101 protein-coding genes, 1 tRNA gene and 2 pseudogenes (1 of these 104 only partly in view) are annotated in these 114098 nt (G+C 72.2%); 46 read left to right on the top strand and 58 right to left on the bottom strand.

Features of this window, described 5'->3' with window-relative positions; all coding sequences use genetic code 11:
* From hemL to hemE, 8 genes are all read right to left on the bottom strand, one after another.
* Nucleotides 1–608: the 5' end (the start) of a glutamate-1-semialdehyde 2,1-aminomutase gene (hemL, locus tag ACFQRD_RS08555; RefSeq protein WP_377793167.1), read on the bottom strand. Its footprint begins 706 nt before the window's first position; only the first 608 of its 1314 coding nucleotides appear in the window; its start codon is at nt 606–608; its stop codon lies beyond the left edge, outside the window.
* A gap of 97 nt (nt 609–705) precedes the next feature.
* On the bottom strand, nt 706–1734 hold the full coding sequence (gene hemB / locus ACFQRD_RS08550; protein ID WP_377018366.1) for a porphobilinogen synthase: 1029 nt from the start codon (nt 1732–1734) through the stop codon (nt 706–708).
* A gap of 40 nt (nt 1735–1774) precedes the next feature.
* Nucleotides 1775–2554, bottom strand: a complete 780-nt coding sequence (locus tag ACFQRD_RS08545) for a uroporphyrinogen-III synthase (RefSeq protein WP_377018365.1) — start codon at nt 2552–2554, stop codon at nt 1775–1777.
* Nucleotides 2554–3504, bottom strand: coding sequence for a hydroxymethylbilane synthase (gene hemC / locus ACFQRD_RS08540; RefSeq protein WP_377018364.1), 951 nt, complete (start codon nt 3502–3504; stop codon nt 2554–2556). The genes ACFQRD_RS08545 and hemC overlap by 1 nt, the downstream gene beginning before the upstream one ends.
* The gene (locus ACFQRD_RS08535) at nt 3501–4736 is read right to left on the bottom strand and encodes a ferrochelatase (RefSeq protein ID WP_377793165.1); all 1236 of its coding nucleotides are present in this window, start codon (nt 4734–4736) and stop codon (nt 3501–3503) included. Before ACFQRD_RS08535 ends, hemC begins: the two co-directional genes overlap by 4 nt.
* A 42-nt stretch (nt 4737–4778) precedes the next feature.
* Nucleotides 4779–5525, bottom strand: a complete 747-nt coding sequence (gene hemQ / locus ACFQRD_RS08530) for a hydrogen peroxide-dependent heme synthase (RefSeq protein WP_377018362.1) — start codon at nt 5523–5525, stop codon at nt 4779–4781.
* On the bottom strand, nt 5525–6943 hold the full coding sequence (hemG, locus tag ACFQRD_RS08525) for a protoporphyrinogen oxidase (RefSeq protein WP_377803748.1): 1419 nt from the start codon (nt 6941–6943) through the stop codon (nt 5525–5527). Before hemG ends, hemQ begins: the two co-directional genes overlap by 1 nt.
* On the bottom strand, nt 6940–8169 hold the full coding sequence (hemE, locus tag ACFQRD_RS08520) for a uroporphyrinogen decarboxylase (protein WP_377803747.1): 1230 nt from the start codon (nt 8167–8169) through the stop codon (nt 6940–6942). The genes hemG and hemE overlap by 4 nt, the downstream gene beginning before the upstream one ends.
* 69 nt (nt 8170–8238) lie before the next feature.
* On the opposite strand from hemE, the gene ACFQRD_RS08515 reads away from it, so the two are divergent.
* Together ACFQRD_RS08515 and ACFQRD_RS08510 are read left to right on the top strand one after the other, a co-directional pair.
* Nucleotides 8239–9747, top strand: a complete 1509-nt coding sequence (locus ACFQRD_RS08515; RefSeq protein WP_377803746.1) for a glutamyl-tRNA reductase — start codon at nt 8239–8241, stop codon at nt 9745–9747.
* Between the two features lie 105 nt (nt 9748–9852).
* Nucleotides 9853–10392, top strand: a complete 540-nt coding sequence (locus tag ACFQRD_RS08510) for an MOSC domain-containing protein (protein WP_377018359.1) — start codon at nt 9853–9855, stop codon at nt 10390–10392.
* 15 nt (nt 10393–10407) lie between these two features.
* Here ACFQRD_RS08510 and ACFQRD_RS08505 read toward each other — a convergent pair.
* The 3 genes and pseudogenes from ACFQRD_RS08505 to ACFQRD_RS08495 form a co-directional block, all read right to left on the bottom strand.
* Nucleotides 10408–10812: pseudogene (locus tag ACFQRD_RS08505) on the bottom strand (LysE family translocator); the annotation flags it as partial.
* Between the two features lie 77 nt (nt 10813–10889).
* Nucleotides 10890–11378, bottom strand: a complete 489-nt coding sequence (locus ACFQRD_RS08500; RefSeq protein WP_377018358.1) for a hypothetical protein — start codon at nt 11376–11378, stop codon at nt 10890–10892.
* 7 nt (nt 11379–11385) lie between these two features.
* Complete coding sequence (locus ACFQRD_RS08495; RefSeq protein ID WP_377018357.1) at nt 11386–12147, bottom strand: uroporphyrinogen-III synthase; 762 nt, start codon at nt 12145–12147, stop codon at nt 11386–11388.
* A gap of 176 nt (nt 12148–12323) precedes the next feature.
* On the opposite strand from ACFQRD_RS08495, the gene ACFQRD_RS08490 reads away from it, so the two are divergent.
* On the top strand, nt 12324–12590 hold the full coding sequence (locus tag ACFQRD_RS08490; protein ID WP_377018356.1) for a hypothetical protein: 267 nt from the start codon (nt 12324–12326) through the stop codon (nt 12588–12590).
* A gap of 30 nt (nt 12591–12620) precedes the next feature.
* Here the strand turns inward: ACFQRD_RS08490 and ACFQRD_RS08485 are convergent, their stop codons facing one another.
* The 5 genes from ACFQRD_RS08485 to ACFQRD_RS08465 form a co-directional block, all read right to left on the bottom strand.
* Complete coding sequence (locus ACFQRD_RS08485) at nt 12621–14801, bottom strand: acyltransferase family protein (protein WP_377018355.1); 2181 nt, start codon at nt 14799–14801, stop codon at nt 12621–12623.
* A complete protein-coding gene (locus ACFQRD_RS08480) occupies nt 14795–16912 on the bottom strand; it encodes an acyltransferase family protein (RefSeq protein WP_377018354.1) in 2118 nt (705 codons plus the stop codon). Before ACFQRD_RS08480 ends, ACFQRD_RS08485 begins: the two co-directional genes overlap by 7 nt.
* A gap of 15 nt (nt 16913–16927) precedes the next feature.
* On the bottom strand, nt 16928–18268 hold the full coding sequence (locus ACFQRD_RS08475) for a M18 family aminopeptidase (RefSeq protein ID WP_377018353.1): 1341 nt from the start codon (nt 18266–18268) through the stop codon (nt 16928–16930).
* Nucleotides 18265–20268, bottom strand: coding sequence for a DUF6541 family protein (locus ACFQRD_RS08470; protein ID WP_377018352.1), 2004 nt, complete (start codon nt 20266–20268; stop codon nt 18265–18267). Before ACFQRD_RS08470 ends, ACFQRD_RS08475 begins: the two co-directional genes overlap by 4 nt.
* An 86-nt stretch (nt 20269–20354) precedes the next feature.
* Complete coding sequence (locus tag ACFQRD_RS08465) at nt 20355–22367, bottom strand: acyltransferase family protein (RefSeq protein WP_377018431.1); 2013 nt, start codon at nt 22365–22367, stop codon at nt 20355–20357.
* Between the two features lie 743 nt (nt 22368–23110).
* On the opposite strand from ACFQRD_RS08465, the gene tgt reads away from it, so the two are divergent.
* Together tgt and ACFQRD_RS08455 are read left to right on the top strand one after the other, a co-directional pair.
* A complete protein-coding gene (tgt, locus tag ACFQRD_RS08460) occupies nt 23111–24406 on the top strand; it encodes a tRNA guanosine(34) transglycosylase Tgt (RefSeq protein ID WP_377018351.1) in 1296 nt (431 codons plus the stop codon).
* A 7-nt stretch (nt 24407–24413) separates the two neighbouring features.
* Nucleotides 24414–26030 (top strand): PQQ-binding-like beta-propeller repeat protein, encoded by a 1617-nt coding sequence (locus ACFQRD_RS08455; protein ID WP_377018350.1) that lies wholly within the window; start codon nt 24414–24416, stop codon nt 26028–26030.
* Nucleotides 26031–26055: 25 nt separating this feature from the next.
* Here ACFQRD_RS08455 and ACFQRD_RS08450 read toward each other — a convergent pair whose 3' ends face one another.
* Entirely contained in the window at nt 26056–26838 is a 783-nt protein-coding gene (locus ACFQRD_RS08450; RefSeq protein WP_377018349.1) for a hypothetical protein, read from the bottom strand.
* Nucleotides 26839–26953: 115 nt separating this feature from the next.
* On the opposite strand from ACFQRD_RS08450, the gene ACFQRD_RS08445 reads away from it, so the two are divergent.
* Both ACFQRD_RS08445 and ACFQRD_RS08440 read left to right on the top strand, forming a co-directional pair.
* Complete coding sequence (locus ACFQRD_RS08445; RefSeq protein WP_377793146.1) at nt 26954–27478, top strand: hypothetical protein; 525 nt, start codon at nt 26954–26956, stop codon at nt 27476–27478.
* A gap of 97 nt (nt 27479–27575) precedes the next feature.
* Entirely contained in the window at nt 27576–29123 is a 1548-nt protein-coding gene (locus ACFQRD_RS08440; protein ID WP_377793145.1) for a DUF3375 domain-containing protein, read from the top strand.
* Nucleotides 29124–29155: 32 nt separating this feature from the next.
* Here the strand turns inward: ACFQRD_RS08440 and ACFQRD_RS08435 are convergent, their stop codons facing one another.
* Nucleotides 29156–29497 (bottom strand): MGMT family protein, encoded by a 342-nt coding sequence (locus ACFQRD_RS08435; RefSeq protein ID WP_377803841.1) that lies wholly within the window; start codon nt 29495–29497, stop codon nt 29156–29158.
* 120 nt (nt 29498–29617) lie between these two features.
* Between ACFQRD_RS08435 and ACFQRD_RS08430 the strand changes: the two genes are divergently transcribed.
* Together ACFQRD_RS08430 and ACFQRD_RS08425 are read left to right on the top strand one after the other, a co-directional pair.
* Nucleotides 29618–30688 carry a YeeE/YedE family protein gene (locus ACFQRD_RS08430; protein ID WP_377793141.1) on the top strand — a complete coding sequence of 357 codons (1071 nt, stop codon included), beginning with the start codon at nt 29618–29620 and terminating at the stop codon, nt 30686–30688.
* A gap of 90 nt (nt 30689–30778) precedes the next feature.
* Entirely contained in the window at nt 30779–31009 is a 231-nt protein-coding gene (locus tag ACFQRD_RS08425; RefSeq protein ID WP_377018344.1) for a sulfurtransferase TusA family protein, read from the top strand.
* Between the two features lie 153 nt (nt 31010–31162).
* Here the strand turns inward: ACFQRD_RS08425 and ACFQRD_RS08420 are convergent, their stop codons facing one another.
* The gene (locus ACFQRD_RS08420) at nt 31163–32605 is read right to left on the bottom strand and encodes an MFS transporter (RefSeq protein ID WP_377803745.1); all 1443 of its coding nucleotides are present in this window, start codon (nt 32603–32605) and stop codon (nt 31163–31165) included.
* A gap of 103 nt (nt 32606–32708) precedes the next feature.
* Between ACFQRD_RS08420 and ACFQRD_RS08415 the strand changes: the two genes are divergently transcribed.
* On the top strand, nt 32709–33590 hold the full coding sequence (locus tag ACFQRD_RS08415; protein ID WP_377793139.1) for a helix-turn-helix transcriptional regulator: 882 nt from the start codon (nt 32709–32711) through the stop codon (nt 33588–33590).
* Between the two features lie 58 nt (nt 33591–33648).
* Here the strand turns inward: ACFQRD_RS08415 and ACFQRD_RS08410 are convergent, their stop codons facing one another.
* Nucleotides 33649–34806, bottom strand: coding sequence for a hypothetical protein (locus ACFQRD_RS08410; RefSeq protein ID WP_377793138.1), 1158 nt, complete (start codon nt 34804–34806; stop codon nt 33649–33651).
* Nucleotides 34807–34975: 169 nt separating this feature from the next.
* Between ACFQRD_RS08410 and ACFQRD_RS08405 the strand changes: the two genes are divergently transcribed.
* From ACFQRD_RS08405 to ACFQRD_RS08390, 4 genes are all read left to right on the top strand, one after another.
* Nucleotides 34976–35692, top strand: coding sequence for a DUF4194 domain-containing protein (locus tag ACFQRD_RS08405; RefSeq protein WP_377018340.1), 717 nt, complete (start codon nt 34976–34978; stop codon nt 35690–35692).
* Between the two features lie 213 nt (nt 35693–35905).
* Nucleotides 35906–37747 carry an SIP domain-containing protein gene (locus ACFQRD_RS08400; RefSeq protein WP_377018339.1) on the top strand — a complete coding sequence of 614 codons (1842 nt, stop codon included), beginning with the start codon at nt 35906–35908 and terminating at the stop codon, nt 37745–37747.
* Between the two features lie 73 nt (nt 37748–37820).
* On the top strand, nt 37821–41219 hold the full coding sequence (locus ACFQRD_RS08395) for an ATP-binding protein (protein ID WP_377018338.1): 3399 nt from the start codon (nt 37821–37823) through the stop codon (nt 41217–41219).
* 181 nt (nt 41220–41400) lie between these two features.
* Nucleotides 41401–41910: a hypothetical protein gene (locus ACFQRD_RS08390; protein WP_377018337.1), complete on the top strand. Its 510-nt coding sequence runs from the start codon at nt 41401–41403 to the stop codon at nt 41908–41910.
* Here ACFQRD_RS08390 and ACFQRD_RS08385 read toward each other — a convergent pair.
* A complete protein-coding gene (locus ACFQRD_RS08385) occupies nt 41873–43393 on the bottom strand; it encodes a trehalose biosynthesis protein (protein ID WP_377018336.1) in 1521 nt (506 codons plus the stop codon). The two genes, ACFQRD_RS08390 and ACFQRD_RS08385, sit on opposite strands and share 38 nt — an antisense overlap.
* 48 nt (nt 43394–43441) lie before the next feature.
* Between ACFQRD_RS08385 and ACFQRD_RS08380 the strand changes: the two genes are divergently transcribed.
* Nucleotides 43442–45406 (top strand): Ig-like domain-containing protein, encoded by a 1965-nt coding sequence (locus ACFQRD_RS08380; protein WP_377018335.1) that lies wholly within the window; start codon nt 43442–43444, stop codon nt 45404–45406.
* A gap of 37 nt (nt 45407–45443) precedes the next feature.
* Here ACFQRD_RS08380 and ACFQRD_RS08375 read toward each other — a convergent pair whose 3' ends face one another.
* From ACFQRD_RS08375 to ACFQRD_RS08350, 6 genes are all read right to left on the bottom strand, one after another.
* Nucleotides 45444–46058 carry a LytR C-terminal domain-containing protein gene (locus ACFQRD_RS08375; protein ID WP_377018334.1) on the bottom strand — a complete coding sequence of 205 codons (615 nt, stop codon included), beginning with the start codon at nt 46056–46058 and terminating at the stop codon, nt 45444–45446.
* A gap of 3 nt (nt 46059–46061) precedes the next feature.
* The gene (locus tag ACFQRD_RS08370) at nt 46062–47471 is read right to left on the bottom strand and encodes a beta-N-acetylhexosaminidase (protein ID WP_377018333.1); all 1410 of its coding nucleotides are present in this window, start codon (nt 47469–47471) and stop codon (nt 46062–46064) included.
* A gap of 282 nt (nt 47472–47753) precedes the next feature.
* On the bottom strand, nt 47754–48866 hold the full coding sequence (locus ACFQRD_RS08365) for a peptidoglycan-binding protein (RefSeq protein WP_377018332.1): 1113 nt from the start codon (nt 48864–48866) through the stop codon (nt 47754–47756).
* Between the two features lie 457 nt (nt 48867–49323).
* A tRNA-Pro gene (locus tag ACFQRD_RS08360) sits at nt 49324–49400 on the bottom strand.
* Nucleotides 49401–49457: 57 nt separating this feature from the next.
* Nucleotides 49458–50390: a metallophosphoesterase gene (locus ACFQRD_RS08355; protein ID WP_377803744.1), complete on the bottom strand. Its 933-nt coding sequence runs from the start codon at nt 50388–50390 to the stop codon at nt 49458–49460.
* A gap of 1 nt (nt 50391) precedes the next feature.
* The gene (locus ACFQRD_RS08350; RefSeq protein WP_377803743.1) at nt 50392–52791 is read right to left on the bottom strand and encodes a transglycosylase domain-containing protein; all 2400 of its coding nucleotides are present in this window, start codon (nt 52789–52791) and stop codon (nt 50392–50394) included.
* Between the two features lie 206 nt (nt 52792–52997).
* On the opposite strand from ACFQRD_RS08350, the gene ACFQRD_RS08345 reads away from it, so the two are divergent.
* The 4 genes from ACFQRD_RS08345 to ACFQRD_RS08330 all read left to right on the top strand — a co-directional run bounded on the left by ACFQRD_RS08345 (nt 52998) and on the right by ACFQRD_RS08330 (nt 54946).
* A complete protein-coding gene (locus ACFQRD_RS08345; protein WP_377018329.1) occupies nt 52998–53300 on the top strand; it encodes a WhiB family transcriptional regulator in 303 nt (100 codons plus the stop codon).
* Nucleotides 53301–53403: 103 nt separating this feature from the next.
* On the top strand, nt 53404–53574 hold the full coding sequence (locus tag ACFQRD_RS08340) for a DUF4177 domain-containing protein (RefSeq protein ID WP_377018328.1): 171 nt from the start codon (nt 53404–53406) through the stop codon (nt 53572–53574).
* A 4-nt stretch (nt 53575–53578) separates the two neighbouring features.
* A complete protein-coding gene (locus ACFQRD_RS08335) occupies nt 53579–54115 on the top strand; it encodes a RidA family protein (RefSeq protein WP_377018327.1) in 537 nt (178 codons plus the stop codon).
* A gap of 9 nt (nt 54116–54124) precedes the next feature.
* Nucleotides 54125–54946: an MBL fold metallo-hydrolase gene (locus tag ACFQRD_RS08330; protein ID WP_377792939.1), complete on the top strand. Its 822-nt coding sequence runs from the start codon at nt 54125–54127 to the stop codon at nt 54944–54946.
* 292 nt (nt 54947–55238) lie between these two features.
* On the opposite strand, the gene ACFQRD_RS08325 is transcribed toward ACFQRD_RS08330, so the two are convergent.
* Nucleotides 55239–55916 carry a Crp/Fnr family transcriptional regulator gene (locus ACFQRD_RS08325; protein WP_377018325.1) on the bottom strand — a complete coding sequence of 226 codons (678 nt, stop codon included), beginning with the start codon at nt 55914–55916 and terminating at the stop codon, nt 55239–55241.
* A gap of 158 nt (nt 55917–56074) precedes the next feature.
* Between ACFQRD_RS08325 and nth the strand changes: the two genes are divergently transcribed.
* From nth to ACFQRD_RS08305, 4 genes are all read left to right on the top strand, one after another.
* A complete protein-coding gene (gene nth / locus ACFQRD_RS08320) occupies nt 56075–56854 on the top strand; it encodes an endonuclease III domain-containing protein (protein ID WP_377803742.1) in 780 nt (259 codons plus the stop codon).
* On the top strand, nt 56851–57558 hold the full coding sequence (locus ACFQRD_RS08315; protein ID WP_377803741.1) for an NUDIX hydrolase: 708 nt from the start codon (nt 56851–56853) through the stop codon (nt 57556–57558). The genes nth and ACFQRD_RS08315 overlap by 4 nt, the downstream gene beginning before the upstream one ends.
* 246 nt (nt 57559–57804) lie before the next feature.
* The gene (locus ACFQRD_RS08310) at nt 57805–58191 is read left to right on the top strand and encodes a cold-shock protein (protein WP_377018322.1); all 387 of its coding nucleotides are present in this window, start codon (nt 57805–57807) and stop codon (nt 58189–58191) included.
* Nucleotides 58192–58195: 4 nt separating this feature from the next.
* Nucleotides 58196–59260, top strand: coding sequence for a DUF3027 domain-containing protein (locus ACFQRD_RS08305; protein ID WP_377018321.1), 1065 nt, complete (start codon nt 58196–58198; stop codon nt 59258–59260).
* A 71-nt stretch (nt 59261–59331) separates the two neighbouring features.
* Here the strand turns inward: ACFQRD_RS08305 and ACFQRD_RS08300 are convergent, their stop codons facing one another.
* The 9 genes from ACFQRD_RS08300 to ACFQRD_RS08260 form a co-directional block, all read right to left on the bottom strand.
* The gene (locus ACFQRD_RS08300; protein WP_377803740.1) at nt 59332–60534 is read right to left on the bottom strand and encodes a DNA polymerase III subunit delta'; all 1203 of its coding nucleotides are present in this window, start codon (nt 60532–60534) and stop codon (nt 59332–59334) included.
* A complete protein-coding gene (tmk, locus tag ACFQRD_RS08295; RefSeq protein ID WP_377018319.1) occupies nt 60531–61262 on the bottom strand; it encodes a dTMP kinase in 732 nt (243 codons plus the stop codon). Before tmk ends, ACFQRD_RS08300 begins: the two co-directional genes overlap by 4 nt.
* On the bottom strand, nt 61259–62335 hold the full coding sequence (locus ACFQRD_RS08290) for a Gfo/Idh/MocA family protein (RefSeq protein ID WP_377803739.1): 1077 nt from the start codon (nt 62333–62335) through the stop codon (nt 61259–61261). The genes tmk and ACFQRD_RS08290 overlap by 4 nt, the downstream gene beginning before the upstream one ends.
* 158 nt (nt 62336–62493) lie before the next feature.
* Nucleotides 62494–63357: a carbohydrate ABC transporter permease gene (locus ACFQRD_RS08285; RefSeq protein ID WP_377018317.1), complete on the bottom strand. Its 864-nt coding sequence runs from the start codon at nt 63355–63357 to the stop codon at nt 62494–62496.
* Nucleotides 63354–64577: a carbohydrate ABC transporter permease gene (locus ACFQRD_RS08280; protein ID WP_377018316.1), complete on the bottom strand. Its 1224-nt coding sequence runs from the start codon at nt 64575–64577 to the stop codon at nt 63354–63356. Before ACFQRD_RS08280 ends, ACFQRD_RS08285 begins: the two co-directional genes overlap by 4 nt.
* On the bottom strand, nt 64574–65932 hold the full coding sequence (locus ACFQRD_RS08275; RefSeq protein WP_377803738.1) for an ABC transporter substrate-binding protein: 1359 nt from the start codon (nt 65930–65932) through the stop codon (nt 64574–64576). The genes ACFQRD_RS08280 and ACFQRD_RS08275 overlap by 4 nt, the downstream gene beginning before the upstream one ends.
* Before the next feature lie 230 nt (nt 65933–66162).
* Nucleotides 66163–68919 carry a type I DNA topoisomerase gene (topA, locus tag ACFQRD_RS08270; protein WP_377018314.1) on the bottom strand — a complete coding sequence of 919 codons (2757 nt, stop codon included), beginning with the start codon at nt 68917–68919 and terminating at the stop codon, nt 66163–66165.
* Between the two features lie 102 nt (nt 68920–69021).
* Nucleotides 69022–70050: a phosphatase PAP2 family protein gene (locus ACFQRD_RS08265; protein WP_377018313.1), complete on the bottom strand. Its 1029-nt coding sequence runs from the start codon at nt 70048–70050 to the stop codon at nt 69022–69024.
* On the bottom strand, nt 70047–71672 hold the full coding sequence (locus tag ACFQRD_RS08260; protein WP_377803737.1) for a methyltransferase: 1626 nt from the start codon (nt 71670–71672) through the stop codon (nt 70047–70049). The genes ACFQRD_RS08265 and ACFQRD_RS08260 overlap by 4 nt, the downstream gene beginning before the upstream one ends.
* A 76-nt stretch (nt 71673–71748) precedes the next feature.
* On the opposite strand from ACFQRD_RS08260, the gene ACFQRD_RS08255 reads away from it, so the two are divergent.
* Complete coding sequence (locus tag ACFQRD_RS08255; RefSeq protein WP_377803736.1) at nt 71749–74271, top strand: DEAD/DEAH box helicase; 2523 nt, start codon at nt 71749–71751, stop codon at nt 74269–74271.
* Between the two features lie 98 nt (nt 74272–74369).
* On the opposite strand, the gene ACFQRD_RS08250 is transcribed toward ACFQRD_RS08255, so the two are convergent.
* From ACFQRD_RS08250 to ACFQRD_RS08215, 8 genes and pseudogenes are all read right to left on the bottom strand, one after another.
* Complete coding sequence (locus tag ACFQRD_RS08250) at nt 74370–74702, bottom strand: Rv3654c family TadE-like protein (protein ID WP_377018310.1); 333 nt, start codon at nt 74700–74702, stop codon at nt 74370–74372.
* A complete protein-coding gene (locus ACFQRD_RS08245; protein WP_377018309.1) occupies nt 74699–75094 on the bottom strand; it encodes a TadE family type IV pilus minor pilin in 396 nt (131 codons plus the stop codon). Before ACFQRD_RS08245 ends, ACFQRD_RS08250 begins: the two co-directional genes overlap by 4 nt.
* On the bottom strand, nt 75094–75294 hold the full coding sequence (locus ACFQRD_RS08240; RefSeq protein WP_377018308.1) for a DUF4244 domain-containing protein: 201 nt from the start codon (nt 75292–75294) through the stop codon (nt 75094–75096). Before ACFQRD_RS08240 ends, ACFQRD_RS08245 begins: the two co-directional genes overlap by 1 nt.
* Nucleotides 75295–75498: 204 nt before the next feature.
* Nucleotides 75499–75933 (bottom strand): type II secretion system F family protein, encoded by a 435-nt coding sequence (locus ACFQRD_RS08235; protein WP_377803735.1) that lies wholly within the window; start codon nt 75931–75933, stop codon nt 75499–75501.
* A 223-nt stretch (nt 75934–76156) separates the two neighbouring features.
* Nucleotides 76157–76456 (bottom strand): annotated as a pseudogene (locus ACFQRD_RS08230) (type II secretion system F family protein); the annotation flags it as partial.
* A gap of 137 nt (nt 76457–76593) precedes the next feature.
* Nucleotides 76594–77877 carry a TadA family conjugal transfer-associated ATPase gene (locus ACFQRD_RS08225; RefSeq protein ID WP_377018306.1) on the bottom strand — a complete coding sequence of 428 codons (1284 nt, stop codon included), beginning with the start codon at nt 77875–77877 and terminating at the stop codon, nt 76594–76596.
* On the bottom strand, nt 77874–79052 hold the full coding sequence (locus ACFQRD_RS08220; RefSeq protein ID WP_377018305.1) for a hypothetical protein: 1179 nt from the start codon (nt 79050–79052) through the stop codon (nt 77874–77876). The genes ACFQRD_RS08225 and ACFQRD_RS08220 overlap by 4 nt, the downstream gene beginning before the upstream one ends.
* Nucleotides 79053–79497: 445 nt before the next feature.
* Nucleotides 79498–80298 carry an exodeoxyribonuclease III gene (locus tag ACFQRD_RS08215; RefSeq protein WP_377018304.1) on the bottom strand — a complete coding sequence of 267 codons (801 nt, stop codon included), beginning with the start codon at nt 80296–80298 and terminating at the stop codon, nt 79498–79500.
* An 89-nt stretch (nt 80299–80387) separates the two neighbouring features.
* Here ACFQRD_RS08215 and ACFQRD_RS08210 point away from each other — a divergent pair, with 89 nt between their 5' ends.
* The 4 genes from ACFQRD_RS08210 (at nt 80388) to fbaA (ending at nt 83805) form a co-directional block, all read left to right on the top strand.
* A complete protein-coding gene (locus ACFQRD_RS08210) occupies nt 80388–81233 on the top strand; it encodes an SDR family NAD(P)-dependent oxidoreductase (protein ID WP_377018303.1) in 846 nt (281 codons plus the stop codon).
* A gap of 110 nt (nt 81234–81343) precedes the next feature.
* On the top strand, nt 81344–81958 hold the full coding sequence (locus tag ACFQRD_RS08205; RefSeq protein WP_377018302.1) for an orotate phosphoribosyltransferase: 615 nt from the start codon (nt 81344–81346) through the stop codon (nt 81956–81958).
* 9 nt (nt 81959–81967) lie between these two features.
* Nucleotides 81968–82606 carry a TrmH family RNA methyltransferase gene (locus ACFQRD_RS08200; RefSeq protein WP_377018301.1) on the top strand — a complete coding sequence of 213 codons (639 nt, stop codon included), beginning with the start codon at nt 81968–81970 and terminating at the stop codon, nt 82604–82606.
* A 170-nt stretch (nt 82607–82776) separates the two neighbouring features.
* Nucleotides 82777–83805 (top strand): class II fructose-bisphosphate aldolase, encoded by a 1029-nt coding sequence (gene fbaA, locus ACFQRD_RS08195; protein WP_377018300.1) that lies wholly within the window; start codon nt 82777–82779, stop codon nt 83803–83805.
* Between the two features lie 421 nt (nt 83806–84226).
* Here the strand turns inward: fbaA and ACFQRD_RS08190 are convergent, their stop codons facing one another.
* The 6 genes from ACFQRD_RS08190 to ACFQRD_RS08165 all read right to left on the bottom strand — a co-directional run bounded on the left by ACFQRD_RS08190 (nt 84227) and on the right by ACFQRD_RS08165 (nt 89273).
* On the bottom strand, nt 84227–84547 hold the full coding sequence (locus ACFQRD_RS08190; RefSeq protein WP_377792943.1) for a DUF2516 family protein: 321 nt from the start codon (nt 84545–84547) through the stop codon (nt 84227–84229).
* A 51-nt stretch (nt 84548–84598) separates the two neighbouring features.
* A complete protein-coding gene (locus ACFQRD_RS08185; RefSeq protein WP_377018298.1) occupies nt 84599–85906 on the bottom strand; it encodes an aromatic acid exporter family protein in 1308 nt (435 codons plus the stop codon).
* Nucleotides 85903–86337, bottom strand: coding sequence for a hypothetical protein (locus ACFQRD_RS08180; protein WP_377792944.1), 435 nt, complete (start codon nt 86335–86337; stop codon nt 85903–85905). The genes ACFQRD_RS08185 and ACFQRD_RS08180 overlap by 4 nt, the downstream gene beginning before the upstream one ends.
* A gap of 192 nt (nt 86338–86529) precedes the next feature.
* Entirely contained in the window at nt 86530–87651 is a 1122-nt protein-coding gene (locus ACFQRD_RS08175; protein WP_377803734.1) for a YgfZ/GcvT domain-containing protein, read from the bottom strand.
* Complete coding sequence (locus ACFQRD_RS08170) at nt 87644–88330, bottom strand: heme-binding beta-barrel domain-containing protein (protein ID WP_377018295.1); 687 nt, start codon at nt 88328–88330, stop codon at nt 87644–87646. Before ACFQRD_RS08170 ends, ACFQRD_RS08175 begins: the two co-directional genes overlap by 8 nt.
* A 193-nt stretch (nt 88331–88523) precedes the next feature.
* The gene (locus ACFQRD_RS08165) at nt 88524–89273 is read right to left on the bottom strand and encodes a hypothetical protein (RefSeq protein ID WP_377803733.1); all 750 of its coding nucleotides are present in this window, start codon (nt 89271–89273) and stop codon (nt 88524–88526) included.
* Nucleotides 89274–89410: 137 nt separating this feature from the next.
* On the opposite strand from ACFQRD_RS08165, the gene mshD reads away from it, so the two are divergent.
* From mshD to ACFQRD_RS08115, 10 genes are all read left to right on the top strand, one after another.
* Nucleotides 89411–90334, top strand: a complete 924-nt coding sequence (gene mshD / locus ACFQRD_RS08160) for a mycothiol synthase (RefSeq protein ID WP_377803732.1) — start codon at nt 89411–89413, stop codon at nt 90332–90334.
* A 3-nt stretch (nt 90335–90337) separates the two neighbouring features.
* The gene (locus ACFQRD_RS08155) at nt 90338–91282 is read left to right on the top strand and encodes an NUDIX domain-containing protein (protein ID WP_377792949.1); all 945 of its coding nucleotides are present in this window, start codon (nt 90338–90340) and stop codon (nt 91280–91282) included.
* 72 nt (nt 91283–91354) lie between these two features.
* A complete protein-coding gene (locus ACFQRD_RS08150) occupies nt 91355–91894 on the top strand; it encodes a DUF4190 domain-containing protein (RefSeq protein ID WP_377803731.1) in 540 nt (179 codons plus the stop codon).
* A gap of 237 nt (nt 91895–92131) precedes the next feature.
* Nucleotides 92132–93292 carry a phosphate ABC transporter substrate-binding protein PstS gene (pstS, locus tag ACFQRD_RS08145; RefSeq protein ID WP_377803730.1) on the top strand — a complete coding sequence of 387 codons (1161 nt, stop codon included), beginning with the start codon at nt 92132–92134 and terminating at the stop codon, nt 93290–93292.
* A 108-nt stretch (nt 93293–93400) separates the two neighbouring features.
* Nucleotides 93401–94417, top strand: coding sequence for a phosphate ABC transporter permease subunit PstC (gene pstC, locus ACFQRD_RS08140; RefSeq protein WP_377792952.1), 1017 nt, complete (start codon nt 93401–93403; stop codon nt 94415–94417).
* A 7-nt stretch (nt 94418–94424) separates the two neighbouring features.
* On the top strand, nt 94425–95588 hold the full coding sequence (pstA, locus tag ACFQRD_RS08135) for a phosphate ABC transporter permease PstA (protein ID WP_377803729.1): 1164 nt from the start codon (nt 94425–94427) through the stop codon (nt 95586–95588).
* Nucleotides 95589–95614: 26 nt separating this feature from the next.
* Nucleotides 95615–96400: a phosphate ABC transporter ATP-binding protein PstB gene (gene pstB / locus ACFQRD_RS08130; protein ID WP_377018287.1), complete on the top strand. Its 786-nt coding sequence runs from the start codon at nt 95615–95617 to the stop codon at nt 96398–96400.
* Between the two features lie 92 nt (nt 96401–96492).
* Entirely contained in the window at nt 96493–97386 is an 894-nt protein-coding gene (locus ACFQRD_RS08125; RefSeq protein WP_377018286.1) for an ABC transporter ATP-binding protein, read from the top strand.
* Nucleotides 97383–98735, top strand: a complete 1353-nt coding sequence (locus ACFQRD_RS08120; RefSeq protein ID WP_377018285.1) for an FtsX-like permease family protein — start codon at nt 97383–97385, stop codon at nt 98733–98735. Before ACFQRD_RS08125 ends, ACFQRD_RS08120 begins: the two co-directional genes overlap by 4 nt.
* Before the next feature lie 54 nt (nt 98736–98789).
* On the top strand, nt 98790–99116 hold the full coding sequence (locus ACFQRD_RS08115; protein ID WP_377018284.1) for a rhodanese-like domain-containing protein: 327 nt from the start codon (nt 98790–98792) through the stop codon (nt 99114–99116).
* A 27-nt stretch (nt 99117–99143) separates the two neighbouring features.
* On the opposite strand, the gene ACFQRD_RS08110 is transcribed toward ACFQRD_RS08115, so the two are convergent.
* Entirely contained in the window at nt 99144–99896 is a 753-nt protein-coding gene (locus ACFQRD_RS08110; protein WP_377018430.1) for a CPBP family intramembrane glutamic endopeptidase, read from the bottom strand.
* A 120-nt stretch (nt 99897–100016) separates the two neighbouring features.
* Between ACFQRD_RS08110 and ACFQRD_RS08105 the strand changes: the two genes are divergently transcribed.
* On the top strand, nt 100017–100742 hold the full coding sequence (locus ACFQRD_RS08105; protein ID WP_377018283.1) for an SDR family oxidoreductase: 726 nt from the start codon (nt 100017–100019) through the stop codon (nt 100740–100742).
* 66 nt (nt 100743–100808) lie between these two features.
* Here ACFQRD_RS08105 and ACFQRD_RS08100 read toward each other — a convergent pair whose 3' ends face one another.
* The 6 genes from ACFQRD_RS08100 to ACFQRD_RS08075 all read right to left on the bottom strand — a co-directional run bounded on the left by ACFQRD_RS08100 (nt 100809) and on the right by ACFQRD_RS08075 (nt 104336).
* Entirely contained in the window at nt 100809–101483 is a 675-nt protein-coding gene (locus ACFQRD_RS08100; protein WP_377018282.1) for a DNA-3-methyladenine glycosylase, read from the bottom strand.
* Nucleotides 101480–101875 carry a metal-sensitive transcriptional regulator gene (locus ACFQRD_RS08095; RefSeq protein WP_377792959.1) on the bottom strand — a complete coding sequence of 132 codons (396 nt, stop codon included), beginning with the start codon at nt 101873–101875 and terminating at the stop codon, nt 101480–101482. Before ACFQRD_RS08095 ends, ACFQRD_RS08100 begins: the two co-directional genes overlap by 4 nt.
* A complete protein-coding gene (purB, locus tag ACFQRD_RS08090) occupies nt 101872–103317 on the bottom strand; it encodes an adenylosuccinate lyase (RefSeq protein ID WP_377803728.1) in 1446 nt (481 codons plus the stop codon). The genes ACFQRD_RS08095 and purB overlap by 4 nt, the downstream gene beginning before the upstream one ends.
* 95 nt (nt 103318–103412) lie before the next feature.
* Entirely contained in the window at nt 103413–103823 is a 411-nt protein-coding gene (locus ACFQRD_RS08085; RefSeq protein ID WP_377018279.1) for a phage holin family protein, read from the bottom strand.
* A gap of 52 nt (nt 103824–103875) precedes the next feature.
* Nucleotides 103876–104091: a hypothetical protein gene (locus ACFQRD_RS08080; protein WP_377803727.1), complete on the bottom strand. Its 216-nt coding sequence runs from the start codon at nt 104089–104091 to the stop codon at nt 103876–103878.
* Nucleotides 104073–104336: a hypothetical protein gene (locus ACFQRD_RS08075; protein ID WP_377803726.1), complete on the bottom strand. Its 264-nt coding sequence runs from the start codon at nt 104334–104336 to the stop codon at nt 104073–104075. Before ACFQRD_RS08075 ends, ACFQRD_RS08080 begins: the two co-directional genes overlap by 19 nt.
* Before the next feature lie 242 nt (nt 104337–104578).
* Here ACFQRD_RS08075 and ACFQRD_RS08070 point away from each other — a divergent pair, with 242 nt between their 5' ends.
* From ACFQRD_RS08070 to ACFQRD_RS08040, 7 genes are all read left to right on the top strand, one after another.
* A complete protein-coding gene (locus ACFQRD_RS08070; protein WP_377018277.1) occupies nt 104579–105694 on the top strand; it encodes a histidinol-phosphate transaminase in 1116 nt (371 codons plus the stop codon).
* Between the two features lie 222 nt (nt 105695–105916).
* The gene (locus ACFQRD_RS08065) at nt 105917–107245 is read left to right on the top strand and encodes a nitrate/nitrite transporter (protein ID WP_377018276.1); all 1329 of its coding nucleotides are present in this window, start codon (nt 105917–105919) and stop codon (nt 107243–107245) included.
* A gap of 65 nt (nt 107246–107310) precedes the next feature.
* Complete coding sequence (locus ACFQRD_RS08060) at nt 107311–108579, top strand: Gfo/Idh/MocA family protein (RefSeq protein WP_377792965.1); 1269 nt, start codon at nt 107311–107313, stop codon at nt 108577–108579.
* A gap of 17 nt (nt 108580–108596) precedes the next feature.
* The gene (locus tag ACFQRD_RS08055) at nt 108597–110084 is read left to right on the top strand and encodes a glycoside hydrolase family 3 N-terminal domain-containing protein (protein ID WP_377803725.1); all 1488 of its coding nucleotides are present in this window, start codon (nt 108597–108599) and stop codon (nt 110082–110084) included.
* 92 nt (nt 110085–110176) lie between these two features.
* On the top strand, nt 110177–111418 hold the full coding sequence (locus ACFQRD_RS08050) for a thiamine pyrophosphate-dependent enzyme (RefSeq protein ID WP_377803724.1): 1242 nt from the start codon (nt 110177–110179) through the stop codon (nt 111416–111418).
* Nucleotides 111415–112398, top strand: a complete 984-nt coding sequence (locus ACFQRD_RS08045; protein WP_377803723.1) for an alpha-ketoacid dehydrogenase subunit beta — start codon at nt 111415–111417, stop codon at nt 112396–112398. Before ACFQRD_RS08050 ends, ACFQRD_RS08045 begins: the two co-directional genes overlap by 4 nt.
* 37 nt (nt 112399–112435) lie before the next feature.
* Nucleotides 112436–113968: a dihydrolipoamide acetyltransferase family protein gene (locus ACFQRD_RS08040; RefSeq protein WP_377803722.1), complete on the top strand. Its 1533-nt coding sequence runs from the start codon at nt 112436–112438 to the stop codon at nt 113966–113968.
* Nucleotides 113969–114098: the final 130 nt, after the last annotated feature.

Here is a 114098-nt window from a genome sequence, read left to right as displayed (position 1 = left end):
GCGATCTCGCTGCCCCGCTCGGCGAACAGGGCCGCCACCGCCTCGCGGTCCCCGTACGGCAGAACCACGGTGTCGCGCGCGGTCGCCGCGGTCACTCCGGCCGAGCCCGGCATCGCGAACGTGGCCACGCCGCTGCCGGCCTCGGCCAGCAGGGCGTCGACGTGCCCGTGGTAGCAACCGGCGAACTTCACGACCACGTCGCGTCCGGTCGCGGCCCGTGCCACCCGCAGCGCGCTCATCGTCGCCTCGGTGCCGGAGTTGACCAGGCGCAACTGCTCGATCGGTCCCACCCGCGAGGCGACCTCCTCGGCGAGCGTGACCTCGCCCGGCTGCGGGGCGCCGAAGGAGAGCCCGCGACCGGCCGCCTCGCGCACCGCCTCGACGACGCCCTCATGAGCATGGCCGAGGATCATCGGGCCCCAGGATCCGACCAGGTCGACGTACTCGCGGCCGTCGGCGTCGTGCAGCAGGGCACCGGAGGCGCTGGTGATGAACGGCGGGGTGCCGCCGACGGAGCCGTAGGCACGCACGGGCGAGTTCACGCCGGAGGCGATCACCTTCTGGGCGCGGGCGAAGAGGTCGGCGGAGACGGGGGAGGAGGTGGTCATCGAGGACTCCTGACGGGTGCGGGGAATGATCCGAACGGGTGCGGGTGCGGGTGCGGGTGCGAGAACGGCAACGGGTGCCGGTGCCGGCGTGAGCGGCTCAGAAGAACTCGCGCAGGTGGGCCGGGAGGCCGTCGCGGTACCACCCGGCGACCTCGCTCGCGTAGTAGGTCAGCACGGTCGAGGCGCCGGCGCGGCGGAAGGCCAGCAGCGACTCCAGCACGGTGCGGTCGCGGTCCACCCAGCCGTTGGCGGCAGCCGCCTCGATCATCGCGTACTCGCCGGAGACCTGGTAGGTCCCCACCGGTACCGGGGACTGCTCGGCCACGTCGCGCAGCACGTCGAGGTAGGGCAAGCCGGGCTTGACCATCACCAGGTCAGCGCCCTCGGCGAGGTCGAGGGAGAGCTCGCGCAGCGCCTCACGGCCATTGGCCGGATCCTGCTGGTAGGTGCGCCGATCGCCCTGCAACGTGGAGTCGACGGCCTCGCGGAACGGCCCGTAGAACGCCGAGGCGTACTTGGCGGTGTAGGCGTACAGCGCCACCTCGAGGTGGCCGGCGTCGTCCAGCGCCTCGCGGATCGCGGCGATCTGGCCGTCCATCATGCCCGAGGGCCCCAGCAGGTGCGCGCCGGCCTCCGCCTGGGCGAGGGCCATCTCGCGGTAGCGCAGCAGGCTGGCGTCGTTGTCGACCCGGCCGTCGGCGTCGAGCACGCCGCAGTGGCCGTGGTCGGTGAACTCGTCCAGGCACAGGTCCGCCATGATCACGGTGGAATCGCCTAGCTCGGAGCGCAGCCGCGCCAGGGCCTGGTTGAGGATGCCGTTGGGGTCGGTGGCGCCGGAGCCGATCGCGTCCTTGTGCTCGGGCACGCCGAACAGCATGAGCCCGCCCACGCCGCGCTCGACCGCCTCGGTGGCGGCCGCGACCAGGGAGTCCAGAGAGTGCTGCTGGACTCCGGGCATCGAGGTGATGGGCGTGGGCTCGGTGGCGCCCTCGCGCACGAACATCGGCAGCACGAGGTCGGCGGGGCGCAGGGTGCTCTCCCGGACCAGCGACCGCATGGCCGCGTTCGAGCGCAGGCGGCGAGGCCGGTCGATCGGGGTGGGGCCGACGGAGGACGGGGTGGTCATGAGAACTCCTGGAATCGTGAGCGGTGGATTCGGTGGCGGGTCAGGGGCGAGCCAGCACGGCTCTCACCGCGTCGGCGAGGTCCGCATCGGTGGGCGCGGCGGCCTGCTGGGTGACGTCGAGGCCTGCCGCGCGGGCGGCCTCGCTGGTGGGATCTCCGATGGTGACGACGGGGATCGAGGCGTGGACGCCGAGCTCCGCGGCCAGACGGGCGGCCATCGGGGACGTCAGCACGATCGCGCCGACGTCGCCGGCGGCCAGCGCGCGGGCGAACTCGGCGGGCGGCTCGACCGGCTCGGGACGGTAGGCGATGACGTGCTCGACCCGATAGCCCTTGGCGCGCAGGCCGTCGGGCACGACGGGGGAGGCGGCGGCCGAGGCCGGGAACAGGACCGTGGCGGGCCCGGCAGTCCCGGCCGCACCGGCGGCGCCGGGAGAGACGTCGGCCGGAGGGATCTCTCTCACCAGCGCGGCGCCGGAGCCGGAGGCGACCAGGTCCGGTGGGGCACCGGCTGTGGTGAGAGCCGACGCGGTGCCCTCGCCGACCGCGACCACCTGGGTGTTCGGGTGGACGGTGACGCTCGGGCTGCGGACGAGCATCGCCTCGACGGCGGTGCGGGAGGTGACCACCAGCTGCGTGAAGGCTCCGGCGGCCAGGCGGTCGAGCGCCGCGGTCAGCTCCGGGCCGCCCTCGAGCACGAGGCGGACCAGCGGCTGGTGCCGGACGGTCAGACCGAGTTCCTCCAAGAGCGCGACCAGGCCGTCCGCGCGTCCGGCCGGTCGGGTGACCAGGACGGGACGGCCGCGGGACGGGTGGGTCATCAGGCCTTCGCCTCCGCGAGGATCTCCCCGGCTCCGCGCTCGAGCAGGTCCGCGGCGAGATCCTCGCCGAGCCGGGCCGGGTCCCCGAGCGCCCCGACGGCCTCGCCCTCGACGACGTGGGATCCGTCGGGCCGGATCGCCAGGGCCCGCAGCCGCAGTGAGGACCCGGTGACCTCGGCGAACGCGGCGACCGGGGCGGAGCAGCCCGCCTCCAGGGACCCCAGCAGAGCGCGCTCGGCGGTGATGGCGGCGCGGGTGCCGCCGTCCTCGACGGCGGTCAGGGCGGCGGGGAGCCAGGAGTCCGTGCCGGGCTCCGCTGCCACCTCCGCTGCGTCCGCCCGCACCTCGACCGCCAGGGCGCCCTGGGCGGGCGCGGGCAGCATCACCTCGACGGGCAGCAGCTCGCTGATCACCTCGCCGCGGCCCACGCGCTGCAGGCCGGAGGCAGCCAGCACCACCGCGTCCAGATCCGCGTCGGGCCCGAGTGCCCGGGCGAGCCGGGTCTCCACATTGCCGCGGATGTCGACCACGTCGAGATCCGGGCGGGCGCGCAGCAGCTGCGCCCCGCGGCGGGGGGAGCCGGTGCCGACCTTGGCCCCCTGGGGCAGCTGCGCGAGGGTGAGCCCGTCGCGGGCGCACAGCGCGTCGCGCGGGTCCTCCCGGGCCGGGATGCAGGCCAGGGCGATCTGCGGCGGCTGCGCGGTGGGCAGGTCCTTGCAGGAATGGACCACCACGTCGACCTCGCCGTCCAGCAGCGCCTGGCGCACGGCGGTGACGAACACGCCCGTGCCGCCGATCTGCGCCAGCGGACTGGTGCGATCCACGTCCCCGTGGGTGCTGACGTGGACCAGCTCCAGCTCGTGACCGCTGCCGGCCACGAGTGCTCGGCCCACCTGCTCGGACTGGGTCAGGGCCAGCTGGGAGGCGCGGGTGCCGATCCGCAGGCTCACGAGGCCGCTCCCGCCGGAGTCGCTCCCGCCGGTGCTGGCGCGGCGCTGTCCCGCTCGCGCAGCTCTGCCGCGATCTCCTCGAGGGAGTCGATGCTGTGCTCGGCGGGGACCGCCCGCTCGGCGTGGAGCTGACAGCAGTTATGGCCGCACAGATCGTCCACGGGCCCGAGCTCGGTGACCGCGGCGCGCTCGCGGGAGGGATCGAGGTGCTCGGCGACGACATCGGCCAGGGCCGCGATGAACCGTTCGTCGGTCCCGGAGGTGGCGACGCGGCGGAAGGCGAGCCCGTGCTCCTCGGCGGTCTCCTTCGCCTCGGTGTCCAGATCCCAGATCACCTCGACGTGGTCGCTGACGAAACCGATCGGAACCACGACCACGGCGTCGGCGCTGTCCTCGCTCGCGACCTGCTCGATGACGTCGTTGACGTCGGGCTCGAGCCACGGCACGTGCGGGGAGCCGGAGCGGGACTGGTAGACCAGCTCCCAGTCGGGAAGGCCGGGCAGGTCCTCCTCGATCTGGTCCATGACGTAGCGGCAGGCCGCCAGGTGCTGGGCGACGTACCAGCCCCCCTGCTCGTCGGCGCCCTGCTCGTCGGTGCCGGGCACGGCAGGGGCCTCGGCACCGGCCGGCCCGGAGGCGGCGGCCATCGCCAGCGGGATGGAGTGGGTCGAGAACAGCACCCGCACCCGGTCGGCGTCGTGGCCCTCGCGCTGGAGCTCGGCCAGCGCGGAGCGGACCCCGTCGACCACGGGCTCCAGGAAGCCGGGGTGGTTGAAGTAGGCACGGGACTTCTCGATGCTCATCTCGCCCAGCAGGCCCGCCTCGTCCAGCCGTCGGGCGAAGTCCTCGCGGTACTGGCGGCAGCCGGAGTAGGAAGAGTAGGCGCTGGTGATCAGGGCGAGCACCCGGCGGTGGCCGTCGGCGTGCAGCGAGGAGATCGCGTCAGCCGTGTACGGCTCCCAGTTGCGGTTTCCGAAGTAGATCGGCAGGTCGATGCCGCGGCCGGCGAGCTCCGTCTCCAGGGCGGAGATCATGGCGCGGTTCTGCTCATTGATGGGGGAGCGGCCGCCGAGAGCGCGGTAGTGCCCGGCGACCTCCTCCAGGCGCTCGTCGGGCACGCCGCGGCCGCGGGTGACGTTGCGCAGGAACGGGATCACGTCGTCCTGTCCCTCGGGGCCGCCGAAGGAGGCGAACATGATCGCGTCGTACGGCGCGGGCTGGGTGGTGGTCATCTGGGTGTTCCTCCGGGAACGGGTGGAGCGGATCTGGGGGATTCAGGCCAGCAGGGCGGCGACGTCCTCGAGCGCTGCGAGGCGGCGACCGGTGTGGAAGGGCAGCTCATTGCGCACGTGCAGGCGGGCCTCGGAATAGCGCAGGTGGCGCATCATGTCGACCAGGTCGTGGAGGTCGTCGGCCTCGAAGGAGAGCAGCCACTCGTAGTCGCCGAGCGCGAAGGCGGCGACGGTGTTGGCACCCACCTGCGGAAAGTCGCGGCCGAGCTTGCCGTGCTCGATGAGCATCTCGCGGCGCTTGTCATCCTCCAGCAGGTACCACTCGTAGCTGCGGACGAAGGGGTAGACGCTGATCCACTGCTTGCGCTCGGCGCTGGGGACCATGAAGGAGGGGACGTGGGCGCGGGCGAACTCGGCCTGGCGGTGGACGCCGACGGACGCCCACTCGCGGTTCAGCCAGGTCCCCGGCAGGGAGGTCTCGAACTCGCGCAGCGCGGCCTGCAGCGCCTCGGGCCGGTCGGCCGCCATCCACAGCAGGAGGTCGTCCTCGGCGCGGAAGCCGGAGGCGTCGTAGAAGCCCAGGATCTCCACGCCGCTCTCGTGGGCGGATTCCATGAGCTGGACGGTCTCGCCCAGGGCCGCGGTGATCTGCTCGGCGGTGACCTCGCCGTCCTCGGTGAGCCCGGCGAGCCGACGGAAGACCGTGTAGCTCGTGTACCGGGTGACCTGGGCGGGGTCGGACGGATCGGCGGGCGCCGTGGCGGGCGCGGGGTGGTGGGTCTCGGTCATCAGGAGTGTCCTTCCGGTGCAGAGGAGGCGGAGGAGTCGGCACGCACGATCGCGTCGATGCCGGTGCCGGCCCGCCAGGAGCCGACGAGTTCGAGGGTGGGCCCGTCCGCGAGGGCCGCGAGCAGATCGGGGAGTGCATCGAGGGCGGCACGGTGGCCGGGCAGGGACTGCCGCATGGCACGGTCCCAGTCGATCACACGTGAGCCCAGCAGCTGCTCCCGGGTCAGGGGAGCGCCGAGGATCCGGGAGGCGTCGGCCAGGGCGAGATCCACGATGGTCTCCGGATCCGGGAGCTGCTCGCCGGGCCGCCCGTAGGAGAGCCGCACCACGTGCGGGGAGGCGGCCGACGGCCGGGCCTCTCGGGCGAGGGCGCGCACATGCTCCCACTTGGCGGTCGCGTGGGTCAGGGCCTTCGCGCGGATCCCGGCCGTGCCGGGCGCGACCAGTGCGCCGGTCCCGGAGGGGAAGCCGTCCAGGGCCGGCGCATCCAGCACCAGGGCGACCAGTCGGACCGCGGCCGACGGGGCCTGCGGGATGGCGTCGGCGATCTCGGGGGCGGCACGGGCCAGCAGCTGACGGGCGGTGTCCGGGGGGCAGGCGAGGACGAGGTGGTCCGCCTCGAGGCTCTCCCCGCGGGTGGTGCGCACGGTCCAGGTGGTGGCGGTGCGCTCGAGCGCCGAGACCTCGACACCGGTGCGCAGGAAGCCTCCGGCGGCGAGGATCCGCTCGCTCAGAGCCTCGGGCAGGACGGCCATGGTCGGCGTCAGGGAGTGCACACGGGTGCCGGCGCTCTGCGTGGACCCGCCGCGCAGGCGGGCGACGGCGCGGGTCAGGGAGCCGTGCCGCACGAGGCCCGCCGCGAGCTGAGGGGACGCGGCGGCGAACTCGAGGGTGGCCGGATCGGCCGAATGCACCCCGCCGACGACGGGGGCGACCAGCCGCTCGAGCACTCTGGGTCCCAGCCGCTTGCGCACCAGCGTGGCCACGGTGGCCCCGGGCCGGTTGCCGTAGGAGGCGGGCAGGAGACGCTCGAGGCTCGCGCGCAGGGACCCGGCGAGGCCGAGCACGGCACGGACGTCGGCCGCCAGGGGCCGGGCCGGGATGCCGAGCAGGGCGGTGGCCGGGGCCCGGTGGACCCCGGCGTCGGAGACCACCCGGCTGCCGAGCCCCTCCCTCGGGGCCACGACCTGCTCGGCCAGCCCGAGCTCGCCGACCAGGTCGTCGACCGCGCCGGAGCCGGTCGAGTACGCCTCCGCGCCGGCGCTGAGGGGGACGCCGGCGACCTCGGTGGCGGCGATCGCCCCGCCGACGGTGTCCGCGGCCTCGACCAGCACCACCCGGCGTCCGGCGCGCTGGTGGCGCACGGCGGCGAGCAGCCCTGCGAGGCCGCCGCCGACGACGAGGGTGGATCCGCTCATGGCCGCTGCTCGTGCAGGAAGCTGACCAGGTCGGTGAGCACCTGCGGGTCCGCGTCCGGGGGGACGCCGTGGCCGAGGTTGACGACGTGTCCGCTGGCGCCGGAGCCGGCCGCGAGCACGGCGCGGGCCTCGGCGAAGCGGGCCTGCTCGGAGGTGAACAGCACGGCGGGATCGATGTTGCCCTGGACGGGCGTGCCGGCCGGGAGGATCTCGAGCGCCTCGTCCAGGCGCAGACGGTGATCGACACCCATCACGCTCGCCCCCGCCTCGAGCATGGGCGTGAGCAGATGCGAGGCGCCGACGCCGAAGTGGATGCGCGGCACCGGCAGGTCGGCGATGCGGGCGAGGGCCGCGGCCGAGTGCTCCTGGACGTGGGTGCGGTACATGTCGGCTCCGAGCGCCCCCACCCACGAGTCGAACAGCTGGACGGCGGAGGCGCCGGCGAGGACCTGGGCGCGCAGGAAGCGGCCCGAGAGCTCGGCGACCCACGCGGCGAGCTTCGCCCACACCTCGGGCCGGCCGCGCATCAGGGCGCGGGTGCGCAGGTGGTCGCGGCTGGGGCCGCCCTCGACCATGTAGCTGGCCACGGTGAACGGGGCGCCGGCGAAGCCGATCAGCGGCGTGGTGCCCAGCTCGGCGACGGTCAGGCGCACCGCCTCGCGGATCGGCTCCAGCGCCGCCTCGTAGGCGTCCCCGAGATCCGGCAGCGCGTCGACGTCGGCCTCGGTGCGGATCGGGTGGTCGAAGACGGGGCCGACGCCGGGCCGGATCTCCACGCCCAGCCCCGCGAGCCGCGCGGGCACGACGATGTCGGAGAAGAACACGCCGGCATCGACCCCGTGGCGCCGCACGGGCTGGACGGTGATCTCGGCGGCCATGTCGGGGCGCACGCAGGCATCGAGCATCGTGGTGCCCTCGCGCAGAGCCCGGTACTCGGGCAGGGAGCGGCCGGCCTGTCGCATGAACCACACGCTGGGGCGGGTGTCGCCTCGCTCACCTCTGAGCTCGCGCAGCAGGGCGGCGTCGGCCACACCGCCGTCGGCCACCGGGCGGCGGGCGGGGTGCCGCGACGGCAGCTGTTCGAGCGTCGCAGCGGGCGTGAGAGGGGAGGTATCGGGGGGAACAACAGCGTCGCTGCCTGCGGTGTTCCCGGTTTCTGACGCGCCGGGCGAGGTATCTGACGCGCTGTCGGCAAAAGTGGGCTCTGACGTGCTGTTCTGTGTCATGACGCAACTATTGTGCACATCATTCCCGGGAGCGTCGTGCACGCCCTGGAGCAGGCCTAGACTGGCTGCATGCTCGCTGCTCTCCGCGCCACCCACGAGCACCTCGACCTCGATGTGCTGGACGCCCTCACCCGTGGTGCAGAGACCCTTCCCGCGGTGATCGACCAGCTGCAGGCCGAGCGGGCCGAGGCCGTCGGCGCCGCCCCCGTCATCTCCGGCCACGTGGCCGTGAGCACCTGCAACCGCCTCGAGGTCTACCTCGACACCGACCGCTTCCACGAGGGCGTGGACCTCGTCATCGACGCCGTCGCCCGCACCAGCGGGCTGGACCGCGAGGTGGTCACCCTCTGCTTCGACGCCGCGATGGACACCCCGGTGCCGCGGCACCTCTACGAGGTCGCCTCCGGGCTGCGCTCCCTCGTGGTCGGCGAGGCGGAGATCACCGGGCAGGTGCGCCAGTCCTTCGAGGCCGCGCGCCGCGCCGGGCGCACCACCTCGATGCTCCACGACCTGTTCCAGCACGCCTTCCGCTGCGCCAAGCAGGTCGCCACCCAGGCTCCGGTCGGCGCCGCCGGCCGCTCCGGGGCGGCGGTCGCGCTGGACCGCGCCGGCATCGAGCTGGGCGGCTTCGAGGGGCGGACGGTGCTGATCGTCGGCACCGGCGCCTACGCGCGTCTGGGCCTGGCCGAGCTCGCGCGCCGGGGCGTGGGGGATCTGCAGGTGTACTCGCCCTCCGGCCGCGAGACCGGGTTCGCCGAGCGCCACGGGGCCGCCATGGTCCCGGCCGACGGGATCGACCGCGCGCTGCGCGAGGCGGACCTCGTGCTGGCCGCCTCCGGCCGCGGCACCTCGCTGTTCCCCGAGCAGTTCCTGGCCGCCGGCCGCACCGTCGTGCTGGACCTGGCCCTGCACTCCGACCTGCACCCGCTGGTCCCGCACCTCAAGGGCGTCACCGTGCTCGGCCTGTCCGATCTCGCGGTGGGCGTGGAGGCGAGCGACGACCCTGCGCTGGTCACCGCCCGCCAGATCGTCGAGGAGAACGTCGAGGCCTTCCGCACCCAGCAGCAGGTGCGCCGCATCGACCCGGCGATGGCGGCCCTGCGCCGTGAGGTCTCCGAGGCCGCCGATGACGAGGTCGATCGCCTGCGCCGCGAGGTCTCCGGCGAGACCGCGGACCAGCTCGAGCGCAGCGTCCGCAAGATCCTCGCCAAGGTCATGCATCAGCCCGCCGAGCGCGCCCGTCACCTCGCCGAGACCGGCTTCGCCGACGCCTACGTCGAGGCGTTCCACACCATCTTCGGCATCGACATCTCCTCCGCGCGGGAACCGGCCGACGCCGACGAGAGCGCGGAGGACGACGTGATGCCGGCTGGCTGGATGCGCGTGGACCGCACCGTCCCGCCGACGCTGACGGACGCCGACACCCTCGCGAGCGCGGGCGTGCCGAGGGTCGGGGCACCGACTGCAACCACCGGTTCGGCGCCGGCCGGCAGCACCGCTCCCCACACCGTGTCCGACGCCACGATCGCTCGCCTGGCCATGCGCGAGCAGCACAAGGGGACTGCCGCCTCGAGCTGAGGTCCATAGGGCCGGGGGCGAATGCAGCTCCTGCCGGCGCCCCGGACCAGTCTCTGTCCCTGACCGTCTCTGTCCCGGGAGGCTCCGTGCTGCGATCGTGGTCGCATGAGTCCGACGGTCGAGTCAGTCCACCTCAGCGCGGCACACACGTTCAGCAAGACCCCGGTTCCCGAGATCCAGCTCCTCGAAGGAGTCGGCGTCGCGGGGGATGCGCATTCGGGACGGACCGTCAAGCACCGCAGCAGGGTCGCCCGTGACCCGGACCAGCCGAATCTGCGGCAGGTGCACCTGATCCACGCAGAGCTCCTCGAGCAGCTCGCCGCCGAGGGGCACCACGTCGCCCCGGGGCAGCTGGGCGAGAACATCACCACCGCAGGCATCGATCTGCTCAGTCTGCCCGTCGGGACCCGTCTGCACGTCGCGGAGGCGATCATCGAGGTCACCGGCTTGCGGAATCCATGCTGGCAGATCGACGCCTTCCAGCCGGGGCTGCTCAAGCAGGTGGTCCGCAAGGACGAGTCGGGCCAGGTGCACAAGCTCGCGGGAGTCATGGGCGTCGTGGCCTGCGGCGGCACGGTCCGCCCCGGCGAGGGGATCAGAGTCGAGCTGCCTGCCGAGCCTCACCGCCGGCTCGCCGGCGTGTAGTCGAGGAGTTCCCGCTCAGGGACGGTGCGAGGTGGCGAGGTACGCGCCGAATCCGAGGAACGAGGCCCCGGCGACCTGATCGAGGCGGCGACGGGGACGTCGCAGCTCGCCGGACGGTCGGCGCATGGCGAACCCGGCCGCGATGTATGCGGCAGCCGCCAGCGCCTCCACCCCGATGTAGACCGCGGCGAGGACGAGAAGCAGCGACGCGGGAGCAGACGTCGGCATGAACTGGGGGAGGAAGGACGCGAACAGCAGGAGCGCCTTGGGGTTGGTCAGTGCTGTGATGAACTCCCGCCGCGCGGCCACGGCGCCGCGCTCCTCACATCGGAGGTCGGGGTGTCGCTCTCCCGCCCCGGCGTTCCTGATGGTGCTCACGCCGAGCCAGACCAGATAGACGACGCCCGCCCAGCGCAGGACCTCGAAGGCGACCGCCGCACCCTACAGCGTTCCCGCGAGGTTCCACCCCGCGATGGTGCGTGTGACCTTTCGACGGGTCAGCGGCGTCGGCGGAAGGGATTCCAGCGGAAACGGCGGAGTGCGGGCTCGTGGCGGGCAGTGTCGGCCGCGTCCGCACCGGCGTCGTCGTCTGCGCCGTCCTCGCCCAGGGCGACGTCAGCGAGCTCGGCGGGGTCGTCCTCGAGGTCGGTCGTCTCGACGTGGTCCTCGGCGAGCTCGATGCTGGCCAGCGCCTCGTCCTCGATCCGGTGGCCGTTCTCGTCGACCCACGTGTCGGTCCAGCCGACGTCGGACTCGTCGCGCGGCCGGTACTCCGTGCGCGGGCCCAGCGAGTCCCGCACGTCCTCGAGCTCGATCTGGGCCGGAGCCTTCACCTCTTCGCCGCGGTGGGGTACCGGGCAGGTCCAGAAGTACGGACATCCCGGGCAGCCGGCGGTCTCCTCGTCGGGAGTCGCCTCGCGCTGCATCTGCACGCCGTCGAACTGCTGCAGCATGCGCAGACGCGACTCGTAAGGATTGATCTCCATGTCGTGATCAGACTACTGCCAGAGCCCGCCGCACGGCCTCGGCGAGGCTCGCCTCGGTGGGCTCCGTCGCCTCGCCGTGGACCACCAGTCCCCGAGCCTCGGCCGCCGCGGTGACCGCGGCATCGCGCGTGAGCACGCGAATGTCCCGATGGATGCCCAGGTGACCGGCGAGCGAGGCCAGCATCGGCGTGGTCAGGGCGAGTGCGCCGTAGCCGCGCAGCCGCAGGTCCCGGACCAGCTGTGCGTCCAGGCTCACGCTGCGGGGCCGGTACGCGGTGGCCTGGGTCACCGTATAGCCCTTCGCCTCGAGAGCGGGGCGCACCGACGCGTCGGTCGCGGCGCCGCACACCAGCAGCAGGGACTCGCCGGCCGTGGACGCCTCCGGCAGGTCGCGGGCGATCGCCGCGTCGGAGTCGGCGGCGACCCGGGCCGCGAACACGCCCAGCTCGCGCAGGGCCGTGGCGGTCTCCTGGCCGACGGCGGTCACTGCCACGGGGACGGCGAAGGTGACCTCGTGACGGGAGTCAGTGGAGCCGTCGTAGGAGGCGAGGACCTCCGCGGCGCGGCGGCTGTCGACCACCAGGTGCGCGAATTGGCCCGCCGCCAGGGCTTCGACGGCGCGGCGGGTGTCGGTGTCGCGCTGGGCGCGCAGCTCGAGGAACGGGGAGTGGTCGACGCTCAGACCCATCTCCCGCAGACGCGCGATCAGCTCGGTGGCGCTGCCGGCGGGAGCCGGAACCAGCACGGGCAGAGTGGTCGCGTCGTTCATGCATTCCTCCAGCGTCACGGGACCGGTGCGGACTCACGACCGGCACGGACTCATTCTGCCCGACGGGCCGTGCGGTGGCTGACGGGCAGTGCGGTGGCCGACGGGCGTGGTGGGTGATGGGGTCGCAGCGCCGTAGGATCGTGCCCGCGCCCGACCACGCCCCACGAGGAGTCCCGATGAGCACACCGCAGCAGCGCGTCCACGACGCCACTCTCCGCCTGCTCGAGCTGCTCGAATCCGGCGACCCCCTCAGCCCGGAGGCGATCGAGCTGCGCGCCGAGCTGACCGAGGCCACCGCGGAGGCCGGGCAGCTCGAGGACGCGCTCTACCAGATCGACCAGCTCTTCAAGGACACCAGGCGGGTCCACGGCCCGGACCATGAGACCGTGGCGAGGGCGCGTCGGGCGGCGAGCGTGATCGAGGAGATCGCGCAGCGCGGCTGACCCCGACCCGCCGTGCGCCGGTCGATCCGGTCACCAGGTGAAACCGGCCTCCTGCAGCTGCGCGTCGACCGAACCGCCGAGCGATGCCATGTAGGTCGCCGTGGCGTGGTCCTCATCGAACATCACGTGCATGTTCCCGATCAGCGGAGGGCAGCTGCCCTCGGGACACATCAGCGGCTGGACGTCCACCGGGTAGAGATCGCCGCGAGCGGAGAGCTCCTCGAGCACCGCAGCATCGGGTCGCTCCGGCGGCATCTCGGCGGGATCGAGCTGCTGGGTGCACTCCTCCTCGCTGCCACCGGCCTCCAGGCACGCCACGGGATCCTCCTCCAGTCGCGCCCCATCGCGCAGGGCGATCACGTCGAAGCCCTCGTCCAGCAGCTGCGGCACGGTGTCCTCGACCACCGGGGTGACGACCTCGGGGCCCTCGTGCGGGACGGTCGTGGTGGCGACGGCGACCGCCTCCGGCTGGAGCTCGCGGATGTAGTCCATCGCGGCGAGGTTGTGCGCATCGCAGTCGGGACCCTTGTAGGACTCGATGCCCGGGGTGAAGATGCAGCTGGGCCGGCGCAGGATGATCAGGCGCCACCCGTTCTCGCGCGCAGGCTCCGAGAGCGAGACCGCATGCTGGGCGAGCCGCGAGTTGCCGACCGCCACGATCACCGGGCCGTCCTCGGGGCCGGCGGTCATCCGGCAGCTCTCCGCGACCGCGTCGTCCGCCGGGGCGAACCGCCCCGAGCATCCTTCTTCCAGGTGCTCCCAGTCCTGCTTCAGCGTCGCGGCCGACGGCAGGGGAGCCGCGTCGGGGTCTGCGTCGGGATGCTGCTCGTAGCCGGGCTCGAGCACCCTCCCGCCGGGGTTGTCGGCCACGGCGCGTCGCTCGGCCTCATCCGCGGCGCGCTCGAGCGCGACGTGGGCGCCGACGCTGGGCGCGAGGCCCAGCACCAGCACCGTCACGGCGATCCCGCCGGAGCGCAGCGGGCTGAGGTTCGCCCACCGCCAGCCCCGGATCGGCCAGTCCACCAGCCGGGTCAGGCCGTAGGCGAGGATCAGGCTGGCCGCGATGATGGTGGGACCGAGCACGAATCCGGCGTGCTCCCGCCCGGTGGCCGCGAGGGCGATCGCGAGGATGGGCCAGTGGATGAGGTAGAGCCCGTAGCTGACGTCGCCGAGGAATCGGAAAGGAGGGGAGGTCAGCACGCGGTCCGCTCCGAACCGGGAGCCGCTGACGCCCGCCAGGAACACGCCGGACGCCCCGAGCAGGGGGACGGCCGCGATCCAGCCCGGGAACATCGAGCGGCCGTCGATCAGGGCTCCGGTGGAGATCAGCACCGCCAGGCCGGCCCAGCCCAGCGCCACCCGGGCGGGGACGGACAGCCGGGCAGGCCGGCGCCGGCTGGCGGGGGTGGGCCGGTCGGAGGCGAGGCTCCCTGTGCCCCGGGCCGCGGGCAGCAGGGCGAGCAGCGCTCCGGCCGCGAACTCCCACAGGCGGGCGGTGGTGTCGAAGTAGGCCGTGGGCTGCTGGACGGCCGTGGAGTACAGCGACCATCCGAACGACCCCAGCGCGATGGTCCCGAACAGGACGGCCACCACCGTGCGCGGGGAGCGGTGCAGAACGCGGGCGAGCCCGGCGCACAGGGCGAACAGCAGCGGCCACAGCAGGAACACCTGGCCCTGGATGGACAGCGACCAGAAATGCTGCAGCGGGGAGGTGGCCACCGTGGCGGCGGCTTCGTAGTCCGTGCCGCGGTGGATCAGCAGCCAGTTCTCCGCCTGCAGCATCGAGGCGATCGCGTCGTTGATCGCCGGCATCCAAGTGCTGGCCGGCAGGAAGATCCGCACGGCGGCGAGGGTCGCCAGGATCACCACCGCGGCCGGTGGCAGCAGCCGCTTGAAGGTGCGCGCCCAGTAGGCCAGCGGCGCCGTCGGCCGCCCTGACTCCAGGCGCCGCATGAACGTGCCGGTCAGGAAGAAGGCCGAGATGAACAGGAAGACGTCCACGCCCCCGGAGACCCGGTCGAAGAAGACGTGGTAGAGCACCACCAGGGCGATGGCGAGGCCGCGCAGCCCGTGCAGCTCCGGGCGGTGACCGCCGGTGGGCGGCGGCGGTGCTGCGGCCGGCGCCGCAGCCGGCGCCGCGGCCGCGGTGGCACGACGGCGACCCCGCGTCAGGTGGCGGGGCGGCAGGGACGGCTCTCGTGCGCTCACCATGAGAAGCCCGCGTCCCGCAGCTGGGCGTCGATGCCGGTCTGCATGGACTCCGCGTAGGTGCCCGTGAGGTGGTCGCGGTCCAGGGAGACCAGCACGTTGCCGACCACCGGGGTGCATACCTGCTCGGGACAGACCAGCGGGTTCGGATCCACGGCGTGGACCTCCTCGCCGGCCGCCTCCAGAAGGGCGGCGTCCGGACGGTCCTCGGCCAGCGGTGCGGGCAGCGGGCGAGCGCACTCTGAGGCATCGGCGCCGTGCTCGGCGACGCACGCCGCCGGGTCGATCTCCAGCCGCGGCAGGGCGCGCACCGCGATCACGGCGCTGCCCGCACCGGTGAGCTCCGAGACGGCTCGATCGGTGCCCTCGAGCACGCTCTCGCTGCCCTCGCGGCCGTAGGCGGTGGTGGCCGCGGCGACTGCCTCGGGCTGCGTGCGCAGGAGGTACTCGTGGGCGGCGTCCCCGAAGGCGTCGCACTCGGCGGAGAGGGAGGTGTAGGGGGCGTAGGTGCATCCGCCCTTCCAGAGCGTCACCACCGTCCACCCGTGCTTCTGGGCGAGCGCGATGAGGGAGGCGGAGAACTGCTCCATCCGGGAGTCCCCGACGGAGACGAGCACGGGCTCGCCGGGATCACCGGGGACCACGCGGCAGGCGGCATCGAGCTGCTCCGCCTCCCCGGCGGCAGGGGCCAGATCGCCGGTGCACTTCTCCTCACCGCTGACCCAGTCCTTGCTCGCCAGGGCGGCCGTGGGCAGAACCTCGGCATCGGGGTCCGCATCGGGATGCGGGGTGTAGTCGGGCTCGAGCACCCGTGCACCGGGATTGTCCGCCACGGCCCGGGCCTCCGCCTCGCGCTGCTGGCCCAGCAGGTACTGCTGGGCGCCGGCCACCGGGGCGAGGCCGAGGACCAGGCAGGTCGCGGCGACCAGCCCGGCGCGCCACGGCCGGGCGCCGGCCCAGGGCCAGCGCCGGATCGGGGCGTCGACCAGACGGGTCAGCAGCCAGGCCAGCAGCAGCGAGGCGAGGATCAGCGCGAGCCCGTCGGCGATCCCGGCGCGGGGCTTTCCGGTCGTCGCCAGGTACAGCGCCAGCAGCGGCCAGTGCACCAGGTAGAGCCCGTAGGAGACGTCTCCCAGCCACGCGGCGGGCCGGGTCGAGAGCACGCGGTCCACGCCGAACCGGTGCCCGGTGGTTCCGGAGACCAGGACCAGCCCGGCGGCGGCCAGCGGCCAGGCGGCGATCCAGCCCGGGAACGCCCCCTGCACGTCGACCAGCAGGCCGCAGGCGACCAGCGCGATGATCCCGACCCAGCCGGCGAGCACCCACACCGTGGTGCGCTCCGGCGCCGGGCCCCCGGCCCGGTGGGAGCCGCGGGCCGTGCGTCGTGCCCGCCACTGCTCCCATTGCGGCAGGGCGAGACCCAGCAGGGACCCCGCGGCGAACTCCCACAGGCGCGCCGCGGTATCGAAGTATGCGACCTCCTGCTGGGTCGCCGTGGAATGCACCGACCAGGCGAAGGAGGCCATCAGCACGAGGGAGATCACGACGGCGAGCACAGTCCGCGGCGAGCGGCCCAGCCGGCGCGCGACCAGCACGGCCGCGGCGATCAGCAGCGGCCACAGCAGGAACACCTGGCCCTGGATCGACAGGGACCAGAAGTGCTGGAAGGGCGAGCTGCCGGAGTCGTCGGCCGCGTAGTAGTCCACCCCGCGCTGGACCAGCACCCAGTTCTCCACGTGCAGCAGCGAGCCGATCGCGTCGGTGAGCGCCGGCATCCAGCGCTCCGGCGGCAGGAGGAGGTACACGCCGCCGAGCGTGGCCAGGGAGACCACCGCCGTCGGCGGCAGCAGACGCTTGAACGTGCGCGCCCAGTACGCCGCCGGGCGCGCGGGCTCACCGCGGTCCACCTTGCGCAGGAAGGTGCCCACCAGCAGGAACGCGGAGAGGAAGAGGAACACGTCCACCCCGCCGGAGACCCGGTCGAAGAAGACGTGGTAGAGGACGACGAGGCCGATCGCGAGGCCGCGCAGTCCGTGCAGCTCCGGGCGGAAGCGGCCGGCGTGGGTGGCGGCGGGAGCCTCCCGGGAGGCGCTGGTGATCGCAGGTGCAGTCATCGGGCAGGGGCGGTCTCAGCCGCGCAGGAACGCGGCGCACGCCTGCTGCAGCAGCAGCGGGTCGGTGCTCGCGCACATCTCCCTCGCGGAGTGCATGGACAGCAGGGTGATGCCCACGTCGACGGTGGTCATGCCCAGCCGGGTGGCCGTGATCGGGCCGATCGTCGAGCCGCACGGCATGGCGTTGTTCGAGACGAACTGCTGGTACGGGATCCCCGCGTGCGAGCAGGCGGCGGCGAAGGCGGCGATGCCGACGCCGTCGGTCGCGTACCGCTGCTGGGCGTTGATCTTCAGGATCGGACCCTCACCCAGGCGCGGGCGGGAGACGGGGTCGTGGCGCTCGGGGTAGTTGGGGTGGGCGGCGTGGCCGGCATCGGCCGAGAGCACCATGGAGGAGGCGAAGGCGCGACGACGGGAGGCCTCGTCCCCGCCGATGGCGGCGTGCATGCGCACCAGCACGTCCTCGAGGAAGGGGCCGGCGGCGCCGGAGCGGCTGGCGGAGCCGACCTCCTCGTGGTCGTTGGCGACCATCAGCGCGATCGGCGCCTCGTGGTCCGCAGCGAACCCCCGATGCTCCCGGGCGGTGGTGAGCAGGGCCTCCGTCTCGGCGTGCACGGAGGTGAGATTGTCCAGCCTCGCCGAGGCGAGGAACTCCTCGCGGGCGCCGAACAGGGCGGGCGGCTGGGCGTCCACGGTGACCACGTCGAAGCCGACGATGTCCTCGAGGTGGAGCCGATGGCCGTCGGCCCGTGCGTGCTGGAGCAGCACGTCGAGCACGTTCAGCGGGCCCAGGCCGAGGATCGGCTGCATGTGCCGCTGGGGGTCGAGCCGGAGCCCGTCGGTGTTCACGGCACGGTCCAGGTGCACCGCCAGCTGTGGAATCCGCAGGATGGGCGAGGTCTGCACGAGCACGGTGGAGCCGTCGGCCAGGGCGAGTCGCCCGGCCAGTCGCAGCTCCCGGTCCAGCCACGAGTTCAGCAGCGGGCCGCCGTAGACCTCCACGCCGGCCTGGGCCAGACGCTCGGCACCCAGCTGCGGGTCCGGCTTCAGCTTCAGCGCGGGGGAATCGGTGTGGGAGCCGACGATCCGCCACGGGGTGTCGGCGTCGGTGCCGTCGGCCGCGGACCACGCGATGATCGAGCCGTCACGGATGACGTAGCGGTCGCCGATCACGTCCTCGGCGCCCCACGCGGCCGTCTCCTCCAGGCGGGTGAAGCCCCCCGCTTCGAGCCGGCGGGCCGCCTCCGCCGCGGCGTGGTAGCTGGACGGGGAGGCGGTGACGAACTCCCCGAGGTCGAGGGCGGCGGCGCGGGCGGGCCGGGACGTGGCGACGGAGGAGAGGGAGGAGGGGGTCATTCGTTCATTGAACCATCGGTGCCGCGGCACGGGAGCATGCGCAGCAGGGCGGCGTCACCCACGCGCAGCACTTCCTCGGCCGCCCCGGTCTCGGAGATCTCGTTGAGGCCGGTGTAGGTGGCGGTGCGCCCGTGGAGCTCCTGGGGCCCGAAATCCAGGGCGTACTCGACGTCGAGCTCGTCGGCGGCATCGCACACCTCGGGATCGGTCCGTGCCTCGTCCAGCTTGGCGTTGAGCAGGTGGACCTCCGGCTCCGCCTCGAACCCCATGAAGGTGTTCAGCACCGGCCGGTCCGAGATCGCGTACGCCAGCGCGCTGCCGTTCCACGCATTGGTCGCGATCACCGCGTCCTCGGGGACGACCTCCGGCACCTGCTCGAGGAGCTCGCGCTCGTCGTCGCTCAGCAGAACGGGGTACTTCCAGTTGTCGGCGAGATAGATCGAGTTGACCCGGGTGCTCGGCGAGACCAGGCTCAGTACCAGCAGCGCGGCCGCGAGAGCGCCGGCGGTGACGGGGCCGGCGGCGGTGCGCAGCCGGGGGCTGCGAGCAACAAGCGACCGGCCCAGCGCGTCCAGGCCGACGGCCAGCAGTGGGATCGCCACCACGGTGGAGACGGCCACGATGCGATAGTTGTCGCTGTACCAGTTGCCCGTGAGCAGGTAGCGCAGGTCCCCGGTCGGGGTGGCGCGGGTGGCGACCGACAGGCCACCCGCTGCCAGCCACGAGGCCACCATCCACCGCGAGTCGGTCCTCACCAGCACGGCGACCAGGCAGATCAGCATCACGACGCCGAGCGGGATCCAGGTAGGGCTGGCGTTCGGGGCCAGCGAGCCCACCTGACCGATGGCCTGCCGGAGCGTGGCGTTGGGTTCCCACACGGACGAGCTCTGGGGAGGACGCGCGGCGGTCCACAGCCAGAGCGAGGCGGTCGTCGCGATCACGGTGAGCGCGGCGACGGGCCACAGTCGCGCCAGGGCGCCGGGGACTCGCCGCGCCAGCTCGGAGATCCGGACTCCGCTCGCCCAGAGCAGGATCGGCACGCACAACACGATTCCGGCGAACACGCCCTGGGGGTGGGCGAGCGCCACGGCGCCGCAGGCAGCGGGAAGCAGCAGTGCGAGCTGGAGGGGTCGCAGCCGGTGGGGACCGTCGGGGGCGAAGCCGACCAGGTGCGCGACGGCGGTGACCACCACCGGGATCAGGGCGATCGAGAGCAGATAGGGCGCCAGCAGGCCCCATGACATGAGCGACAGGGGGAACGCGCCGGTGATGCCCGCGAGGCCGCCGGCCAGCCACCAGCCGAGCGGCCCGGTGCGCGTGGTGGTTCGCACCAGGGAGACCAGACCCAGCGGCCACACGACGGCGCCGAGCAGCAGCATCAGCACGTTCGAGGTGAGGATGATGTCGTTCTGCCCGGCCAGCTGCACCGCCAGGCTCGTGGCCTGATGCCACAGCGCCGGGTAGTACACCCCCTCCCCGGGCAGCGCCGTCATCCCGCCGACCACCCAGGCGGAGGCGTCGTGGGAGCGCAGGACATGGCGGACGGCGTTGTAGTGGAAGACGGCGTCGTACGTCTGGCTGACGGCCTGGATCGACCCCATCATGTGCAGAGCTCGCGCCACGATCACGCCGCCGCCGACCACGAGGCCGGCCAGGATCGCGGTCGCACGGCCCCGGGGGCGCGCGAAGAACTTCTGCACCTCGGTGCGATCGCCGGGGTCTAGGGGTGTCTCCGCGGCCGCTGCGGGGCGGCGTCTCGCGGTGAGATGCAGAACCGCGCCCAGGAGCAGTCCGAGCACGAGCGCAGAGAGGATGGTCCAGGGGATGCCGAGCACATGGCCCAGTTCGGCCGCGATCGCGATCAGCAGCAACGAGAATGGGGCGACCGCGGCGGCAGCGGTCAGCAGGCGCAGACGCAGCGCCAGCACAGCGGGCAGGCCCGGCAGGACCAGCACCCCGAGGGCGGCGAGAACCGTCCAGAGCACCCCCAGAGACTCCACGCGGGTGCACCTGCTTCCTGGAACGGCCGGGCACGGAGATGCCCTCGGATCGGGCACATCGTAGTCCGGGTCGCGCCCGGATCCGTTCAGGTCGTGCGGCTCGACAGCTCGCGTGTCACCACGGGGGCCAGGGTCTCCTCGACGAAGAGCCGGCTGAGATGGTCATCGTCCATGTACACGTAGACGTCGCCCAGGACGGGGGAGCAGCGCCCGTCCGGACAGATCCGGTCGGAGACGTCCAGAAGGGTCACGGACGCGTCGACACCCGTGAGGTCCCCGAGCGGAGCGGCAGGATTGGTGGCTGCGAGTTTCTCGTCGGCATCCGCACCGCACGCCTCGTCGGCCTCCACCGGTGTGCCACCGTCCTCGATCACCGACTCGGCGCACTGGTACTGGTCGTGGGGCCATCGCGGCGTGTCGCGAGCGGCGATCACGTCGATCCCGCGGTCCAGGAGTGCCTGCACCGCGGTGTCGGAGCCCTCAGGCAAGGTCTCTGCGCTCGACTCCGCGTCGGTGAGTGTCATCGTCGTCAGCACCGTGTCCGGCTCGACCGCATCGAGATAAGAGAGCACGTACTCGTCGTAGCCGTCGCAGTAGGCGGCGCGTTCCACCCCGGCCAGGAACTGACAGCCGTCCATGGAGAGGTTGACCACCTGAGCACCGCGCTCGTCGGCGGTGGGCAGCAGGGCCGGGATGTACTGGCGGGAGTGGGAGCTGCCCACCACCACGATGGTTTCCTCCGCGGCGGCGTCGCCGGGCAGCAACTGCTGGCAATGGACGTGTGGGAAGTTCGTCGACGGGGCCCAGGGGCCCGCGCAGCGCTCCGGCAGATCGGGCCACTGCCCACCCAGCTGCCAGCCCTGGGGTCGTACCTCGAGGGGGGCTTCGCTGGCCACCTCATCGGTGGCGACGCCAGGATCGGAGGCGGCCGGCGTTTGAGCCTGGTCGCGGGTGAGGACCAGCCACCAGCCGCCCGCGCCCGCGAGCACCAGCGCGAAGCTGGCGGCGACCGCGGTCAGCGCCCGCCACGGCCGCGCCTCGAGCCACCGTGAACGGCGCACCGGGGCATCGACCATCCGGGTCACGAGCCAGGCGAGCAGGATCGCGCCGGCGAGGACCGCGAGCCCGTCCAGCAGCCCGGCGCGGTCCTGACCGCTGTAGTGCAGCCACATCACCAGCACCGGCCAGTGCAGGAGATACAGCGCGTAGGAGATGTCGCCGACGAAGGCGGCGGGGCGTGTGGAGAGCAGCGCATCCACACCCCAGCGCCGGCCGGAGTACCCGGCGACCACCACGACGGCCGCCGCGGCCAGCGGCACGATCGCGATCCAGCCGGGGAACATGGTCGAGACATCCAACACCAGGCCGACGGCCAGCAGCCCCGCGATGCCCGCCCATCCGGCCAGCGCGCGCAGGGCGCCCAGGCGCGGGGACTGCCCGTCCTCGGGGCGCGTCGCCCCGGTGGCACGATCCAGGGCCGGCAGCGCGACGGCGAGCAGCGACCCGGCGGCGAACTCCCACAGCCTCGCCGCGGTGTCGAAGTAGGCGATCTGCTGCTGGGACTGGGTGGACAGGACCGACCAGGTCAGCGAGGCCGCGCCGATCAGCAGCAGCACGGCCGCGAGCGGGCGGCGCACGGGCCTGCCGCGCCGTGCCCGGCGCAGCACGAGCAGGAACAGCAGCGGCCACACCACGAACGCCTGCCCCTGGACGCTGAGGGACCAGAAGTGCTGCAGCGGCGAGGCCCCGCCCGCGTCCCGGGCGTGGTAATCGACCTGCAGGAACACCAGCAGCGCGTTCTGCACGTACGCCGCGGAGGCCACGGCCTCCTGCATCACCGTCGGCCACAGCGAGGAGGGCAGGAAGGCGGCGGTGCCGCCGAGGGTCAGCAGGATCGTCACCGCTGCGGGCGGCATCAGCCGTTTGAAGGTGTGCAGCCAGTAGCGCGGGATCGCCAGCGGCCGGCCGCTCTCGAGACGGCGCACGAAGGTGCCGGTGAGGAAGAAGGCCGAGAGGAACAGGAAGACGTCGACGCCGCCGGAGACCCGGCCGAGCCAGATGTGGTAGATCGCGACCAGACCCAGGGCGACCGCGCGCAGCCCGTGCAGCTCACGGCGGAAAGCGGGCCTCGAGCGCGGGGTCTCGGTGGGTTCCCCGGCTTCGGTCCCGCCGGTCCGGGTGGGCTCGGCGCCGGCCGGGGCCGAGGGGACGTCCGACGGGGCGGGGGCGGCGGCACCGGCGGGGCCTGCCTGCTGAGTGCGCGAGCGGGCGCTCTGACCGTAGGGCTGCCAGGTCCCGGAGACCGAGCCCGCGGTGGACCAGGCGTCCTCCGCCTCCCGCTCGGCGTGCAGCTCGATGGGGCCCTGCAGCCAGTCCTCCAGCGAGGAGGTCTCCGAGGGCAGGGGGCCGGTGGTCCACTCCGAGAGGTCCGAGGCGGGTGCGGGATCCGCCGACGGGAGATCTGCCGACGTCGGTGCCGGATCCTGGAGCCAGTCCTCGAGATCATCGACCGGGGCTGCGGCGGGCCGCTCCTCTCCCCGGTGCCCGTCGCCGTTCGCCGCGGCCTCCTTCGCCGCGGCCTCGGCGGCCAGTGCGTCGGCGATCGCGCGCTGGCGGGCCAGCTCCTCCTCGCTCAGCGGGCGGGCTCGCCGGCCACCGCGACGCGGGGTCGGGGGATCGCTGGGCGAGCTGATCGTGATCCCCTTCCGCGGTGGCGTGCCGACCGGCCGCCCCGGACCGTCCCGGCGTCGTATCGCTGCGGATGGATACTAGTCGATCCGGCGACGGCTTCTGAGCGTGCGCACCGGCGTGATCCGCGCCGGGCGCCGCAGCGGGCCCCGGGATGCCCGGGGCGCCGTGGCACCATGTCCCGGTGACCGCACAGCTTCCCGCTCCCGCCGAGACGCACTTCGAGATCACCGCCCGCGCGGAGGGTGCAGCGCGTGCCGGCGTGCTCGAGACACCGCACGGCACGATCGAGACTCCCGCGTTCGTGCCCGTCGGCACCAAGGCGACGGTCAAGGCGGTGCTGCCCGAGACGATGGACGAGCTCGGCGCGCAGGCGCTGCTGGCCAACGCCTATCACCTCTACCTCCAGCCCGGCCACGAGCTGATCGACGAGGCCGGCGGCCTGGGCGCCTTCATGAACTGGCCCGGACCCACCTACACCGACTCCGGCGGGTTCCAGGTGATGAGTCTCGGCGCCGGATTCAAGAAGGTGCTCTCCAGCGAGTTCTCCGGCGGCGAGACGGCGCGGACCGCGTCGGGGGAGGACGACGACGTCGCGGCGGGGAAGGAGCGTCTGGCCCACGTCGACGACGACGGCGTCACCTTCCGCTCCTTCATCAACGGCGACACGCACCGATTCACCCCCGAGATCTCCATGCAGATCCAGCACGGCCTGGGGGCGGACATCATGTTCGCCTTCGACGAACTGACCACGCTGATGAACTCCCGCCGCTACCAGGAGCAGGCGCTGGAGCGAACCCGGCTGTGGGCGCTGCGCTGCCTCGCCGAGCACGCCCGTCTCACTGCCGAGCGCACACACCGGCCCTACCAGCAGCTGTGGGGCGTCATCCAGGGCGCCCAGTACGAGGACCTGCGGCGGCAGGCCGCCCGCGACCTCGGCGCGATGGATGTCGAGGGCTGGTCCTTCGACGGCTTCGGCATCGGCGGAGCGCTGGAGAAGGAGAACCTCGCGACCATCGTCGGCTGGGTCACCGACGAGCTGCCCGAGGACAAGCCGCGCCACCTGCTCGGCATCAGCGAGGTCGACGACCTGTTCGTCGCGATCGCCGCGGGCGCCGACACCTTCGACTGCGTCTCGCCCTCGCGCGTGGCGCGCAACAGCGCCGTCTACACCGCCACCGGCCGTGTGAACCTCACGGGCTCGAGGTACCGCCGCCAGTTCGCGCCGATCGACGAGACCTGCGACTGCTACACCTGCACCCACTACACCGCCGCGTACATCCACCACCTCTTCCGCGCCAAGGAGATGCTCTCGGCGACGCTGTGCACCATCCACAACGAGCGTTTCGTGGTGCGCCTGGTCGACCGGATCCGCGCCTCCCTCCGCGACGGCGAGTTCGAGGCGCTGCGGGAGGAGACCACCGGCACCTACTACGGGGCGCCGCGGTGAGCGCCCCGTGACCGGCGAGCCGGAGCACCCCCAGCTCGCCGGGCAGCCCGCGACGGAGCCGCCCGACGAGCAGGGCACTGATGCCGCCACCGCGCTCGGGGTGGCGGTGGTGCTGCTGGCGCTCGCGGGGATCTGTGCGCTTCTCGGTGCCCATGTCCTGGTCGGGGCGCTGCGCCTGGCCGCAGGAGTCCTGGCCGGCGCCGCGGTGGCGGCCGCCGTCTTCGCCGTGCCTCTCCCGTCACCGGAGCGTCTGCCCCGGCTGCGTCGTCCGCGCGTGCTGCTCGCCGCAGCTCTGGCCGTGCTGGTGGCCGGCGCGCTCACCGTGCCGGCCGTGCTCTCGACCCGGGTCGGATCACTCGAGGCCCGCGCGTCGGCGAGCATCGACGCGCTCGCCGAGGGGGACCGGGTGCATTCGGTCCCGGGCGTCGACGCGCCCGTGCTGGTGCGGCGGGCCGAGGGCACCGCCGAGCTGCTCAGCGGCACCCGGGTCGAGACCGTGGAGGCGGCCCCGGAGGACGTCGTCGCCCTCAGCGCCGACGGCAGCCGCCTCGTGCACACCACCGGGACGACCACGCGGGTGCTCACCCTCTCGGCCGATGCGCCGCCGGTCGAGGAGGCCACGGTGGACGGTGCGCCCCTCGCGCTGAGCGGGGACCTCCTGGTGGTGCGCTACTGCGACGGGGTCGCGGCGGCCTGTTACCTCGAGGCCCACGACGTGACCGCCGACGACCCGGCCGAGGCCGTGTGGGCCCTCTCGGCGTCGGGGGAGGCGCGCGGCAGCGACCCCGCCGCCGTGGAGGTCGCCGCCCGCTCCTCCGAGAGCCCCGACCTGCTCGATGCGGTGCGGGCCACGGGAATCCTCCCCGCGGTGCCGCTGCGCTTCGATCCGGCGCAGGGCTGGGTCCAGCTCGACCCGGAGACCGGGTTCCCCGTCGGCCAGGTGCTCGCCGCACCCGAGGCGGACTGCCGGATCGCCGCGACCGGCGCGGCGCCCGACGCGGCGGACGGGCTGGTCGAGCCCGAGCCGGTGGTGCTGACGGTCTGCTCCGGGGACGACGGTGCACTGACCGCGACCGCATACCGCGACGGGGAGGTGCTGTGGGAATCCGAGCCGTCACCGGCCGGCGACTGGCGCGTGCGACTGGACCGGGGTCGCGTGATCGCCACGGGAACGGAGGACGGATCCGACGTCGCCGGCGAACTGGTCGCCTCCCAGCAGCGCGCGGCCTGGACCGCGCCCGGGGGCGACGGGCTCGAGCAGGTCGCGCCCTTCACCACCCGGATCGGCATCGACGGCGCGCGGATGGTCGTCACCAACGACCAGGGCCAGCTGCTGGCCTACGACACCGCCGACGGGACGAACCTGTGGACGCAGCCGTCCTCACCCACGGGCGACGGGGTCCGCGGGTCGCTCGAGGCGTCCACCGCAGTGGTGCTCGACCCTCTCGAGCGGACCCGTGCGCTGGACCCCCGCGGAGCGCAGCGGCTGCGGATCCTCGACGCCGCCACCGGCGAGGTCACCCACGAATCGGTGGTGGACCGGGAGGTCGACGCCATCCATCCTGTCGGCGCGGGACGCGCGCTCGTGACCACCGGCGACAGCACCCTGCTGCTGGGGCCCTGATGCTGCCGCCGGGGCCGATACGGGCTCAGGCGCTCTGCTTGCCCCACCGCTGCACGATGACGGAACCGGCGATCAGCAGGGCACCGACCACCAGCACCCGCACCGCCTCGACGGTGCCGGCGATCGCGTAGTAGGCGGAGCCCGTGAGGTCGCCACCGCTGATCAGTGCACCGACGAAGCCGGCGATGAAGCCCAGGATCCACGAGAGGGGGACGGACAGCACGATGGTCGCGATCACGACGATCGCGCCGATCCGGCCGCGGCCGCTGAACTGGATGGCGGCCACGATGGCCAGTGCCAGCAGGACGAGGGAGAGCAGCAGATTGAGCACTGCCACCACGATCATCCCCAGCCCGGACAGCCCCGCTGCGACCGAGATGTCATCGGGGTTCGTGGCCGCCATGCTGCCGGAGGCGCCGGCGAGGAACGTGCCGATCGGCAGCCCGAGACGCACCAGGAAGACCAGCACCGCAGTGATGACCATCCCCAGACCGATCTTCGTGGCCAGGTCGCGCTTGCCGGGATCGGACGCGGCGCTTGCCGACGGCCCGCCGGAGCCGGCCCCGCCCGGGTAGCCTCCGGCCGGGGAGCCGAAGGCGCTGGGCGCCTGGCTCCAGGAGGGCGGCTGCTGGCCGGGCTGCTCCTGGCCCGGCTGCGGCTCAGGGGCCGGCGTGGGCTGACCCCACTGGGGCTGCTGGGAATTCTGCGGCTGGGAGGCGGGTGAGGGCTGGCCCCACGGCGGCTGCTGTCCCGGTGGCTGGGCCGGCTGCTGCCAGTCGTTCCCCTGTGGTCCGTACCCCTGAGTCATGGTTCTCCCTCGCATGATGATTCCGGGCGCGGCCGCACCCGGGATCAGCCTATCGATCGTCACGGCGGGGCTCGAACTCCACGTGCGCTCCCGTCCCGGCCGGTACGCTCCAGGCATGACGATGCCCGGGAGCCCCTACGGCCCGCCGCCGGCGACGCCGGGTGGGCCGGCCGTGCCGGCGGCCGGTGGCCGAGGCGGCAGCCGTCGACGGGTGTGGTGGATCGTGGGCGGCTGCTCGGCGCTGGCAGTCGCCGGCATCGCCCTGATCATCGCGGCCGTGCTGGTGTGGGCCCTGCTGCTGCGCGCGACCCCGCAGGAGACGGTCGAGAACTACTACGAGGCGTGGGAGACCCGGGACTGCCAGGGCTATCTGGACTCGGTCACGGATCGCTACCGCGAGGAGAACGGCGTCACGTGCGAGGACGTCGAAGCGGAACACCCCCGCGACGTCTCCGAGGATGAGTTCGAGATCCGCGATGTCACCGTCGACGGCGACGCCGCGACGGTCCAGGCCTACGAGGAGTTCACCGACCAGGAGGGCACGCGCATCAGCGGCGTGGCCGAGTTCGACCTGGTCCGCCAGGACGGTGACTGGCTGATCGACGGCGTGCGCATCGTCGAGGACTACGAACCCGTCTGACCCGGCCGCCATGGTGGCACGTCGCCCCGGGCGGCTGCATCGGGCGCTGACGCGGGCCGTGCCCCGTCGGGCCGATCCGGAAGTAGACTCCCCCCTCGTGACCACGACCGAGCCGAACCGGTGGACCGACCGGCGCAGCGACGCCGTGTCCGCGCGCAAGGAGGCCTACGAGCAGCTGCGGCGGGCCAGCACCTGGCGCCTGCTCGCCGCGACCAAGGCCCCCGCCGTCCTGGCCATCCTCCAGTCCGTCTTCCCCGCCGGCGACCGCCGGCTGCCGCGCAGCGAGCTGATCGCCCGCGTCGGTGCCCACCTCGAGCTGCTGCGCGACGACGACCACCGTGAGCTCTCCGGAGCCGCCGAGGACGAGGTCGAGGCGGGGGAGGGCCGCAGCGGCCGCAGCGCCGCCGAGTATGTGGACGGCTGGGTGCGCGAGGGGTACCTGACCCGTCGTGATGATCCCCAGCTGACCGAGACCACCTTCGAGCCGTCCCCGGCGACGATCGACGCCATCCAGTTCATCGCCTCCCTCGAGGAGCACCGGCCCACCACCACCGAGTCGCGCCTGCAGCTGGTGGTCCAGCAGTTCGAGCGTCTCGCCCAGGAGACCGAGACCGACCGCGACGTGCGCCTGGCCGACCTCCAGCGCCGGCGCGAGCGGATCGAGGCGGAGATCCGGGACCTGGCCGAGGGCGAGCTCATGCTGCCCAGCGCCGAGCACTCCGTGGACCGGCTGCGGGACATCCTGCAGATCGCCTCCGAGCTCTCCGGCGACTTCCTCCAGTACCGCGAGGACCTGCGCGCCGTGGACCTCCACCTGCGCGAGCAGATCCTCTCGCCCGAGTCCTCGCGCGGGGAGATCCTCGAGCAGCTGCTGGCGGGCGATGACCTGCTGGGCCAGTCCACCGTCGGCCGCACCTTCACGGCCTTCTTCCGCATGCTCAACGATCCGGTCCAGACCCGCACCGCGCAGGAGCTGGTGGACCGGCTGCTGGAGCGTGACTTCGCTCATGCCCTCAGCCGCAGCGAGCGCGAGCGCCTGGCCAACGTCTTCAGCGATCTCTACGAGCCGGCGCAGGAGGTCCTGGACGTCAAGACCGAGCTGTACCGCTCGCTCGCGCGGTTCGTGCGCTCCCAGGACTTCCGTCAGCACCGCGTGCTGCTGGAGGCGCTGCAGGAGGCGCAGGGCGTGGCGCTGGCCCAGAAGGACGAGATCTCCACGCGGGCGCCGTTCCCGATGGGCCTGGATCTCTCCCGGGTCCAGCTCTCCTCGGTCGCGCAGCACCGTCTGAAGGACCCCACCGACCCCGGGGCGCCGGCCGAGGCGGAGGTGCACGACGCCACCACCCTCAGCATCGACGTGCTGCAGGATCTCGTGCGCACCAACGACATCGACATCGTGGGCCTGACCGACCACGTCAACGATGTGCGCGGGCGCAGCGGCCAGGCCTCCATCGCCGACGTGCTGCGCGAGCGGCCCGCCCAGCAGGGTCTGGCCAGCGTGATCGGATTGATGTTCCTGGCCACCCAGCACGCCCAGGAGCGCGAGGGCTCCACGGAGATCGTCACCTGGCGGGAGCTGGACGGCAACGACTACGCCGCGAAGGTCCCCTCGTTCTACTTCCTCGACGATGTGCCGGTGGAGTGAGTGCGGATAGGTGAGTGCCGCTGCGGCTGCCGTCAGCCCGAGAGCCCGCCGAGCTCTGCCAGCGGTTCCCGCGCCGCCGCGCGCAGCTCGTCGAGATCCGCACCGAACTGTGCCATCCGGCAGCCGCGACCGTTGGGCTTGACCTCGATGCCCTCGGTCTCCCAGTGCGGGAGCGCCCGGGCGAGCAGCGGATGGTCGCCGGAGGCATTGGTGACCCGCCACCACGGAACCCCCGAGCCCCACGTGCGCATGATCCGGCCGACGAGCCGGGGGCCGACGCCCGCGATCGCCCCCACCTCGCCGTAGGCGGCCACCCGGCCCGGCGGGATCGCCTCCACCACGCGCAGCACGCGCTCGACGGTGACGTCGTCCATGCGGGTCCGCGAGCGATCGGTGGACATGCGCGTCAGTGTGCCACGCACGGGCCGTGACGCGCCTTGCCATTGACCGGACAGGGGTTCTGCTTATGGGCCTCATTAGTTAGCCTGCTGGGCATGATCCTCACCGGCCTCCTCCTCGGCGCCGCGCTCGGCTACGTCCTGCAGCGGTCCCGGTTCTGCGTCACCGGCGCGTTCCGCGACCTGTACATGGCCCGCTCGGCGCGCTACTTCATCCCGTTCCTGCTCGCCATCGCCATTCAGGCCGTCGGCGTCGCCGCGCTCACCGGCGCCGGCGTCATCGCGCCGGAGCCCTCCACCTTCGCGCCGCTGGCCGTCATCGGCGGCGGCCTCGTCTTCGGCATCGGCATCGTCATGGCCGGCGGCTGCGCGACCGGCACCTACTACCGCGCCGGCGAGGGGCTGCTCGGATCGTGGGTGGCGCTGATCTTCTACGCCCTCTCCGCCGCCGTCATGAAGTTCGGCCCGCTGGGCGGCTTCACCGAGGCCGCCCGCGCGCCCGCACTGGGCGACGCCACCATCCAGGAGACCCTGGGCGTGAGCATGTGGGTGCCTACGATCGTCTTCGCCGGACTCGTCGGTGTGCTCGTCGTGCGCCAGGTGCGCCGCAGCGCCGGCCGCGCCAAGGCCGCGTCCCTGCCCGCGCGCCGCACGGGCATCGGCCACTACCTCGCCGACGTCCCCTGGACTCCCTGGGTCGGGGCCGTGCTGCTCGGGCTCATCGCGATCGCCGCCTGGGTGCTCTCGACGGCCTCCGGCCGCAACGGCGGGCTGGGCATCACCACCCCCTCGGCCAAGATCGTCACCTTCCTGACCACCGGCGACATCACCCTCGTGGACTGGTCGGTGATGCTCGTCCTGGGCATCCTGGTCGGCTCCTTCCTCGCCGCCCGGCTCTCCGGCGAGTTCCGCTGGCGGGTGCCCGATGCCCCCACCATGCTGCGCAGCGCCGGAGGCGGCGTCGCCATGGGCATCGGGGCCGCTCTCGCCGGCGGCTGCACCATCGGCAATGCCCTGGTCGAGACCAGCCTGTTCAGCTACCAGGGCTGGGTCTCGCTGGCCGCGATGGTGATCGGCACCTGGGCTGCCGCCTGGTTCTTCATCGTGCGGCCCCAGAAGGTCGCCGCCGCGAGCCGTCCCGCGCCGGTGCTCACGCCTGCCGCCTGAGCGGCGCGGCCCTGCCCCTCGCCACCCCTCCCGCACTACTCACGCTTCGTCGACCGACCGACGAACCACCCCGACGAAAGGAAGCGCCCCATGGCCACCTACACCCTCGAGACCGGCGGCGACGTCTGCCCCTTCCCCCTGATCGACGCCAAGAACGCCATGCAGCAGCTGACCACCGGCGACGACCTCGTGATCGGCTTCGACTGCACCCAGGCCACCGACTCCCTGCCGCAGTGGGCCTCGGAGTCCGGCCACGAGGTGGTCGCCTTCGACCGCGTCGGCGACGCCGGCTGGTCCATCACCGTGCGCAAGGGAGCCTGAGCGCGCAGCAGGATGCCTGAGCGTCCAGTGGCGCCATGACGGCGGCGCCATGACGACGCCTGCATGAGGACGGCGGCCCGGGAACCCTCCGCGAGGAGGTCCCGGGCCGCCGGTGTTCCCGGACTCTCTCCGGTCTCGGCCTGCCAGTCGTCCTCAGGCGGCCGCGTCCTCCGCGCGATGCGCGGCCAGGGAGCGGGCCAGCAGCGCGAACGCCACCGCACAGACCGCGTGCACGCAGAAGACCACCATCAGGGAGCGGTCCATCCGGGCGGCGTCGCCGGCGGATCCGGCGAGCGACCAGAACAGCCCGCCCAGCAGCGCGACGCCGAGGCTGAGCCCCAGCTGCTGGCAGGTGGTGAAGAGCCCGCTGGCCACCCCCGCCGCCCACTGCGGGGCCCGGGAGAGCACCGTGTGCAGCACGGGCCCGTACATGCACGCCTGCGCGACGCCCAGCGGGATGAGCGCCCACTGCAGCGAGGCCAGGTCGTCGTGCCCCGTGCCCGCCAGCACGGCGATCAGCAGCAGGATCACCGTCTGGGCCATCGCCGCTCGCAGCATGGTGCGCTGCCCGGCGCCGGGCACCAGGCGGGGCAGCGCCACCGAGGTCGCCACGAACGTGATCCCGAAGCCGAGCACCAGCAGAGCGGGCCCCAGCGGCCCCATGCCGTAGCGGGTCTGGGCCAGCGCGGAGAGCTCGTACAGGAACGCCCCGTAGGTGGTGAAGAACAGCAGCGCCATCAGCAGTCCGCGCCGCACCACCGTGATCCCCAGCACCGACGGCGGCACCACGGGCATGATCCCGGAACGCTCCGCGCGTCGCTGCTGTGTCCAGAACAGCGCCAGCAGCACGATCCCTGCGCCGAAGGCCAGGAATGCCCACAGCGGCCACCCGGCGGAGCGGCCGATGGTCAGCGGCACCACGATCAGCAGCAGGCTCGCGCCGAGCAGGGAGGCTCCGGTGGCATCCATCGCCAGCGGGGCCGAGGACCGCGAGCGCGGCACCCAGCGCAGCCCCAGCACGCCGACCAGCGCGATGAGCCCGGTCAGCACCTGCACCGCGCGCCATCCCAGGTGCTCGGGCAGCGTGGTCGCCACGACGCCCGAGACGAGCTGTCCCAGCACCGTGCTCACCCCCGCCATCGCGGCGAAGATCATCACCCCACGGGTGCGCATGGCCCCGGTCGAGGTGGACTGGATCGTCGAGAGCACCTGCGGGGTCAGCAGGCCGGCGGCGATCCCGAGGGCCACCCGCAGCACCACGGTCGAGACCAGATCCGGGACGACGGCCGCAGCACAGCTCAGCGCCGCCATGGCCAGGGCGCCGATCAGGAGCAGGCGCCGCCGGCCCCAGCGGTCCCCGAGGCGCCCGGCGATCACCAGCGTGGCCGCGAAGGTGGTGGTGTACGCCGCGAGCACCAGCTGCTGCCCGGCGCCCCCGACACCGAGATCGGACCCGATCGCATCGGCCAGCACGTTCAGCGACCCGAAGGTGAAGTTCACCGGCATGTAGGCGATCAGCAGCACGGCCAGGCCGCGTGAGGTCAGTTCCTGAGGCGTGGACGGCGCGAGGCGAGCGGGGGAGGAGGAGACGGTCATGGAGTACACCTTCACGAGATCCTGATCCTGTGACCAGGAGTCCATTCATACTGGTACCGCCACCACCTGGCTAGCCGGCGCGACGCGGCGCACACTGGAGCTCATGGACCCCTCCGACGGACGACGCAAGGAGCTCGGCGCGTTCCTGCGCGCCCGGCGCGAGAAGGTCAGCCCCCAGCAGGCGGGGCTGCCGGCCCTGGGCCGCCGGCGCACGCCCGGCCTGCGCCGCGAGGAGGTGGCCCAGCTCGCCGGCATCGGGACCACCTGGTACACCTGGCTCGAACAGGGGCGCGCGGCCGGAGTCTCCGACCAGGTGCTGGAGGCCGTCGCCAGGGTGCTGGACCTGACCGAGGCCGAGCGGCGTCACATGCTGGTCCTGGCCGACCGGGCCCCGGTCCACCGCGCACCGCCGATCACGGTGGGGCCCGAGCAGATCGCCGTGCTCGAGCAGCTGCTGCCGTTCCCGGCCGCGATCCAGGACGACGCCTACGAGATCGTCGCCACCAACCGCAGCTACCGGTACCTGTTCAGCGATCTGGATGCGTACCCGGTCGAAGAGCGCAACTGCGCCTGGCTGATGTTCACCGACCCCGTCTGGCGGGGAAGCCTCGTGGAGGAGGAGCGCGTGCTGCCGGAGATCGTCGGGCGGTTGCGGGCGCATCTGGCCGAGCACCACGACGACCCGCGCTGGAGCACCCTCGTCGAGCGGCTGCGCGAGAAGTCCGAGGACTTCCGGCGCCTGTGGGAGCACCACGAGGTGGCGGACGAGCGTCCCCGCCGACGGGTGTACGCCTCACCCAGGGCGGGCCTGCTGACCGTGCACTTCCAGAGCCTGTGGATCGATCGGCGCAGCGGGGCGCGCCTGGTGGTGATGTCTCCGGCCGACGCCCTCACCAGGGATAGGCTCGAGCGGCATGCCGCTCTGCTGGAAGCCGCCCCGGCCTGGACGGCCCGCGAGGACGTCGTCACCTCGCTCGCGGGCTGAGGCCGGGGCCCGGCGCGAGGACGTCGCCTCTGCCGCCGGCGTCCTCGCCGACGCCGCGTCAGCGGCGCGTTTCAGGTCCCGTGCCGTCCTCCGGTGCCCCGTACTCGGGTGCTCGCGGTGGCCGTCCGCCCTCATCCTCGGGGCCGGGCTCGCCGGGCGCGGGCTGCTCGGGTGGGCGGACCGACTCGGTCCCCGGGCCGTCCTGCTGGGCGGGATCGTTCTGCCCAGCGGGCCCGACCCACGTGGGCTGGCCGCCGTCCCCAGTCTCGACGTGCGAGAGCTGTCCGTCGGCGCCCCGTCGGTACTCGGCCGGCTGAGCTCCGTACTGGTAGGTGGCGTCCTCCGTGGATTCGGGGCCGTCCTGGGCCGGACGGACCGGTGCCGGGCCGCTCCCGGACGGCGTCGTGCCGTCGGGCGTCCTCGCAGCATGGCGGCCGTGCTCGACAGGATCCTCTGTCCGCTCGGTCCGCTCGGTCCGCTCGGTCGGCTCTGTCCGCTCGTCTTCCGGAGCGGTCCCGTCGGCGCGAGCGCGCTCCTGGGAGAAGCTCGAGGTCGCAGGATCGTCCCGGTGAACCGGCTGGCCGGGTTCCCCGCGGCCGAGAGAGCTGGCCGTCGCGCCCGCCCCCACACCGCCGACCCGGGCGGCGTCGGCCACCGCCGGATCGGTCGAGCTGCGGCGCCGATCCAGATCCTCCGACTCGCCGTCGCGCCAGCGATCCCCGTCCGCCTCGCTGCGGGGTGAGCCGCCGTCCTCGCCGTCCTGTGGGAACGACGACGGGGCGGAGTCCCGCGAGCCCTGAGCGTCCTGAGCGCCCTGCGAGGCGTCGGGGTCCAGGCGGTCCGCCTCGGCCAGGCGCTCCTGGACCGAGTCGCGGGAGGACTCGACCTCCTCGCGCTCCCTCTCCGCCTCGGCGCGACGACGCTCGGCAGCGGCTTTCTCCTGCTCGACCGCCTTGGCCTTCCTCTCCGCGTCCAGACGCGCCCGGTCGGCCTCGATCTCCCGCTCCCGGGCCTGCAGGTCCCGCTCCTGGACCGCCTGCTCCTCGCGTGCGGCCTCCTCCCGCAGCTGTGCGGCCCGCTGACGGTCGTCCTCCTGCTGCTTGGCGCGGCGTCGCCGTGACGCGGCGGTGCCCAGCACGATCAGCAGGATGATCACCAGGATCACCGCGACGGCGATCGCGATGAGCACGGGCACTGAGACTGGCAGGTTGTTCATGATCGGCTCCTTGCCGTCGGATCCGCCGCCTCGATGGCGGGGAGAAACGTGTTCCCGGTCACGATTTCACCAGATACGGGGCCCGGATGCACAGAGCCGGCCGGCACCGCAGGCCCCTGGCACGGCGGGTTCGCGGCGGATCGTGCCGGCGTCGGTAAGGTAGGTCCCCGTGATCAGCTCAGCACTCAGCACCCCGGCCGACGAGTCCCGGGAGGACGACGGCGAGGGCGCTCCCTCCGTCCCCGGCGCCGCGCTCGTGGACGAGTCGCGACGAGTGCTCGTCCATCTCCTGCAGGGCCCCTATCTCGACGGCCGCCGCGATCCCGCCCGCTACGCGCAGCTGTTGCGCGACCGCACCGCGCTCGAGGCGCGGCTGGCCGATCTGTTCCTCGAGCTCGTCGTCGACGACGACGCCCAGGTCGCCTTCGTGCGCCAGAGCGAGGACGATCCCGACGCCCCCAAACTGCTGCGCCGGCTGACGGGTCTGAACCGCCTGGACTCCGTCCTTCTGCTGGTCCTGCGCCAGATGCTGCTGACCCAGTCCTCGCGCGGACAGCGCACCGTGGTCTCCGAGGCCGAGATCCAGCAGGCGCTGGCCGCCTACCGACGCACCACCTCGACCGACGAGGCCGGCTTCGCCAAGGACGTCCGCGCCTCGATCGCCAAGATCCAGCGCGCCGGGCTGCTCGACGAGCAGGGCGACGACTACGAGGTCTCCCCGGTGCTGCGGCTGATGATCGGCCCTGACACCGCGCGCGAGTTCATCGCGCTGTACCGCCAGGCGGGCGTGGGAGGTCTCGAGGACCCCACCGACGACGAGAGCGCCGCGGCCGACGGCGACGCGGCCGGCGGCACGGTCGAGGGGTCCGCACCGAGCGAGGACTGACGCCGGCGCGCGGACCGGCCGCGGGGCCGATCCGTGATCGACCGACTGGTCGAAGCCGCTGCGGTCCGTCGGCCGGCGCTGCCTTCCGTAGGGCTCCGGCGCAGTGGCCAACGCCTCCCTGGGCCGCAATTGTGCGCGTTCGGTATTGCGCAATACAGTGAGGCTCACCTGACTACGGTGAGGCTTACCTGACCACGGAGCGTACGGAGGAGCATGGCACTGATCAGCGCCCAGCACCTCCACCTCGCCTACGACCGCCGCGAGATCGTCCACGACCTCAGCCTGTCCCTGCCGGAGGGGCGCATCACCGTCATCGTCGGCGCCAACGGCTGCGGGAAGTCCACCGTGCTGCGAGGGCTCTCGCGCCTGATGCCGCCCCGCCACGGCTCCGTGGTCCTGGACGGCAAGGACATCCACAGCCTGCGCGGCAAGGACCTCGCCCGGCGGCTGGGGCTGCTGCCGCAGTCACCGATCGCGCCCGACGGCGTGACCGTGCGCGAACTCGTCTCCCGCGGCCGCTTCCCCCACCAGGGGCTGCTGCCGCAGTGGAGCGAGGACGACGAGCTCGCCGTGCGCGAGGCACTGACCGCCACGCGCACCGATGAACTGGCCGACCAGCGCGTCGAGGAGCTCTCCGGCGGGCAGCGCCAGCGCGTATGGATCGCCATGGCCCTGGCCCAGCAGACCGAGGTGCTGCTGCTGGACGAGCCCACCACCTTCCTCGACCTCACCCACCAGCTCGATGTGCTCGACGTGGTCCGCGAGCTGAACCGCACGCGCGGCACCACGGTCGCGCTCGTCCTGCACGACCTCAACCTCGCCGCCCGCTACGCCGATCATCTGGTCGCCGTCAAGGACGGCCGCATCCACTCCGAGGGCCCACCGGCCGGCGTCATCACTGAGCAGATGGTGCGCGAGGTCTTCACCCTCGACTCCCGAATCGTCCCCGACCAGGTCACCGGCACCCCGATGGTGCTCCCCCTGGGGCGGGAGCGCACCGACCCCACCACCGAGGAGGACATCATGTCCGCCACCGCCACGGCGACCGCTCCGGCGCACCAGCTCGTCCCCGCCCTCGAGCACAGCTCGATGATCGCCTTCGAGCTCACCGTCGCCGCGAAACGCTCGCTCGGCAGGTCGCTGGTGCGCTTCACGTTCACCAGCCCCGACCTGGTCCACTTCGGCGCCAACTGCCACCCGCTGGACCTGCGGATCAAGATGATCATCCCCGGTCCCGAGGCGAGCGCGGACCACTTCGCCGCGGTGCGCCCCGGAGCGGTGCTGGACCCGACCACGCACGCCGAGTGGTACCGCAGCTGGCTCCAGATCGATCCCGCGGACCGCGGCTGGATGCGCACCTACACCGTGCGTGCCGTCCGCGCGGCCGGGCACCCCGGCAACGTGGGCGCCGACCCCGAGATCGACGTCGACTTCGTCCTCCACCTCGATGACGAGGAGGTCCCGGGCAGCGGGGTCGCGGCGCGCTGGGCGCACGGTGCCGAGGTGGGCGAGCGGATCTCCATGCTGGGTCCCAACAAGCACCTCGTCGGCCCCGACTACGGCGGCATCGAGTTCCGCCCCGGCACCGCCCGCAACGTGCTGCTGGTGGGCGATGAGACCGCGGTGCCCGCGATCTGCTCCATCCTCGAATCGCTGCCGGAGACGATCAGCGGCCACGCGATCCTCGAGGTCCCCGACGCCTCCGACGAACAGCAGATCCTCACCCGATCCGGCGTGCAGGTCAGCTGGCTGCCGCGCGGGCAGCGCCCGCACGGCGAGCTGATGACCGCGGCCGTCCAGCAGCTGATGAGCGAGAACGCCCAGGCCTTCCGCGGTGGCGCGGCCGACGTTCCGGCGGCCGAGCTCGAGGACGTCGACGTGGACGAGACCATCCTGTGGGAGACCACCACCGGCCACGGCACCTTCTACGCCTGGCTCGCCGGAGAGGCGGGCGTGATCAAGTCGCTGCGCCGCCACCTCGTCAGCGACCTCGGCCTGGACCGCCAGCAGGTCTCCTTCATGGGCTACTGGCGCCAGGGCCGGCCGGAGAACTGAGCGCGCACTCAGTCCGCACTGAGTCCGCACTGAGCCCGCACCGAGCCCGCTCCGCTCTTAGTACCCTCTACGGGTGACCTCCGCGACCGACACTGCTCAGGACGGGCTCGACCTGCCGGGCATGCCCCAGACCGACGCGCCCACCGACCAGGTGGCCAGCAGCCCCGATCACCCCCACCCGGGGCAGTGGCGCCTGGTCGCGGTGCAGATCTCCAACTGGGGCACGTTCCACGGCACCCACGAGCTGGAGATCTCCCCGAAGGGCTACTTCCTCACCGGCGGCCCCGGCACCGGCAAGTCGACGCTGCTGGACGCGGTCAGCGCGCTGCTGACCCCTCCGCGCACGCTGCAGTTCAACGCGGCCGCCTCCGACGCCGGCCCGGCGCGCTCGAAGTACCGCCGCACCGTGGCCAGCTACGTCCGCGGCGCCTGGGCGATGCACTACGACCAGGCCACCGGCGAGTTCAGCCAGGAGGTGCTGCGGGAGAAGACGACCCTGTCCGTGCTCACCCTGCGCTACGCCGACGGGCTGGGCGGCACCGTCCAGCTCTCGCGTCTGCTGCTGCTGCACGCCGGCCATACCTCGGATTCGGACGTCAAGAGCCTCTACGTCATCGCCCGCACCCCGCTGGACGTCACCGACCTGCGCCAGTTCGTCTCCAGCCAGATCGAGGGCAAAGCTCTCGAGGCGGCCTACCCGGGGACCGAGACGTTCCGTCAGTTCCGCGAGTACCGCGCCGCGTTCAGCCAGCTGCTCGGCATCCCCGACGAGAAGGCGCTGGGACTGCTGCACAAGATCCAGTCCGCCAAGGAGCTCGGCGACGTCAACGCCCTGCTGCGCGACTACATGCTCGACGCCCCGCGCACCTTCGAGCTGGCCGATCAGGCCCTGGCGAACTTCCACAACCTCTCCGAGGTCTACGAGGCCCTGGTCACCGCCCGCGAGCAGCGGGACCTGCTGCGCGGGCTGCGGGAGAACCACGAGAACTGGTCGGCCATGCGCGCCCGCGGCGCCGAACTCGTCGACCGCCGCGCCGACATCGACGTCTACGCCGCCCAGCACCTGGTGCGGCTGCTCGGGGACGAGTCCGAGCGCCTCCAGCTCGAGCGCGACCGGCTCGGCGCCCAGCAGCGCCGCCTGACCCAGGACGTGGCCGAGGCCCGCTCCGACCTGGCCCAGCTCAAGGAGCAGCGGCGCCGCGCGGGCGGCGGTGAGATCGACGACTGGAAGCAGCAGATCGCCGGCCTCGAGGTCGAGCGCGAGCGCCGCCGCGAGCGGGCCACCGAGTTCGGGGCCCTGCTGGCCACCGTGGAGCTGGGCACGCCCGCCGGCGAGGACATGTTCCTCGCCCTCCAGCGCGAGGTCGCCTCCCTGCGCGAGTCCCTCGAGGCGGAGGAGAAGGGGGCTGATTCCGCCCGCTGGGAGGCCGAGGCGGAGGTCCGGGAGCTGACCACCACCCTGAACCGCACCCGGGAGGAGCTCGCCTCCCTCACCTCCCGCGCCTCGAACCTCCACTCCGAGGATGTCGCCCTGCGCGACCACATCGCCTCCGAGGTGGGCATCGCCCCCACCGAGCTGCCCTTCGCCGCCGAGCTGCTGCAGGTGCGCACCGGGGAGGAGGAATGGACCGCCGCGGCCGAGCAGGCGCTGCGGGGACTGGCACGCTCCATCCTGGTGCCCGACCGCGTCTACCGCGAGGTGGCCGCGGTCATCGACCGCACCAAGCTGCGCCGTCGGATCTCCTACAACCGGGTCAACACCGACCTGCGCCGCCCCGCGAAGAACATCGAGGAGCGCTCACTGGCCGCCAAGCTCGACGTCAAGGACGGCGAGTTCCACGTCTGGCTCAGCCACGAGATCGCCTCCCGGATGGACTACACCTGCGCGGACAGCCTCGAGGAGTTCACGCGTCTGAACCGCGCCGTGCTCCGTTCCGGGCAGATCAAGCACTCCGCGACCCGGCACGAGAAGAACACCGATCGGCAGATCAACGATCGCTCCCAGTGGGTGCTCGGCTTCGACAACCGCGCCAAGCGCGCCGTGTTCGAGGCCGAGCGCACTCGCGCCGAGCAGGCCCTGTTCGAGGCGCAGGCCCGGCGCAAGGACGTCGAGACCCAGCGGGAGCGCCGGCGGGAGCGGCTCTACGCGCTGCAGTCGATCAGCTCGGTGACCTGGGACGACATCGACGCCGCCTCGGTCGCCCGCCGGATCGCGAACCTCCGGGACATGGTGCGGGCGGCGGAGGACGGCTCCGAGGCGCTCGCCGAGCTCGCCGGCCAGATCGAGGAGGTCGAGAAGTCCATCGCCGAGACCGACGAGGAGCTGCTGGAGGTCGTCCGCAGCGCCGGCAAGCTCGGCGAGCAGGCCGAACGGGTCGAGGAGCGCCTGGCCGCGGCGAGGGAGCGCCTCGCCGAGTCGAGCCTGGACCCGGAGGTGGAGGCCGAGCTGGCCGAACGCTTCAGCGCGATCGCCCCCACGCTGGTGCTGTCCACCATCGACCAGGTCACCAAGGACGCCTCGGCCACCCTGGACGCCGAGCTGATGGACCTGACCCGGCGCACCTCCCGCGCCGAGGAGGACATCCGCACCGCGATGCGTGAGTTCTCCCGCCGCTGGCCCGCCCAGGCCGGGGACACCACCCCGTCCCTGGACTCGGCCGAGGACTACCTCGCCATCCTCCAGCGGATCGAGGAGGAGAAGCTGCCGGAGGTCGAGGACCGCTTCTTCGAGTTCTTCACCGGCAACACGCTCGGGGACGTGCAGGCCCTGGCCACGGCGATCGCCCGCGAGCCCGCGGAGATCCGCAAGCGCCTCCAGCGCATCAACGCTCTGCTGGCCCAGGTCGAGTTCCACGCCGGGCGCTACCTGCAGCTGTCGATGCGTCCGGTCCACCTCGCCGCGCTCGATGAGTTCAAGCGCGCCCTGGAGGACGCGGTGGCCGACACCGCGCTGAACGACATCAGCCGCGACCGCGAGCAGGCCGAGGAGCGCTTCCTCTCGCTGCGGCACCTGATGGACATGATCGGCGCCGCCCGCACCCGCGACGACCAGGTCTCCCGCGTCATCCTCGACGTGCGCCGGCACGTGCACTTCCACGCCGAGGAGGTCGACACCGAGGGCACCGTCGTCCACGCCCACGAGTCCGGCGGGCCCCTCTCCGGCGGCCAGAACGAGCGCCTGGCGACCTTCTGTCTGGCGGCGGCGCTGCGCTACCAGCTGGCCGGTACCGGCCAGGAGGTCCCGCGATTCGCGCCCATCATCATCGACGAGGCGTTCTCCAAGGGCGCCGGCAAGTTCATCACCGCCGCGATGGAGTCCTTCCGCCACTTCGGATTCCAGGTGATCCTCGCCAACCCCGGCAAGAACCCGCAGGCCCTGGCTCCGTTCATCGGCGGCGTCGGCGTGGTTTCGATCCGGCAGGATCGCTACTCCTCGGTCGCGCCCGTGGAGTTCGTGCCCGTCGACGAGTGAGCGCCACCGGGCGAGGGTGCGCCATGGGGAGTTCTCCCCATCGGCAGGATCCCCGCGGATCGCTAGCCTGATCGTCATCCGCTCCACCCGGGCGGAGGAACGAGCGCAGAAGCAGGCCGCAGCTGCGCCGAAGCAGGATGCGGCCGCCCGGTGCGGCGCGACAGGCGAGAGGTGGACAGCGATGCCAGCTCTGCCGGCCGACGGTCGTGAGTCGGTCCCCTCCCAGGACGAGGCCCACCAGCGCATCCGCGATCTGCTCGGCGCGGTGACCGCCGCCGTGCTCGAGCATCAGCCGGGCCTGACCTCCTTCGAGGACCATCGGCCCCAGCGGGACCGCTCCTCGGGCGGCTCCTGGCGCGGACTGGAGACCTGCTGCCACGTCAGTGCACTGCTGGTCAGCTCCGGCGTCCCCGCGGAGGACGCGGACGGACCCCGGCGGCTGCTGGGGACGGTCGACGCCGTCGCCGCGGCCCGCGGGATGGACCGCGGCGGGGAGCGGGAGAGCTACGCGATGCGCGCGGGGAGGTGGACCGGCGGGGACGGAGATGTGCTCGAGGTGATCGTCGGGGTGCGCGTGGCCGTGCGGGCGATCAGCGCGCCGTTCCTGCCGGGCTCGCTGGATCCGATCGCCTCCACCAGCCCGACGTCCCCGCTCAGCCCGGTGACCCCGGCTCCCCGGCTCGTGCGCTGATCCGTTCCAGGGCGGCCAGCGGGATCGGCAGCCAGTCGGGGCGATTGCGCGACTCGTAGAGCGCCTCGTAGGCGGCCTTGTCCGCCTCGAAAGCAGCGAGCAGGACCTGCAGCGCCGGGTCGTGGAGCGGCAGCCCCGAGGTGCCGGCGTACCCGTCCAGGAAGGCATCACGGGCGTGCGCCGCCCACAGTGAGGCATCTGCGCCGTCCTCGTGCGCGACCGCCCCGGCCACGTAGTCCAGGCTGCGCAGCATCCCGGCGACGTCCCGCAGCGGGGAATCGGGACGGCCACGCTGCTCCAGGGGCCGCAGGGGCTCGCCCTCGAAATCGAGCAGCACCCAGCCCCGCCCCGGGGCGAGCAGCACCTGCCCCAGATGCAGATCGCCGTGGATCCGCTGCATGGCCGGCCAGTCCACCTCGCCGGCGGAGGCCAGCAGGGACTCCAGGGCATCGCGGTGCCCGGCGACCTGCGGCACGGCCTCTGCGATCTCGCCGACCCGGCGGCGCATCTGCTCGAGCATCGCGGTGGCCACGGTGTGATCGGTGGCCGTCGCGCCGAAGGCGACGGCGAGGTCGTGGTGGACCTCGGCGAGGGTCGAGCCCAGCGCCCGGGCCGCTGCGGTGAAGTCCTCGCCGGCCCGGGCCAGACGCAGCGCCGTGCGCCATGCGTCCTCCAGGCCGGGCAGGAACTCCTGGGCGAACAGCGCGTGGGTGCGCAGCGGGCCGACGCGGACGGTCGCGGAGGCCACCAGGGACGGCACCCGCGTGCTGCCGGCGGCACTGAGTGCTCCCTGCAGCACCACATCCGGGTTCTCGCCGTGCTGAAGCACCCGGAACAGCTTGATGATCACCGGGTCCGCGCCCTCCGCCTCGGCGATCATCGAGGTGTTGGACTGCTCGCCGGAGAGCAGGCGCGTGCGCAGACCGGCGCCCCTCGGCAGCGGCAGCGGACGGCCGGCGGGATGACCCACGGGATGAGCGGCCATGCTCAGCGACGACCCGAGTGCCCCGTCCCCAGCGGCCAGGGCCGCGACGATCGCGGCGCGCCCGTCGGCATCGAGGGTGGCGTCGTCGGCCCGCACCGGGCCGCCCGGGACCGCCACCACGCCGATCTCGGAGCCCTCGTCGCGGGCCGCGCCGGGACCGTCCGGCGGCCTCAGCACGAGCGGGACCTGGTACAGCGCCTCCCCGGCGCCCTCCGGGGCGGCCGCCACCACGGTGAGGACGACGGCATGGCCGGCGGCGACCCGCAGCGGAGCCCAGCCCCGGATCGAGACCGTCGGCGTTCCGGCCCCCTTGTGCGCGTACCAGCGCTGGGAGGGCATCCAGGCCGCCAGCGGGCCGGTGAGGGCGTTGAGCACGTCGTCGAGCGGAGGCAGCGTGGTGACATCGAACGGGGTACCGGACGCGAACGCGGCGCCGGACGGGGAGGCGCCGGCCGCGGCAGCACCGTCCGCGGCGGGCGGGGAGCTGGGCTCGTCCATGGGCATCACTCTAAGGCCCCGTGCGGGTGCGCTTGCTACCCTTCTGGGGTGCCTGAGCCGACGCGTCGTCCCCGTGCGCGCGCGGGACTGCGGAAGGTCGCCGCGCGGGTCGCGGCACTGGTCGCGGTCGCGGTGCTGGCCGGTCCTCTCACGCTGCCGGCCTCGGCGCTGGGAGAGGACGGCACCTTCACCCTGCCGGTGGAGTCCGAGACGGTCTCGCTGGTGCCCGGGTCCGTGACCCGGCTGCCCCTGCGCGCCGTGGTCCAGGACGACGCCGAGGACGAGATCGACTTCGACTCCGCCCGCCTGGCGGTGCCCCAGGACCTCGACGAGGGCACGCGCGAGCTGATGGAGGTCGGCGACGATGATCGCAGCATCACCGTCCCCGGGGAGGGCACCTGGACCCTGATCGGCCAGGAGCTCGTGTTCACGCCGCTCAGCGGCGTCCAGGGTGCCAGCACCCCGATCGCCGTCACCATCGGCAGCACCCATGACACCCGGTCGCTGCCGGCCGTGCTCACCCCGGAGCTGGTGGAGCTGGAGGACATCTCCGTGCACGGCTCGGCCGGCGAGGTCACCGAGGTCCCGCTGGACCAGGAGATCCCCGAGGGCGGGACCGTGCGCCTGGAGCTGGCAGGTCTGCCCGCGGGATCCACTCTGCTGGCCGACGGCAGCAGGGCCACGGTCCCGGACCAGGGCGTGTGGCAGCTCTCGGCCGACGGCAGCTCGCTCAGCCACACCCCGTCGGGACCGGGGCTGGGCCGTCAGCTGGACCCGGTGCGTCTGGTCGTCGAGGACCCCGAGGGTGCGGTCGTGCAGGCGGGAGAGGTCTCCGTGACCGTCCCGATCATCTCCGACCTGGACTGGTCCGCCCCCTACGGGCAGGACATCCTGTTCGTCGTGGGGGAGGGCCAGCAGTACATCGATCCTTCCACCCTGCGTCTGCAGCCGCTGGCCGGCGAGGAGGGGGTCGAGGTCTCCGAGGACGGCACCACAGTGGTGGTCCCGGACCAGGGCACGTGGCAGCTCGACCGGGACCGTGCCACGGTCCGCTTCTCGCCCGAGAGCGACCAGGTGCGCACCACGGCGCCCATGGGCATCACCGGCGGGGACGGCGAGGGGGCGACGGCCGCGACCGCGCTGCTGTCGACCGCCTATCCGGTCCTGCTGGACCGCGCCGAGGCCGCCACGCCCGGCAACCCGATCCAGTTCGACCTGACCACCGGGATCCGCGACGTGCGCTCGGACTCGCTGCGCTTCGACCGCGAGCGGCTTCCCGAGGGGGCGGAGCTCTCCGAGGACGGCACCGAGGTGGTCGTCGAGGGGGAGGGCACCTGGACCATCGACTTCAAATCCCGCACCGTGACGATGACACCCGCCGAGGGCTTCGTGGGCGAAGCGTCCCCGGTGGGGCTCACCGGGCAGGGCGTCTACGCGGACAACACCGTCGATGCCACCTTCGAGGCCGTCGTCGCGCCGGAGGTCGCCACACTGCGCGACGACGAGCAGCTCGCCTCACCGGGAAGCCCGGTCACCGTGGACATCCTGGGCAACGACACCGCCGCCAGCGGCTCACAGCCGCTGGACCCGGAGACCGTGGAGATCGGCTCGCTCTCGGCGACCAACCTCTCCGAGCTCGAGGGGTGGCGCGGCAAGCGCCTGGTGATCCCCGAGGAGGGGGTGTACACCGTCGGCGAGAACGGCTCGGTCACCTTCGCCCCGGACGAGGACTTCGTCGGCCGCACCACCCCCATCACGTACTACGTGCGCGACAACGAGGGGGTCCCGGCCTCGGCAGAGCTCGTCATCGACGAGGACCCCACGCTCACCGGCTCCGATCGGTCCGGCGCGCAGGTCAGCGGTATCAACAGCCTGCTGATCGGGCTCTTGCCCTCGTCCCCGGCGACCGCGACCGTGTACCTCACGATCGTGCTGCTGCTGCTGTTCGGCGGGGGAGTGGCGCTGTGGATCGGCGTGCGCATGGAGGCCGACCGCCGGGCCTGGCAGGACTGAGCGCGGGGCGGACGATCCGGGACCGTCCCCCAGGGCCTCACTGCGTGGGACAGCCCTCGGGCATCTCGACCGGCTCCTCGGCGGCGGCGGACGCCGTCGCCTCCTCCTCGAGGCCGGCGAACCCGTCGCCGAGCAGCAGGTCCACGGCGGCGCCCTCGCGCGAATCCATCGTGAGCGTGGCGTCCGGAACCTGCGCGCTCAGGCTCTGGGCCGCGAGGTACCCGTCCGGGCCGTGGACGATGGTCGCGGGCCCTGCGGCCTCACCGGTGTTGCCCGGGTCCTCGAGGGCGAAGCCGCGCGCGGCGAGCTCCTCGGAGACGTCGCCGGCCAGGCCGGTGCGGCCGGTCCCGTTCAGCACGGTCACCGTGACCTCCTGGGCCGGCAGGGGGACGGCACCCGGTTCCGGGCAGGTGAGCTCGGCCGATCCCTCGTCGCCGAACGTCTTGGGGGCGATCACGCCGGGCTCGGCGGCCGGCTCGCGCAGTTCTCCCACCGCATAGAACCCGACCGCGATCACTGCGACCGCCAGTGCCGAGAAGAACACCAGCTGGGTCGCGCGCAGCCGGAGCTGCCGGCGCCGTCGCTGGTCCCGGCGGCGGACGTCGTCGGCCGAGCGGCCGTAGGGGTGGGAGTCCTGATGGGAGGAGGGCATGGATCAGTCCAGCGGGCGGTAACTGATCCCGAAGGCGTCCAGGCGGGGCAGATGCGCGCGCAGGCGCTCCTCGAACTCCTCCCAGCTCTGCTCGGGCGATCCCCAGGCGCGCTCGGCAAGGGCGCACATGCGGGGGAAGGCCATGTACTGCACCTGCTGCGCGGTGGGCATGTACTCGCTCCACAGCTGACCCTGGAGACCGATCAGCAGCTTGTGCTGATCCCCGTCCAGCCTGCCCGGGACCAGGTCGGCGGTGTAGACGTCCTCGACCGTGGTCAGGCCGCCGATGGCCAGCGGCTCCTCGTCGGGATCGCCCTGGTAGTAGTCGAAGTAGGTGTGCTCGCTGTTGGCGATCACCGTCTGGAAGCCGCGGGCGGTGGATTCCTTCAGGCCGGCGGCCCGACGCCAGTTCATCACCACGGTGTCATCGGGCAGATGGCTCTCGAGCACCTCGTCCCAGGCGACCACGCGCTTGCCGTGCTCGGCGAGGACCTCGGCCGCGAAGGAGGTGAACCTGCCCTGGATCTCGGAGACGCGGGTCAGGCCCCACTCGTTCATCCGGGCCCGGGCCGCCGACGAGCGCTCCCACTCCACCCGCGGGCACTCGTCGCCGCCGATGTGGACGTAGGGGCCGGGGAAGATATCCGCGACCTGCGTGAGCACATCGCGCAGGAAGTCGAAGACCTCGTCGGCCACGCCGAGGACGTGGTCGGAGATGCCCCACACCTGGCGCACCCCGAGCTGGACCTCGGGGTTGTTCCCGAGCTCGGGGTAGGAGGCGATCGCGGCCTGCATGTGGCCGGGCAGATCCACCTCGGGCACGATCATGATCCCGCGGCGGCGGGCGTACTCCACGAGCCCCCGCAGCTCGTCCTGGGTGTAGTAGCCGCCGTGGGGCGTGCCGTCGAACTCCCACGTGCCCGCCTCGGCCTGATGGTGGCCGATGAGCGTCTGGTCGCGCCAGGCGCCGACCTCCGTGAGCTTCGGATATCCCCGGACCTCGAGGCGCCAGCCCTGGTCATCGGTGAGGTGGAGGTGGAGGACGTTCAGGCGATGCAGTGCCATCGCGTCGATCATCGTCTCGAGCTCGGGGACCGTGCGGAAGTGGCGCGAGACGTCCAGCATCATGCCGCGCCAGGCGTGCTTGGGGTGGTCATGGATGGTCACGCACGGGATGGAGCCGGCGGCGCCGCTGACGATCTGGGCGAACGTGTTGCGGCCGTCGGCCAGGGCGGCCTCGCTGCCGGCGGCGAGGCTCGCGCCGTCCGGCGAGATCGACAGACTGTACTCGGTCCGGCCCAGGCCCTCGGAGAGGCCGACGGAGAGCGCGTCCCACGGGTCGTCGGTCACCCAGGTCCCCTCCGACCAGATGACGGACTGCGGCAGCGGGACGAGGGCGATGGGATCGGGCATCAACTTCTCCTGGCACGGCGGCGTCGGCGATGATCCGTTCCAGTCTGCCATGGAGACGCGGGTCACGACGCATCCGCCCCGTGCGCAGTGCGCAGTGCGCAGTGCGCCGTGCGCTGTGCGCAGTGCGCTGTGGCTGCTGTGCTTGCGGTGTTCGTCGTGCTCGCCGTCCCCGGACGCACGGGAGCCCGGCCGGCGATGCCGACCGGGCTCCCTCACGCCGCCCTGCTCCTTCCCGGTGACGCTGATGCGTCGAGCAGGCCGCCGTGGTCCTGAGGCGTCGTCTCAGCGGTAGCTGACGAAGACGTGCGGCGAGTTCCAGATGGAACGCTCGACGACCTTCTGGCGCGAGCCGGAGGCGTCGATGATCTTCCCGTTGCCGACATAGATGCCCATGTGGCCGTAGTCGTTCGACGTGAAGGACACGAGGTCACCTGGCTGAGCCTGCGACCGGGGGATGATCTTCCCGCCGAAGGTGTATCCCTTCGCCGTCTTGCGCGGCAGATCGATGCCCGCCGAGTTGTAGGCGTAGTGGACCAGACCGGAGCAGTCGAAACCGGTCGAGGGCGACTCGCCGCCCCACGTGTAGCGCGCACCGAGCTGCGACCGGGCCGCGTTGATGACGGCCTGGCCGTTGATCGAGGTGCCCGACGTCGAGTCACGACCGTCGCCACGGCTGGAGCCGCCGTCGGAGATCCGCACGTCGGAGTAGACGGCGTTCCAGGTATTGGGGCCGACGACCCCGTCCACCTTGATGCCGGCGGCCGACTGCAGACCCCGCACCGCACTGGCGGTGCGGCTGCCGAAGACGCCGTCCACCGTGAGGGACGAACCGCGATCGTTCAGCGCGCTCTGCAGGGTGCGCACGGCGGAGCCGCGGCTGCCCTCGCGGAGCTTGGGCTGCGAGGACGACGGCGCCGAGGTGCCGCTGCCGGAGCTGCTGCCGCCCGCCAGGGCGCCCCACGTGTTCGGCCCGACGACTCCGTCCACGGCGATCCGGGCCGAGGACTGGAAGTTCTTCACCGCCCGCAGCGTGTTGGGGCCGAAGACGCCATCGGTGGCGATGGACGCGCCCTTGGCGTTCAGCTGGCTCTGGAGGTGGCTGACGGCGTCGCCGCGAGCGCCCAGACGCAGCTTCACCGTGGAGTACTTGGAGGAGGGCGCGGCCGGGGCGACGGTCGGCGCGGTGGCACCGCGGACCGTGCCGACGGTTGCAGGGGCGGGAGCGGGGCTCTGGGCCCGGGCCGTATCGGCGCCGGTGAACGCGGCGCCGGCGGTGACGGCACCGAGGACGGCGACGCCTCCGACGCCTCGGCCGACCGGGGCCGCGAGCCCGCGATAATCGATCACTGCACGGCCGGGTGCCCGGTGCGTGCTGCGTGGAGCGGTGCGGAACATCTGTGAGTGTCACTTTCTCCGTCGCCACGCAGGCGCCCCCGCGCGACGCGCGAGACCTGCGCCCGTCACCCAGGGAAGTGGAGGAAGCGACCGAGCCGGTGACGGGAAGGCGGCGTCTCGGTCAGTGCCCCAGCTACGGGCGGCACCAGCGCCACTGTATGTGCAGGTCAGGCCCCTACCACAGGGGAGTTTGCTCGCAGAAATGCACGTCTTTACCAAGATTTTGCCAAAAAAGCCGAATTCTCGCCGTGTTGTCCTCGTGCCTCGAAAAGCAGTGTGGTAGTTACACCGTTGTCATTCACGCCGCGAAAACCGCGGCCGATGACGTCGGTGCGTCCGAGGATTCCACCTGCGTCGAGCAATCCGTCGAGCAATCCTGGGCGGCAGGGAAAGGCGGGCCGGAAATACGTCAGGGCCGCGAGTGCGTCCGACGACGTTCTCGCGGCCCTGAGCCCGGTGGTCGGGGTGACAGGATTTGAACCTGCGACCTCCTCGTCCCGAACGAGGCGCGCTACCAAGCTGCGCTACACCCCGGAGGATCCTCGCCGAAGCGGTTCACCGAGGAGCAACTTTAGCAGGGGCGCGCGGGTGTCAGGTCCCCCTGGCGGGCGCCGGTGCGCGCAACGTGAGCAACGTCGCCTCGGGCGGGGTCAGCAGGCGGTAGTTCGAATAGGGGCTCGCACCGAGCCCGGCGCTGACGTTCAGCGGGACGCCGTGCCACGAGGAGAGCCCGCGGGCCTGCCGGCGGGGCAGGTCGCAGTTGGTCACCAGCGCGCCGATGCCCGGCAGGCGCAGCTGGCCGCCGTGGGTGTGGCCGGCCAGGATCAGCTCGGCCCCGTCGGCCACGAAGGCATCCAGCACGCGGCGATAGGGCGCGTGGGCGACCCCGAGACGCAGCACGTGCCCGTGCGCCGGCGGCGGCTCCTGGGCCGGCTCGGGGACGCGGTCCCGGTCCAGATGCGGATCATCCACGCCCACCAGGCGGATCTCGAGCCCGCCGAGCTCGATGGTCGCCCGGGTGTTGGTCAGGTCCTTCCAGCCGTGGGCCGAGAGCACGCGTGCCAGGTAGGGCGTCGGCAGCGTCGGCTCCTTGGGATCGGTGAGGCCTTCGGGGCGTGCATCGGGCAGCAGGTAGCGTGCAGGGTTCTTGGGCGAGGGGGCGAACATGTCGTTGGAGCCCATCACGAAGGCGCCCGGGCGCTGCAGCAGCGGATCGAGGGCCTCGGCCAGCACCGGCACCGAAGCGGCCGAGGAGATGTTGTCTCCCGTGTCGATGACCAGGTGCGGCCGCAGTGCGGCCAGATGGCGCAGGAACGCGAGCTTGCGCTCCTGGTCCGGCATCAGATGGATGTCGCTGAGGTGGAGGACCCGGATGGTGCGGGTACCGGGCGGGAGGATCCGCAGCTCCGCCTCACGCAGCGTGAAGCGGTGGATCTCGACGTGACGCGACCACACGTGCGCCGCCGCGGCGGCGCCGAGGCCGGCAAGGCCCACTGCGCCCGCGGCCGCGGGGACCGGCCGCACGTCAGCCCTGCCCGGTGGACTGGCGGACGACGACCGTCTCGCCCTCGGGCAGGCGCGTGCCCGGGGGCTGCTCCGTGCCGATCACGAACCACTCGCCCACCGTGCCGGAGGGCTCCTTCGTGATCTCGACCCTGTAGCCGGCGGCCTCGAGCGTCGACTGGGCCTCGGAGAGGACCATGCCGGAGACGTCGGGCACCACGCCCTTCTGGACCGCCTGGGTCCCCGGCTGCTTGGTCGAGGCCGGTGCGGACGGGAAGGGTTCGCTGGGCAGGCCCTCGTGGACGCGGCTCATGTACTCCTGCCAGGTGGGCAGGGAGACGGTGTTGCCCCACACCTTCCCGCTGCGCAGCATCTCGCCGTCGACCGGGAAGCCCGCGGGGCGGACGTTCGCCTGGGGGTGGCCGAACCAGACGGCGGTGGACATCTGGCGGGTGAAGCCGACGTACCAGGTGTGGAACTGGGAGCCGGAGGTGCCGGTCTTGCCGCCGGCGGGGTGGCCCTCGATGATCTTGCCCTTGCCGGTGGCGCGGGGGTCCTCGAGGTCCTGCTCGAGGGTCCAGGCCATGGTGTCGGCGACCTTCTTGTCGACCGCCTGGTGGCATTCGGCCCCGGAGATCGGCATGGCCTCGCCGTTGCGGTCGATGACCTCGGTGACCGCCTGCGGCTTGCAGTACGTCCCGCCGGCGGCATAGGTCGCATACGCGCTGGCCATGTCCAGTGCTGAGATGCGCACCTCACCGAGGACCACGACGGACGGCGCCAGCTCGGTGCCGTAGACGTCCTCGATGCCGGCATCCCAGGTGGCCTGGTCGTACGGATTATGCGTCGCCGGGACCACGCCGATGTCGCGGGCGCCCTCGGCGATGTCGCACAGATCCAGCTGCCGGGCCATGTTCGCGTAGGCGGTGTTGATCGAGAACTTCGTCGAGTTCAGCGCGGTCTCCATCGGGGCGATGTCCACGGAGACGGCGTTGTCCGGGTTGTATCCGGGGCTCTCCCGCCATGCGCCCCGGGAGAGGCACTTGGCCGGGAAGCTCGGCATCGTCTCGCGGCCGGTGGCGACCTTGTCCATGATCCCGTGCCCGGTCTCCAGCCATTCCTGGAGCACGAAGGGCTTGAACGTCGAGCCGACGGGGAAGCCGCTGGAGCCGCCGAGGGCTTTGGGGACGTTGTAGTTGATCGCCGTCTCGCCCGGATTGACCTCGTCGTACGGGTTGAACGTACGGTTCTCGGCCATCGTGAGGATGTTGCCCGTTCCCGGCTCGACGGTCACGATCGAGTGGCCGAAGCCGTGCTGCGCATCCCCCGGGACCCGGCGCTGCAGCACCTCCTCGGCGGCCGCCTGCGTCGAGGGATCCAGCGTGGTGCGGATGGTCAGCCCGCCCCCGTAGAGCAGCTTCTGGCGCTCCTCGTACGTCGGGGCGAACTCCGGGTCGTTGAGCAGTGTGCGGGTGACGTAGTCGCAGAAGAATCCGCTGCCCTCCGCGTCGGCACAACCGGCCCGGAGGTTCTGGATCTGGAGCATGTCCTCGATGGGCTGCTCGGAGTACTTCGTGTACTCCTCGTCGGTGATGAAGCCTTCACGGCGCATGTCCGCCAGGACCTCGTTGCGGCGCTTCTCGCCGGCTTCCGGGTGGCTGACCGGGTCGTACTGGTTCGGACCGTTGGTGACCCCCGCCAGCAGCGCTGCCTCGCCCGGATTCAGATCCGCAGCGTTTTTCGAGAAGTAGTGCCGCGAGCCGGTCTCGACCCCGTACTGGGACGGGCCGAACTGGGCGACGTTGAGGTAGGCGTTGAGGATCTCGTCCTTGCTCCAGCGCTTCTCCAGCGAGATCGCCAGCTTCGCCTCTCGCGCCTTGCGCCCGTACGTCTGCTCGGTCGCCTCGTTGATGTCCTCCTGGTCGCCGCGCTGGACCGCGTCCATCAGCAGGGCGTTCTTGACGTACTGCTGGGTCAGTGTCGACCCGCCCTGGGTGGCGCCGCCGGCAGCATTGCTCGCGAACGCCCTCACCAGGCCCTTCGGGTCCACACCGCCGTGCTCGTAGAACCGGCGGTCCTCGACCGCGATCACCGCATGCTGCATGTGCGGCGAGATCTCCTCGAGCGGCACCATGATGCGGTTCTCGGTGTAGAAGGTCGCCAGCAGCGACCCGTCAGCGGCCTCGATCCGGCTCGCCTCGTTCAGCGGCTCGACCTCGAGCTCGGTCGGGTAGGACTCGAACAGCTCCACCCCGTCCTCGGCGATCGCGGAGGTGGCCGAGACGGCGGGAAAGAAGAAGGCGGCCAGGAGTACGCCGCCGAGCGCCGAGACGGCGATCATCCCCAGCAGCAGGTACAGGGACTGCGCCAGGGCGACGGGAAGGGAGCGTCCGGAACCGGAGCTGGACGGAGTGCTGGCCATGATCCAAGAGTACGGCGGGCACGGGACGCAGGGCCAGACGCCGGGCCGGTGGCCGAGGAATCTTCACAACGCGAGACCGGGCCGGGTCCTCGGGTCGCTGCCGCTCGAGGAGTGCTCGCGGTCGGTGGCCGGGTTTTGCGATGTGGCGTGGGTCTCCCTAGAGTATGGACAAAACGGGTCGACGAGGACCCGGGAAGGGGACGCAGATGAGCATCGGGGGGACTCCCATCAGCGCCGATTCGAGCTGGGCGGCACGCGGAGCCTGCGTGAGCATGGATCCGGACGGATTCTTCGTGCAGGGCGCGGAGCAGCATGCGGTCAAGACCACCTGTGGCTCCTGCCCCGTCCGGACGGAATGTCTGGCCGACGCGCTGGACAACCGTGTGGACTTCGGGGTGTGGGGCGGGATGACGGAGCGGGAGCGCCGGCGGCTGCTGCGCCGGCATCCCGATGTCAGCGACTGGTCCGCCGTGCTGCGGCGTGCCTCGCAGGAAGCCGTGGGCAGTTGACCGGTCGCAGCTGGCCGGTCGGGGCGTGTCCATCCGCTCGGGCGCGTGTCCACGGGCGGTCCCGCGAGGCCCCGGAGCAGGCCGTGGCCGGTAGGCTCGCCCCATGAGCACGCACACCCGCTGGGAGTACCTCACCGTTCCGCTGCTGATCCACGCGACCAAGCAGATCCTCGACAACTACGGCGAGGAGGGCTGGGAGCTGGTCCAGGTCGTCCCCGGGCCGAACCCGGAGAACCTGGTCGCCTACCTCAAGCGTCCTCTCGCCGAGGCCTGAGCCGGTGGCCGCCGCAGCGCAGGGCGCCACCACCGGCCCCCGCGTCCGGGCTCGCCTGGAGGAGCTCGGGCTCTCGTTGCCCGCTGTCGCCGCGCCGGTGGCCGATTACGTGCCGGCCGTGGCGACCGGTGTCCACGTGCACACCTCCGGCCAGCTTCCGTTCGTCGACGGCGTCCTGCCGCGCACGGGCAAGGTCGGCGCCGACGTGACCCCGGAGCAGGCCGCCGAGCTCGCCGCGACCTGCTGCCTCAACGCCCTCGCCGCCATCGAGGATCTCACCGGAGACCTCGACCGCGTGGTGCGCATCGTGAAGCTGACCGGATACGTCGCCTCCGATCCCGGCTTCACCGCGCAGCCCGCGGTCATCAACGGCGCCAGCGAGCTGCTCGGCGCGGTGTTCGCCGACGCCGGCCGGCACGCGCGCAGCGCCGTCGGAGTGGCCGTGCTGCCGCTGGATGCGCCGGTGGAGCTGGATCTCCTGGTGGAAGTGGACTCCCCGCTCGTGCCGGGCCCCGCGCCCGTCTCCGTCCCCGCCGGCTGAGGCCCTGCCGTGTCCGACGACGAATCGCAGCGGGACCCGGCAGGACCCGCCGTCGAACTGCTGGCGGTCCCCGCATCGAACCCGGGGCCGATGACCCTCAGCGGCACCAACAGCTACGTGATCCGTGACGGTGACCAGGTGTGGGTGGTCGACCCGGGCCCCAAGGACCCCGAGCACCTCGCCGAGCTGCTGGTCAGCTGCGGCGAGGACGCACGGCCCATGGGCGTGCTGGTCACCCACCGACACCTGGACCACACCGCCGGCGCGGCGACACTGGCTCGCCAGCTCGCAGCCCGCAGCGGCCGCGAGGTGCCGCTGTGGGCGGCGGACCAGGTGGCCGTGCCCGGCTCCCGGCCCCTGCCCTCCAGCCTGGAGAGCGACCACGGCATGGTCGGACACATCATCCACCTGCCCGGTCACACCGCGGACTCCGCGGCCGTGCTGCTCGACGGCGGCCGGCTGCTCAGCGGCGACACGCTGCTGGGAGGCTCCTCGACGGTGATCGTGCCCGACGACGGCGGATCGCTCGGTGACTACCTGCAATCGCTCGCGATCCTGCGCGCGATGGCGCTGGACGGCCGGATCGGCTCGATCCACCCCGGTCACGGCCCGGCCTACGAGTCGCCGCCCGCCGCGCTGGCGGCCATCGAGGAGGCGATCTCGCATCGCGAGGAGCGCATCGAGCAGGTCCGTCGGGCGCGCACGGCAGGCGTCCTCACCCTGGACCGACTGGTGCGTTCCGTCTATGGCCCTGATCTTCCCGCGTCGCTGCAGGAGGCGGCGCGCTGGAACCTGCGCGCCACGCTGGAGCATCTGGCCGAGGGGAACTGAGGCGGGCCGGGACATGCGGCTCGGACCGCCTGGTCTCGGCTGGCCGTCTGGCCTCGGCTGACCCTCTGGCCTCGGCTGACCGACCGGTTCGCGCCGACCGGTTCGCGCCGACCGGCCTGCCCGCCGAAGGGCGCTCTCGCCCGCCCTGGCGCCGCGGGCCCGCCTGCCGACGAGGACACACCGGCCGCGCAACGTCGAATCCCCTGATATGTGCCGGTCGTGGCACATATCAGGGGATTCGACGTCTCGGTCCGGCGTGGCGGTGGTCCGAGGTCGGCGGCGCCGGCCCGAGTCAGCGGGCGCGGCGACGCAGACGCTCGACGTCCGAGATCAGGACGGCGCGTGCCTCCAGCCGGATCCAGCCGCGCGAGGCGAAGTCCGCCAGCGCCTTGTTCACCGTCTCGCGGGACGCCCCGACCAGCTGGGCCAGCTCCTCCTGGGTGAGGCCGTGCGCGACCATCACGCCGTCGTCGGTCTGGCGACCGAAGCGCTGGGCGAGGTCGAGCACGTTCTTGGCCACGCGGCCCGGGACGTCGGCGAAGACCAGGTCGGCGAGCGACTCGTTCGTCTTGCGCAGACGCCGAGCCAGCGAGGCGAGCAGGTGACGGCCCACCTCGGGGCGCTGCGCGAGCACCCGGTACAGATCCTGCTGCGAGAGCGAGTACAGGACCGACTCGGCGACCACGGTCGCGGTCGCGTTGCGGGGGGCCGGGTCGAACAGGGACAGCTCGCCGAGCGTCTCGCCCGGGCCGAGCACCGCGAGGAGATTCTCGCGGCCGTCGCCCGAGGCGTGGCCGACCTTGACCTTGCCCGAGCCGATGATGAAGAGCCGGTCGCCCGGATCGCCCTCCCGGAAGATGATGGCGCTGCGGTGATAGTCCTCCTGCTTCATCGACGCCAGCACGGCCTGCTTGCCGTCCTCGTCGAGCGCAGCGAACAGCGGCGATGACCGTACGATGTTCTCGTCCACGGAACCTCCTGATGGTGGGGCCCCGGACGTCCGGGACCGTGCTGTGCTACCCATTGTGACCGATGCAACCAACAGCGGTGGTCACAGTCACATGATGGGGGAACACTATCGCGCCTGCGCCACCGGGGCCCGCCACCTTCCCACGAGGAGCAGTCCTGATGCCCACGCCGACCCCGTCCGCGGGCGCCGCGCCGACGCCCGCAGGGCCGGCCGGCGCCGCCGAGGTCAGCGCCCGGCTGCGGGAGCTGTACCCGGACGCACGCACGGAACTCGAGCATCGCGACGCGTTCGAACTCCTGGTCGCGACGGTGCTGTCCGCCCAGACCACCGATGTGCGGGTCAACTCCGTCACTCCGGAGCTGTTCTCCGCCTGGCCCGACGCGGCCGCCCTGGCGGCGGCCGAGGAGAGCGAGGTCACCGACGTGGTCCGTCCGTTGGGAATGGGTCCGACCCGGGCGCGTCGCATCATCGGTCTCGCCCGAGGGCTGCTCGCGGAGCACGGCGGCGAGGTGCCCGACGATCAGGCGGCGCTCGAGGCGCTGCCCGGTGTGGGGCGCAAGACCGCGCACGTCGTGCGGGGCGCATGGTTCGGTCGCTCCCTGCTGGCCGTCGACACGCACGTCGGCCGGCTCGCCCGCCGCCTGGGGTGGACCGCGGCCACCGACCCCCGGGCCGTGGAGGAGGACGTGGTCGCCGCGGTGCGCAGCAGTCCGCCGGCCGGCCCGCAGAGCACGGCGTCCGGCGAGGCACGCACGGAGTCCGCAGGGCCGCCCGCGGGGCCCGCTGACCGCGCGGAGCATCCGCAGGAGCCGGAAGAGGATCTCGCGGCGCTCTCGCTGCGGCTGATCCTGCACGGGCGCCGGATCTGCACGGCGAGGTCACCGCGCTGCCCCGAGTGCGTCCTGGACGACGTGTGCCCGAGCGCAGGCGCCGTATGAGAGGCGCGAGCGCTCCTCACCCACCGCGCAGCGGCGGCGCACGGACCCCGCAGTTCCTGTCGTCCCTCGCCGACCGGGCGCGCAGCGGCGACGTGCTGGTCACCCGCGACCCCGATCCCCGCGACCCCGCCCGCGGCACCGACCAGGAGCGCCGCAGCGCCGTGCTGATCCTCGTCGCCGGGACGGGGATCGAGGACGCCCGGATCGTCCTGGAGGAGCGGGGCAACGCGCTGCGCTCCCAGCCCGGCCAGTTCTCCCTGCCCGGCGGGGGACGGGACGCGGGGGACGACGACGATGTGGAGACCGCGCTGCGCGAGGCGCAGGAGGAGACCGGACTGGACCCCGATGACGTACGGGTGCTCGGGGCGTTCGCACCGATCCCGATGCCCTGGCGCGGCCAGCGGGTCACCCCGGTGCTGGCCTGGACCCCCGTCGCCCCTGCGCTGGGTGTCCAGGATCCGATCGAGGTGGAGCGCGTGGTGTGGGCGTCGCTGACCGGTCCCGGCTCCCTGAGCGATCCCGCGCACCGGCGGCGCGGCCTGCTCGGCGGCGTCCCGGTCGGCCCCGTCTTCGAGCTGCCCGAGGACGCCTTCGTGTGGGGCTTCACCGCCATGATCCTGGAGAACGTGCTGACCGGGATGGGTCTGGAGCCCGTTGCGCGGACGGACCCCACCCGCGAGATCCCGGCCCAGCGGCGCCGCTGACCATGCAGGCGCCGCCGCCGACCACCCGAGCGGTGCCCGACGTCACCCGCGTCGAGCGCGCTCGCCACGGCCTGGACTGCACGCGCTAGACTGGATCGTTGCCGGACGGTCTCCGGCGGCCGACTGCATGCCCGAACGCATGCAGGGTGCGTGCACGCAGAACCCGTCGGACCCGAACCCGGCTCCGCGCGCGCCCGGACTTCCAGAACCAGCAGACCGACACCAGCAGACAAGGATGGGATCCACGTGCCACGCGGCAAGGTGAAGTTCTACGACGCCGAGAAGGGCTTCGGCTTCATCCTCGATGACGAGGACGGACAGAGTGTTTACGTGCACGCCTCGACCCTGCCCGAGGGAGTCGCCACGCTCCGCCCGGGGACCAAGGTCGATTTCGACATCGTCGACGGCCGTCGCGGCCCGCAGGTGCTCGCGCTGCGCATGCTCGAGCCCGCCCCGTCGGTGAGCCGCGCGCGCCGTCCCAAGCCCGACGAGATGGCGGGCATGGTCGAGGACCTCATCCGTCTGCTGGACGATGCATCCAACGGCCTCCGCCAGGGCCGCTACCCCGATCGCGCGCACGCACAGAAGATCTCCACCGTGCTCCGCGCCGTCGCCGACAACTTCGAGGCCTGAATACATGACGCAGTCGACCATCGCCCCCCGTCGCACCCGCACCGCCCGGCCCCGGCTGGACGCGGTCGCGGCCGACGCCGTCGAGCTCGCCCGCGAGGCGCTGCTCGAGGTCACCGAGCCCGGCCAGGTCGGTGAGCACCTGCGCGTCGAGGCCAGTGGCGAGCGGTTGGTCACCCATGTCTTCGAATGCACCATGCCGGGCTACCGCGGCTGGTCCTGGGTCTCGGTGATCGCCCGCGCACCGCGCGCGAAGGTGCCGACCGTGGCGGAGACCGCGCTGCTGCCCGGCGAGGACGCCATCCTCGCCCCCGAGTGGGAGCCGTGGTCCGAGCGTCTGAAGCCCGAGGACATCGGCGCCGACGATCTGCTCCCCTTCCACGAGCAGGACGAACGGCTCGAGCCCGGCTACGAGGCCACCGGGGACGAGGACGCCGACCGCGTCGCGCTGTGGGAGCTGGGCCTGGGCCGCCCGCGGGTGCTCTCCCCGCACGGCCGGTCCGACGCCGCCGAGCGCTGGCTGGAGAGCGACTTCGGCCCCCGTCAGACCTCGAGCCGCGGTCGCCGCGGCACCGTGTCCGCCACCTGCAGCAGCTGCGGCTTCCTCACCCAGCTCGCCGGCTCCCTGCGCGGCGAGTTCGGCGTGTGCACCAACGAGTGGTCCCCGGCCGACGGCAGGGTCGTCCACCTCGGGTACGGCTGCGGGGCGCACTCCGAGACCGGCCAGGAGGACGAGGATCGCGAGATCCAGCGGTCCGGCGCCGGTCCCGTGGGCGTCGAGGAGCTCGATGTCGAGGACCCGGCCTCCGTCGGGCCCACAGAGACCACTGAGCCGGCGAGCGCCGACGAGAACGCCGAGTCGGCGAGCGGTGCCGAGAAGACGGCGCCGGCGAGTGCTGCCGAGGCCGCTGAGCCGACGGAAGTCGGGGCGGCGTCCAGGACGCTGACCGACGTGCCCGAGGCCGATTCTGCCGCCGACGAGGAGAACGCTGCCGCGACACCGGACGCCAAGCCGGCGGCCGACGCGAACGCCGAGTCGAGCACCGACGCCTCCGAGACGCCGCAGGCCTGACTCCTCGCCGACGCGCCTGCCCGCGCAGCTCCTCGCGGACGCGCGCCAGCGCAGCTCCGCGCGGGCGTGCGTCAGCGCAGAGAGACGGCGACGCGCGAGAGCAGCGCCTCGATCGCGAGCAGGGGCGGCACGTTCCCGCTGATCCGGGCCCGAGCCTGCCCCACCGCATCCAGCAGTCCCAGGGTGATCGTCCCGGAGCCGTTCGCCGCGGTCCGTTCGACCTCCTCGGCGACCTCGATGTTGACCAGCTCGCTGGAGGTGCCGAGCTGGCGGCTGAGCACATCGCGCAGCACCGAGTGCGCATCGAGCAGGTAGCGATCCAGCACGTCGCGCACCAGCCGGGTCTGGCGCCGCTTGGCATCCTCCTCGAGCTGACGCACCTGCGCCCGCAGCGCCGGCGGCACCTTCCCGTCGTCCACGCCCGCAGAGCGCAGGAAACGCTCCTTCTCCTCGGTCGCGACGGCATCGGCATGCTCCTTGGCCTCCGCGGTCGCTCGGTCCACCAGCGACTGCGCGGCCAGCACCGCCTCTCCGGTGCTGCGCAGGCCCAGGAGCGTGCGCGCGGAGTCCTCACGCGCCGCCAGAGCGCCCTCCTGCGTGGCGTAGCGCAGGGCGAGACCGATGTGTCCCTGCGCGGCGCGGGCCGCCCGCACGGCGAGCTGCTCGGCCACGCCGTCGCGGCGCCGCAGCAGCTCGGCGACCACGTCCGAGGACGGCACCGCGAGGGTCACCACCCGACAGCGCGACCTGATGGTGGGTGCGAGGTCCTCGGCCGAGGGCGCGCAGAGCATCCACACGGTCGAGGGCGGGGGCTCCTCGATGGACTTCAGCAGCACGTTGAAGGTGCCCGCGCTCATCCGATCGGCGTCCTCGATGATCACCACCCGGCGCGGCCCGGTGGCCGGGGACCGCTGGGCGGTCATGACCAGAGCCCTGACCTCCTCTTTCGCGATCGAGAGCTTGTCGGTCGCGACCACGGTGACATCCGGATGGGTGTCGGCCAGCACCGTCCGGCAGGCCCGGCACTGCCCGCAGCCGGTGCCGTGCTCGCACTCGAGCGTGGCGGCGAAGGCCCGTGCCGCCGTGGACCGCCCCGAACCGGGCGGGCCGGTGATCAGCCAGGCCTGGGCGAGGGAGCCCTCCGGGGACGCCGCACGGCGGAACTGTGCGACGGCGGCCTCCTGCCCGACCACGTCGGCCCACACGCCGGAGGCCGGATCGAAGTGGCCCCCGCCAGGAGGGCCGGCGGGCAGGTGCGTTCCCGGCGCGGTCACAGCTCGTCCCGGTGCGAGGTGTGCGGGAGCTCCTCGAAGGTGGGGTCGAAGAGGTCCAGCAACTCGGCGACGGCCTCGAGCACCTCGGCGTGGACCTCCTCGCGCGGTCGGGTGCCGTCGATCACCGCGAAGCGCTCCTCGTCGGCCTCGGCCAGGTCCAGGAACTCCTGGCGCACCGTGGCGTGGAAATCCTCGCCGGCCTGCTCGAGACGATCACGGCCGGCCGCTTCCCGGCGCGTGCCCAGAACCTCCGGGGGCAGGTCGAGCAGGATCGTGCGGTGGGGGAGGAGTCCGTCGGCCGCCCACAGCGACAGCGAGCTGATCGAGTCGGGCTCCAGGTCCCGGCCCGCACCCTGGTAGGCGATCGAGGAGTCGAGGTACCGGTCGCCGAGCACGAGGCCGCCGCGGGCGAGGTGGGGGCGCACCAGCGTGGAGATGTGGTGGGCGCGGTCGGCGGCGTACAGGAGCGCCTCCGCGCGGGGATCGACGTGCTCTCCGTGCAGCAGCAGCTCCCGGATGCGCGCCCCCAGGGGGGTGCCGCCGGGCTCACGGGTGGTCAGAATCAGCTCCTCGGAGACCGAGCGCTCGCTGACCAGGTGGTCGCGCAGCATCGCCATCTGGGTGGACTTGCCCGCTCCGTCGCCGCCCTCGAAGGAGATGAACACCCCTCGGCGCGGGGGATGCGGTGAGGGGATGCGCAGGCCGCGGGCGGTCTCGAGGATGCTCACGCGCGCTCCTCCCCGGGGTAGACCACGCCGAGCTCGGCGCGCACGGTGTCCATCGTGTCCATGACGCTCAGGGTATCCGCCCAGCTCATGAGCGGGGATTCCAGGTCTCCTGCGGTGACCCGGCGGGCGGCCTCGGCGATCTCGTAGGCCATGCCGTCGCCGGGCGCACCGGGATGCTCGAAGCTCGCCGTGCGGCCGTCCAGCAGGGAGACGGTGAGAGTGCCGGGCGCGAAGAACGGGCCGGACAGCCGCGCCGCGCCGAGCGTGCCGCTGACCACGGCCTCGGTGGGGGTGCGCGCCAGCAGGGTGCTCGAGATCCGGGCGCGGCCACCGCCGGTCCCGCGGGCCAGGACGGCGAGGTAGGCGTCGACGCCGGTCGAGGTGAGGTCGCCGCGGACCGCGAGCTCGGTGAGATCGCCGAGGACCATCTGTGCGAAGGAGACCGGGTAGACCCCGAGATCGAGCAGGGCGCCGCCGCCGAGCTCCGAGGCGTACATGCGGTGGGCCGGGTCCTCGGGGAAGGACTGGCCGTGATCGGCGGCGACCTCGATCACCTCGCCGAGCAGACCCGAGGCGATGACCTGCCGCAGCACGTCGTACTGCGGCAGGAAGCGTGCCCACATCGCTTCCATGGCGAAGGTGCCGCGCGCACGGGCCACCTCCAGCAGGTCGCGGGCCTGGCTGCCGCTGAGGGTGAAGGACTTCTCGACCAGCACCGGGATGCCGGCTTCGAGGACGGGCCGGGTCAGCTGATGGTGCTGGGCGTGGGGAGAGGCGACGTAGACGGCGTCCAGGCCGCCGGCGGCGAGCATGTCGGCCACCGAGGTGAACGCCTGCTCGATGCCGTGCGTGGCGGCGAACGCCTCGGCGCGCTCCGCCGAGCGGGAGACGACGGAGACCATTCGGGAGGCCGTCGCGCGATGTGCGGTCGCGGTGAACTGCCCGGCGATGTGACCGGGAGAGATCACGCCCCAGCGCAGGCCGGGCGCGGTGGCCGGGTCGGGGACGGTGGAGGCAGGCAGGGCCAGGGAGTTCTGGGCCTCGGGGCCTCGGGGGTCGGCGGTCTCGCTCATGACTCCAATCTACCCAGCGCGTCCGACGTCCACTGCCATGGTGGACGATGGGGAGGAGAGGTCCGCCCTCGGCTGAATCCGCACTCCGTGGCGCGCCGTCCGAGATACCGCGGTGCGCCGCTCGAGACTGCGCCGGGGCGGCCTCCCAGTGATCCGATTCAGCCCTTCACCGAGCCCGCCGTCATGCCTCGCACCAGGAAGTTCTGGAGCGAGAAGAACACGATCAGCGGGATCAGCATCGACAGGAACGCGCCGGCGGTCAGCAGCTCCGCGCCCTGTCCCTGGGTGCCCAGCAGCTGCTGCAGGGCCACGATGATGGTGGTGTTGGCGCCGCCGCCCAGGAACAGGCGTGCGATCAGCAGGTCGTTCCACACCCACAGGAACTGCAGGGTGGCGAAGGCGGCGATCGCGGGCATCGACATCGGAGCCACCAGTCGCCAGAAGGTCTGGTAGTGCGAGGCCCCGTCGATCTTCGCACTCTCGATCACCGACCACGGCAGCCCGCTCATGTAATTGCGCAGGATGTAGATCGCCAGCGGCATCCCGAAGCCCGAGTGCAGCAGCCACACGGCCACGAACTCCCCGGAGATGCCCAGTCCCCGCGGTCCCAGCAGGTTCAGCAGGGGCTGGAAGGCGACCTGGATCGGCACCACCATCAGCGCCACGATGAGGATGAACGCGAGCTCCTTGCCGCGGAAGCGGGTGAAGGTGAACGCGTACGCCGCGAAGGCGGCGAACATGATCGGCAGCACCGTCGCGGGGACGGCCACGACGACCGAGTTCAGCAGCGAGGAGCCCAGGGCGGTGCTCTCGAACAGCCGCTGGTAGTTGGCCAGCGTCCAGTCCGCGCCGAAGGGGCCCAGCACGGCGGTCCACCAGCCGGAGGTGGCGGCGTCGGTGCGGCTGCGGAAGCTCGTGATCAGCATGCCGAGCGTCGGGATGGTCCACAGCACCCCGAGCAGGATCATCACGATGATGGCGGCCGGGGAGCGGCGGCGGCCGTCCGCCATGCGTGCGCTCATCGCTGCGCCTCCTGCTGCTTGTAGGCCCGCACCTGGTAGAACACCACCGGCATCACCAGGATCAGCAGCACCACCACGACCGCGGCTGCCTCTCCGGCTCGCTGCTCGGTGAACAGCTTGCGGAAGAACAGGTTCGCGATCACATCGGTGTTGTTGCGGCCGTTGGTCATGACGTAGACGATGTCGAACACCTTCAGCACCACGATCAGCACCGTGATGAATACGGCCAGGACGGTGCCGCGCACCTGCGGGAAGACGATCTGCCAGAAGATGCGCATCTCGCCGGCGCCGTCGATGCGCCCCGCCTCGACGGTGTCCTCGGGCACGGCCTTGATCGCCGAGCTCAGCAGCACCATCGCGAAGCCCGTCTGCAGCCAGATCAGGATCACCATCAGCAGCAGCGAGTTCAGGCGGCCCTCGCTGATCTGCATCCACGGCTGCGGCTCTCCGCCGAGGCCGACGACGATCGCGTTCAGCACGCCCGTCTGCTGCGAGCCGGGGGAGTCGTAGGCGTAGATGAGACCCCAGATCGTCGAGGCCCCGACGAAGCTGATCGCCATCGGCAGGAAGATGAACGACTTCGCGGTCTTCTCCCCGGTCGGGGAGAGCTTGTCCGCGAGCACGGCGACCATGAGACCGAACGCGACGGTCACCACGGGCACCACGACGACCCACAGGAGGTTGTTGATCAGTGCCTGCCAGAAGCCGTTCGAGGAGAAGATCGCGGCATAGTTCTCCAGCCCCGTCCACTGCGTGGAGTCGTTGTTGGCGAAGGAGTACACGACGGTCTGGACCGTCGGGTACACCAGCATCACCGCGATCAGGGAGAAGCCGGGCAGCAGGAACGCGTAGGGGATCAGGCCCCGCGAGAACCGGCCCGGCAATCCCTCGATCGCCATGTTCAGGAACAGGAAGAACAGCACCGCGCCGCCGATGCCGACGACCAGGCCGGTCAGCCCGATGATCACGTCGCTGCCGCCGAACCAGGCGGGGTAGTACGCGAACGCCAGGAACAGGGTGCACACCGCCCACGCGGTGACCGCGAGGCCGACGGCGCCGATCAGGATCCGCAGCGGCTTCGCCGTCGAGTACGACGGAGCCGACGGAGCCGACGGATCTGTCGAGCCCGAAGAGCCCGGTCCCCCCGCTGAACTCGCAGCGCCGGAGCCCGCTCCCGGAGCCGGATCGGGCTCCTGGGGGCGGGCAGCAGCGCTGCTCACTGGGGCCATGATGCCTCGACGTCGTCCAGGACCTCCTGGGACGTCTTGTCCCCGCCGACCCACTGGTTCATCGCGGTCCAGAAGCTGCCGCTGCCGACGGGGCCGGGCATCAGATCCGAGCCGTCGAAGCGGAAGACCTCCGCATTCGAGGCGATGTCCGCGACCCGGCGGGTGGTCTCGTCGGCGTAGTGGGAGTTGTCGAAGCTCTGGTGCGGGCTCAGCCAGCCGCCGGCCTGGGCCCACTCGCCGCCGAAGTCGCTCGAGGTGATGAACTCCATGACCTGCTTCGCCTCGTCGTCCTCGGTGGCGAACAGCGCTGCCAGATCCCCGCCGCCGAGGATGGGCTGGCCATCGAAGCCGCCTTCCCAGGGCGGCAGCGCGAAGACGCCGACGGCGTTGTCGAGGTCTGCCTGCACGTCGTCGGGGAAGAACCCGGTCACGAAGTTGCCCTGGCGGTGGAGCATTGCTCGCGGCGGGTCCTCGAACAGGGGCAGGGACGCCTCGGAGAAGTCGGTGTTCAGGATGGTCTCGGAGCCGCCCAGCACGTTGCCCTCGGTCTTGAGCACTTCCCCGAGCGCGTCGAGGGCCTCGACCACCTTGGGGTCGTTGAAGGGCACCTCATGAGAGGTCCACTGGTCGTAGAACTCCGGCCCGTGCATGCGCAGGATGAACTCCTCGAGCCAGTCGGTGCCCACCCAGCCGGTCGCCTGATCGGCGTTCCAGGCATCCGCCCAGGGGGCCGTTCCGGAGGCCTTGATCTCGTCGGCGATGCCCTGCAGCTCCTGCAGAGTGGCCGGCTCGGTGCTCCAGCCGCCGTCGGCGTAGGCCGCCGCGGGATACCAGACCAGGGATTTCACGGCCAGACGGATCGGTGCGCCGTAGATCGTGTCCTCCGCCGTGGCGGCCTCCAGGAAGCCGGGGATCAGCGAGGACTCCAGCGAGTCCACATCCAGCACGTCGCCGATCGGGGCGATGTGGCCGTCGGCGGCGAGTTCGAGCAGCCCACCGGGCTGCGGGAACAGAGCGATGTCCGGCGCATCGCCCGCACTCGCCCGGGTGCGAATGGAGTTCGCGAAGTCCTGGTCGGAGGTGTACTCGACGCTGATGCCGCTCTCGTCGGTGAAGCTCTTGAGCGCGGCGTTGAACCCTTCGGCCTCGACGCCGCCGAAGTTTCCCAGGATCGTGACCACACCGTCGCCCGGGCTGCCTCCGGCGGAACCGCCCCCGCCCCCGCCGCCATCGGAGCCGCCGCTGCCGCCGGAGTTCTCAGGATTCTGCAGGCACCCGGCGAGTCCGAGCGCGGTGGCCGTCGCCGCGCCACCCATGACGGTGCGGCGGGAAAGATGTGAACGCATGACAGAACTCCTTCATCAACGGTGATGGGGATGTTGCTGCATTCATACTACGCCCAGGTCATGGCGCGAAGAGGGGTAATGAGGAAGGAACCGGGAATCCCGCCCCTCGGTGCCGACCGTTCGGTCCTCGTTCGCCCGGAATCATGGGATCCCGGGGTCTGGAGCCCGGGGCCCGGAATCGGGAGACCTCGGACCGGCGCGCGGAATGCCGCGTGCCGGCCCCGAGGGACTCACTTCTTCGTCGTGGTGCTCTTCTTCCGGGTCGTCGAACCCTTGGACGTCGAGCCCTTGGTCGTCGAGCTCTTGGAGGTGGAGCGGCGGGCGGCCGGCTTCTTGGCCGGACCCTTCGCACGCTTCTCCGCGAGCTTCTCCACGGCCACCTTCTCCGTGATCTCCTCGACCGATTCGCTCGAGCGCAGCGAGACGTTGGTGGAGCCGTCGGTGATGTACGGGCCGAAGCGCCCGTCCTTGATCACGATCGGCTTCTCGCTGGTGGGATCGGTGCCCAGCTCCTTCAGAGGGGGCTTCGCGGCCGCCCGGCCGCGCGTCTTGGGCTGGGCGTAGAGCTTCTCCGCCTCCTCCATGGTGATCGTGAACAGCTGCTCCTCGCTCTCGAGGGAGCGCGAGTCCGAGCCCTTCTTGAGGTAGGGGCCGTAGCGGCCGTTCTGCGCCGTGATCTCCGTGCCGTCCTCCGTGGTGCCGACGACGCGGGGCAGGCTCAGCAGCTTCAGCGCGTCCTCGAGGGTCACGGTCGCCAGATCCATGGACTTCAGCAGCGAGGCCGTGCGCGGCTTGGGCTTCTTGCTCTTGGCCGTCGACTTCTTCGCCGTCCCCTCCGCGCCCTCGTCGGCCTCCGGCAGGATCTCGGTGATGTACGGGCCGAAGCGACCGTCCTTGGCGACGAGCTCGTGCCCGGTCTCGGGGTCCACTCCCAGCACACGGCCGTCGTCCTTGGCGCGTTCGAGCAGCTCGGAGGCGACCTCGACGGTCAGTTCGTCGGGCGCGATGTCATCGGAGACGGACGCGCGCTGTGGCTCGCCGCCCTCGATCGGCTCGCCGTTCTCGTCGCGGGGCTGGCGTTCGACGTAGGCGCCGTAGCGGCCCACGCGCAGAGTGATGCCCTCGCCGATCTCGATGCTGTTGATGGCGCGGGCGTCGATGTCGCCGAGATCGTCGACCATGGGCTTCAACCCGATGGGCCCCTCGGACCCGTCCGAGAGGTAGAAGTCCTCCAGGTACTGCGCCCGGCCCAGCTCACCGCGGGCCATGCGGTCCAGCTGCTCCTCCATCTGAGCGGTGAAGTCGTAGTCGATGAACGCCCCGAAATGCTCCTCGAGCAGACGGACGACGGCGAACGCGGTCCAGCTGGGCACCAGGGCGGTGCCGCGGCGCAGCACGTAGCCGCGATCCTGGACGGTCGCCACGGTGGAGGCGAAGGTCGAGGGGCGGCCGATCCCGCGCTCCTCGAGCGCTCGCACCAGCGAGGCCTCGGTGTAGCGCGGGGGAGGGGTGGTGCTGTGCCCGTCCGGGACCAGCTCGCGGGTATCGAGCGTCTGGCCCTCCTCCATCTGCGGCAGGCGCTTGTCGCTGCCGCTGTCGGAGTCCTCCTTGTACCGCGTGGCGTCCCGGCCCTCCTCGTAGGCGGCCAGGAAGCCGCGGAAGGTGATCACGGTGCCGGAGGCACGGAAGGTCGCGGCGCGCTCCCCGTTCTCGACCAGCAGCTCGACGGTGGAGGTGGTGCCCTTGGCGTCGGCCATCTGCGAGGCGACGGTGCGCTTCCAGATCAGTTCGTAGAGGCGGAACTCATCGCCCGAGAGGGATCCGGAGACCTCGGCCGGAGTGCGGAAACGATCCCCGGCGGGGCGGATCGCCTCGTGCGCCTCCTGCGCGTTCTGGGACTTGGTCTGGTAATAGCGCGGCTTGTCCGGCACGTACTGGGAGCCGTACAGCTCCGCGGCCTGGCCGCGGGAGGCCTTGACGGCCTCTCCCGACAGCGCCACCGAGTCGGTACGCATATAGGTGATGTAGCCGTTCTCGTACAGCGACTGCGCGATCCGCATCGCCTGCCGGGCACCGAGGCGCAGCTTGCGGGAGGCCTCCTGCTGCAGCGAGGAGGTGGTGAACGGCGCCGCGGGGCGGCGGGTGTACGGCTTCGAATCCAGCGAGGTGACCGTGGCGGGGGCGTCGGTCAGGGTCTCGACGAGCTCCCGGGTGGAGGCCTCGGTGAGCACGGTCGCGTTCTGCGCCCGCGACTTCAGGGTGCCGTCGTCGGCGAAGTCGCTGCCGGTGGCGACGCGCGAGCCGTCGACGGTGGCGATCTTGGCGGTGAACTGTTCGGCCTCGGCGCCGAAGGTGCCGGTCACGTCCCAGTAGTCGGCGGGGACGAACGCCATCCGCTCGCGCTCGCGCTCGACCACGAGGCGGGTCGCGACGGACTGCACGCGTCCGGCCGACAGGGAGGGCTTGATCTTGCGCCACAGCACCGGGGAGAGCTCGAAACCGACCAGACGGTCCAGGATGCGGCGGGTCTCCTGCGCGTCGACCAGGTGGGAGTCGATCTCGCGGGTGTTCTCCAGCGCCCCCAGGATCGCGTCGCGCGTGATCTCGTGGAACACCATCCGCTTGACCGGCAGGGACTTCTTGGGCTTGAGGGTCTCCAGCAGATGCCAGGCGATCGCCTCGCCCTCGCGGTCCTCATCGGTGGCGAGGTAGAGGGTGTCGGCGTCCTTGAGGGCCTTCTTGAGGTCCGCGACGGTCTTCTTCTTGTCCGGGCTGACGATGTAGTAGGGCTCGAAGCCGCCCTCGACGTCGACCCCGAACTTCCCGTAGGGCCCCTTCTTCATCTCGGCGGGCAGGTCGCGAGGCACCGGGATGTCACGGATGTGTCCCACCGATGCCTGGACGATGAAGTCGTCCCCGAGGTAGCGGCCGATCGTCCGCGCCTTCGCCGGGGACTCGACGATCACCAGATGTCGTCCGCCAGTCACGTTGCTGTGTCCTTCCTCGCCGCGAGACGTCGCGGCCCGTCCGCCGTGGCAAGGTGCCGAGGTCAGGGTTGTCCGAGCACGTACTGCGCGCTCGGCGATTGTTCACGGTACACGTTCGCCGGGGCGGGTCCTGTGTGAGATCGGCGTGCGCAGAAGCAGCACCAGAGCCATCCAGGCAGCGGTGCACCCGCCGATGACGGCGGCCATCGCGGAGAACGCGGTGGCCTGCTGGGCCCCGTCCTGGAGGTCCAGCGGCAGCTGCAATGAGACGAGTTCGTAACCCCCGACGCCGAGCCCGGCCAGGCCGGCCAGAGCCAGCAGGAGCGCCACCACGGAATCGACGGCGCTCGTGCGCAGCCGCAGCAGGGGTCCCGTGGAGCCGTCCGGCCCGGCGACGTCCGCTCCCGGGGCGCCCCTGCGCCGGCGCCCGTGCCCGGTGCGTCGGGCACTGCGGGCCAGGCGGCGCCTGGTGCCCAGCCCGTCGAGGGCGAGGACCAGGAACGTCCACGCCGCCACCAGCACGAGCGCGCCGAGGACGTCGCTGGGCCGGTGCCAGCCCAGTACCACCGTCCCGATGCCTGCGCTCGCCGTCCACGCCGTCCCCAGCGGGGCGAGCACGGCCCGGGCGCCGCCGGAAGCCAGCACCAGCGCGATCACCGCCGTCGCGGCGAGCGTGGTGTGGCCGGAGGGAAACGAGTTCGGGGTGATCTCGATGCCCAGCCCCAGCGGCTCGCGCGAGACCAGGAAGTGCTTGACCACCTGGGTGGTGAGATTCGCGCCCGCCACCAGCACCGCCAGCGGCAGCAGCAGGCGCCACCGGCCGCGGACCAGCACCAGCACCAGGGAGAGGGCCAGCAGCACCGCGATCACGGGCAGGCTGACCGTCCCCACGGCCAGTTCCGCGTACTGCGCCAGGCGGCCCTCGTGGGCGAGCGCACCGGACAGCGCCAGCTCGTCCAGCCGCTGCCCGCTCGCGGTGCCCACGGCCGTCCGCGCCAGCAGCGTGACCGCCGCGACGCAGACGGCTGCCGCCAGCAGCGACAGCAGCGGCCGGGCGAGGCCGCCGACGCGGCGGCGGGACCCGGCGCTGTGGTCCCCGGTGGGGTCGGTCGCGGTGCGTCCGGCGGTCATAGAGTCACCATCCTGCTGATCACGAGTTCACGCACCGCTGGCAGGACCCGCGCGCGGGCCTCGTGCTCGTCGGCGTCGGTCAGGGCGCATACGGCGGCGAGGACCTGACCGAGGGTAAGGGTCCCATCCAGTGCGCCGACGGTCGCCGCGAGTATCTGGTCGGCCCGGACCACGCGGGCGAACCCGGCGCCCTGGGCCAGTTCGATGAGCGTGGGGTCCCATGCGCCCGGCGTGAAGTGGCGCCGCTCGATGACGTCGGCTGCGCGCACCGGGCGCAGGGCGGCCAGGGCGTCGTCATCCAGGGCCGCGAGTTCGTCGATCGCGTCCAGGCCGTCGGCGAGATGGGCGGCCAGGGACCCGGTCCCGGTGCCCGCGGCCTGTTCGGTGCGCAGCACTGCGGGGCGAGGCAGGGCAGGGACCGACCGGGCGCCGTGGTCCGGGCGTCGCAGCAGCAGATAGCCGAAGCCGATGCCCTCCACATCGCGCGCGGCGAAATCGTCCAGCCACGCCTCCAACAGCGGGGACCAGCGGGCGTCGCGCTCGGTGATGCCACCGTCACGGGCCCAGGTCTCCGCGTACTGGGCGGGATCCTCCTGCTCGCGCTGGATCACCCAGGCGTCCACGCCGTCGGCTCTCGCGGGATCGAGCCAGGCTCGCGGATGCGCGTCCCACGGCTGATCGCGGGAGATCTCCCAGTTCCCGAGCATCACGGCGCTGCCGCCCGGTGCCAGGTGTGCCGGGACCGCCTCCAGCAGCTCGGCGAGCAGCGAATCCCCGGCGCGGCCGCCGTCGCGGTAGGTCCAGCGGGCCTCCTCCTGCCCTGCCTCGCGCGGGGTGATCACGAAGGGAGGGTTGGAGACGATCAGGTCGAAGCTCTCCCCGGCCACCGGGTCCAGGAGCGATCCGTGTCGCAGCTCGATCTCGACGTCGTTGAGCGCCGCGTTGAAGGCGGCGAAGGCCAGTGCCCGCCGTGAGAGATCGGTGGCCACGACGTGATCGGCATGCCGGGCGGCGTGCAGCGCCTGGATCCCGCCGCCGCAGCCCAGATCGAGCACGGTGGCGACCCGGGTGCGCGGCGTGATCCGCGCCAGGGTGAGCGAGGCCCCACCGATACCGAGGACATGGTCGGGGCCCAGCGCCTGCCCGGTGGCCAGCTCGGAGAGGTCCGAGGCGATCCACCAGGCGATCTGACCGGCGTCGTCGCTGGCTGCGTACGGGGCGAGGTCGACGGCGGCGCGCAGCAGCGGCTCGGCGGCCTCCGCAGCTCCGGGAGTCTCCCGTGACGCGGCCGGGATCACCAGGCCCAGTGCGCTCGCCCCGTCAGCGCCCAGCGTGGGCAGTGCGCGCTGGATCACGGAGCGGGGCACCACGGCTCCCAGGGTGAACAGGCGGAAGAGGACGGCGGCGGCGTCGGTGCGGCCCTCCAGGGCACGGCGGGCCGGCACGGGATTCTCGCGGCGCAGGGCGGCGACGGCGACCGGTCCCAGCAGAGCCTCGGTGGTCTCGACCGTGTAGGAGGCGGCAGTGAGGTCCGCGCGCAGCGCAGCGATCTGCTCCGGCACGATCCGCGGCGGGGCGGGCGTCGGGGTCCGTGAGGGCGCCGCTGGCGAGTCGGGTGGCATGGCTACGATTGTGCCCCAGCCACCTGGAGTCGGAACGGAGGCCAGGTGTGGACGATGCGCAGGGAATGAGGAGCGGATGCGGGCAGGCAGAGCGGCCGATCTCCTGGCCGATCTCACGCAACCGCCGACCCGCCGAACGTGCCTGACCCACGTCGAGGAGCGTCCGGCCCGGGAGGGCCGCCGCGGCTTCTTCCCCGAGTGGGCGGACCCGCGCCTGGTCGCGCACCTGGCTGAGCGCGGAATCACTGCGCCGTGGATCCACCAGCAGGAAGCCGCGGAACTCGCCCATGGCGGCACGCACGTGGTGCTGGCCACAGCGACCGCCTCGGGCAAGTCGCTGGGGTACCTGCTGCCCGTGCTCACCGCGATCGGCGCCCGTGAGCTCGAGCCGGAGGCGCGCCGTGCCACCGCGCTGTATCTCTCGCCGACCAAGGCGCTCGCCGCGGATCAGCTGACCAACATCACCACCATGGCCGACGGGGCCGGACTGCGTGATGCCCGGATCGCGGTCTATGACGGGGACACCCCCACCGAGCAGCGGCGGTGGGTGCGCCGCCACGGAACCGTGGTGCTGACCAACCCGGACATGCTGCACTTCGGGATCCTGCCCGGCCATGAGCAGTGGGCGAGCTTCTTCCGCGCTCTGCGCTACGTGGTCATCGACGAGTGCCACAGCTACCGCGGCGTCTTCGGCAGCCACGTGGCGATGGTGATGCGTCGCCTGCGCCGGATCGCCGCCCACTACCGCGCCGACCCGACCTTCATCCTGGCCTCGGCCACCACGGCGAACCCGGAGCTGTCGGCCTCCCGGCTCATCGGGCAGGACGTCACCCCGGTCGTCGAGGACGGCTCCCCGCGGGCCGGGCTGACCATCGGGCTGTGGGAACCGGGCACGCGCACGCGCGTGGACGGACGCGGTCCGGGGCGGAGCGACGACGCCGGCCCCGAGGGCGAGGCGGATCCCGCCGGCGCGGGAGCCGGGTCCGGCCCGGACGCCGCGAAGGCCACGGACGACGGCGCCCCGGCCGGGGTAGATGCCGGAGATGGCGAGGGCGGGGCCACGAGTGGCAGCGGCGCCACGAGCGAGGAGCCGCTGCGTCGCTCGGCCACCAGCGAGGCCGGAGCGATCCTGGCGGACCTCGTCGAGCGCGACGTCCAGACACTGGTCTTCGCCCGCTCCCGGCGCGGCGCTGAACTGGTCTCGGGCAGTGCCCGGCGGCTGCTCGAGCAGAAGGCGGAGCACGCCTTCGCTCCGGAGCTCGCGGACAGGGCGAAGCGCGTGGCCGCCTACCGCGGCGGGTACCTCGCCCGGGAACGCCGGGCTCTCGAGGACTCTCTGCGCTCGGGCGAGCTCAAGGCGCTCGCCTCCACCAACGCCCTCGAGCTCGGCATCGACATCGCCGGGCTGGACGCCGTCGTGGTCGCCGGCTGGCCGGGCACCCGCGCGTCCCTGTGGCAGCAGTTCGGCCGGGCCGGGCGCCGTCAGGACCGCGACGGCGGCGCGCTCGCCCTGTTCGTCGCACGGGAGGACCCGCTGGACACCTACGTCGTCCACCACCCCGAGACCGTGTTCGGGGCTGAGGTCGAGGCCGCGGTGTTCGATCCCGCGAACCCGTACGTCATGACCCCTCACCTGTGCGCAGCGGCCTCGGAGCTGGCGATCCGCGACGGCGAGGAGAGCATCTTCGGACCCACCGCTCGCGACCTGCTGACCACGCTCGCCGCTCGAGGTGTGCTGCGCTCGCGCCCCACCGGCTGGTACTGGACCATGACGGAGTCCGCGCACGAGCTGACCGATCTGCGCGGCAGCGGCGGGGAACCGGTGCGGATCGTCGAGGAGGCCAGCGGCACACTGCTGGGCACGGTCGACGCCGCCAGCGCGCACACCCAGGTCCACGACGGCGCCGTGTACCTCCACCAGGGCATGAGCTATGTGGTGAATCATCTGGACGTGGAGCGGGCGGTCGCGTTCGTCCATCGCGAGGATCCGCTGCACTCGACCCATCCCCAGACCACCTCGACCATCCGCATCCGGCAGGTGGACCGCGAGGTGGCGTGGTCCGGTGGGGTCCAGCTGTGCTTCGGCACGGTGGACGTCACCGACCAGGTCACCGGCTACCAGGTGCGGGACGTGTTCACGCAGACGGTCCTGGCCCAGCATCCGCTGGATCTGCCCCCGCGCACCCTGACCACCAAAGCCGTGTGGTGGGTGATCCCGCAGGAGCGCACCGACGCCGCCGAGATTCCCGGGGAGGAGCTGCCCGGGGCCCTGCACGCCGCCGAGCATGCCGCGATCTCCATGCTGCCGCTGCTGGCCACCTGCGACCGGTGGGACATCGGAGGGGTCTCGGCCGCCCAGCACGAGGACACCGGCGAGCCGACCATCTTCGTCTACGACGGAGCGCCCGGCGGTGCCGGCTTCGCCGAGCGCGGCGCCGAGGACGCGCACGCCTGGCTCAGAGCCACCGCGGACATGATCGCGGAGTGCCCGTGCGAGGCGGGGTGCCCCGCCTGCGTGGTCTCCCCGAAGTGCGGCAACGGCAACGAGCCGCTGTCCAAGGCTCAGGCCGAACGCCTGCTGGAGATCCTCCACCCCTGACCTCCGCAGAGGCTCCTCGCCCGGCCACTCGAGGTCGGCCGCCGCCGACGTTCCCAGCCTCTCGACCCCCGGGAATCGGGTGATCGTCGACCGCGAGTTCACGGCAGGTCCGCGGGGCCGGGGCCCGCCCGCGCGCGGGCCGTTGCCGCGGGCAGGGGAGAGGCGTCGACTTGGACCTGCACGACCACGTCCCACTCCCGCTGCTCGCAGCTGGTCAGCTGCGCACCGTTGCGGGAGGCGGCTTCCGCCGCCACCGCGCAGGGTTCGCCGCTGGCCGCCGCCAGGGCGTCGGCCCCCGCGAGGGACGCGAGGTCAGCGGCGGTCGCCGCGCGCGACTGCGCAAGCAGCCCGGTGCCCAGCAGGGACAGCCCGGCCAGGGCCGCGGTCGTCGCTCCCGTCCAGGCCAGGACTCCGGCGGCACCCGTGCTCACGAGACGCCGCCGTCGATCAGGTGCGGCTCCCGCCGCGCTTCCGCATCGGCGCTCAGCTCCCAGTTCGCCCCGGCCAGCGGTCCCGAGGGAGCCTGCAGGGTCCGAGTCGTTTCGACGTGCACCCACATGCCGGTACCGGAGACATGGACCTGGGTGCCCTCGCCGCCGATGCGCTGAGCGGTGGCGACCGCCGCACCGGCATCCTCCCCGCGCGCGAGCTCGCGGGCAGCGCCGCGGGCTGCGCTCTCCAACCGGATCTGGGTGCCCAGCCCCGCTCCGGTCAACAGGATGACGACCACCATCGCGACCACGACGGGCAGCACGATCGCCGTCTCCGCCGTGGCGGACCCCCGGTCGTCCCGCCAGCGGGACGACCGGGCGGACCGCGTCATCACGAGCCCATCGACAGGGCCGAGGTGATGATGCCCAGCAGGATCTCGCGCACCTCCCCGGACGCCAGCAGGGCGACCAGGACAGCGGCGAACCCGCAGGCTGCGAGCACCGTGATGGCATATTCGGCGGTCGATGCGCCGGTCTCGTCCCGCATCACACGGTCGAGGGCGCGGCGCATCCGGATCTTGGTCACGGACATGGTGTTCTCCTTCTCGTCGTGGGCGGCGCACCGCCCGTGGGTGAGCGGCCGTGGCCGCTCGGTCCGGAACGGCGGGCGCCGTTCCGGGAGGGCAGCTGCAGCTGCCGACGTGGGCCAGGGCCCACGCACCGGGAGGCTCCCGGTGGTCGGAGGGGTCGCGGGGAGGTGCCGCGCGACCGGGTCGAGGGCTTCCTGGGCGGGAGCTCATGGCACGGCGCCCGCCGTGGTGAGGGAGAACGTGCCGCCGAGCAGCGACATGACGGTGGGGATGATGCCCAGGACCACGAACGCGGGCAGAAGCGCGAGACCGGTGGGCAGCACCAGGCGCACCGCGAGCTGAGCGGCCCGTACCTCGGCGTGCCGAGCCCGGCCGCGCCGGGCGTCGCGGGCCGCGGAGCGCAGGACGTGGGCGAGATCCGCGCCGGCCGTCTCCGCGAGGACCGCGGACTCCCCGAGCGCTGTGAACTCCGCCGGCAGCTCCCGGGTGGCCACAGCTGCAGGGACCCCGGCCTCCAGAGATGTCGCGAGCCGCTCGAGAGCGTGGGCGTCCGGTCCGGCCGTGAGGGCGCCGGCCACCGCGGAGACGGACCGGGACAGCGGCAGCCCGGATTCGAGGGCGCCGGCGATCAGCTCGAGCACGACCGAGGGATACACGCTGCCCGCTGGGCGGATCGGCCCGGCGGATCAGGCGCCGCATCCACCACCAGCCCAGCCCGGTCAGCGCGATGCCGAGCGCGCCCATCAGGTTCCCGGCGGGCGAGGCCAGCAGCAGCCGGAGCGGATCCCCGCCGAGGAGGATCCCCAGCCCGAGCCCGGCCAGGGGAAGCACCAGCAGGATCCGGGCGGTGGAGCGGGGCCCGGCGAAGGCACTGCGGCGGGCCTGGGCGGCGTCGTGGAGGTCCCGGAGCGCATCGGCCAGGCTCTGCAGCATTCCTGCCGTCGGCGCCCCGGTGCGCTCGCAGACGGTCAGTGCGGCGCCGAGGGAACCGATCACCTCCGTCTGCCGCAGTCGCCCCGGGGCTCCGCGTCTCGGGTCGGCCCCGGCCGCGGCGGCGCGGGCCAGCTCGGTGAGCTCACCCTCGGGCAGGGACCGGGCGATGGCGCCCCAGGCCTGACGGATGCTGGAGCCGGAGCTGATCACGGTGGCGAGCTGCTCGATCATGCGCGCCACCTCGAGGGTGCCCGCACCAGCGCGTGGGACCCGGGCTCTCACCGGGCGGGGGCCGGCCAGGACCGGAGGGGGAGTGAGCACCCAGGCGAGCGTGGCCGCGGCGGTCAGAGTGAGCAGCGCAGTGACGATCATGCCGCCCTCCGTCGCGCCCGGGTCTCCGGGGACGAGGAGGAGGCGCCGGTCCCGGCCGGGGCGGGCGAGGAGGCGCCGCGACCGGTCTCGGCCGCGGGCGAGGCCGCACGGCCGGGCGGGTGCAGCCGTGCCGCCAGCTCCCCGGCCGCCGGGCCCTCCCGCAGCTTTCCCCCGTCCACCCTCAGCGCTGTGGTCGCTCCCAGCGTCCCCTCCCGGTCCCGGTGCAGCAGGGCGATCTCGTCGAGGGCGCGGACCCCGTCGTGCCGCCCGAGGTGGACGACCACCTCGAGGGCGCTGCCGACCTGGGCCGCGAGAGCGCCCCGGTCCAGGCCGCCGAGCGCGCCCAGGGCCTCCAGGCGTGCCGGCACGTCCCTCGCGGTGTTGGCGTGGACGGTGCCGCAGCCGCCCTCGTGGCCCGTGTTCAGGGCCTGCAGCAGCTCCCGGATCTCCGCGCCCCGGCACTCACCGAGCACGATCCTGTCAGGGCGCATCCGCAGGCTCTGGCGCACCAGGGCGGTGAGGTCCACGGCGCCCGCGCCCTCACTGTTGGCGTGGCGGGACTGCAGGTGGACCACGTGCGGGTGGTCGACGGCGAGTTCGAGCACGTCCTCGACCACCACGATCCGCTCGTCGGCCGGGACCTCGCGCAGCATCGCCGCCAGCAGTGTCGACTTCCCGGTGCCGGTGCCACCGGTGACCAGGAACGGGACCCGGGCCGTGATGACGGCCATGAGCACCTCGCGGGCCTCCCGGCCGAATGCGCCCAGTCGCTGGAGGTCATCGAGATCGAGGCGCTCCTGGCCGGGGAGACGCAGCGAGAGGATCGCCCCGCCCGGTGACAGCGGGGGCAGCACCGCGTGGAACCTGATCCCCGAGGGCAGGTGCGCATCGGCCCAGGGGACCGCGTCGTCCAGACGTCGTCCGCCGGCGGTCGCCAGCCGTACTGCGAGGTCCCGGGCCTGTGCGGGAGCGAGATGGATCGCGGCGGGGCGCAGCCCGTCTGCGTCGTCGAGCCACACCGAGCCGTCGTCGTTGACCAGGAGGTCCGTCACGCCGGGCCCGGTCAGTGGCTGCAGAGGGCCGAGCCCGTCGATGTGGTCGCGGATGCGCGTGGTCAGCTCGAGGGTGGCCGCGGCGCCGAGCACCCTGCCCTGCCGGCGCAGCACCCGGGCGATGCGGGGCACGTCCACCGCGCCGGGTGATCGCACGAGGTCTTCCCGCACCAGCTCCAGCAGAGGAGAGAGCTCCGCGTCGGAGGTGGGCGGGTGCACGGTGCTCATGACGCCCTGCCCGCAGCCAGCCCGGTGAGCAGCCGGCGCGCGGCGCGGTCGGCGCCGCGGCGCCGCGCATCCAGCAGGGGCACCGTCGAGCGGGGGCTGTCGCGGAACGATGCGGCCAGCGGCAGGTCGAGATCGTGGGCGACCTCCGCCGGCGTCAGGGGCCCGCGCCGGCGCACCACGGCCTGCGCCAGCATCTCGGGTGGGCGCCACGCGCGCAGACGGCGGGCACTCGCCCGGACTGCATGATCCGTGGAGGGGACCACCATGAACAGGTGATCAGCGTGCTCGGCAGCGACGGGTACGAGACCGGCACCGAGGTCCACCACCACCGTTCCGCCGAGCGGGGACAGCGCCGAGAGGACGCGGGAGAGGGTCTGCGGATCGGGGCCGGCATGGTCCCCGGAGATCAGCAGGTGCACGTCGTCGACCCGGGGCAGGCCCTCGCGCAGTGCCTCTCCGTCGTCGGGACCCAGTCCGGTCGCCTCCTGCCACCCGATGCCGCTGGTGGGCGAGGTCTCGACCAGGAGATCCAGACCGCCGCCGAGGGGATCGGCGTCGACCAGGACCACCGGACCGTGGGTGCGCGCGGCTCCGGCGAGACGTGCAGCGAAACTGGAGGCACCCGCCCCTCCGCAGCCGCCGGCCACGGCGAGCACCGTGGAGGCACCGCGGGGCCGCGCCAGCTCGGAGAACTGGGAGAGGAGCTGCTCGGATCCATCCGGCAGCGGGATCACGGCCAGGGCACCGGCGGCGAGGGCGTGCTGCCACAGCGATGCCGGGATGTCGACCTCGGCGGTGACCACGATCAGCGGGGAGCGGCTTCCGGCACCGTCCGAGTCGCCGCGCACGAGCGATGCTCCCTCGACCACGACGCATGCGCAGGGACCCGCGGAGGAGTCGACGAGCGCCATCCCCGCGGCGGTGGCGTGGTCCCGGACCAGCTCGCGCAGGCTCTCGTCCTGACCGCTCCAGCGCACCTGGGCAGGGCTGTCCGCGGCTCCCGCCACCGGTCCGTCGGGCCCGGCGCTGCGTGCGGCCGCCCGACCGGGGAACCGGGAGCGCTGTCGCCTCGGGCCGGAGCCCGGATGGACATCCGGCTCGGTCCGCAGGGTGGGATCGTGGGGATCCGGCGGCCGCGATGCAGCCGGGAGCTGAGGGATGGTGGTGCTGGTCATGCGGCCAGCGTGACTGCTGCGGTGGGGCGCTCGCCCGGCAGTGGCCCGGGTGGTGGACGAGGCCGCTATGTGGAGGAAAGCTCGCTCTCACCGAGGGCTTGCAGGGACCTCGCGGCGGGCGTAGTGTGATGTGGACAACGACGAATACCGGCACCGGAACCCACGTGCGATTGGTCCCCGCAACGGACCGGCTGCGAGGCGTCGAAAGCGCCACCGCAACCACTTATCGTGCACGCCTGATCCCGATGCAGATGGCTCGTCCGGAGCGGCGCCGCGACTGATCGCGACGCCGCTCCTCCTTGCGTCCTATCTCTCGTCGTATCTCCTCGCGGCGAGCCTCCGTGCGGCGGCGCATCCTCGCCTTCCGGCGGCGCATCCTCGTGGACCGCAGCCCGCTCTGGTCCGCCGGCCGTGGTCGTGGCGCGGGAACCGGCGGGGGAGGACCTCAGAACTCGAGGTCCACGATCACCGGGGCGTGGTCCGAGGCGCCCTTGCCCTTGCGCTCCTCGCGATCGATGAGCGAGCCGCGCACCGCGGACTGCACGGCCGGGGACCCGAGCACGAAGTCGATGCGCATGCCCTCCTTCTTCGGGAAGCGCAGGGCCTGATAGTCCCAGTAGGTGTACACACCGGGGCCCGGATGGTCGGGGCGCACCACGTCGGCGTACCCGGCCTCGACCACCGCCCGGAACGCCGCCCGCTCCGGCTCGGTGACGTGCGTCTTCCCCTCGAAGAACTCCATGTCCCACACGTCCTCGTCCTGCGGGGCGACGTTGAAGTCCCCGACGAACACCGTGCGCGACTGCGGGTTCGCGGCCAGCTCGCGCTCACCCTCGGCGCGCAGCGCGTCCAGCCAGCGCAGCTTGTAGGCGTAGTGCGGGTGGCCGAGCTCGCGCCCGTTGGGCACGTACAGCGACCAGATCCGCAGGCCGTCACCGACCACGCCGCCGATCGCACGGGCCTCGACCACGCCGGTGCCGTCCTCCGGCCAGGCCGGCACCGCCGGCAGCTCGGTGCGCACGTCGGTGAGGCCGACGCGGGAGATCAGCGCCACCCCGTTCCACTGATTCAGCCCGTGCGCGCGGACCTCGTAGCCCGCCGCCTCCAGGGCCGTGAGATCCAGCTGTTCGGGCTTGGCCTTGGTCTCCTGCAGAGCCAGCACGTCGACGTCGTGCCGCTCCAGGAAGGCCAGCACCCGATCCATCCGTGCCCGCAGCGAGTTGATGTTCCAGGTCGCGATCCGCATGGCCCCGATCCTACGGGCGGCGTCAGATCGACGCAGGCCCACGGCCCGTCGCCGCCGTCGTGCGGCCCGCGCAGTCGTAAACTCAGGACATGGCGCGCGCACTCGTCACCGGTTCGACGTCCGGACTCGGTCTGGAGTTCGCCTGGCAGCTGGCCGGGACCGGGCACGACCTCGTGCTGGTCTCGCGCGACGAGGACCGCCTGCGTGCGGTCTCCGAGCAGATCCGCGATGTCCACGACGTCAGCGTGGAGATCCTTCCCGCAGACCTCTCGGACCGACAGCACCTCGAGCGGGTCGCGGTCCGTCTCACCGATCCCGTCGACCGGATCGATCTGCTGGTCAACAATGCCGGCTACGGGCTCCGCGGCGGGTTCCTGGAGATCGGCGTGGGCGACCACGAGAAGCAGATGGACACCCTCATGAAGGCGGTCCTGGTCCTCTCCCACGCGGCGGCGCGCGCGATGGTCCAGCGCTGCCGCGGAGCGATCATCAACGTCAGCTCGCTCGCCGGGTACACCACCGCCGGCCCCTACGCCGCCTCCAAGAGCTGGGTCACGGTCTTCACCGAGTCGCTGGCGATGGAGCTCAAGGAGACCGGCGTGACCGCGACCGTCCTGCTGCCGGGGTTCGTGCAGACGGAGTTCCACGAGCGGGCCGCGATGACGATGGACGGCCTGCCGCGCATCACCTGGCTGAAGGCCCCCTTCGTGGTCGAGCAGGCGCTCAAGGACGCCGCCAAGGGCAACGTCATGTCGATCCCGTCGGTCAAGTACCGCACCGCCGGCGAGTTCTCCCGGATCGCCCCGCGGCCCCTCGTGCGCGCACTGACCTCACCGACCTGGTACCGCAGGATGCAGCAGCGGGCCGTGCTGCGCTCGCGCCGGAAGGCCTCGCGCCGCAACCTGCACGCCCCCTGGCAGCGCGAGGAGGGTTAGGCGGGCCGACCCAACGGCGGCGCGATGCGGCCGACGGACTGCACGGCCGGCGGGGCCGACGGGCTGAATTTCCGACGGGACGACGAGGGAGAGTCCATTACGCTGGCATCATGCCGGAGACCAGCCCCGATTCCCCCGTGTCCGCTCCGATCGAGGTCGCCCGTGAGCGTCTGCGCGTCCTGATCCGGGACCTCGCCGTCGTCCGCGGACACGTCGTCCTCTCCTCGGGTGCCGAGGCGGATCACTACGTCGACCTGCGTCGCGTCACCCTCCACCACGAGGCGGCGCCGCTGGTCGGTCGAGTCATGCTGGACCTCCTGCACCGCGAGGGCCTGGTCCCCGGCGTCGAGGCCGTCGGCGGGCTCACCCTGGGGGCGGACCCGGTCGCGACGTCGATCCTGCACGCCGCCGCTCACGCTCCCGGCGCCGCGGGCGATGAGCGCAGAGCGCTGGACGCGTTCGTCGTGCGCAAGGCCAACAAGGCCCACGGTCTGCAGCGACGCATCGAGGGGCCCGACGTCACCGGGCGCCGTGTCGTCGCCGTCGAGGACACCTCCACCACCGGGGGCAGCGTGCTGACCGCCTGCGAGGCACTCACCGAGGACGGCGCCGACATCGCCGCCGTCGCCGTGATCGTGCACCGCTCCGAGGCGTCCCGCGAGGCCGTCGAGGCCGCCGGGTACCGCTACCTCGCGGCCTACGACATCTCCGAGCTGGAGATCTGAGCACCGTCCATGAGCGAGCCCGAACCCGGCCGCGAGGTCGGTGTAGGCCCCCATCCCGAGCCCTGGCCGGAGGATCCGCGCCTGGATCCTGAGCTGCTCGCGCACGGGGACCGCCGCAACGTCGAGGACCGCTACCGGTACTGGCGGCGCGAGGCGATCATCGCCGACCTCGACACCCACCGGCACGAGCTGCACGTGGCCATCGAGAACCTCGAGCACGACGCGAACATCGGCTCCGTGGTGCGCACCGCGAACGCCTTCGCCGTCGGCGCCTTCCACATCGTCGGCCGGCGCCGCTGGAACCGCCGCGGCGCCATGGTCACCGACCGCTACCAGCACGAGATCCACCATCCCGACGCCGCCGAGCTCATCTCCTGGGCCCGGGCGCACGGCCGCCCGCTGGTCGCGATCGACCTGGTGCCCGGTGCCCTGCCGATAGAGCGCACACCGCTGCCGCGCGACGCGGTGCTGGTCGTGGGCCAGGAGGGTCCCGGCGTGAGCCCGGAGATCCTCGCCGCCGCGGACCTCGTCGTCGGCATCACCCAGTTCGGATCCACCCGCTCGATCAACGTCGCCGCCGCGGCCGCGATCGCGATGCACACCTGGATCATCCAGCACGCCGATCTCCCCGAGGGGCCGCTGCGCTGACGTATGCGCCGACCACGAGCCGCTGCGGCGGTGGCCGCTCTCGTGGGATGAGAGCCCGGTCGGCTCGAAAGGGCCCTATGGGACAATGAGCCGGATAGGACGATCGTGCGAGACGCACTCCGCGCCGCCGGTCATCGTCACGGACTCTCTTCAGCGAAGGAGCATGCCTCATGGCAGTCGCAACCCCGGATCAGTACGCAGAGATGATCGACCACGCCAAGCGCGGGAAGTTCGCCTACCCGGCGGTCAACGTCTCGAGCTCGCAGACCGCTATCGCCGCCCTGCGCGGCTTCAGCGAGGCGAACTCCGACGGCATCATCCAGGTGTCCTTCGGCGGCGCCGAGTACCTCTCGGGCTCCACGGTCAAGGACCGTGTCGCGGGCTCCATCGCACTGGCCGAGTTCGTGCACGCCGTGGCGAAGAACTACCCGATCAACGTCGCGCTGCACACCGACCACTGCCCCAAGGAGGCCCTCGACAACTGGGTCGAGCCCCTCATCGCCTGGGACCTCGAGAACCGCGTGAACAAGGGCCTGGACCCGCTGTTCCAGTCGCACATGTGGGACGGCTCCGCCGTGCCGGTCGACGAGAACCTCGAGATCGCCGAGAAGCTGCTGGAGAAGTCCGCCGCCGCCAAGAAGATCCTCGAGATCGAGATCGGCGTCGTCGGCGGCGAGGAGGACGGCATCCAGGCCGACGTCTCCAACGACAAGCTCTTCTCCACCCCCGAGGACGGCCTCAAGACGGCCGCCAAGCTGGGCCTGGGCGAGCGGGGCCGCTACCTCACCGCACTCACCTTCGGCAACGTGCACGGCGTGTACAAGCCGGGCAACGTGAAGCTGCGTCCCGAGATCCTGGGGGAGATCCAGAAGGCCGTCGGTGCCGAGTACGGCAAAGACCTGCCCTTCGACCTGGTGATGCACGGCGGCTCCGGCTCCACCCTGGAGGAGATCCAGGAGGCGGTGGACAACGGCGTCATCAAGATGAACATCGACACCGACACCCAGTACGCCTTCACCCGCCCCGTCGCCGCTCACATGTTCGAGAACTACGACGGCGTGCTGAAGATCGACGGCGAGGTCGGCAACAAGAAGGCCTACGACCCCCGCGCCTGGGGCAAGAAGGCCGAGGCCGGCCTGGCCACGCGCCTGGTCGAGGCCTGCGAGAACCTCCGCAGCGCCGGCTCCCACAAGGCCTGATCGACGTACTGCGAGCTTGCGAGCGGTAGGAGATCGGGCAGTGCGGAACCGGCTGATCGACGTACTGCGAGCTTGCGAGCGGTAGGAGATCAGGCAGTGCGGAACCGCTTGATCGACGTGCTGCGAGCTTGCGAGCGGTAGGAGATCGGGCAGTGCGGAACCGCTTGATCGACGTACTGCGAGCTTGCGAGCGGTAGGAGATCGGGCAGGTCGCTAGAGGCCGATCGACCCGATCGACTGCCACCGTCCCCGGGCTCGACCCGGGGACGGTGGCACCTGAACTTTGGCCACTGACGACGCATTTCCAGCGGATTATGCGACGTCAGTGGCCAAAGTTCGTTCTATGTCGACGGGCGGCATGGGCGCGGTCGAGGGGACCGGGCCGACGGGTCATGGATCGGCGGTCCAGCGTGAGCGGCGCTTACCAGCGGTTGCCGCGAGCGCGCCCCATGACCCGCTTCAGCGCGGGCAGCACGTCGGCCAGGAAGATCCCGGCGATCACGACGCCGGCCAGCATGAACAGCATCGAGGAGCCGCCGCTGCCGATCGGATAGGGCAGGGAGAGGAAGCCCAGCAGCAGCGCCACGCCCGTGAGGATCCCCCAGAACAGCTTGCTGCGCTTGCCGGCCGCCGTGTAGGCGTCGGGACGGAAGCGGATCGCGTTCACGAACGCCCAGATCTCGATGGCGAACAGGGCGAGCGCGAGGACGGCGAAGATCCACGTCTGGATGAGTCCGATCATCCGGTCAGGATAACCGCGCCCGCCGAACGCCCGCTGGCAGGCGGCTCGGCCTCAGCTGCGCCGATCGGGGTCGGAGCGGTCGGTGATCAGCAGTTCGAGCGCCTCCGTGGTGGCCGGCGGTTCGACCGCCTTCATCTCCTGCGTCATCAGGCGCGGGCCGATCGCGTCCCCGTCGGCGGCGACGAGCAGGCTGGGCAGGAACTGCTTGGCCTCCTGGGAGGTCAGCCCCGTGGCCTGGAGCAGGTCGATGGCCAGGGAGCGCAGCTGGATCGCGAGGGTGACTCCCTCGAAGTGGCCGGCACGGCCCGGCCGCACGCCCTCGTCGTTGCGCAGCAGCATCTCGGGGGTCAGGTAGGAGGCGAACAGGCGCAGCTTGCGCCGGGCCTCGGTGAAGTCGACCTCGTCGTGCCGTACGGCCGTCCCCAGCTCCGTCACGGCGTCGCGCGCGGCCAGCAGCGCGTCGGCCAGGGTCGAATGCGCATCCCCGCGCACGGCGTCGAGGAACTCCACCTCGTGCCGGGCGATCACCCGCATGTTGCGCATCGCGCGGTCAGAGCCCACCAGCAGGTGCTGCAGGCGGCCGACGTCGCCGGCGTGACGCAGCCCCGCGGGGGAGAAGGTGGCCATCTCGTTGGCGGCGTCATTGGCCAGCTGCCACTCATCGGTGTACTTCTGGGAGTTGTTGCGAATGCTCACCAGTGCTGCCTGGGCGACGCCGCGATCACCGCTGCGTGCGGCCAGGGCGAGAGAGACCAACGTGTCCTCCAGCTCCTGGAAGAACGAGCATGCAGCCCGGCGCTGGGGGCGCCGAGGATCCCCCGAGAACAGCAGATGGATCACGATCGCGACGACCACGCCCGTCAGCGCATCCAGCACGCGCCCGCCCGGGGTCATGTTCGGGGTGAGCGGCATGATGGTCACCAGCAGGGACTGGATCGCGGTCTGGATCCCGAAGAGGTTGCTGGAGTCGATGAAGCGCGCGAGCATCCCGGCGACGAACACGACGACCAGGATCTGCCAGGTGCCGGAGCCGATCAGGGAGCGGGCGATCTCGCCGATGACCACGCCGAGCATCACTCCGGCGGCCATCTCGAAGATCTTGCGGACCTTCTTCTCGATGCCGAATCCGATGATGACGAACGCGGCGATCGAGGCGAAGAACGGGTACTGGTGATCCCAGATCAGGCCGCTGAGCAGGTAGGCGAGGGCGGCCGCCACCGCCGCGCGGGTGACGGTCACGGCGTCGGAGCGGCCGCGGGAGGCGCCCTGGGCCAGCCAGCCGGCGACGGCCCCGCGGACGCGATCGAGCAGGGGAGCCCGCTGCGGAGTCCCCCCGGGCGGAGGAGAGGCCTGGCTCATGGGCGCACCGGGTCCTCGAGCCGCATCTCCAGCAGCTCCTCGAGCCGGAACGTGTCGCCGTCGCGGGCTCCGCGGCCCACCACCAGCGGTGCCGGCGACGGGGCAGGTGTGGCGCCGCGCAGCCGGGACCGCAGGCCGCCGTCGACCCGCATCACGTAGTAACGGCCCTCGGCGTCGACCGCGAGGGACCGGTCGCGCTTGAGGTACCAGCCGCGGAGTGAGGTGCGGATCGTCCCGCCGCCGGTGTACGGCCGGGCGCGCAGCGGGATCGGATGGATCCCGGCCTCCCGGAATCGTGCGACCGCGTCACGGATGGTGGCGGTGGCCCTGAGGTGCTCGTCCTCGCGGGCGGCGTGCAGCGCCTGCTCCTTGGCCTCGAGCACCTGTCGTCGCTGCCGGCTCCAGTCCTGCTGCTCGCCCTGTGCACTCATGGTCCCCATTGTTCCAGGCCCGTCCGGGCGCCGCAGGTCGAGCACGGTAGGAGAGCGGTGCGAATGCTGTGCAGGCTGCGTGGACGTTCGGGCGGGCCGAACGGTACGGGTGCCGGGACGGGACGACCGGCTCGGGCGCCGGCACCGGCCAGGGGCGCACCCACGGCCGGCACCTGCCGTGCTGTGCGCGCCTCAGAGCTTGGCGGTCGCCGGTCGGTCGCCGTGGTCGCGGGGCACCACGACCGGCTCCTGCGACGCATCGATCCACACCGAGCTCGTCTCCCCGTCGGCGGCGGAGACAGGGACCTCCACGGCCAGAGCGGCGTCGAGCGGGACCGCTCGACGGACCACGGCCAGCGCGATCGGCCCGAGATCGACGTGCAGGGCCGCGGAGGTGACGGCGCCGATGACCTTCCCGTCGGACCCGCCGAGACGCACCTCGCCGCCGGGGGCGGCGGGCACGTCCTGCGAGCCGTCCAGGTGGAGCATGACCAGGCGGCGCGGGGGCTGGCCGAGGTTGAGGACCTTCGCGACGGTCTCCTGGCCGCGGTAGCAGCCCTTGGTGGTGTGCACGGTGGTGCGCAGCAGATCGAGCTCGTGGGGGATGCTGCGCTCGTCCACCTCCCGGGCCGCCCGGGCGCGGTGGTCGGCGATCCGCAGCGCTTCCCATGAGGACATCCCGGCGAGGTGCTCGGAGCGCCAGGGCAGCTGAGCGAGAGCGTCGGCATCGGCGACGGTGAGCACGGCGCCCACCGGGTCGTCGGGATCCGGCCCGTAGGCCACCCCGCCGGGGGCGACCTGCGGCCAGGGCTCGGACCAGACGGCGGCGGGAGCGGGCAGGTCGAGCTCGGGCAGGACGTCGGCGGCCGGCGCGGTGCCGCCGAGAACGCGCAGGTCATCACGGTCGGTCAGCTCGATGCGCGCCGCGAAGCGCATCATCTCCAGGTAGCGGCGAAGGCCTGCACGGGCTCCGGCATCGAGCACCAGCAGCAGGGTCTCCTCCGCGGTGACCACGGCGGAGGCGAGGTGCTCGACCCGGCCCTGCGGCGAGAGCACGGCGAGGCTGGCCGAGGAGCCGACGGGGATGCCCTCGAGGACCTGGGTGGTCACGGTGGTCATCCAGCTGCGGGCGTCGGGGCCGGTGACCTCGAGCACCTCGAAGTGGCCGAGGTCGACGACGGCGCGGCCATCCAGCAGCCGGCGCTGTTCGCGCAGCGGTGCGCCGTAGTGGGCGGGCACCGCCGCATCCGGGCCGTCGCCGAGGACGGCTCCTGTGCTCAGCAGCGGGCGGATGTGACGGTCGGTCTCAGGCACGGTGGAGCTCCACGGAGATGTAGGGGGTCATGTCGGTCTCGCCGGTCTCGCTCGCGGCGCCGGGGACCCGCTGCTCCCACAGCCACATCAGGTTGCCGCCGACGTACCCGAACATGCGGGTCGCCGTGACCTCGGGGCTGCCATCCGCCGCGGGCTCGCCCAGGGCGAGCTGGATGCGGGGTCCCCGGACCTCACCGGCCCATTCCGGGCCGGCCGGGTCGTCACGGGGCGAGTCCTCACCGGCCGCGTGCTCTCCGGCCCGGTCCCGGCGCTCGAAACGCGCCCGCAGCCCGTAGGACAGGAAGCTGGCGGGATCGCCCGGCTTGGCCGCGCGGGCCGCGGCGACATCCTGGCCGGGCAGCACGTCGCCGACGGTCCAGATGCCGTCCTCACGCATCAGCAGGGTGCGCTCGCCCGTGCCCGCGGCAGGGGGCGCGTCCGCCCGGGCGAAGGCGCTGGTGGGAGGGAGCGGGGCGGGCGCGTCGATCTCGTGGATCGTCGAGCGCCAGCCCATGGTGCCGTCCTCGCGGGCGGTGCACACCAGGTGCTGCTGGACGCGGCGTTCGCCGGCGTCGGGATCCCCGGGGCGATGGAGGGCTCCGGAGCCCTGCCAGCTGCCGATCAGCCAGGCGAGCGGGTACAGCGGCTCCGGGAGGGAGGGGTCGAGTGTGATGGGCATGGGAGCCGATCAGCCGCTCAGCGGTCGAACAGGCGCAGCAGCACCAGGAGGGCGAATGCCAGGGTGCCGAGACCCACCAGGACCACGAGCGAGATGAAGATCAGGGAGAGCGCGGACATGCCGCAGAGTCTATCGTCCACGAGCTGCGGCGAGCAGTGCGCGACGGAGCGGTCCGGGGAGCGGCCGGGAGCGCTCAGGGCAGCAGCATCACCGCGAGGTGGGCGACCACACCGATGGTGGCCACGGGCACCACCGCCACCGCGAGCGAGGGGACCGGCTCCCGCGCCACCAGGGAGGACCCTGCCAGCAGATGCGCACAGCTGCCCCCGATCGCGACCACGAGGCCGAGTCCGATCGCCAGGGGCAGCGACACCACCAGGAGCGCAGAGGCCAGCGCCGCCGTCACCCCGGCGCCCGCGCCCGCGGAGAGCACGAAACGCAGGCCGGCCGGCAGCGCCGTGGCGTTGATCAGGAGAGTCGCGGCGAGACCCGCCGCGATGGCCGAGACCAGAGCGGCCCGGCCCTCGGCGGCGGCCTGGGCCTGCGCCAGCACCCAGCACGCCGCGACCCCGGCCGCGAACACCCCTGCCACCGTGCCGGTGAGAGAGGCCGTCAGGTCCCGCCGGTCCCGGCGCAGCATCTGGTGGACGAAGGAGGCGAACACCCCGACGGCGCACGCCATCACGATCCCGGTCATCGGGGCGATGCGGTCGGACGGGGCGGAGACGATCACGGCGCCGGCGATACCGGTGCCCGCCATCACCACCGCCGTCCCGACCGCGGAACGGAGCTCGAGCAGGCCCGGCCAGGCGATACCCAGCAGCACGGTGAGCAGGGCCACGAACGTCGCCATCACCACCGGCGACAGCGGGCCGGTCAGCGAGATCAGAGTCAGCAGCAGCGCCAGTGCGGCACCGAGCGGGGCGCGCTCGGGAGCGGTCATGAGGCCTCCCTCGCACTCGGTTCCGGTCACTTCGCCGTCGCCGACGAGCGTGGTCAGGCGGGCGCTACAGTGTCAGTCTACGAGCGCCCGCAGGCGGCGGCATCCACAGCGAACCGTCCGAGCCCCGGAAGGACCCCATGATCACGACGGCTGCCCTGTCGCAGACCCAGCGCGACGCGGCCCGTGAGCTGCTCGATGCAGTCACCGCGCACGACGGAGTCTCCCCGCTGGACGAGGCGGCGCGGCTCGCCCTGACGGGAGATTCCGCACAGCACCTGCTCCTGCCCGCCGGACCCGAGCACAGCACGGACCCCGGAGCCGATCCGGCCGCGGCGGAGACGCTGCTCGGCTACGCGAGCGTGCTGCCCGACGGCACCGTCCAGGGCATGGTTCATCCCGGCCATCGCCGGCGCGGGCACGGCACGGCGCTGCTGCGAGCCGCCCTCGAGCTGCGTCCCGATGCGGGCGTCTGGGCCCACGGCGCCCTCGACGGGTCGCTCGCCTTCCTCACCGCTGCGGGCATGCACGAGACCCGCCGACTGCTCACGCTGCGTCGAGAGCTCGCCGCCGGGGATCCGGTGCGGGACGTCGCCGTCCCGACGCTCGAGGACTTCCGGCTGGACTCCTTCGACCTCGAGCGCGATGCGGATCGCTGGGTCGAGGTCAATGCGCTGGCGTTCGCCGATCACCCCGAGCAGGGCTCGCTGGGGCGGGCCGATCTGGACCGGCGGCTGGCCGAGCCCTGGTTCGACGCCGGCGACCTGCTGGTCGCCCTCCAGCACGAGGAGCTGGTCGGATTCGTGTGGATCAAGCGGGACGCGGCGGAGGGCCCCGAGGCCGACGCCGAGATCTACGTCGTCGCCACCGCGCCGTCCGTCCAGGGCCACGGTGTGGCGGGGTACCTGCTGGCTGCGGCGCTGCGGCGGCTGCAGGCCGCGGGCGTGCCCGGCGTCGAGCTCTACGTCGAGGCAGACAACACCGCGGCACTGCGCCTGTACGAGGCGTGGGGCTTCACCGTCTCGGGCCGGGACGTGCAGATGCGCGCGGCGGCGAAGGCCTGACCCGTGCGCGTCGCCCCCGGCAAGCCGCCGCCCGTGCTCGCTGCCGGTGCTCTCGCCTGGCGGGAGGGCACTGAGGGTATCGAGGTGATGCTCGTCCACCGCCCGCGCTACGACGACTGGTCCGTGCCCAAGGGGAAGCTCGACAAGGGCGAGACCTTTCCGGCGGCCGCCGTGCGCGAGGTGGCCGAGGAGACGGGGTACCGCGTGCGTCTGCACCGGCCGCTGCCCGCATCGGTGTACCTGTTGCCCGACGGCCGCACCAAGATCGTGCAGTACTGGACGGGGACGGTGCGGGCGAAGACCGCGCCCGGGCCGCTGGACCCCGGTGAGATCGACGAGGTGCGGTGGGTAGGGCTCGACGAGGCGGAGTCCCTGGTCACCCGCCAGGGCGACCAGGTCTCCCTGGTGGCGCTGCGTCGCTATCTCGATGCCGAGGAGCTGGTCACCGTGCCGATCATCGTCCAGCGCCACGGGGCCGCCGTGTCCCGGGCGAAGTGGCGCAAGGGCGAGAAGTCCCGGCCGCTGAACTCCAAGGGACGCAAGCAGGCGCAGGCCCTGCCGCCGCTGATCGACGCATTCGACCCCGACAGCGTGCTGAGCAGCCCGTGGCAGCGATGTCTGCGCACCGTCGAGCCCGTGGCCCGCATCGAGGGGCTGACGATCCGTACCAAGGATGAGCTGACCGAGGCCGGCCATGAGGCTCATCCCTCTCGGACCGCCGCGGTGATGGCCAGGGTGCTGCACGAGGCGCGCGGCACGGTGGTGTGCACGCACCGGCCCGTCCTGCCGACGGTGATCCAGAGCGTGCGGGACGTCGCCCGGCCCGGCGCCGCTCTCGAGCTGCCGCGCGAGAATCCGTTCCTGGCCGCCGGCGAGGCCCTGATGCTGCATACGACACCGCAGGGTTCCGTGGTCGCGATCGAGCGGCATCTTCCCAACATCGGCTGAGCCCGGGCGCGGGCGGACGCCACCCGGAGGTCCTCGCGGCGACGCTGCGAGGACGAGGAGAAGGAGAAGGGCATGAGCATGGATCAGGGACCGGGGCACTCCGGGTATTCCTGGGGCTCGCCATCCGCGGGCGACCCGTATGCGGGCTCGCCATCAGCGGGCGACCCCTATGCGGGCACGCCGTATGCGGGCTCGCCGTCAGCGGGCGACCCGTATGCCACGGACCCGCCGGCCGGCGAGGGGTTCGGATCGTCGGTCCTGGCTCAGGGGTCCGGAGCGCCGGCAGGGCACGCCTCGTACTCCGCCGGAGTTCCCGTGCCCGGGCCGCCCGGTCCGTACGTGCAGCTGCCCCCGAGCTCGAGCCACGCCATCACGGGCTTCATCCTGGGACTGGCGGGTCTGGTCATGTGTGCAGGTCTCACCGCCCCGGTGGGCATCGTCTTCTCGGCCCTGGGCATGCGCGCCACGTCACCGGAGGCGGACCCGCCGCGCAGCGGCCGGGGCCTTGCGATCGCCGGGCTCGTGACCTCCCTGATCGGCATGATCCCGTTCCTGCTCATGGTCCTCTACATCGGGGCCATCATCGTCTTCGCCATCGTGGAGGCAACGTGAGCGTCGTCGCAGCGAAAGCGCTCACGAGCCTCGCGCGCAGCCCCGTGATAACTTCGTAACCAGAACTGTGACCCGATCGTATCTACGAACTGACCTGCGCGTTCATGCATCCCGGAGGGTTGTTCACCCGCTGTTCACACGAGAGCGGGTGCCGTGTCATCTGCGCTCCCTAGCGTCACCGGCGAAAGACGTCTCCGCAGTAATCACCCCGGGCCCTCGGCCCCGAAAGGACTCGAAGTGAACGTTCGCAAGAACAAGCTCGTCTCACTCGCCGCGCTCGGCCTGGCCGGCGGGCTCGCGCTCTCTGCCTGCGGTGGGGGCAGCGGGGAGACCGACGGTGGCGACGGCGGCAACGGCGGCGGTTCGGCGTCCGACGGCGGCGGCGCCGCCGGCGTCGACTACGCCAGCCTCACCGGGAACCTCGCCGGCTCGGGTGCCTCTTCGGCCCAGGCCGCCCAGACCGCGTGGACCGAGTCCTTCATGGGCATGGTCCAGGCCGAGGGTGGCGACATCCAGGTCACCTACGACGCCACCGGCTCGGGAACCGGTCGCGAGCAGTTTCTCTCCGGCCAGGTGAAGTTCGCCGGCACCGACGCCGCCCTGGACGAGGAGGAGCTCGCCTCCTCCACCGAGGTGTGCAACGGTGAGCAGGCCTTCGACCTCCCGGTCTACATCTCCCCGATCGCCGTGGTGTTCAACCTCGAGGGTGTCGACAACCTCAACCTCACCCCGGAGGCCCTCGCCGGCATCTTCGCGGGCGACATCACCACGTGGAACGACCCGGCCATCGCCGACGAGAACCCGGATGTCGATCTGCCCGACCAGGATATCGTGCCGGTCCACCGTTCGGACGATTCCGGGACCACCGAGAACTTCACCGACTACCTCTCCCAGGTCGCGTCCGACGCGTGGACGCACGGCCCGATCGAGACCTGGCCCATCGAAGGCGGCCAGTCCGGTGACGGCACCTCGGGTCTGATCTCCACCGTCGAGGGCGGCAACGGCACCATCGGGTATGCCGATGCCTCGCAGGCCGGCAACCTCGGCGTGGCCAGCATCCAGGTCGGCGAGGAGTTCGTGGACTACACTCCCGAGGCCGCCGCCAAGGCCGTCGAGGTCTCCCCGCGCGCCGAGGGCCGCGAGGAGAACGACATCGTCATGGAGCTGGACCGCACCACCACCGAGGAGGGCGTCTACCCGATCGTCCTGGTCTCCTACCTGGCGCTGTGCGGTTCCTACGGGGATCGGGCGACGGCCGACGCCGTCAAGGCCTACGCTTCCTACATCGTCTCCGAGGACGGCCAGCAGACGGCTGCCGAGAACGCCGGCTCCGCTCCGCTGACCCCCGCCCTCTCCGAGGATGCGCAGGCTTCCATCGACGGCATCACCGCGGGCTGAGAATCCTGCCAGATGCACACTGCCGTGCCGCCGGGTCCTTCGTGACCCGGCGGCATCGGCGCGTCACCGCCCCTGTCCCTGTCCCGTGAGCTCTGAGGAAGGCACCTGTTGAGCACCACCGACGTCGAGCCAGACACGCCGGAGGCCCCTCCGGCCTCCCTCAGGAGCAGCAATCGCCGCTTCGGGGACTCCCTCTTCTCCTATCTGAGCATCGGCTCGGGCGTCCTCATCTTCCTGACCCTCGCCGCGGTGGCCATCTTCCTCGGCAGCGAATCGGTGCCGGCCATCCGCGTCAGCACCGAGGTCGTCGGCGAGGCCGAGGGGGAGTTCTCGCTGGTCTCCTACACGCTGCCGTACATCTTCGGCACCGTGCTGGCCGCGGCCATGGCACTGGCCATGGCGATCCCCGTCGCCATGGGCATCGCGCTGTTCATCTCGCACTACGCGCCGCGCAAGATGGCCTCCGGTCTCGGCTACATGATCGATCTGCTGGCCGCCGTGCCCTCCGTGGTCTACGGACTGTGGGGCGGTATCTGGCTGGTCCCCAAGCTCGAGCCGCTGTACAAGCTCCTCAACAGCACGCTGGGCAGCTGGCCCGTCTGGCCCGAGTTCATCCCCTGGGTCGGAGGGGACCCGGTGATCGCTCTGTTCGCCGGGGATCCGACGGCCCCCATGAACAACCTCGCCTCCGCCTCGGTGGTGCTGGCCGTGATGGTGCTGCCGATCATCACCGCAGTCGCCCGCGAGGTGTTCCTGCAGACGCCGCGCCTCCAGGAGGAGGCGGCTCTGGCGCTCGGGGCGACCCGCTGGGAGACCGTGCGCACCGTGGTGCTGCCCTTCGGTCGCAGCGGCGTGGTCGCCGCCTCCATGCTCGGGCTCGGCCGCGCGCTGGGAGAGACCATGGCCGTGCTGATGATCCTGGCGCCCGGGGCCACCTTCTCCTTCCACATCCTCGAGGTGGGCAGGCACCAGACCATCGCCGCGAACATCGCCTCCCGGCAGGCCGAGGCGTCCGGCGTCGACATGTCCCTGCTGATCTTCGTGGGCCTGGTGCTGTTCGTGCTGACGTTCATCATCAACGCCCTCGCCCGCTGGATCGTCGCGCGCAGCGGCGTGCAGAGCTGAGGTCCTCATGAGCTCCACAACCACCACCGAGAACACCTCCGTCCGACGTCGCCACGACGAGCGCCGGCTGCCCTGGTACCACCTGCTCCTGACCGGCCTGGCCGGCCTGCTGGTGGCCATCGCCGTCCTGGCGATCTTCGACGGCCTCTCCATCGCCTCGGCGATCGTGCTGGGCTTCCTCCTCCATCTCGTCTTCGGCTACACCTACTCCCGTATCCGGGAAGGTCGCCGCTGGGCGATGGACCGGCTGATGATGCTGACCGTGATCGGCGCCTTCGCGGTCTCGATGTTCCCCCTGCTCTCGCTGCTGTGGGAGGTGGTCGGCCGCGGCCTGGTCCGTGCGGTCGAAGCCGCACCCACTCCCTTCTCCTTCTGGACCGATTCCATGTCCGGCGTGATCGGCGGCGCCGACGCAGGCGGTGTGCTCCATGCGGCGGTCGGCACACTGCTGATCACCCTGTGGGCCTCGATCATCTCCATCCCGATCGGCCTGTTCACGGCCATCTTCCTGGTCGAGTACGCGGACGTGGGCTGGCGCAGGGTCCTGGGGCAGGGGGTGACGTTCCTCGTCGACGTGATGACCGGTATCCCCTCGATCGTCGCCGGTCTGTTCGGCTTGGCGCTGTTCATCGCCTTCATGCCGGACGACAGCGTGCGCATGGGCATCATGGGCGCCGTGGCACTGTCGCTGCTGATGATCCCCACCGTGGTGCGCTCGAGCGAAGAGATGCTGCGGCTGGTCCCGATGGACCTGCGCGAGGCCTCCTACGCCCTGGGCGTGCCGAAGTGGCTGACCATCGTCAAGGTCGTGCTGCGTACGGCCATCGCGGGCCTGACCACCGGCGTCACCCTCGCCATCGCCCGCGTCATCGGCGAGACCGCGCCTCTGCTGCTGACGGTCGGCATGGTGACGGGCGTGAACTGGAACATGTTCGACGGACGCATGGCGACCCTGCCGACGTTCATCAACCAGCAGTACCGCGCGGGCAGTGCGAACTGCATGAACGATACGGTGAGGAATCCGATCACCGATGAGGTCTACAACTGCTCGATCACGACGAACATCGACCGTGCGTGGGCGGCGGCCTTCACCCTCATCCTCATCGTGATGGTGCTCAACATCGTCGCCCGCCTGGTCAGCTACTACTTCTCCCCGAAGCTCAGCCGCTGAGCCGAAGCCCCCGCGAAAGGACCCTGATGGCAGCCCCTCAGCCCATCAACGTCGAGGATCTCGACATCTATTACGGCGACTTCCTGGCCGTGGAAGGCGTGGACGTCCAGATCCGGCCCCGCTCGGTGACGGCCCTGATCGGCCCCTCCGGCTGCGGCAAGTCGACGTTCCTGCGCACCCTGAACCGTATGCACGAGGTCATCCCCGGTGCCTACGCCAAGGGCAAGGTCGAGATCAACGGCGAGGACATCTACGACCCGAGGATCGACCCGGTCAACGTGCGGCGCCGCGTCGGCATGGTGTTCCAGAAGGCGAACCCCTTCCCGACCATGTCGATCCGCGACAACGTGCTGGCGGGCGTGAAGCTCAACAACCGTCGCATGTCGAAGAACGCCGCTGACGAGCTGGCCGAGCAGGCACTGCGGGGCGCCAACCTCTGGGAAGAGGTCAAGGACCGTCTGGACCGGCCCGGCATGGGTCTCTCCGGCGGCCAGCAGCAGCGCCTGTGCATCGCCCGCACCATCGCCGTCCGCCCCGAGGTCGTCCTCATGGACGAGCCCTGCTCAGCCCTGGACCCGATCTCGACGCTCGCGATCGAGGACCTGATCCACGAGCTGAAGCAGGAGTACACGATCGTGATCGTGACGCACAACATGCAGCAGGCCTCGCGCGTCTCCGATCGCACCGGCTTCTTCAACATCGCGGGCACCGGCAAGCCCGGCCACCTGATCGAGGTCGACGACACCGAGAAGATGTTCACCAACCCCTCGAACAAGGAGACGGAGGACTACATCTCCGGCCGCTTCGGCTGAGAGCCGTCCTCCACCCACAGTCTGACGTCGGCCCCGGGAGATCGATCCCGGGGCCGATGCGCGTCCACGGGCGGGCCGACGATCCTGGGCGCATGAACACCGCACCGAACCCTCATCCCGCGGCGGCTCCGGCCCGCTACCCGGCACCGGCCCAGCATGCGGGCCCGCCTCATGCCGCCGCCGCTCAGAACGGGGCTCCCGCTCAGGCCGTCCCGATGCGCCCGGCCCCGGTGCTCTCCGCCCGGCGCCTGATCATGACCTACGGTGCCGCCGGGGCCGCGACCCATGCTCTGGACGGAGTGGACCTCGATATCGGTCGCGCCGACTCGCTGGCCGTGATGGGCCCTTCGGGCTGCGGCAAGACCACGCTGCTGCACATCCTGGCGGGGATCCTGCGGCCGACGTCCGGCAGCGTCGAGCACGACGGCACCGATCTCGCCGCCCTCGGTGACCGCAAGCGGACCCGTCTGCGCCGCGACGACTTCGGCTTCGTCTTCCAGGACGGCCAGCTGCTGCCGGAGCTGACCGCGCTGGAGAACGTGATCCTGCCGCGCATGCTGGCGGGCACCTCCCGCCGCGCCGCGACCGCTGAGGCCGCCTCCTGGCTGGACCGCCTCGGGCTGCAGGGCATGCACGACCGTCGTCCCACCCAGCTCTCCGGCGGCCAGGCCCAGCGCGTCGCGATCGCCCGCGCCCTGGCCGGAGGTCCCTCGGTCGTCTTCGCCGACGAGCCCACCGGCGCCCTCGACCAGGCCACCGGCCAGGCGGTGCTGAACATCCTGGTGGAGTCCTGCCGCGATTCCGGCGCCAGCCTGGTGATGGTCACCCACGACTCCTCGGTCGCCGCCGCCTGCCGCCGCACCGTGACCATGCGCGACGGGCGCATCGCCCAGGAGTTCTTCCGCCCGGAGACCGCCGAGCCATCCACTGACCACGGTGCCGGCCAGTACGCAGCCTCGGGCCCCGGTCAGGCGGTGTCCCGATGAGGGCGCTGCTCGCGACCGCCCCGCTCCTGCTGCGCCGGCGCGGCGCCCTCGCGGACATCCTGCCGGTCATCGCGTTCACCGCCTCCACCGCCATCACGGCGACCGTCATCGGGGGCGCAGCGGCCTTCGTCGGCCGTATGCCCTCCGGAGCCGGGCCGGGAACCGGCGGCGAGGCGGAGATCATGGGCGCGCTCGTGATCTGCGCGATGATCGCTTCCGTGCTCCTGGTGCCCAGTGCCATCGGCCTGGGCGGATCCGCCGCCCGGCTCTCCCTCGCCCGGCGCGAGCGCGACCTGGCCACCATGCGCCTGGTCGGCGGGACCAGTGGCCAGGTGGGCTCCGTGGCGGTGCTCGACGTCGCCGCTCAGGCACTGCTCGGCGGCGTTCTCGGCATCGGCGTCCACGTCGCCGTCACCCCGGCGCTGACCCGGCTGGACTTCGGGATCACCCCGTTCACGACGGCGGACCTGCTGATGCCGTGGTGGGCCTACCCGCTGCTGGTGCTCGGCCTCGTCCTGCTCGCCGTCGGTTCGGCCGCCGTGTCCCTGACGGGCGTGGTGCTCAGCCCGCTGGGCGTCGCCCGGGATTCGCGCGTGGTGCGCATGTCCGTGATCCGCGTGATCCTCTGGGCGGCTCTGATCGTGGGCTTCTTCGCCTTCATGCAGATCGGTCCGGCCCTCCTGGGCCAGTCCGGCAGCATCGGGGCCGCGCTGGCGATCATGGTCCTGTTCATCGGAGCGATCGTCGCCGGTGTGAACGTGGTGGGCCCGTTCATCGTCTGGATCGCCGCGCTGGCACTGGCGAGGCTCGCCCCCACACCGTCGCTGCTGGTGGGTGCTCGCCGCCTGGCTGCAGATCCCAGGGCCGGCTGGCGCGCCGTCTCAGGCATCACCTTCGCTCTGGTCATCGCCGGGTTCCTGACCGTGCTCTCGCTGCTGTCGCAGACCGCGAGCCCGGAGGAGCAGATGCTGATGACGGCCATGTTCACCGGCGGTATCCTCACCCTCGGCATCGCCGCGGTGCTCGCAGCCGTGAGCACGGGAGTGACCCAGACCGCTCGGGTCATCGACCAGGCGCCCACGCTGCGCGCCCAGCACATCGCCGGCGCGGAGGTCGGCCAGCTGCACCGGGCCCGGATCGCGGAGATCTCGGTGCCCGTGGCGCTGAGCTCGATCCTCGCCACCGGCACCGCGCTGATGGTCGTCTCGGCCGTCTTCGGCGGCGCCCCGAACAACCCGATGGGCGCGGTCCAGTACGTGCTGTGCGTGCTGGGAGCCTATGCGCTGGTCATCGCCGCCGTGCTCGTCGCCTCGCCGCTGGTCAGGCGCTACGCGCTGCGGGCGGTCTGAGGGCCGGGCCGGCCGTCCCGCCGCGGCGGGGGAGCGGCTACTACGCTGGAGGCCATGAACTCCGACTCCGTCGCCCCCGCCGCCGTCCCTGAGAACGCGCACCTGATCGACGTGCGCGAGCAGTCCGAATGGGATGCGGGCCATGCCCCGAACGCACAGCACCTGCCCGCCAGCTCCCTGCTGGAGAACCTCGACAAGATCCCGGAGGACGACTCCGAGCTGTACATCGTCTGCCGCAGCGGCGGCCGCAGCGCTCAGGTCACGCAGTGGCTGAACACCAACGGCTTCGAGGCGATCAACGTCGCCGGCGGCATGGACATGTGGTTCGAATCCGGCCTGCCCATGGAGTCCGAGGGCGACAGTGAGCCCTACGTCCTCTGAGCGCCCCGCTCAGGAAGGGTCACCCGCTCAGGTGGGGATGACGCTCTGGAGCAGGGCGTAGCCCACGAAGGCGAAGACGTCGAGCAGGGTGTGTGCGATCACCAGGGGCATGGTGCGCCGTGTGCGCCGGTAGAACTCCCCGAAGACCAGGCCCATCGCGAGGTTCGCGAGCCCCGGGCCGATGCCCTGGTAGGTGTGGTACGCACCGCGCACCAGGGCCGAGACCACGATGGTCCGCCTCGATGACCAGCCCAGTCGCTCGAGGCGATCGAAGAGATAGCCGACCATGATCACCTCTTCGAGCACGGCGTTCTTGACCGCGTGCAGCACCAGCACGGGCACTGTCCACCAGTGGGTGTCCAAGGCGGCGGGGATGACCTCGACGGTCGCCCCGAGGGCTCGGCCCACGTAGTAGATGACCAAACCCGGCAGGCCGATGCCTGCGGTCAGCGCCACGCCCCATGCCAGGTCCCGGCTCCATCGGCCCAGGTCCATGCCCAGCTCCCGCAGCGCCCGGGAGAAGGTCCCGGCGCTCAGGGTCAGCAGCAGCACCACCAGTGCGACCGGCATCAGATCGAAGAGGATCGAGAGCAGCTGGTAGAGCAGATCGACCCATGGGTTCTCCCGCAACGAGGGATTCAGCGCGGTGGACTGATCGGCCAGGGGACCGGCCGCGAGTGCCTGGGCGAGGGCGAGCAGCGAGTACACCGCGCTCTGGCCGAGGGACAGGGCGAGGACGATCAGCACCTCTGCCCGCAGCCAGCGGGTGTTTCCGACCATGGTGTGCACAGGGCACATGCTCCCACCACGGGGCGCGAGAAATGGGGCGCAAGGCGCGGGGCGCGGGACGCGGACACAGCGCACGATCGACGGGAACGCCGCCGTGGCAGACTCGGAATCATGACGACGACTACTGCGAATCCCGACTCCACCAGCGCGTCCCGCCCCACCGTCCTGATCACGGGCGCCTCCCGCGGCATCGGCCGGGCCGTCGCCGAGGAGCTCGCTGCCGACCACCACCTGGTCCTGGGAGGCCGCTCCCTCCGCGACCTCGAGGAGCTCGCCGCGACCTTCCCGTCCGCCGAGCCCTTCGCCGCCGACCTCACCGACTCCGCCGCCGCTGCCCGCGCCGCCGAGGCCCTCGACCTGCCCCACGGCCTGGCGGGTCTCGTCCATTGCGCCGGGATCCTGGTCCGGGGCCGCATCGAGGAGCTCACGGCCGAGGACTGGACCCGCTCCTTCACGGCCAATGTCACCGCGGTCGCCGACCTCACGCGCCTGCTGCTGCCCGCGCTGCGCACCGCCCGGGGAACGGTGGTCGCGATCAACTCCGGATCGGGGTACAACTCCGGCCCGGGCGGCAGCGCGTACGCGGCCTCGAAGTTCGCGCTGCGCGCGGTCACCGACGCCCTGCGCGCCGAGGAGCGCGAGCACGGCGTCCGGGTCAGCTCCGTCCACCCCGGGCGCACCGCTACGGACATGCAGCGTCAGCTGCGCAGCGACGAGGGCGGTGAGTACCGCGAAGAGGACTACATGCGGCCCGAGACCGTCGCGGCCACCGTCGCCCTGGCGCTGCGGCTGCCAGCCGACGCCAACATCGACGAGCTGTCCGTGCGCCCCCGCTGAGGACAGCAGTTGCCGCTCGGTCGATCGCGGAAGGATCGTGCGGTGCCGGTCCGGACGCCGAACCGCTCAGGCGTTCAGCCGGCCCGGCCCGGACACGGTCGGGTCACCGGCGATGCGGTAGCGCCACGGATACAGGCCCGGATCCGAGGCCTCCTCGCGCAGCCCGATCCGTGGTCCCGCCGCGAGCCGGGGATGGGGCATGAAAGGTTCTTCGCCCGGATGCTCGCCGTCGGCCCGGTCCGCCGGATCCACCCGCCCCAACAGGTGCACGCCGCTGCCGGGATCGCACAGGTCCAGCCCGTCGTCGGCGAAGGTGATCCCGCAGGCCACGGTGGCGCGGCCCGGCCCGCGGGCGAGGTCCCGGTCGCTGCGGCACACGCCGGTGGCACGGCGGCGGCGATACGCCTCCTCGACGCCGTCGACCACCTGGCCGGCGCGGATCAGGCACCCGGTCCCGGTGCCCTCGGCGTCGGCGACCACGTTCATGCACGAGTGCAGCCCCATGTGCCGGTACACGTACAGGTGCCCGGGCGGGCCGAACATGGTGGCATTGCGTGCGGTCCGGCCGCGGAAGGCATGGGAGCCGGGATCCTCCGCGCCGACGTAGGCCTCGACCTCGGTGATGCGCAGGGCGGTCCCGCGGCCGACGAGGACGCAGCCCAGCAGCAGCGGCGCCAGCTCCAGCACCGGCCGGTCGAAGAAGGAGCGGGGCAGAGGCGCCGGCGGACGCGTGGCGGTCACTTCATGAGCCGTTTGACGGCGCCCATGATCTCGTCCATCTTGCGATCCAGCTCCTCGGTGTCCCCGGAGTCGGCCGCGTCGTGGACGCAGTGGTGGATGTGGTCATCGACCAGACCGAGGGCGACCGACTGCAGGGCCTTGGTCACCGCGGAGACCTGGGTCAGTACGTCGATGCAGTAGGTGTCGTCCTCGACCATGCGGTGCAGTCCGCGCACCTGACCCTCGATGAGCTTGAGCCGGCGCAGGTAGGGCGCCTTGTTGCCGTGGTACCCGGGGTCGCCGTGGGTGCCGTGGTCGCCGGGCTCGGGGGAGGGGACCGCAGCGGCGTCGACGTCGGTGGCGTCAGCCTCGTCGGCGCCTGTCGTCTCCATCGGGGTGTCGTCGGGTGTCATCGCGGCTGCCTCTCGGGCTCGGTGCCGGTGCCGCCATGGTCCTCGAGGTGGTCCACCAGCGAGGCGGCGTAGCCGGTGTAGGTGTGCGGAGACAGTGCCAGCAGGCGGTCGCGCTCGGCCTCGGGCAGGCCCAGGGTGCCGATGAACTCGCGCATCCCCGCGCCGTCCACGCGGTGGCCGCGGGTGAGATCCTTCAGCCGCTCGTAGGGGTTGTCCATGCCGGTGGTCCCCTGGACGCCGAGGGTGCGCATCACCGACTGCACGGCCTCCCCGAGCACCTCCCAGTTGTCCTCGAGGTCGACCGCCATCGCGTCGGCGTCCACATCCAGTCCGGCCAGGCCGCGGCGCAGGTTCGAGATCGCCAGCAAGGAGTGCCCCAGCGCCGGGCCCACGTTGCGCTGGGTGGTGGAGTCGGTGAGGTCGCGCTGCAGGCGCGAGGTCACCAGCGTCTGGGACAGCGAGTCCAGCAGGGCGCCGGAGATCTCGAGGTTCGCCTCGGCGTTCTCGAACCGGATCGGGTTGACCTTGTGCGGCATCGTGGAGGAGCCGGTGCCGCCCTGGGCCGAGAGCCGCTGGCGGAAGTAGCCCAGCGAGATGTAGGTCCAGATGTCGGTGGCGAGGTTGTGCAGGATCCGTCCGGCGCGGGCGATGTCCGCGTACAGCTCGGCCTGCCAGTCGTGGGATTCGATCTGCGTGGTCAGCGGGTTCCACGTCAGCCCCAGGTGCTCGACGAAGCTGCGGGAGACCTGCTCCCAGTCGGCCGACGGCACGGCGGTGGCGTGGGCGGCATAGGTGCCGGTGGCGCCGTTGATCTTGCCCAGGATCTCGTCGCCCTCGATCCGGCGGGCCTGGCGTTCCAGCCGGTGGGCGAACACCGCGATCTCCTTGCCCAGCGTGGTGGGGGTCGCGGGCTGGCCGTGGGTGCGCGAGAGCATCGCCACCTCGGCGGTCGACCGCGCCAGCTCGGCGAGATCGCCGATGACCCCGCGCAGCGCCGGCAGCCACACCTCGCGCACGGCGCCCTGGATCATCAGCGCGTAGGAGAGGTTGTTGACGTCCTCGCTGGTGCAGTAGATGTGCACCACCTCGGCGAGCGGCTCGAGGCTGGTGCCGGTCAGGCGGCGCTTGATGTAGTACTCGATCGCCTTGACGTCGTGGACCGTCTCGCGCTCGATCTCGGCGTGCTCGGCGATGCCCTCGGCACCGAAGTCCTCGGGGATGGCACGCAGCAGGGCGCGCTCGTCCTCGTCGAGGGAGCGCAGGCCGGGGATGACCCCGCCGTCCAGCAGGTGGATCATCCACTCGGTCTCGACCACCAGGCGGGCACGGTTCAGTGCGGCCTCGGAGAGGTGATCGACCAGGGGCGCGGCCTGGGCGCGGTAGCGGCCGTCGAGAGGGGTCAGGGCGATCGGCGGCGTGATGTCCGCGAAAGAGTGAGCCATGGGGTCATTCTCCCAGAGTCCGCGCGCACGGCTGCGGGATGTCTCGGCCACGGGAGCGCCTCGGCGAACGGGCGCCGGCGGGGCGGCCCCGGTGGTCAGTCACGCACCTCGTAGCGGCGGTCGTCCCGCTCGCCGAGTCCGGTGACCCCCTCGACGATGGCGGAGAGGATCCCGATGATCACGCCGGCCAGCAGGGCCCACCAGAAGGTGTCGAACGTGAGCGTGAGCCCGAGCAGTCCCGAGACCCAGCTCGCCAGCAGCAGCATCAGCGTGTTGATGACCAGCTGGAACAGACCCAGGGTCACGCAGGTGATGGGGAAGGCCAGGAACGAGAGGATCGGGCGCACGATCAGGTTCAGCAGCGCCACGATCAGCGCGATCGCGCCGATGGTGAGAATCTGCGTCAGCACCGTGGCGCTGTCGTCGCCCAGATGCATGCCGGGCAGGATCAGCGCCGTGACCCACAGCGCGAGGCCGGTGACGATGATGTGTCCGAGGAATCGCATGGGCCCCATTGTCCTCGCCCCGGCTGGGAACGCATCGGGGATATCCCTATTCCTACGGTGCCTCGGTTGCGACGTCGAACCGCACCTCGTCAGCGCAGATCGAGGTGATCGTGACCGTCCAGTCCTCGATCGCGTGGGCGTCCCCGACACTGCCGTCGAACTGCTCGGGGGCGGCGGAGGACGGGCCGGTGGCGGAGAGATAGAGGCGCGCCGAGGGTCCGTCCGAGGCGGCGTACCCCAGGGCGACCCTCAGCTCGGCGCCGTCCACTTCCGGGATTCCTCGAAGCTGCGCTCGACCGAGGAGTCGACGGTGTAGTCGCCCTCCGTCGTGCAGGCGTCACCGAACTCCTCGTCGTCCCCCTCGACGTGCACGCCGGTGGGACCGGAGCCCTCGTTCGGTGTCGGGGCCGGCGAGGTCTCCACAGGGCTGTCGTGCTCGAGGAGGGAGCAGCCGCTCAGGAGCGAAGCGGTGATCATCACGACGGCGGAGGTCAGGACTCGGCGATCACCCATCAATGCCTCCCGGCAGCAATCGAACGTCGACCCCGTGCTGGGCATCGATAGTGAGCATCTGGAAATCCCAGGATCGGCACTGTGCACTAATTCTCGCCGAACGCCCTTCCCGGCGCGATGGGGAGAGGTCCCCATGGGCTGCGGCCCGCCGAGGTCGGCTGACGTCTGGGGTGCTCGACAGGGCCCCGGAGCCGGGCGCGGACGTCACGGAACAGGCCGCCCGTTCGTCCTACCCTGAACGCATGTCCGCACCTCCCGACCCCGGCCGGTACCCCGAGCCCCCAGAGACCGTCCGCCTGCGCCCCGCGCTCGAGGCACTGCCCGCCTACGTCGCGGGCAAGCCCGCCGGAGACGACGGCCGGCGCCGCTTCAAGGCGTCCTCGAACGAGTCGCCCTTCCCGCCGCTGCCGGCCGTGCGGGACGCGGTCGTCGCCGCGATGGACGAGGCCAACCGGTACCCGGACATGGCCGCCTATGCACTGCGCGAGGCGCTCGGCGCCAAGCACGGCGTGGACCCGTCCCAGATCGCGCTGTCGACCGGCTCGGTGGCCGTCAGCGGCGACCTGGTGCGCGCCCTGGTGGGCGAGGGCGACGAGGTCGTCTACGCCTGGCGCTCCTTCGAGGCCTACCCGATCCTGGTCGGCTCCCACGGCGGCACCCCCGTCCAAGTGCCGCTGACGGCAGAGCACGAGCACGACCTCGAGTCGATGGCCGCCGCCGTCACCGACCGCACCCGCCTGGTGATCCTGTGCACCCCGAACAACCCCACCGGCCCCTCGCTGTCGACCGAACAGATCGAGGGCTTCCTCGCCCGCGTGCCCGAGCATGTCGTTGTCGCGATCGACGAGGCCTACCGCGAGTTCCACGACCCGGCGACCGTGGCGGGAACGGCCGGGATCTTCCGCCGCCACGGCAACGTGGTGCTGCTGCGCACCTTCTCCAAGATGCAGGGCCTGGCGGGGCTGCGCATCGGCTATGCCGTGGCTCACCCGCGCCTGGCCCGTGCGCTGGGCCAGGTCACCGTCCCGTTCGGCGCGAGCGCCCCGGCGCAGGTGGCGGCCCTGGCGAGCCTGCAGCCGGGCGTGCAGGCGGAGCTGGATCAGCGCGCGGCCTGGATCCGCGAGGAGCGCTCCCGCCTCGTCGCGGCGCTCGCCGGGCAGGGCTGGCAGCTGCCGAGGTCGCAGGGCAACTTCGTCTACTTCCCGCTGGGGGAGGACAGCCCCGCATTCGCCGCCTTCGCCGAGGAGCGCGGGCTGGTGCTGCGCGGCTACGGCACCGACGGGGTGCGCGCCACGATCTCCGAGCAGGAGGCCAACGACCTGCTCATCGAGGTCGCCGGGCAGTGGCGGCAGCGCTGAGGACCACGACGGTCCCGGCCGCCAGATCGTGCGGCCCCCGGCCGCTGCCGCGCAGACTCATCACGGCGAAGACACCGATGACGGCATAGGTGAGCGCGGCGAGCACGATCGCATCGCCTGATCCGTGGCAAGCGGAGGCCACGGCTCGGGTGTGCAGTCCGGCCACGGGTAGTGTCTGAGCCGAGGAAGCACGAGCCTCGCGAGCAGGAAAGAACGGTGATCATGGGCGCCCGCGCCGTCGACAGCAGCACACTCGGCGGCCCCCGCGCCTACGTCGTCTGGGGTGCGGCCCTGGTCGCCTACGCGATCGCGGTCCTGCAGCGCACCACGATGGGTGTCTCCGGGCTGGAGGCGACCGAGCGCTTCGGCACCTCCGCCACCATCGTCTCCACCTTCGTCGTCCTCCAGCTGCTGGTCTACGCCCTCGCCCAGGTCCCGGCCGGGCTGCTGCTGGACCGCTACGGCTCCCGCGTCACCCTCACCGCCGGAGCGGTGCTGATGGCCACCGGGCAGCTCGTGATCGCCCAGACCGACACCGTCGCCCTCGCGATCCTCGCCCGCGTGGTGGTGGGGGCCGGCGACGCGCTGACCTTCTCCAGCGCCGTGCGCCTGGTGCCCGCCTGGTTCCCCGCGGGCCGCGTCCCGATCCTCACCCAGCTCACCGGCATCCTCGGCCAGGTCGGGCAGATCGCCTCCGCGGTACCCTTCGTGGCGGTGCTGACCGTCGCCGGCTGGAGCACGGCCTTCAGCGCCGCGGCCGGGGTCAGCGGCTGCGCGGCCCTGCTCGCCCTGCTCGTGGTGCGTGCGAGCCCGCCGGGCATCCCGCGCCCCCGCCAGAAGCAGAACCTCGCGCGGATCCCGCTGGTCATCGGCCGCATCATCCGCCACCCCGCCACGCAGCTCGGCTTCTGCACGCACTTCACCGCCGGGTTCACCGGCATCGCCTTCTCGATGATGTGGGGCTATCCGTACCTCACCGCCGGCGAGGGCCTCAGCCGGCCGGCGGCGTCCGCGGTGATGACGGTGCTGGTGGTCGTCTCCATCATCGGGGGACCGGTGATCGGAGCCCTGACCCAGCGCCACCCGCTGCGGCGCTCGTCCCTGGTGCTGCTGATCCTGGGCACGATCGCGGTACCGCTGACGGCCCTGGTGCTGTGGCCCGGTCCCGCCCCGATCTGGCTGCTGCTGGTGCTGGTGGCCGGCTTCTCCATCGGCGGGCCCGCCAGCTCCGTCGGCTTCGACTTCCCCCGCACCGATCTGGCCCGTCACCGCCTCGGCACCGCCACCGGGATGGTGATCATGGGCGGCTTCTCCGGCGGTCTGATCGCCATCCTGCTGATCGGCATGATCCTCGACCTGCTGCGGCCCGACGGGAACTACGACCTGGCGGCGTTCCGCATCGCCTTCGCCGTCCAGATCCCGATGCTCCTGGTGGGTACCGCGGGCATGCTCATCACCCGGCGCAATCTCCGGCGCCGGATGGCTGCCCGCGGCGAGGTGGTGCCGCCATGGCGGGAAGTGTGGCGCAACGGCCGCTGGCGCCGGCTGTGACCGCTTGCCGCGGCTGAGCGCCGTGCCGTAGCGTTCCCTCCGACACTTAATTTCAAGGAGGAAGTATGTCTTTCAGTCTCGGCATCGTCGGGATCGGACAGTTCGGCAAGCACTTCGCGGAACTGTTCGCGGCCCATCCCGAGATCGACGAGCTGTACGCCGTCGACGCGATCCCGGAGCGGATCGACGCCGTCGAAGCCCGCGGCGTGCACTTCGCCGGACGCTTCGAGACCTTCGAGGACCTGCTGGCCTCCGACGTCGACGCGGTCGCGATCTTCACCCAGCGCTGGACCCATGGCGAGCACGCCCTGGCCGCGCTGCGCGCCGGCAAGCATGTCTACTCGGCGGTGCCGATGGCGATCGCGGAGGACGAGATCCGCCAGATCACCGAGGAGGTCCGGCGCACGGGCCTGGTCTACATGATGGGGGAGACCAGCCAGTACAACTCGGCAGTGGTCCTCGCCCGGCGGCTGCATCGCAGCGGAGTCTTCGGCGAGGTGTTCTACGCCGAGGGCGACTACGTCCACGACATGGACCTGGGCTTCTACGACGCCTACAAGTACTCCGGCGGCGAGGGCTGGAAGGCCACCGCCTCCTACCCGCCCCTGCTGTACCCCACCCACTCCATCGGCGGCATCCTCGGCGTGCTCGAGAATCACGCGGTCTCGGTCTCGGCGATCGGCCGGCCCGACACCCGCGGCGACGGCGTCTTCGACAAGGACGTCTCGATGTTCGACAACGACGTCTCCAACGCCTTCGCGCTGTTCGAGATGGACAATGGCGGCGCCTTCCGCACCAACGAGCTGCGGCGCGTGGGCTACCCCTCGCACCTGCGCGAGTCGCGCTTCCGCTTCTTCGGCGAGGCCTCCTCGTTCGAGGAGACGATCGACGTCACCTACTGGCACGACAAGGAACGCGTGCTGGACGTGAGCGACGCGATCCGCACCGCGGCGACCATGAGCCTGGACGATCCCCGCCTGGCCGACGTCTCCCCGGCCCTGCGCGATGCCTTCGTCGCCGGATCCTCCCCGGCCCACCACCAGTCGCGGCTGCCCGAGCAGTTCCACGGCATGCCCAACGGGCACGAGGGCGCCCACCACTTCCTGGTCGACGACTTCGCGCGCGCCGTGGTCGACGGCATGCAGCCCGCCGTCAACGCCTGGCAGGCCGCCCGGTACACCCTGCCCGGCGTCATCGCTCACCAGTCGATGAACAACGGCGGCGAGCGCCTGCCGATCGCCGACCTCGGGGACTGCCCGCTGCCCGTGCAGGATCTGGACGCCGACCAGGAGCCGCTGGATGTCGCCGCCCTGGAGCGGCTGATCGAGAGCTGAGCGCGCACAATGGCTCCATGACGAGCACTCCGGCGGCCGGGCACTGGGACAGCGACGCTCTCGGCGTGCTGATGGCGCCGTTGACCGGCACCCAGCTGCCGGAGTGGATGGGCGAGGTGCTCGAGGCGGGCCTGGCCTCGGTGATCCTGTTCGGGCACAACACCCCGGACCCGGAGACCGCGGCCGCCCTGTCCCGGGCCATGCACGCCCGCTCGGCGGACTGCGTGGTGGCGATCGACGAGGAGGGCGGGGACGTCACCCGCCTCCAGGCGGCCACCGGCTCCTCGCTGCCGACGGCGTGGGCGCTCGGCGAGGTCGACGATCCGGAGCTGACCCGCCACGCCGGCAGCGCTCTGGGCGATATCCTGGCCGCCTGCGACATCGACCTCGATCTGGCACCGGTCCTGGACGTCTCCACCGACCCGGCCAACCCCGTCATCGGCACCCGGGCCTTCAGCGACGACCCGGACCGGGTCGCCGCCCACGCCCAGGCGTTCGCCGCAGGCCTGATCGAGTCCGGGCTCGGCACCTGCGCCAAGCACTTCCCCGGTCACGGCGCCACCGCCACGGACTCCCACACCGCCCTGCCCCTGATCGAGCTGGACCGCGAGGAGTTCACGCGCGATCATCTCGCGCCGTGGTCCATCGCGCCGTGGCTGGATGCCGTGATGACCGCGCACGTGCTGGTCCCCTCGCTCGGGGAAGGGCCCGCCTCGATCTCGTCCTGGTCGCGCCCCGAGCTGGACCGCGCCGTCAGCGGCACCTTCCACGGCCTCGTGATCACCGATGCCCTCGACATGGCCGCGGTGGCCGGCACCGTCGGCTACGGCGAGGCCGCGGTGCGCGCCATCGAGGCCGGGGCCGACCTGCTGTGCCTGGGCACCTCCATCCGGCGCGACGACCGGCACATGCTGCGCGAGGCGCACGACGCCCTGGTGGCGGCCGTCGCCGACGGGCGGCTGAGCCGCGAGAGCCTGCATGCGCGGGCCGAGGGCACCCGGGCGCAGTGCCGCCGTCTGCGCACCCGCCGCCGATTCGTCCCCGCTCCCGAACTGCCCGCTGCGCTCGCTCACGCCGACGCGCTGGGCTCCGACGCCGCCGCCCGCGCCGTCCGCGGCCGCCACGCCCACCTGGACCTGCGCCCAGTGCTGGTGGCGGACCTCCGTGCCCGCGCCGATCACGCCTCCGGGGCCCGGGCTCCGCAATTGATCCAGGCACTCGCCGAGCAGGGAGTGCAGGCCGCCGTGCCGGACTATCCGGGCCAGGATGCCCAGAGCCACCAGCTGACCTCGGCTCCGCAGGTCCTCGTACTGACCCGGCTGTCCCGCAGCGACCCTGACGAGGGGGCGCGCCTCAGCGCACTGCTGGCGCGCCGGCCCGACGCGATCGTGGTCCACACCGGTGTGCCCGACGCCGCTCCGGACCATCGCCGCCTGGTCCTCGCCCACGGCGCCGGCCGCACCATGATGCGCGCCGCCGTCGACCTCCTGCTGCGCGGGCGGTGAGCACGCGATCTCAACTCACCCCTGGGGCCGCGACATCCGCTGTGACCAGCGGATCTTTATTCCCTACGGCACCGTAGGTTACGCTCCCCGGCGTGAGTGTGTTCGCAACGACCATCCCCTCCGTCGCGGAGCAGGAGCCGATGATCCAGCTCCTCGCGCCCGACGGCACCCGCACCCCGCACGACGAGATGGACGCCGTGCTCGCCGGCCACGGCGGCTCGGCGGCAGGCGGTGCCGCATCCGGCGACGGGGACGACCTGGCCACCCCGGAGCGCCTGCGCGGCTACTACCGCGACATGGTGATGATCCGCGCCGCCGACCTCGAGGCCACCAGCCTCCAGCGCCAGGGCCAGCTCGGGCTGTGGGCCAGCGCCCTGGGCCAGGAGGCCGCCCAGATCGGCGCCGGCCACGCCTCTCGCGAGCAGGACTACTTGGTGCCGACCTACCGCGAGCACGGCATCGCCTGGGCCCGCGGCATCGAGCCGTGGCGCCTGCTGGAGCTCTACCGCGGCATCAGCCACGGCGGCTGGGACCCCAACGAGCTGCGCACCCACCCGTACATGATCGTCCTCGGCGCGCAGGCCCCCCACGCGGTCGGCTACGCCATGGGCCTGCAGCGCGACGGCGTCGTCGGCACCGGGGACACCGCGACCGACACCTCGGTGCTCGCCCTGTTCGGTGACGGCGCCTCCAGCGAGGGCGAGGTCGCCGAGTCCTTCACCTTCGCCGCCTCGTTCCAGGCCCCGGTCGTCTTCTACACCCAGAACAACCAGTGGGCCATCTCCGTGCCCGCCGCGGTGCAGTCCCGAGTGCCGCTGGCCCAGCGCTCCCGTGGCTGGGGCATCCCCTCGGTGCGGGTCGACGGCAATGACGTGCTCGCCGTGCTCGCCACCGTCCGCTCCGCGATGGACGCCGCCCGGGCAGGGGAGGGGCCGCGCTTCATCGAGGCCGTCACCTACCGCATGGCAGCCCACACCACCAGCGACGATGCCTCCCGGTACCGCCCCGCCTCCGAGGAGGAGGAGTGGGCAGCGAAGGACCCGATCCTGCGGCTGCGCCGTCACCTCGAGCAGCTCGGCGAGATCGACGAGGACTTCGTCGCCCGCTGCGACCAGGAGGCGCACGACCTCGCCATGCAGCTGCACCACCACATCCACGGCATGGAGGACCCGGACCCGGTGGGCATGTTCGACCACGCCTACGCCGAGCCCCACCCGATCGTCGACGCCGAGCGGGAGGCCTACCTCGAGTACATCTCCCAGTTCGAGGACGAGGGCGAGGACGGGGGTCCAGCAGGCGAGGGCGCGGATCAGACCGGAGGGGCGCACCGATGAGCAGCACGAACCTTCCGATCGCCAAGGCCATCACCGCCGGGCTGCGCGACGCCATGCGCGCCGACGAGCGGGTGATGATGATGGGCGAGGACATCGGCATCCTCGGCGGCGTCTTCCGCGTCACCGACGGGCTGCACGCCGAATTCGGCTCCCAGCGCGTGGTGGACACCCCGTTGGCCGAGGCCGGCATCGTCGGCACCGCCGTCGGCCTCGCCGTGCGCGGCTACCGACCGGTGCTCGAGATCCAGTTCGACGGGTTCGTCTACCCGGCGTTCAACCAGATCACCACGCAGGTCGCGAAGATGCACAACCGCACCCTGGGCCGGGTGAAGATGCCGATCGTCATCCGCATCCCCCACGGCGGCGGGATCGGCGCGGTCGAGCACCACTCCGAGAGCCCCGAGGCGCTGTTCGCCCCCACTGCCGGGCTGCGGATCCTGGCACCGGCGAACGCGCAGGACGCGTACTGGATGACCCGCCAGGCGATCGAGTGCGAGGACCCGGTGATCATGCTCGAGCCCAAGCGGCGCTACTGGGTCAAGGGCGACGTCGACCCCGACCATCGCCCCGAGCTGACCCCGTGGCAGGCCGCGGTGGTCCGCCCCGGGACCGACGCCACCCTGCTCGCCTGGGGACCGAGCATGCCGCTGGCCCTCGAGAGCGCCCAGGCCGCGGCCGAGGACGGGATCGAGCTCGAGGTGATCGACGCCCGGTTGCTGTCCCCGATCGACGTCCCCACCATCGCCGCCTCGGTCAAGCGCACCGGGCGGCTGCTGATCGTGCACGAGGCCCCCGTGCTCGGCGGCCTCGGCGGCGAGATCGCCGCCCGCATCAGCGAGGAGTGCTTCTACCACCTCGAGGCGCCCGTGCTGCGCGTGGGCGGCTACCACCTGCCCTATCCGCCGGCGCGCATGGAGCACGCCTTCCTGCCCGACCTCGACCGGGTGCTCGACGGCGTGGACCGTCTGCTCGAGCACTGACGGCAGCGCCCGTCGCCCGCGTGAAAGGATTCCTGCCATGAGCTCGTCCTCGCAGTCCTCGTCCTCCGGGTCGTCCGCGGCCTCGTCCTCTATCGTCCGGATCCCCCTCACCGACCCCGGCGAGGGCCTGACCGAGGGCGAGATCATCGACATCAAGGTCGCCGTCGGCGACACCATCGCCATCAACGATCCCGTGGCCGAGGTGGAGACCGCCAAGAGCGCGGTCGAGCTGCCCAGCCATGTCTCCGGCACCGTCACCGCGATCCTGGTCTCGGTCGGCGACGAGGTCCCCGTCGGCACCGACCTGATCGAGGTCGACACCGCCGGCGGGCCGGCCCCGTCGGCACCGGGCGCGGATCAGGCTGCCGGGCAGCCCGCCCCGGCCAATGCGCCCGAGGCGGCCGCCGAGAGCGTGCAGACCGCGGCCGAGGTGGCACCCCAGCAGGAGCCTGCCGACGCGGCCGGAGGCGCCGGGGCTGCCGAGGGCGCTCCGGCGACGCCCGCCGAGGAGGAACCCAAGAACCTGGTCGGCTACGGTGCCTCCGCCTCCCCGCAGCGCCGTCGCCGCCGCCGCGCCGCCCAGCAGGACGAGGCGCAGGTGCCCATCGACCGCATCCTCGCCAAGCCGCCCGTGCGCAAGCTCGCCCGGGATCTCGGCATCGCCCTGGCCGACGTGTTCGCCACCGGGCCCGACGGGACGGTCACCCGCGCCGACGTGCTCGCCGCCCAGCAGCGCGCGATGTCCGGCGAGGGCCCCTCCGGGCACGACGGGCACTACTTCCCCGAGGAGTCCCCGCAGGTGCCCGAGGGGCTCGGCGGCGCCATGAAGTCCACCCGCGATCATTCGTTCACGCAGGTCAGCAGCGACGAGCGCACCACCCGGGTGCCGATCCGCTCGGTGCGCAAGCGCACCGCCGAGGCGATGGTGGCCTCCGCCTTCACCGCCCCGCACGTGACGGTGTTCAACGAGATCGACATGACCCGGACCGCGCAGATCATCGCGGACCTCAAGAGCTCGAGGGAGTGGGCCGACGTCAAGGTCAGCCCCTTGGTCGTGGTCGCGAAAGCCCTGCTGGTGGCGATCCGCCGCAATCCCGAGGTCAACGCCTCGTGGGACGAGAAGAACCAGGAGATCGTCTACAAGCACTTCGTGAACCTGGGGATCGCCGCCGCCACCCCGCGCGGGCTCATCGTGCCCAACGTCAAGGACGCGCACCTGATGACGCTGCGCGAGCTGGCCGAGGCGATCGATGACCTGGCCAAGACCGCGAGGGCCGGGCGCACCTCCCTGTCGGACACTCGTGAGGGCACCATCACCATCACCAACTTCGGTGTGTTCGGGATCGATTCTGGCACCCCGATCCTGAACCCGGGGGAGTCGGTGATCCTCGGCGTCGGCGCCATCAAGGAGAAGCCCTGGATGGTCGACGGGCAGATCGTGCCGCGCAAGATCGCCCAGCTCGCCCTGAGCTTCGACCACCGCCTGATCGACGGCGCCCTCGGCGCCGAGCTGCTGCGCGACATCTCCGCCGTGCTGGAGGACCCCGCCCTGGGCCTGGTATGGGGTTGATCGACGACCTGCGAGCCCGGGGTCGTCGGCGAGCTTGCGAGTCGGCGGCACCGGGTGAGCGGGAGGAGATCAGCCGAGACGGCGGAGCGTCGAGCGACGAGCCCGCACCCTGGGACCGGGGCGCCCCGCG

The organism is Brachybacterium sp. GCM10030268, assembly GCF_042666305.1.
Lineage (GTDB): Bacteria > Actinomycetota > Actinomycetes > Actinomycetales > Dermabacteraceae > Brachybacterium.
This window is presented reverse-complemented; position numbering and strand designations above follow the sequence as displayed.

Bases quoted from the DNA above. Each gene is read 5' to 3' on its own strand.
- ACFQRD_RS08500 (WP_377018358.1), bottom strand. From the start codon at position 11,378: ATGGAGATCAATCCTTACGAGTCGCGTCTGCGCATGCTGCAGCAGTTC.
- ACFQRD_RS08435 (WP_377803841.1), bottom strand. From the start codon at position 29,497: ATGGACGACGTCACCGTCGAGCGCGTGCTGCGCGTGGTGGAGGCGATC.
- ACFQRD_RS08420 (WP_377803745.1), bottom strand. From the start codon at position 32,605: ATGACCGTCTCCTCCTCCCCCGCTCGCCTCGCGCCGTCCACGCCTCAG.
- ACFQRD_RS08375 (WP_377018334.1), bottom strand. From the start codon at position 46,058: ATGCCCTCCTCCCATCAGGACTCCCACCCCTACGGCCGCTCGGCCGAC.
- hemB (WP_377018366.1), bottom strand. From the start codon at position 1,734: ATGACCACCCCGTCCTCCGTCGGCCCCACCCCGATCGACCGGCCTCGC.
- hemE (WP_377803747.1), bottom strand. From the start codon at position 8,169: ATGACACAGAACAGCACGTCAGAGCCCACTTTTGCCGACAGCGCGTCA.
- ACFQRD_RS08340 (WP_377018328.1), top strand. From the start codon at position 53,404: ATGAGCACGCACACCCGCTGGGAGTACCTCACCGTTCCGCTGCTGATC.
- mshD (WP_377803732.1), top strand. From the start codon at position 89,411: ATGATCACGACGGCTGCCCTGTCGCAGACCCAGCGCGACGCGGCCCGT.
- ACFQRD_RS08265 (WP_377018313.1), bottom strand. From the start codon at position 70,050: ATGACCGCCGGACGCACCGCGACCGACCCCACCGGGGACCACAGCGCC.
- fbaA (WP_377018300.1), top strand. From the start codon at position 82,777: ATGGCAGTCGCAACCCCGGATCAGTACGCAGAGATGATCGACCACGCC.
- ACFQRD_RS08185 (WP_377018298.1), bottom strand. From the start codon at position 85,906: ATGAGCCAGGCCTCTCCTCCGCCCGGGGGGACTCCGCAGCGGGCTCCC.
- ACFQRD_RS08365 (WP_377018332.1), bottom strand. From the start codon at position 48,866: ATGTTCCGCACCGCTCCACGCAGCACGCACCGGGCACCCGGCCGTGCA.
- ACFQRD_RS08205 (WP_377018302.1), top strand. From the start codon at position 81,344: ATGCCGGAGACCAGCCCCGATTCCCCCGTGTCCGCTCCGATCGAGGTC.
- ACFQRD_RS08290 (WP_377803739.1), bottom strand. From the start codon at position 62,335: ATGAGCGAGACCGCCGACCCCCGAGGCCCCGAGGCCCAGAACTCCCTG.
- ACFQRD_RS08075 (WP_377803726.1), bottom strand. From the start codon at position 104,336: ATGGGTGATCGCCGAGTCCTGACCTCCGCCGTCGTGATGATCACCGCT.
- ACFQRD_RS08105 (WP_377018283.1), top strand. From the start codon at position 100,017: ATGACGACGACTACTGCGAATCCCGACTCCACCAGCGCGTCCCGCCCC.
- ACFQRD_RS08415 (WP_377793139.1), top strand. From the start codon at position 32,709: ATGGACCCCTCCGACGGACGACGCAAGGAGCTCGGCGCGTTCCTGCGC.
- ACFQRD_RS08315 (WP_377803741.1), top strand. From the start codon at position 56,851: ATGAGAGGCGCGAGCGCTCCTCACCCACCGCGCAGCGGCGGCGCACGG.
- ACFQRD_RS08260 (WP_377803737.1), bottom strand. From the start codon at position 71,672: ATGCCACCCGACTCGCCAGCGGCGCCCTCACGGACCCCGACGCCCGCC.
- nth (WP_377803742.1), top strand. From the start codon at position 56,075: ATGCCCACGCCGACCCCGTCCGCGGGCGCCGCGCCGACGCCCGCAGGG.
- ACFQRD_RS08305 (WP_377018321.1), top strand. From the start codon at position 58,196: ATGACGCAGTCGACCATCGCCCCCCGTCGCACCCGCACCGCCCGGCCC.
- purB (WP_377803728.1), bottom strand. From the start codon at position 103,317: ATGGCTCACTCTTTCGCGGACATCACGCCGCCGATCGCCCTGACCCCT.
- ACFQRD_RS08345 (WP_377018329.1), top strand. From the start codon at position 52,998: ATGAGCATCGGGGGGACTCCCATCAGCGCCGATTCGAGCTGGGCGGCA.
- ACFQRD_RS08275 (WP_377803738.1), bottom strand. From the start codon at position 65,932: ATGCGTTCACATCTTTCCCGCCGCACCGTCATGGGTGGCGCGGCGACG.
- ACFQRD_RS08070 (WP_377018277.1), top strand. From the start codon at position 104,579: ATGTCCGCACCTCCCGACCCCGGCCGGTACCCCGAGCCCCCAGAGACC.
- ACFQRD_RS08410 (WP_377793138.1), bottom strand. From the start codon at position 34,806: ATGAACAACCTGCCAGTCTCAGTGCCCGTGCTCATCGCGATCGCCGTC.
- ACFQRD_RS08385 (WP_377018336.1), bottom strand. From the start codon at position 43,393: ATGGACGAGCCCAGCTCCCCGCCCGCCGCGGACGGTGCTGCCGCGGCC.
- ACFQRD_RS08350 (WP_377803743.1), bottom strand. From the start codon at position 52,791: ATGGCCAGCACTCCGTCCAGCTCCGGTTCCGGACGCTCCCTTCCCGTC.
- ACFQRD_RS08095 (WP_377792959.1), bottom strand. From the start codon at position 101,875: ATGACACCCGACGACACCCCGATGGAGACGACAGGCGCCGACGAGGCT.
- tgt (WP_377018351.1), top strand. From the start codon at position 23,111: ATGCCCGGGGCGCCGTGGCACCATGTCCCGGTGACCGCACAGCTTCCC.
- ACFQRD_RS08120 (WP_377018285.1), top strand. From the start codon at position 97,383: ATGAGGGCGCTGCTCGCGACCGCCCCGCTCCTGCTGCGCCGGCGCGGC.
- ACFQRD_RS08040 (WP_377803722.1), top strand. From the start codon at position 112,436: ATGAGCTCGTCCTCGCAGTCCTCGTCCTCCGGGTCGTCCGCGGCCTCG.
- ACFQRD_RS08110 (WP_377018430.1), bottom strand. From the start codon at position 99,896: ATGGTCGGAAACACCCGCTGGCTGCGGGCAGAGGTGCTGATCGTCCTC.
- ACFQRD_RS08240 (WP_377018308.1), bottom strand. From the start codon at position 75,294: ATGTCCGTGACCAAGATCCGGATGCGCCGCGCCCTCGACCGTGTGATG.
- ACFQRD_RS08180 (WP_377792944.1), bottom strand. From the start codon at position 86,337: ATGAGTGCACAGGGCGAGCAGCAGGACTGGAGCCGGCAGCGACGACAG.
- ACFQRD_RS08045 (WP_377803723.1), top strand. From the start codon at position 111,415: ATGAGCAGCACGAACCTTCCGATCGCCAAGGCCATCACCGCCGGGCTG.
- ACFQRD_RS08285 (WP_377018317.1), bottom strand. From the start codon at position 63,357: ATGAGCGCACGCATGGCGGACGGCCGCCGCCGCTCCCCGGCCGCCATC.
- ACFQRD_RS08215 (WP_377018304.1), bottom strand. From the start codon at position 80,298: ATGCGGATCGCGACCTGGAACATCAACTCGCTGCGGGCACGGATGGAT.
- ACFQRD_RS08370 (WP_377018333.1), bottom strand. From the start codon at position 47,471: ATGCCCGATCCCATCGCCCTCGTCCCGCTGCCGCAGTCCGTCATCTGG.
- ACFQRD_RS08065 (WP_377018276.1), top strand. From the start codon at position 105,917: ATGGGCGCCCGCGCCGTCGACAGCAGCACACTCGGCGGCCCCCGCGCC.
- ACFQRD_RS08125 (WP_377018286.1), top strand. From the start codon at position 96,493: ATGAACACCGCACCGAACCCTCATCCCGCGGCGGCTCCGGCCCGCTAC.
- pstA (WP_377803729.1), top strand. From the start codon at position 94,425: ATGAGCTCCACAACCACCACCGAGAACACCTCCGTCCGACGTCGCCAC.
- ACFQRD_RS08150 (WP_377803731.1), top strand. From the start codon at position 91,355: ATGAGCATGGATCAGGGACCGGGGCACTCCGGGTATTCCTGGGGCTCG.
- ACFQRD_RS08485 (WP_377018355.1), bottom strand. From the start codon at position 14,801: ATGGTGAGCGCACGAGAGCCGTCCCTGCCGCCCCGCCACCTGACGCGG.
- ACFQRD_RS08055 (WP_377803725.1), top strand. From the start codon at position 108,597: ATGACGAGCACTCCGGCGGCCGGGCACTGGGACAGCGACGCTCTCGGC.
- hemG (WP_377803748.1), bottom strand. From the start codon at position 6,943: ATGAGCGGATCCACCCTCGTCGTCGGCGGCGGCCTCGCAGGGCTGCTC.
- ACFQRD_RS08490 (WP_377018356.1), top strand. From the start codon at position 12,324: ATGAGCACACCGCAGCAGCGCGTCCACGACGCCACTCTCCGCCTGCTC.
- ACFQRD_RS08535 (WP_377793165.1), bottom strand. From the start codon at position 4,736: ATGACCACCACCCAGCCCGCGCCGTACGACGCGATCATGTTCGCCTCC.
- ACFQRD_RS08060 (WP_377792965.1), top strand. From the start codon at position 107,311: ATGTCTTTCAGTCTCGGCATCGTCGGGATCGGACAGTTCGGCAAGCAC.
- ACFQRD_RS08515 (WP_377803746.1), top strand. From the start codon at position 8,239: ATGCTCGCTGCTCTCCGCGCCACCCACGAGCACCTCGACCTCGATGTG.
- ACFQRD_RS08495 (WP_377018357.1), bottom strand. From the start codon at position 12,147: ATGAACGACGCGACCACTCTGCCCGTGCTGGTTCCGGCTCCCGCCGGC.
- ACFQRD_RS08445 (WP_377793146.1), top strand. From the start codon at position 26,954: ATGACGATGCCCGGGAGCCCCTACGGCCCGCCGCCGGCGACGCCGGGT.
- hemQ (WP_377018362.1), bottom strand. From the start codon at position 5,525: ATGACCGAGACCCACCACCCCGCGCCCGCCACGGCGCCCGCCGATCCG.
- ACFQRD_RS08400 (WP_377018339.1), top strand. From the start codon at position 35,906: ATGGCACTGATCAGCGCCCAGCACCTCCACCTCGCCTACGACCGCCGC.
- ACFQRD_RS08450 (WP_377018349.1), bottom strand. From the start codon at position 26,838: ATGACTCAGGGGTACGGACCACAGGGGAACGACTGGCAGCAGCCGGCC.
- ACFQRD_RS08085 (WP_377018279.1), bottom strand. From the start codon at position 103,823: ATGCGATTCCTCGGACACATCATCGTCACCGGCCTCGCGCTGTGGGTC.
- ACFQRD_RS08115 (WP_377018284.1), top strand. From the start codon at position 98,790: ATGAACTCCGACTCCGTCGCCCCCGCCGCCGTCCCTGAGAACGCGCAC.
- ACFQRD_RS08225 (WP_377018306.1), bottom strand. From the start codon at position 77,877: ATGAGCACCGTGCACCCGCCCACCTCCGACGCGGAGCTCTCTCCTCTG.
- pstB (WP_377018287.1), top strand. From the start codon at position 95,615: ATGGCAGCCCCTCAGCCCATCAACGTCGAGGATCTCGACATCTATTAC.
- ACFQRD_RS08210 (WP_377018303.1), top strand. From the start codon at position 80,388: ATGGCGCGCGCACTCGTCACCGGTTCGACGTCCGGACTCGGTCTGGAG.
- ACFQRD_RS08245 (WP_377018309.1), bottom strand. From the start codon at position 75,094: ATGACGCGGTCCGCCCGGTCGTCCCGCTGGCGGGACGACCGGGGGTCC.
- ACFQRD_RS08390 (WP_377018337.1), top strand. From the start codon at position 41,401: ATGCCAGCTCTGCCGGCCGACGGTCGTGAGTCGGTCCCCTCCCAGGAC.
- ACFQRD_RS08190 (WP_377792943.1), bottom strand. From the start codon at position 84,547: ATGATCGGACTCATCCAGACGTGGATCTTCGCCGTCCTCGCGCTCGCC.
- ACFQRD_RS08255 (WP_377803736.1), top strand. From the start codon at position 71,749: ATGCGGGCAGGCAGAGCGGCCGATCTCCTGGCCGATCTCACGCAACCG.
- ACFQRD_RS08425 (WP_377018344.1), top strand. From the start codon at position 30,779: ATGGCCACCTACACCCTCGAGACCGGCGGCGACGTCTGCCCCTTCCCC.
- ACFQRD_RS08430 (WP_377793141.1), top strand. From the start codon at position 29,618: ATGATCCTCACCGGCCTCCTCCTCGGCGCCGCGCTCGGCTACGTCCTG.
- ACFQRD_RS08475 (WP_377018353.1), bottom strand. From the start codon at position 18,268: ATGACCCCCTCCTCCCTCTCCTCCGTCGCCACGTCCCGGCCCGCCCGC.
- ACFQRD_RS08480 (WP_377018354.1), bottom strand. From the start codon at position 16,912: ATGACTGCACCTGCGATCACCAGCGCCTCCCGGGAGGCTCCCGCCGCC.
- ACFQRD_RS08170 (WP_377018295.1), bottom strand. From the start codon at position 88,330: ATGCCCATCACACTCGACCCCTCCCTCCCGGAGCCGCTGTACCCGCTC.
- ACFQRD_RS08165 (WP_377803733.1), bottom strand. From the start codon at position 89,273: ATGACCGCTCCCGAGCGCGCCCCGCTCGGTGCCGCACTGGCGCTGCTG.
- ACFQRD_RS08510 (WP_377018359.1), top strand. From the start codon at position 9,853: ATGAGTCCGACGGTCGAGTCAGTCCACCTCAGCGCGGCACACACGTTC.
- ACFQRD_RS08545 (WP_377018365.1), bottom strand. From the start codon at position 2,554: ATGACCCACCCGTCCCGCGGCCGTCCCGTCCTGGTCACCCGACCGGCC.
- ACFQRD_RS08200 (WP_377018301.1), top strand. From the start codon at position 81,968: ATGAGCGAGCCCGAACCCGGCCGCGAGGTCGGTGTAGGCCCCCATCCC.
- ACFQRD_RS08220 (WP_377018305.1), bottom strand. From the start codon at position 79,052: ATGACCAGCACCACCATCCCTCAGCTCCCGGCTGCATCGCGGCCGCCG.